The sequence below is a fragment of the Hafnia sp. HMSC23F03 genome, from assembly GCF_001816025.1.
GTDB lineage: Bacteria > Pseudomonadota > Gammaproteobacteria > Enterobacterales > Enterobacteriaceae > Hafnia > Hafnia paralvei.
In genome coordinates, this window is the sequence record NZ_KV824231.1 from 119,217 (window position 1) to 234,559 (window position 115,343).

106 protein-coding genes and 3 tRNA genes (2 of these 109 cut by a window edge) are annotated in these 115,343 nt (G+C 48.3%); 63 read left to right on the top strand and 46 right to left on the bottom strand.

Translation table 11 applies throughout. From position 1 onward, the window contains the following. Positions 1-33 (top strand) — tRNA-OTHER (locus HMPREF3091_RS13075) (it extends 54 nt beyond the left edge of the window). 89 nt (positions 34-122) lie between these two features. After that, positions 123-197, top strand: a tRNA-Gln gene (locus HMPREF3091_RS13080). 97 nt (positions 198-294) lie between these two features. Here the strand turns inward: HMPREF3091_RS13080 and ubiF are convergent. Next, positions 295-1,470, bottom strand: a complete 1,176-nt coding sequence (ubiF, locus tag HMPREF3091_RS13085) for a 3-demethoxyubiquinol 3-hydroxylase (protein ID WP_070716312.1) — start codon at positions 1,468-1,470, stop codon at positions 295-297. A 284-nt stretch (positions 1,471-1,754) separates the two neighbouring features. On the opposite strand from ubiF, the gene miaB reads away from it, so the two are divergent. The 12 genes from miaB (at position 1,755) to rihA (HMPREF3091_RS13150) (ending at position 14,443) form a co-directional block, all read left to right on the top strand. After that, a complete protein-coding gene (gene miaB, locus HMPREF3091_RS13090) occupies positions 1,755-3,179 on the top strand; it encodes a tRNA (N6-isopentenyl adenosine(37)-C2)-methylthiotransferase MiaB (protein ID WP_004096460.1) in 1,425 nt (474 codons plus the stop codon). Positions 3,180-3,601: 422 nt separating this feature from the next. After that, the gene (locus HMPREF3091_RS13095) at positions 3,602-4,660 is read left to right on the top strand and encodes a PhoH family protein (protein WP_004096458.1); all 1,059 of its coding nucleotides are present in this window, start codon (positions 3,602-3,604) and stop codon (positions 4,658-4,660) included. A 26-nt stretch (positions 4,661-4,686) separates the two neighbouring features. Further along, positions 4,687-5,160: an rRNA maturation RNase YbeY gene (gene ybeY / locus HMPREF3091_RS13100; RefSeq protein ID WP_070716315.1), complete on the top strand. Its 474-nt coding sequence runs from the start codon at positions 4,687-4,689 to the stop codon at positions 5,158-5,160. A 111-nt stretch (positions 5,161-5,271) separates the two neighbouring features. Further along, on the top strand, positions 5,272-6,156 hold the full coding sequence (gene corC / locus HMPREF3091_RS13105) for a CNNM family magnesium/cobalt transport protein CorC (protein WP_004096455.1): 885 nt from the start codon (positions 5,272-5,274) through the stop codon (positions 6,154-6,156). 7 nt (positions 6,157-6,163) lie between these two features. Beyond that, positions 6,164-7,687 carry an apolipoprotein N-acyltransferase gene (gene lnt / locus HMPREF3091_RS13110; RefSeq protein WP_070716317.1) on the top strand — a complete coding sequence of 508 codons (1,524 nt, stop codon included), beginning with the start codon at positions 6,164-6,166 and terminating at the stop codon, positions 7,685-7,687. 143 nt (positions 7,688-7,830) lie between these two features. Beyond that, complete coding sequence (locus tag HMPREF3091_RS13115) at positions 7,831-8,418, top strand: MSMEG_1061 family FMN-dependent PPOX-type flavoprotein (protein WP_035504219.1); 588 nt, start codon at positions 7,831-7,833, stop codon at positions 8,416-8,418. Positions 8,419-8,951: 533 nt separating this feature from the next. Beyond that, positions 8,952-9,866, top strand: coding sequence for an amino acid ABC transporter substrate-binding protein (locus HMPREF3091_RS13125; RefSeq protein ID WP_070716321.1), 915 nt, complete (start codon positions 8,952-8,954; stop codon positions 9,864-9,866). A 340-nt stretch (positions 9,867-10,206) separates the two neighbouring features. Then, positions 10,207-10,947: an amino acid ABC transporter permease gene (locus HMPREF3091_RS13130; RefSeq protein WP_004096447.1), complete on the top strand. Its 741-nt coding sequence runs from the start codon at positions 10,207-10,209 to the stop codon at positions 10,945-10,947. Further along, positions 10,947-11,621 (top strand): glutamate/aspartate ABC transporter permease GltK, encoded by a 675-nt coding sequence (gltK, locus tag HMPREF3091_RS13135; protein WP_004096445.1) that lies wholly within the window; start codon positions 10,947-10,949, stop codon positions 11,619-11,621. The genes HMPREF3091_RS13130 and gltK overlap by 1 nt, the downstream gene beginning before the upstream one ends. After that, positions 11,621-12,346 carry an amino acid ABC transporter ATP-binding protein gene (locus HMPREF3091_RS13140; protein ID WP_004096443.1) on the top strand — a complete coding sequence of 242 codons (726 nt, stop codon included), beginning with the start codon at positions 11,621-11,623 and terminating at the stop codon, positions 12,344-12,346. The genes gltK and HMPREF3091_RS13140 overlap by 1 nt, the downstream gene beginning before the upstream one ends. 202 nt (positions 12,347-12,548) lie before the next feature. Further along, a complete protein-coding gene (rihA, locus tag HMPREF3091_RS13145; RefSeq protein WP_070716323.1) occupies positions 12,549-13,499 on the top strand; it encodes a pyrimidine-specific ribonucleoside hydrolase RihA in 951 nt (316 codons plus the stop codon). Positions 13,500-13,510: 11 nt separating this feature from the next. Further along, positions 13,511-14,443: a pyrimidine-specific ribonucleoside hydrolase RihA gene (rihA, locus tag HMPREF3091_RS13150; RefSeq protein WP_070716325.1), complete on the top strand. Its 933-nt coding sequence runs from the start codon at positions 13,511-13,513 to the stop codon at positions 14,441-14,443. 54 nt (positions 14,444-14,497) lie between these two features. On the opposite strand, the gene HMPREF3091_RS13155 is transcribed toward rihA (HMPREF3091_RS13150), so the two are convergent. Next, the gene (locus tag HMPREF3091_RS13155) at positions 14,498-14,980 is read right to left on the bottom strand and encodes a zinc ribbon-containing protein (RefSeq protein WP_004096436.1); all 483 of its coding nucleotides are present in this window, start codon (positions 14,978-14,980) and stop codon (positions 14,498-14,500) included. 413 nt (positions 14,981-15,393) lie between these two features. Here HMPREF3091_RS13155 and leuS point away from each other — a divergent pair, with 413 nt between their 5' ends. The 13 genes from leuS (at position 15,394) to lipA (ending at position 29,128) form a co-directional block, all read left to right on the top strand. After that, complete coding sequence (gene leuS / locus HMPREF3091_RS13160) at positions 15,394-17,976, top strand: leucine--tRNA ligase (protein ID WP_070716327.1); 2,583 nt, start codon at positions 15,394-15,396, stop codon at positions 17,974-17,976. A gap of 14 nt (positions 17,977-17,990) precedes the next feature. Continuing rightward, positions 17,991-18,728 (top strand): LPS assembly lipoprotein LptE, encoded by a 738-nt coding sequence (gene lptE, locus HMPREF3091_RS13165; RefSeq protein ID WP_035504217.1) that lies wholly within the window; start codon positions 17,991-17,993, stop codon positions 18,726-18,728. Next, positions 18,725-19,759: a DNA polymerase III subunit delta gene (gene holA, locus HMPREF3091_RS13170; protein WP_070716328.1), complete on the top strand. Its 1,035-nt coding sequence runs from the start codon at positions 18,725-18,727 to the stop codon at positions 19,757-19,759. The genes lptE and holA overlap by 4 nt, the downstream gene beginning before the upstream one ends. Continuing rightward, the gene (gene nadD, locus HMPREF3091_RS13175) at positions 19,749-20,411 is read left to right on the top strand and encodes a nicotinate-nucleotide adenylyltransferase (protein WP_004096427.1); all 663 of its coding nucleotides are present in this window, start codon (positions 19,749-19,751) and stop codon (positions 20,409-20,411) included. Before holA ends, nadD begins: the two co-directional genes overlap by 11 nt. 175 nt (positions 20,412-20,586) lie before the next feature. Continuing rightward, on the top strand, positions 20,587-20,904 hold the full coding sequence (gene rsfS / locus HMPREF3091_RS13180; protein ID WP_008812734.1) for a ribosome silencing factor: 318 nt from the start codon (positions 20,587-20,589) through the stop codon (positions 20,902-20,904). Between the two features lie 3 nt (positions 20,905-20,907). After that, on the top strand, positions 20,908-21,378 hold the full coding sequence (gene rlmH, locus HMPREF3091_RS13185; RefSeq protein ID WP_004096425.1) for a 23S rRNA (pseudouridine(1915)-N(3))-methyltransferase RlmH: 471 nt from the start codon (positions 20,908-20,910) through the stop codon (positions 21,376-21,378). A gap of 86 nt (positions 21,379-21,464) precedes the next feature. Beyond that, positions 21,465-23,360 (top strand): peptidoglycan DD-transpeptidase MrdA, encoded by a 1,896-nt coding sequence (mrdA, locus tag HMPREF3091_RS13190; RefSeq protein WP_004096424.1) that lies wholly within the window; start codon positions 21,465-21,467, stop codon positions 23,358-23,360. A gap of 19 nt (positions 23,361-23,379) precedes the next feature. Then, positions 23,380-24,492 (top strand): peptidoglycan glycosyltransferase MrdB, encoded by a 1,113-nt coding sequence (gene mrdB / locus HMPREF3091_RS13195; protein ID WP_008812733.1) that lies wholly within the window; start codon positions 23,380-23,382, stop codon positions 24,490-24,492. Between the two features lie 8 nt (positions 24,493-24,500). Continuing rightward, entirely contained in the window at positions 24,501-25,595 is a 1,095-nt protein-coding gene (rlpA, locus tag HMPREF3091_RS13200) for an endolytic peptidoglycan transglycosylase RlpA (protein WP_070716330.1), read from the top strand. A 163-nt stretch (positions 25,596-25,758) separates the two neighbouring features. Then, positions 25,759-26,970: a D-alanyl-D-alanine carboxypeptidase DacA gene (gene dacA / locus HMPREF3091_RS13205; RefSeq protein WP_087944355.1), complete on the top strand. Its 1,212-nt coding sequence runs from the start codon at positions 25,759-25,761 to the stop codon at positions 26,968-26,970. A 109-nt stretch (positions 26,971-27,079) separates the two neighbouring features. Continuing rightward, on the top strand, positions 27,080-27,343 hold the full coding sequence (gene ybeD / locus HMPREF3091_RS13210) for a DUF493 family protein YbeD (RefSeq protein WP_008812730.1): 264 nt from the start codon (positions 27,080-27,082) through the stop codon (positions 27,341-27,343). 155 nt (positions 27,344-27,498) lie between these two features. Then, the gene (lipB, locus tag HMPREF3091_RS13215) at positions 27,499-28,170 is read left to right on the top strand and encodes a lipoyl(octanoyl) transferase LipB (RefSeq protein WP_004096416.1); all 672 of its coding nucleotides are present in this window, start codon (positions 27,499-27,501) and stop codon (positions 28,168-28,170) included. Next, positions 28,163-29,128 carry a lipoyl synthase gene (gene lipA / locus HMPREF3091_RS13220; protein ID WP_004096414.1) on the top strand — a complete coding sequence of 322 codons (966 nt, stop codon included), beginning with the start codon at positions 28,163-28,165 and terminating at the stop codon, positions 29,126-29,128. Before lipB ends, lipA begins: the two co-directional genes overlap by 8 nt. Positions 29,129-29,309: 181 nt before the next feature. Here the strand turns inward: lipA and tatE are convergent, their stop codons facing one another. Together tatE and ftrA are read right to left on the bottom strand one after the other, a co-directional pair. Next, complete coding sequence (tatE, locus tag HMPREF3091_RS13225; RefSeq protein WP_004096412.1) at positions 29,310-29,507, bottom strand: twin-arginine translocase subunit TatE; 198 nt, start codon at positions 29,505-29,507, stop codon at positions 29,310-29,312. A gap of 117 nt (positions 29,508-29,624) precedes the next feature. Further along, complete coding sequence (ftrA, locus tag HMPREF3091_RS13230; RefSeq protein WP_070716332.1) at positions 29,625-30,602, bottom strand: transcriptional regulator FtrA; 978 nt, start codon at positions 30,600-30,602, stop codon at positions 29,625-29,627. Positions 30,603-30,711: 109 nt separating this feature from the next. Here ftrA and HMPREF3091_RS13235 point away from each other — a divergent pair, with 109 nt between their 5' ends. Further along, a complete protein-coding gene (locus HMPREF3091_RS13235; RefSeq protein ID WP_070716333.1) occupies positions 30,712-31,134 on the top strand; it encodes a rhodanese-like domain-containing protein in 423 nt (140 codons plus the stop codon). A 57-nt stretch (positions 31,135-31,191) separates the two neighbouring features. Here HMPREF3091_RS13235 and HMPREF3091_RS13240 read toward each other — a convergent pair whose 3' ends face one another. Continuing rightward, positions 31,192-31,515 (bottom strand): hypothetical protein, encoded by a 324-nt coding sequence (locus HMPREF3091_RS13240; protein WP_008812726.1) that lies wholly within the window; start codon positions 31,513-31,515, stop codon positions 31,192-31,194. Between the two features lie 411 nt (positions 31,516-31,926). Here HMPREF3091_RS13240 and rhaT point away from each other — a divergent pair, with 411 nt between their 5' ends. Then, the gene (rhaT, locus tag HMPREF3091_RS13245; protein ID WP_070716336.1) at positions 31,927-32,961 is read left to right on the top strand and encodes an L-rhamnose/proton symporter RhaT; all 1,035 of its coding nucleotides are present in this window, start codon (positions 31,927-31,929) and stop codon (positions 32,959-32,961) included. A 10-nt stretch (positions 32,962-32,971) separates the two neighbouring features. Then, complete coding sequence (locus tag HMPREF3091_RS13250) at positions 32,972-34,396, top strand: L-fucose/L-arabinose isomerase family protein (protein WP_070716337.1); 1,425 nt, start codon at positions 32,972-32,974, stop codon at positions 34,394-34,396. 6 nt (positions 34,397-34,402) lie between these two features. Here HMPREF3091_RS13250 and HMPREF3091_RS13255 read toward each other — a convergent pair whose 3' ends face one another. The 4 genes from HMPREF3091_RS13255 to rhaS all read right to left on the bottom strand — a co-directional run bounded on the left by HMPREF3091_RS13255 (position 34,403) and on the right by rhaS (position 37,782). After that, on the bottom strand, positions 34,403-34,855 hold the full coding sequence (locus HMPREF3091_RS13255; RefSeq protein ID WP_070716339.1) for a GNAT family N-acetyltransferase: 453 nt from the start codon (positions 34,853-34,855) through the stop codon (positions 34,403-34,405). 120 nt (positions 34,856-34,975) lie between these two features. After that, positions 34,976-35,893, bottom strand: a complete 918-nt coding sequence (locus tag HMPREF3091_RS13260) for an aldo/keto reductase (protein ID WP_070716340.1) — start codon at positions 35,891-35,893, stop codon at positions 34,976-34,978. Between the two features lie 72 nt (positions 35,894-35,965). Continuing rightward, complete coding sequence (gene rhaR, locus HMPREF3091_RS13265) at positions 35,966-36,826, bottom strand: HTH-type transcriptional activator RhaR (RefSeq protein WP_004096389.1); 861 nt, start codon at positions 36,824-36,826, stop codon at positions 35,966-35,968. A gap of 134 nt (positions 36,827-36,960) precedes the next feature. Beyond that, positions 36,961-37,782 (bottom strand): HTH-type transcriptional activator RhaS, encoded by an 822-nt coding sequence (rhaS, locus tag HMPREF3091_RS13270; protein WP_035504211.1) that lies wholly within the window; start codon positions 37,780-37,782, stop codon positions 36,961-36,963. A gap of 335 nt (positions 37,783-38,117) precedes the next feature. Here rhaS and rhaB point away from each other — a divergent pair, with 335 nt between their 5' ends. The 6 genes from rhaB (at position 38,118) to HMPREF3091_RS13300 (ending at position 44,030) form a co-directional block, all read left to right on the top strand. Continuing rightward, on the top strand, positions 38,118-39,593 hold the full coding sequence (gene rhaB / locus HMPREF3091_RS13275) for a rhamnulokinase (protein WP_070716342.1): 1,476 nt from the start codon (positions 38,118-38,120) through the stop codon (positions 39,591-39,593). Then, positions 39,590-40,846 (top strand): L-rhamnose isomerase, encoded by a 1,257-nt coding sequence (locus HMPREF3091_RS13280; protein ID WP_004096382.1) that lies wholly within the window; start codon positions 39,590-39,592, stop codon positions 40,844-40,846. Before rhaB ends, HMPREF3091_RS13280 begins: the two co-directional genes overlap by 4 nt. A gap of 24 nt (positions 40,847-40,870) precedes the next feature. Continuing rightward, positions 40,871-41,695 carry a rhamnulose-1-phosphate aldolase gene (rhaD, locus tag HMPREF3091_RS13285; protein WP_070716343.1) on the top strand — a complete coding sequence of 275 codons (825 nt, stop codon included), beginning with the start codon at positions 40,871-40,873 and terminating at the stop codon, positions 41,693-41,695. A gap of 76 nt (positions 41,696-41,771) precedes the next feature. Next, the gene (fucO, locus tag HMPREF3091_RS13290) at positions 41,772-42,920 is read left to right on the top strand and encodes a lactaldehyde reductase (protein WP_070716345.1); all 1,149 of its coding nucleotides are present in this window, start codon (positions 41,772-41,774) and stop codon (positions 42,918-42,920) included. Positions 42,921-42,929: 9 nt separating this feature from the next. Continuing rightward, entirely contained in the window at positions 42,930-43,244 is a 315-nt protein-coding gene (gene rhaM / locus HMPREF3091_RS13295; RefSeq protein WP_070716346.1) for an L-rhamnose mutarotase, read from the top strand. Positions 43,245-43,424: 180 nt separating this feature from the next. Continuing rightward, complete coding sequence (locus tag HMPREF3091_RS13300) at positions 43,425-44,030, top strand: transglycosylase SLT domain-containing protein (RefSeq protein WP_070716347.1); 606 nt, start codon at positions 43,425-43,427, stop codon at positions 44,028-44,030. A gap of 112 nt (positions 44,031-44,142) precedes the next feature. Here HMPREF3091_RS13300 and yjfF read toward each other — a convergent pair whose 3' ends face one another. The 7 genes from yjfF to HMPREF3091_RS13335 all read right to left on the bottom strand — a co-directional run bounded on the left by yjfF (position 44,143) and on the right by HMPREF3091_RS13335 (position 57,000). Continuing rightward, positions 44,143-45,135, bottom strand: a complete 993-nt coding sequence (gene yjfF, locus HMPREF3091_RS13305; protein WP_070716349.1) for a galactofuranose ABC transporter, permease protein YjfF — start codon at positions 45,133-45,135, stop codon at positions 44,143-44,145. After that, positions 45,128-46,147, bottom strand: a complete 1,020-nt coding sequence (gene ytfT, locus HMPREF3091_RS13310; RefSeq protein WP_070716350.1) for a galactofuranose ABC transporter, ATP-binding protein YtfT — start codon at positions 46,145-46,147, stop codon at positions 45,128-45,130. The genes yjfF and ytfT overlap by 8 nt, the downstream gene beginning before the upstream one ends. Before the next feature lie 13 nt (positions 46,148-46,160). After that, positions 46,161-47,666, bottom strand: a complete 1,506-nt coding sequence (gene ytfR, locus HMPREF3091_RS13315; protein ID WP_070716352.1) for a galactofuranose ABC transporter, ATP-binding protein YtfR — start codon at positions 47,664-47,666, stop codon at positions 46,161-46,163. A 94-nt stretch (positions 47,667-47,760) separates the two neighbouring features. After that, a complete protein-coding gene (ytfQ, locus tag HMPREF3091_RS13320) occupies positions 47,761-48,717 on the bottom strand; it encodes a galactofuranose ABC transporter, galactofuranose-binding protein YtfQ (protein WP_004096366.1) in 957 nt (318 codons plus the stop codon). Positions 48,718-49,142: 425 nt separating this feature from the next. Beyond that, a complete protein-coding gene (locus HMPREF3091_RS13325; protein WP_004096364.1) occupies positions 49,143-52,265 on the bottom strand; it encodes an efflux RND transporter permease subunit in 3,123 nt (1,040 codons plus the stop codon). 38 nt (positions 52,266-52,303) lie between these two features. Next, entirely contained in the window at positions 52,304-53,467 is a 1,164-nt protein-coding gene (locus HMPREF3091_RS13330) for an efflux RND transporter periplasmic adaptor subunit (RefSeq protein ID WP_070716354.1), read from the bottom strand. A gap of 416 nt (positions 53,468-53,883) precedes the next feature. Then, a complete protein-coding gene (locus tag HMPREF3091_RS13335; RefSeq protein WP_070716356.1) occupies positions 53,884-57,000 on the bottom strand; it encodes an efflux RND transporter permease subunit in 3,117 nt (1,038 codons plus the stop codon). 327 nt (positions 57,001-57,327) lie between these two features. Here HMPREF3091_RS13335 and HMPREF3091_RS13340 point away from each other — a divergent pair, with 327 nt between their 5' ends. Further along, positions 57,328-57,942 carry a TetR family transcriptional regulator gene (locus tag HMPREF3091_RS13340; protein ID WP_070716359.1) on the top strand — a complete coding sequence of 205 codons (615 nt, stop codon included), beginning with the start codon at positions 57,328-57,330 and terminating at the stop codon, positions 57,940-57,942. A 70-nt stretch (positions 57,943-58,012) separates the two neighbouring features. On the opposite strand, the gene uraH is transcribed toward HMPREF3091_RS13340, so the two are convergent. Beyond that, a complete protein-coding gene (uraH, locus tag HMPREF3091_RS13345) occupies positions 58,013-58,426 on the bottom strand; it encodes a hydroxyisourate hydrolase (RefSeq protein ID WP_004096359.1) in 414 nt (137 codons plus the stop codon). 205 nt (positions 58,427-58,631) lie between these two features. Next, the gene (locus tag HMPREF3091_RS13350; protein WP_004096358.1) at positions 58,632-59,027 is read right to left on the bottom strand and encodes a (R)-mandelonitrile lyase; all 396 of its coding nucleotides are present in this window, start codon (positions 59,025-59,027) and stop codon (positions 58,632-58,634) included. A gap of 184 nt (positions 59,028-59,211) precedes the next feature. On the opposite strand from HMPREF3091_RS13350, the gene HMPREF3091_RS13355 reads away from it, so the two are divergent. From HMPREF3091_RS13355 to lldD, 4 genes are all read left to right on the top strand, one after another. Further along, positions 59,212-60,105 carry a LysR family transcriptional regulator gene (locus HMPREF3091_RS13355; protein WP_070716360.1) on the top strand — a complete coding sequence of 298 codons (894 nt, stop codon included), beginning with the start codon at positions 59,212-59,214 and terminating at the stop codon, positions 60,103-60,105. Positions 60,106-60,472: 367 nt separating this feature from the next. Next, entirely contained in the window at positions 60,473-62,128 is a 1,656-nt protein-coding gene (gene lldP, locus HMPREF3091_RS13360) for an L-lactate permease (protein ID WP_070716362.1), read from the top strand. After that, complete coding sequence (gene lldR, locus HMPREF3091_RS13365) at positions 62,125-62,916, top strand: transcriptional regulator LldR (protein WP_004096353.1); 792 nt, start codon at positions 62,125-62,127, stop codon at positions 62,914-62,916. The genes lldP and lldR overlap by 4 nt, the downstream gene beginning before the upstream one ends. Then, positions 62,913-64,058, top strand: a complete 1,146-nt coding sequence (gene lldD, locus HMPREF3091_RS13370; protein ID WP_070716363.1) for an FMN-dependent L-lactate dehydrogenase LldD — start codon at positions 62,913-62,915, stop codon at positions 64,056-64,058. Before lldR ends, lldD begins: the two co-directional genes overlap by 4 nt. A gap of 65 nt (positions 64,059-64,123) precedes the next feature. On the opposite strand, the gene HMPREF3091_RS13375 is transcribed toward lldD, so the two are convergent. The 3 genes from HMPREF3091_RS13375 to HMPREF3091_RS13385 all read right to left on the bottom strand — a co-directional run bounded on the left by HMPREF3091_RS13375 (position 64,124) and on the right by HMPREF3091_RS13385 (position 67,405). Next, positions 64,124-65,611 (bottom strand): EmmdR/YeeO family multidrug/toxin efflux MATE transporter, encoded by a 1,488-nt coding sequence (locus HMPREF3091_RS13375; RefSeq protein WP_167510577.1) that lies wholly within the window; start codon positions 65,609-65,611, stop codon positions 64,124-64,126. A gap of 328 nt (positions 65,612-65,939) precedes the next feature. Then, positions 65,940-66,287: a helix-turn-helix domain-containing protein gene (locus HMPREF3091_RS13380; RefSeq protein WP_035504245.1), complete on the bottom strand. Its 348-nt coding sequence runs from the start codon at positions 66,285-66,287 to the stop codon at positions 65,940-65,942. A gap of 20 nt (positions 66,288-66,307) precedes the next feature. Next, positions 66,308-67,405: an MBL fold metallo-hydrolase gene (locus HMPREF3091_RS13385; RefSeq protein ID WP_070716365.1), complete on the bottom strand. Its 1,098-nt coding sequence runs from the start codon at positions 67,403-67,405 to the stop codon at positions 66,308-66,310. 178 nt (positions 67,406-67,583) lie between these two features. Here HMPREF3091_RS13385 and HMPREF3091_RS13390 point away from each other — a divergent pair, with 178 nt between their 5' ends. Both HMPREF3091_RS13390 and HMPREF3091_RS13395 read left to right on the top strand, forming a co-directional pair. Then, positions 67,584-68,159 carry a TetR/AcrR family transcriptional regulator gene (locus HMPREF3091_RS13390; protein ID WP_070716367.1) on the top strand — a complete coding sequence of 192 codons (576 nt, stop codon included), beginning with the start codon at positions 67,584-67,586 and terminating at the stop codon, positions 68,157-68,159. A 50-nt stretch (positions 68,160-68,209) separates the two neighbouring features. Further along, on the top strand, positions 68,210-68,416 hold the full coding sequence (locus HMPREF3091_RS13395; RefSeq protein ID WP_004096345.1) for a hypothetical protein: 207 nt from the start codon (positions 68,210-68,212) through the stop codon (positions 68,414-68,416). A 98-nt stretch (positions 68,417-68,514) separates the two neighbouring features. On the opposite strand, the gene HMPREF3091_RS13400 is transcribed toward HMPREF3091_RS13395, so the two are convergent. Continuing rightward, the gene (locus HMPREF3091_RS13400; protein ID WP_004096344.1) at positions 68,515-68,712 is read right to left on the bottom strand and encodes a hypothetical protein; all 198 of its coding nucleotides are present in this window, start codon (positions 68,710-68,712) and stop codon (positions 68,515-68,517) included. A gap of 422 nt (positions 68,713-69,134) precedes the next feature. Here HMPREF3091_RS13400 and HMPREF3091_RS13405 point away from each other — a divergent pair, with 422 nt between their 5' ends. Then, positions 69,135-70,061: an alpha/beta hydrolase gene (locus HMPREF3091_RS13405; protein WP_070716369.1), complete on the top strand. Its 927-nt coding sequence runs from the start codon at positions 69,135-69,137 to the stop codon at positions 70,059-70,061. A 45-nt stretch (positions 70,062-70,106) separates the two neighbouring features. Here HMPREF3091_RS13405 and HMPREF3091_RS13410 read toward each other — a convergent pair whose 3' ends face one another. Next, entirely contained in the window at positions 70,107-72,359 is a 2,253-nt protein-coding gene (locus HMPREF3091_RS13410; protein ID WP_371328688.1) for a TonB-dependent siderophore receptor, read from the bottom strand. Positions 72,360-72,968: 609 nt separating this feature from the next. Here HMPREF3091_RS13410 and megL point away from each other — a divergent pair. The 6 genes from megL (at position 72,969) to yiaA (ending at position 79,413) form a co-directional block, all read left to right on the top strand. Next, on the top strand, positions 72,969-74,162 hold the full coding sequence (gene megL, locus HMPREF3091_RS13415) for a methionine gamma-lyase (RefSeq protein ID WP_070716374.1): 1,194 nt from the start codon (positions 72,969-72,971) through the stop codon (positions 74,160-74,162). Positions 74,163-74,331: 169 nt separating this feature from the next. Then, complete coding sequence (locus HMPREF3091_RS13420) at positions 74,332-75,615, top strand: amino acid permease (RefSeq protein WP_070716376.1); 1,284 nt, start codon at positions 74,332-74,334, stop codon at positions 75,613-75,615. Positions 75,616-75,752: 137 nt separating this feature from the next. Beyond that, positions 75,753-77,285, top strand: a complete 1,533-nt coding sequence (locus HMPREF3091_RS13425; RefSeq protein ID WP_246839991.1) for a sigma 54-interacting transcriptional regulator — start codon at positions 75,753-75,755, stop codon at positions 77,283-77,285. Positions 77,286-77,829: 544 nt separating this feature from the next. Then, complete coding sequence (locus tag HMPREF3091_RS22240; protein ID WP_246839992.1) at positions 77,830-78,465, top strand: DUF1190 domain-containing protein; 636 nt, start codon at positions 77,830-77,832, stop codon at positions 78,463-78,465. 54 nt (positions 78,466-78,519) lie between these two features. Then, positions 78,520-78,702: an ElyC/SanA/YdcF family protein gene (locus tag HMPREF3091_RS13435; protein WP_070716379.1), complete on the top strand. Its 183-nt coding sequence runs from the start codon at positions 78,520-78,522 to the stop codon at positions 78,700-78,702. 258 nt (positions 78,703-78,960) lie between these two features. Continuing rightward, a complete protein-coding gene (yiaA, locus tag HMPREF3091_RS13440) occupies positions 78,961-79,413 on the top strand; it encodes an inner membrane protein YiaA (protein ID WP_070716381.1) in 453 nt (150 codons plus the stop codon). Positions 79,414-79,565: 152 nt separating this feature from the next. Here the strand turns inward: yiaA and HMPREF3091_RS13445 are convergent, their stop codons facing one another. From HMPREF3091_RS13445 to HMPREF3091_RS13515, 15 genes are all read right to left on the bottom strand, one after another. After that, on the bottom strand, positions 79,566-79,985 hold the full coding sequence (locus HMPREF3091_RS13445; protein ID WP_070716383.1) for a hypothetical protein: 420 nt from the start codon (positions 79,983-79,985) through the stop codon (positions 79,566-79,568). Further along, the gene (locus HMPREF3091_RS13450) at positions 79,961-81,247 is read right to left on the bottom strand and encodes a phosphatase PAP2/dual specificity phosphatase family protein (RefSeq protein ID WP_070716385.1); all 1,287 of its coding nucleotides are present in this window, start codon (positions 81,245-81,247) and stop codon (positions 79,961-79,963) included. The genes HMPREF3091_RS13445 and HMPREF3091_RS13450 overlap by 25 nt, the downstream gene beginning before the upstream one ends. Then, on the bottom strand, positions 81,244-83,004 hold the full coding sequence (locus tag HMPREF3091_RS13455; protein WP_070716387.1) for a bifunctional alpha/beta hydrolase/class I SAM-dependent methyltransferase: 1,761 nt from the start codon (positions 83,002-83,004) through the stop codon (positions 81,244-81,246). The genes HMPREF3091_RS13450 and HMPREF3091_RS13455 overlap by 4 nt, the downstream gene beginning before the upstream one ends. Beyond that, the gene (locus HMPREF3091_RS13460) at positions 82,997-83,638 is read right to left on the bottom strand and encodes a lysophospholipid acyltransferase family protein (protein WP_070716389.1); all 642 of its coding nucleotides are present in this window, start codon (positions 83,636-83,638) and stop codon (positions 82,997-82,999) included. Before HMPREF3091_RS13460 ends, HMPREF3091_RS13455 begins: the two co-directional genes overlap by 8 nt. Positions 83,639-83,641: 3 nt before the next feature. Continuing rightward, on the bottom strand, positions 83,642-84,559 hold the full coding sequence (locus tag HMPREF3091_RS13465; protein WP_070716391.1) for a phosphatidate cytidylyltransferase: 918 nt from the start codon (positions 84,557-84,559) through the stop codon (positions 83,642-83,644). Beyond that, positions 84,556-85,161: a CDP-alcohol phosphatidyltransferase family protein gene (locus HMPREF3091_RS13470; RefSeq protein WP_070716393.1), complete on the bottom strand. Its 606-nt coding sequence runs from the start codon at positions 85,159-85,161 to the stop codon at positions 84,556-84,558. Before HMPREF3091_RS13470 ends, HMPREF3091_RS13465 begins: the two co-directional genes overlap by 4 nt. 231 nt (positions 85,162-85,392) lie before the next feature. Continuing rightward, positions 85,393-86,037: a helix-turn-helix transcriptional regulator gene (locus tag HMPREF3091_RS13475; RefSeq protein ID WP_070716394.1), complete on the bottom strand. Its 645-nt coding sequence runs from the start codon at positions 86,035-86,037 to the stop codon at positions 85,393-85,395. A 5-nt stretch (positions 86,038-86,042) separates the two neighbouring features. Then, positions 86,043-86,726 carry a helix-turn-helix transcriptional regulator gene (locus HMPREF3091_RS13480; RefSeq protein ID WP_070716395.1) on the bottom strand — a complete coding sequence of 228 codons (684 nt, stop codon included), beginning with the start codon at positions 86,724-86,726 and terminating at the stop codon, positions 86,043-86,045. Positions 86,727-86,990: 264 nt separating this feature from the next. Then, complete coding sequence (locus tag HMPREF3091_RS13485; RefSeq protein ID WP_070716398.1) at positions 86,991-87,386, bottom strand: hypothetical protein; 396 nt, start codon at positions 87,384-87,386, stop codon at positions 86,991-86,993. A gap of 6 nt (positions 87,387-87,392) precedes the next feature. Then, positions 87,393-88,502, bottom strand: a complete 1,110-nt coding sequence (locus tag HMPREF3091_RS13490; protein WP_070716400.1) for an AAA family ATPase — start codon at positions 88,500-88,502, stop codon at positions 87,393-87,395. Beyond that, entirely contained in the window at positions 88,483-89,205 is a 723-nt protein-coding gene (locus tag HMPREF3091_RS13495; RefSeq protein ID WP_070716402.1) for an RNA ligase family protein, read from the bottom strand. Before HMPREF3091_RS13495 ends, HMPREF3091_RS13490 begins: the two co-directional genes overlap by 20 nt. 56 nt (positions 89,206-89,261) lie before the next feature. Continuing rightward, positions 89,262-89,879, bottom strand: coding sequence for a peptide chain release factor H (gene prfH, locus HMPREF3091_RS13500; protein WP_070716404.1), 618 nt, complete (start codon positions 89,877-89,879; stop codon positions 89,262-89,264). Then, entirely contained in the window at positions 89,876-90,988 is a 1,113-nt protein-coding gene (locus HMPREF3091_RS13505) for an RNA ligase RtcB family protein (protein ID WP_070716405.1), read from the bottom strand. Before HMPREF3091_RS13505 ends, prfH begins: the two co-directional genes overlap by 4 nt. A 440-nt stretch (positions 90,989-91,428) precedes the next feature. Beyond that, positions 91,429-91,836, bottom strand: a complete 408-nt coding sequence (locus tag HMPREF3091_RS13510; RefSeq protein WP_070716407.1) for a GFA family protein — start codon at positions 91,834-91,836, stop codon at positions 91,429-91,431. Positions 91,837-92,052: 216 nt separating this feature from the next. Continuing rightward, positions 92,053-92,129, bottom strand: a tRNA-Arg gene (locus tag HMPREF3091_RS13515). 204 nt (positions 92,130-92,333) lie between these two features. On the opposite strand from HMPREF3091_RS13515, the gene folD reads away from it, so the two are divergent. From folD to ybcJ, 3 genes are all read left to right on the top strand, one after another. Beyond that, on the top strand, positions 92,334-93,191 hold the full coding sequence (folD, locus tag HMPREF3091_RS13520; protein ID WP_004847085.1) for a bifunctional methylenetetrahydrofolate dehydrogenase/methenyltetrahydrofolate cyclohydrolase FolD: 858 nt from the start codon (positions 92,334-92,336) through the stop codon (positions 93,189-93,191). Between the two features lie 288 nt (positions 93,192-93,479). Continuing rightward, positions 93,480-94,847 carry an NAD-dependent succinate-semialdehyde dehydrogenase gene (locus HMPREF3091_RS13525; RefSeq protein WP_070716409.1) on the top strand — a complete coding sequence of 456 codons (1,368 nt, stop codon included), beginning with the start codon at positions 93,480-93,482 and terminating at the stop codon, positions 94,845-94,847. A 234-nt stretch (positions 94,848-95,081) separates the two neighbouring features. After that, positions 95,082-95,294, top strand: a complete 213-nt coding sequence (ybcJ, locus tag HMPREF3091_RS13530; protein ID WP_004847089.1) for a ribosome-associated protein YbcJ — start codon at positions 95,082-95,084, stop codon at positions 95,292-95,294. A gap of 65 nt (positions 95,295-95,359) precedes the next feature. Here the strand turns inward: ybcJ and cysS are convergent, their stop codons facing one another. Further along, positions 95,360-96,745, bottom strand: coding sequence for a cysteine--tRNA ligase (cysS, locus tag HMPREF3091_RS13535; RefSeq protein WP_070716411.1), 1,386 nt, complete (start codon positions 96,743-96,745; stop codon positions 95,360-95,362). Between the two features lie 286 nt (positions 96,746-97,031). Here cysS and ppiB point away from each other — a divergent pair, with 286 nt between their 5' ends. Both ppiB and HMPREF3091_RS13545 read left to right on the top strand, forming a co-directional pair. Further along, entirely contained in the window at positions 97,032-97,526 is a 495-nt protein-coding gene (gene ppiB / locus HMPREF3091_RS13540) for a peptidylprolyl isomerase B (protein ID WP_004847094.1), read from the top strand. Between the two features lie 10 nt (positions 97,527-97,536). Further along, positions 97,537-98,262 carry a UDP-2,3-diacylglucosamine diphosphatase gene (locus HMPREF3091_RS13545; protein ID WP_004847097.1) on the top strand — a complete coding sequence of 242 codons (726 nt, stop codon included), beginning with the start codon at positions 97,537-97,539 and terminating at the stop codon, positions 98,260-98,262. Between the two features lie 27 nt (positions 98,263-98,289). Here HMPREF3091_RS13545 and dnaC read toward each other — a convergent pair whose 3' ends face one another. Both dnaC and dnaT read right to left on the bottom strand, forming a co-directional pair. Beyond that, positions 98,290-99,018: a replicative helicase loader DnaC gene (gene dnaC, locus HMPREF3091_RS13550; RefSeq protein WP_371272845.1), complete on the bottom strand. Its 729-nt coding sequence runs from the start codon at positions 99,016-99,018 to the stop codon at positions 98,290-98,292. A gap of 20 nt (positions 99,019-99,038) precedes the next feature. Continuing rightward, positions 99,039-99,590 (bottom strand): primosomal protein DnaT, encoded by a 552-nt coding sequence (dnaT, locus tag HMPREF3091_RS13555; protein ID WP_070716413.1) that lies wholly within the window; start codon positions 99,588-99,590, stop codon positions 99,039-99,041. Between the two features lie 314 nt (positions 99,591-99,904). On the opposite strand from dnaT, the gene purE reads away from it, so the two are divergent. Together purE and purK are read left to right on the top strand one after the other, a co-directional pair. Beyond that, positions 99,905-100,429, top strand: a complete 525-nt coding sequence (gene purE, locus HMPREF3091_RS13560) for a 5-(carboxyamino)imidazole ribonucleotide mutase (protein ID WP_004847104.1) — start codon at positions 99,905-99,907, stop codon at positions 100,427-100,429. After that, on the top strand, positions 100,426-101,496 hold the full coding sequence (gene purK, locus HMPREF3091_RS13565) for a 5-(carboxyamino)imidazole ribonucleotide synthase (RefSeq protein WP_070716414.1): 1,071 nt from the start codon (positions 100,426-100,428) through the stop codon (positions 101,494-101,496). The genes purE and purK overlap by 4 nt, the downstream gene beginning before the upstream one ends. A gap of 53 nt (positions 101,497-101,549) precedes the next feature. Here the strand turns inward: purK and HMPREF3091_RS13570 are convergent, their stop codons facing one another. The 3 genes from HMPREF3091_RS13570 to ybbA all read right to left on the bottom strand — a co-directional run bounded on the left by HMPREF3091_RS13570 (position 101,550) and on the right by ybbA (position 106,300). Next, a complete protein-coding gene (locus HMPREF3091_RS13570) occupies positions 101,550-102,968 on the bottom strand; it encodes a sensor domain-containing diguanylate cyclase (protein WP_070716416.1) in 1,419 nt (472 codons plus the stop codon). 243 nt (positions 102,969-103,211) lie between these two features. Then, positions 103,212-105,617 carry a putative ABC transporter permease subunit YbbP gene (gene ybbP, locus HMPREF3091_RS13575; protein ID WP_070716418.1) on the bottom strand — a complete coding sequence of 802 codons (2,406 nt, stop codon included), beginning with the start codon at positions 105,615-105,617 and terminating at the stop codon, positions 103,212-103,214. Continuing rightward, complete coding sequence (gene ybbA / locus HMPREF3091_RS13580; RefSeq protein WP_004847112.1) at positions 105,614-106,300, bottom strand: putative ABC transporter ATP-binding protein YbbA; 687 nt, start codon at positions 106,298-106,300, stop codon at positions 105,614-105,616. Before ybbA ends, ybbP begins: the two co-directional genes overlap by 4 nt. Between ybbA and tesA the strand changes: the two genes are divergently transcribed. The 6 genes from tesA to HMPREF3091_RS13610 all read left to right on the top strand — a co-directional run bounded on the left by tesA (position 106,271) and on the right by HMPREF3091_RS13610 (position 113,983). Next, positions 106,271-106,909 carry a multifunctional acyl-CoA thioesterase I/protease I/lysophospholipase L1 gene (gene tesA / locus HMPREF3091_RS13585; protein ID WP_035503200.1) on the top strand — a complete coding sequence of 213 codons (639 nt, stop codon included), beginning with the start codon at positions 106,271-106,273 and terminating at the stop codon, positions 106,907-106,909. The genes ybbA and tesA overlap by 30 nt on opposite strands. A gap of 54 nt (positions 106,910-106,963) precedes the next feature. Then, complete coding sequence (locus HMPREF3091_RS13590; protein WP_070716420.1) at positions 106,964-107,737, top strand: SDR family oxidoreductase; 774 nt, start codon at positions 106,964-106,966, stop codon at positions 107,735-107,737. Positions 107,738-107,808: 71 nt separating this feature from the next. Continuing rightward, on the top strand, positions 107,809-108,663 hold the full coding sequence (locus HMPREF3091_RS13595; RefSeq protein WP_004847116.1) for a co-chaperone YbbN: 855 nt from the start codon (positions 107,809-107,811) through the stop codon (positions 108,661-108,663). A 498-nt stretch (positions 108,664-109,161) separates the two neighbouring features. After that, entirely contained in the window at positions 109,162-110,850 is a 1,689-nt protein-coding gene (gene hutU, locus HMPREF3091_RS13600; RefSeq protein ID WP_070716421.1) for a urocanate hydratase, read from the top strand. Next, positions 110,850-112,385 carry a histidine ammonia-lyase gene (hutH, locus tag HMPREF3091_RS13605; protein ID WP_070716423.1) on the top strand — a complete coding sequence of 512 codons (1,536 nt, stop codon included), beginning with the start codon at positions 110,850-110,852 and terminating at the stop codon, positions 112,383-112,385. The genes hutU and hutH overlap by 1 nt, the downstream gene beginning before the upstream one ends. Positions 112,386-112,549: 164 nt before the next feature. Then, on the top strand, positions 112,550-113,983 hold the full coding sequence (locus tag HMPREF3091_RS13610) for an amino acid permease (protein WP_070716425.1): 1,434 nt from the start codon (positions 112,550-112,552) through the stop codon (positions 113,981-113,983). Positions 113,984-114,033: 50 nt separating this feature from the next. On the opposite strand, the gene HMPREF3091_RS13615 is transcribed toward HMPREF3091_RS13610, so the two are convergent. Continuing rightward, complete coding sequence (locus HMPREF3091_RS13615; protein ID WP_008812665.1) at positions 114,034-114,756, bottom strand: amino acid ABC transporter ATP-binding protein; 723 nt, start codon at positions 114,754-114,756, stop codon at positions 114,034-114,036. Continuing rightward, positions 114,743-115,343, bottom strand: partial view of an amino acid ABC transporter permease gene (locus HMPREF3091_RS13620; protein ID WP_004847130.1) — the 3' portion only. It continues 164 nt past the right edge of the window; 601 of the gene's 765 nt are visible here — the last part of the coding sequence; its start codon lies beyond the right edge, outside the window; the stop codon is at positions 114,743-114,745. The genes HMPREF3091_RS13615 and HMPREF3091_RS13620 overlap by 14 nt, the downstream gene beginning before the upstream one ends.

Below are 115,343 nucleotides of genomic sequence, written 5' to 3' on the forward strand. Positions count from 1 at the left end.
CATTCCGAGGTTCGAATCCTCGTACCCCAGCCAATTCCATAAGTCTGTCTTCTTAACAGGTTTACGCATCGTAAGATGCCGCGTTAGAGATTACTCGCGCACCCAAGGTTTAAACGAACATTTGGGGTATCGCCAAGCGGTAAGGCACCGGATTCTGATTCCGGCATTCCGAGGTTCGAATCCTCGTACCCCAGCCAAAGAAAGAAAAAGCTCGCTTATCGCGAGCTTTTTTTTCGTCTTTAATTTGTTGTCGATGACGTTTCCCCTCCTCTTCGCCAAGGAGGGGGTTGCACGCTATAAACCTAATGCATATTTCAGCGCCCGTTTCTTCAGCTCACCGGAACGCTCAGCGGCCATCAGACCGAAGTTTCTTATGAGCTGTAGCGGTTTCAATTCATTGCTGAACGCAGCATAAAAAACATCCATGCCTGCCTGCATTAATAAATTGTCCGGACGACGGCGACGCTGATAACGCTTGAGGATCTCCTCGCTGTGCCAAATCTCGCCCTGCTGACGCGCTTGAATCACGACGTCCAGCAAGGCATCCACATCACGGTAGCCAAGATTAACGCCCTGCCCCGCCAACGGGTTAATGGTGTGTGCAGCGTCACCTAACAGCGCAAGCCCTTCTTGCACATAGCGGTTAGCATGGCGTCGCACCAGCGGGAAAGATCCGGCAGCGATAGCCGTGACATTGCCTAAACGCTCAGGAAACGTATGTTTGATTTCCTGTGTGAGCTGCGTCATGGGTAATGCCATCAATTGACGAATTCGAGCGGGGCTGTCATACCACACCAGAGATGCCCAATTTTCCCACAGAGGTAAAAACGCACGCGGCCCCTGTGGCGTAAATTGCTGCCAAGTGACGTCTAATGGATCATCTTGTGTTTGAACAGAGATCAGCATGCATGATTGACGATATTGCCAACCACGCACGCCAATACCGGCGAAGGAACGTACCTGAGAGTTAGCCCCATCCGCACCAATAACCAGCCTGGCTTCGATTTGGCTGCCGTCATTCAAGCTAACACTCCAGCCGTCGTTTAACCGCGTTAGCATTTTTAGTTCAGCCGGAACGTTGAGCGTAATATTGGGCATCTGCTCCAAGTGTTGCCAAAGCGCGAGCTGCAATACCTCGTTCTCCAGCATGTGGCCGAGTTCAGGTATCCCCAGATCCTTAGCGCTGAAACTAACGCGAGAAGCGTCCCACTCCCACGTTTCCAAACCACGATAGGCGGCACTACGCATATGGCGTACGTCTTTCCAAACGCCTAAGCTGTCTAACAAGGCCACCGAAGAGGCACTGATAGCCGATATTCGTAAATCTGGCGGCTGTGACGGGTCAAACGGCCGTGGGCGGCGATTCTCTACCACCGTGACTGAAAAACCAGCCTGTGCCAATCCTAGCGCCGTAGCGGCGCCAACCATGCCGCCACCAATTACCACCACATCACTTTTTTGCTCGGCCATCGCTGTCTCCCATCAATTAATGCTCCTAGTGTACCGGATTTTACCTCTGACTCGGCCTATCCCCGAAATAATTGGCGTTGCTCAAGATATTATGGGTACATAAAGCGTGAGGTGATAGGGTAGTCACGGCTAATGGCAAAGATTACAATAGCCGACCTGCGTATGGGCTTGTTCCGACACCTCTACCTTTGATTATCTAAAACGGGGTCACCCGATATTCATTCTGTTTTAGATACCAGTGCCGGTCTGTCCGAAATCCACCTGCATATAGCAATGGCAATTCGATGACACAAAAACTGCATATTAAAACCTGGGGCTGTCAGATGAATGAGTATGATTCATCTAAGATGGCTGATTTACTGGGCAGCACGCACGGTTTCGAACTGACTGACAATGCCGAAGAGGCAGATGTCTTGCTGCTTAATACCTGCTCAATTCGCGAGAAAGCACAAGAGAAGGTCTTCCACCAACTCGGTCGCTGGAAACTGCTGAAAGAAGCCAACCCGAACGTCATTATCGGCGTCGGTGGCTGCGTGGCCTCACAGGAAGGTAAACTGCTGCGCCAACGTGCCCACTATGTGGATATCGTTTTTGGCCCACAAACGTTGCACCGTCTACCAGAAATGATTAACAAGGTACGCGGCAGCAAAAGCCCTGTCGTTGACGTTAGTTTCCCTGAAATTGAAAAGTTTGACCGCCTGCCAGAGCCGCGCGCTGAAGGCCCTAGCGCCTTTGTTTCTATCATGGAAGGCTGTAATAAATACTGTACCTACTGCGTTGTGCCTTATACACGCGGTGAAGAAGTCAGCCGCCCTGCCGACGACGTGCTGTTTGAAATCGCTCAGCTAGCGGCTCAAGGCGTGCGTGAAGTCAATCTGCTCGGACAAAACGTGAATGCCTACCGCGGCCCCTCTTTCGACGGCGATATTTGTACGTTTGCCGAACTGCTGCGCTTGGTTGCCGCGATTGACGGCATTGATCGGATTCGTTTTACCACCAGCCATCCTATCGAATTCACCGACGATATTATCGCCGTTTATGAAGATACACCTGAGCTGGTGAGCTTCCTGCATCTTCCGGTACAAAGCGGATCAGACCGCATACTCAACCTGATGAAACGCACTCACACGGTGCTCGAATATAAGTCCATCATCCGTAAGCTACGTAAGGCACGACCTGATATTCTTATCAGTTCTGATTTTATTATTGGCTTCCCTGGTGAAACACAGGAAGATTTCGAGCAAACCATGAAACTGATTGCCGAAGTCAATTTCGATGTGAGCTACAGCTTTGTATTCTCACCGCGTCCAGGCACTCCTGCAGCCGATATGGCTGATGACGTACCAGAAGAAGAGAAAAAGCAGCGTCTGTACATTCTGCAAGATCGCATCAACCAGCAGGCTCAGAGCTACAGCCGCAAAATGGTGGGCACCGTTCAGCGTATTTTGGTTGAAGGCATTTCACGTAAAAACGTAATGGAAATGTCAGGCCGTACTGAAAATAATCGCGTGGTGAACTTTGAAGGCTCACCGGAACTGGTTGGAACCTTTGTGGATGTAGAAATCACAGAGGTGAGAACGAACTCACTGCGTGGCGTATTAGTTCGTACCGAAGATCAAATGGATCTGCGTGTCCACGAATCCCCGGAGTCAGTCATTGCGCGAACCCGGAAAGAGGATGCGCTGGGTGTAGGAAGCTATCAGCCTTAGTTTCTGATGATCCTATGTTTCGTTGGCGTATGGGCAAACTGTGTAAAATTTCGTTCGCCCATTTGACTAATACGTGTCCATGCAATCGCAGACGTTGGCGACCGAGTTGGGTGCGCCAGCGCGCGCACCCAACACCCGCGCGCTTTTTACCGAGTCTCTTGGTCGACCGGTCTCAGAGCACACATCCTGTGTGCCTTCAACCTGCCACCAGCATCCCTGCTGGTGGCTCTATAATGCATTTCATCTAACATGAAAAACAAAAAACAGCTTGAAATAGCGCCCTTCCTCCCCCATTGAATAATGAGAAATTGCGAAGCGTATTGACAATTCTGGTCACAATGGCCCGCAGATGAAGAATAATGGCGTAATGCCATGTATCATTTACGCTATTAGTTATAGGGTATTCAGCTCAGAGGAATAGTTTGAACATTATCACTGAAGAACTTGCATTAGAACCGGCAGATAATCAGCGACTAAACAGCCTGTGTGGCCCGTTTGATGACAATATTAAACAACTCCAACGCCGTTTAGGCATAGAGATCAGCCATCGTGATAACCACTTTAAGCTGGTGGGCAAAGCGGCCTGTGTCAGCGCGGCAAAAGATATCTTGCGCCACCTGTATGTTGATACTGCGCCGATGCGTGGCCATATCCCTGATATCATCCCTGAACAAGTCCATTTGGCGATCAAAGAAAGTGGCGTATTGGAACAGGTTGCCGACCATGTTCCTGAATATGGCAAAGCGGTCAACATCAAGACCAAACGCGGCGTTATCAAGCCTCGCACACCTAATCAAGCACAGTACATTGCTAACGTGCTCGATCATGACATCACCTTTGGCGTAGGTCCTGCTGGTACAGGTAAAACATACTTGGCCGTTGCCGCTGCCGTGGATGCATTAGAGCGCCAAGAAATTCGCCGTATTTTGTTGACCCGCCCCGCAGTTGAAGCCGGTGAAAAACTCGGGTTTCTGCCGGGCGATCTGAGCCAAAAAGTCGATCCATACCTGCGCCCGCTATATGATGCGTTGTTTGAAATGCTGGGCTTTGAGCGCGTTGAAAAGCTGATGGAACGTAACGTTATCGAAGTTGCACCGCTGGCTTACATGCGCGGTCGTACATTGAATGATGCGTTTATTATTCTGGATGAAAGCCAGAACACCACCATCGAGCAGATGAAAATGTTTCTGACCCGTATCGGTTTTAACTCAAAAGCGGTTATTACCGGTGACGTGACCCAGATTGACCTGCCACGAGCGCAAAAATCAGGGCTTCGCCATGCCATTGAAGTGCTTTCTTCCGTTGAAGAGATCAGTTTCAACTTCCTAACCAGCGAAGACGTGGTGCGCCACCCTGTCGTTGCACAGGTGGTGATGGCCTATGAAGCATGGGAAATCGCCGAACAGAAACGTAAAGATGAGCAGGCTGAACAGCGCAAGCGTGAAGCTCAGGCATCAGCCTCAGGGCAAGAAACACACTAAGCTGGATGTATTATGAGCAATAAAATATGAGCAATGTAATATTAGATCTGCAAATCGCCTGCGAGAATATTGAGGGGCTGCCCGCCGAAGCTGATTTCCGTTTATGGCTGGAAGCCGTGCTGCCGAAGTTTCAGGAAGAGGCAGAGGTCACCATCCGATTGGTCGATGAAGCTGAGAGTCATGAACTGAATATGACCTATCGTGGTAAGGATAAACCGACCAACGTGTTATCCTTCCCGTTCGAAGCGCCTCCGGGCATTGAGCTTCCTCTGCTGGGTGATATGATTATCTGCCGACAGGTTGTTGAAGCAGAAGCAAAAGAGCAAGAAATTACCCTGCTCTCGCATTGGGCACATATGGTTGTCCACGGCAGTCTGCATCTGCTAGGGTATGACCACATCATCGATGAAGAAGCAGAAGAAATGGAAGCTTTAGAAGCTGAAATCATGCAGGAACTCGGGTATCCCGATCCTTATGCAGCTGAAAAAGAATCCGACTAAATGATTACAGTGACCACGTAAAATGCGCGGTCACGATTGTTATATCCTGATGTGACTTCAAACATGCAGGGTATATTGACCATTAATTATAGGTAACCACACACTAACGCCATGAGCGACGACCATTCACAAAACAACGATAGCCCCAGTCCCAAAAAGGGCTTTTTCTCTCTGATTCTCAACCAACTATTTCACGGTGAACCTAAAAACCGTGGAGATTTAGTTGAACTGATCCGTGATTCCGAACAAAACGACCTGATCGATCCCGATACCCGTGACATGCTGGAAGGCGTGATGGATATTGCCGAGCAGCGCGTTCGTGACATCATGATCCCACGCAGCCAAATGGTCACCTTGAAACGTAATCAGACGCTTGAAGAGTGTCTGGACGTGATTGTTGATTCTGCGCACTCTCGTTTCCCAGTGATTAGCGAAGATAAAGATCACATCGAAGGGATATTGATGGCTAAGGATCTGCTGCCGTTTATGCGCAGTGATTCCGAACCATTCAGCATCGATAGAGTGCTGCGTGCTGCGGTCGTTGTGCCAGAGAGCAAACGTGTTGACCGTATGCTCAAAGAGTTCCGCTCACAGCGGTACCACATGGCGATCGTCATCGATGAATTTGGCGGTGTCTCCGGCTTGGTCACCATCGAGGATATTCTCGAGCTGATCGTCGGTGAGATCGATGATGAATATGATGAAGTCGAAGATCGCGACGTACGTCAGATTAGTCGTCATATGTACACCGTGCGTGCGCTGACTCAGATTGAAGATTTTAACGAAGCCTTTGGTACCCACTTCAGCGATGAAGAAGTGGACACCGTGGGGGGGTTGGTGATGCAGGCGTTTGGTCATTTACCGGCGCGAGGCGAAACCATTGACATCGATGGTTACCAATTCAAAGTAGCCATGGCCGATAGTCGACGCATTATACAGGTTCATGTCAAAATCCCGGATGAGTCCCCTCAACCGAAATTGGATCTGGAAGATTAATAACAACATGTGTTCATTACTTCAACGCCAGTGGGTTCGCGCCTTACTGGCGCTCATATTGGGTGCCGCTGGCACCCTTTCATTCTCCCCCTACGATTTCTGGCCCGCAGCACTGATTTCGCTGATTGGCCTACTTGCCGTTACCCTTAATCGCACAACTAAGCAGGCCGTTGGATTGGGCTTCCTATGGGGAATGGGATTATTTGGCACCGGAATCAACTGGGTTTACGTCAGTATCGAACAGTTTGGTGGAATGCCAACGCCGGTCAGCATGTCTCTGGTGGTGCTGTTAGCCGCCTATCTTGCGTTGTATCCGATGCTGTTTGCTGGTTTGCTTAACCGATTTTGGCCTACCACCAACGTTTGGCGTTTAGCCATTGCGGCTCCGGCGCTGTGGCAGCTTACCGAGTTCCTACGCGGCTGGGTTTTGACTGGCTTCCCATGGTTGCAGTTTGGCTATAGCCAAATCAACGGCCCGCTGAAAGGACTGGCTCCTATCGCCGGTGTAGATACCATTACCTATCTACTGATGATCATCAGTGGATTGTTAGTGCTTGCCCTATCGCTGCGCAAAGTCGCTCCAGCCATTGTCGCTATTGCGTTGTTGCTGCTCCCTTGGCCGCTGCGTGGCATTCAGTGGTATCAGAATCAGACCGATAAGGCCGTTAATGTCGCGATGGTTCAGGGCAACATTGAGCAATCAATGAAATGGGATCCAAACGCGCTGATCACCACGCTGCAAACCTATCTGGATGAATCACGTCCTTATCTGGGGAAAGCGCCGATTATTATTTGGCCAGAATCCGCAATCCCAGATACCGAGAAGAATCAGAACCAGTTCTTAACCATGCTCGACAGCCTGTTCCGCTCCCACCACAGTAGCCTGATTACCGGTATTGTTGATGACCGCATGGGCGAATATGGCCCACGTTATTACAACACCGTGATTGTCTTGGGTGAGAAAGAACCTTACGTTTATCCAAGCAAAAATCGCTACAACAAGCACCATCTGGTTCCTTTTGGTGAATTTGTGCCGATGGAAGATTTGCTGCGTCCTCTAGCGCCGTTCTTTAACCTGCCAATGTCAGCCTTTAGCCGTGGAGACTATATCCAGCCACAGCTCAGCGTGCAGGGATATAACCTAACCGCGGCTATTTGCTATGAAATCGTGCTGGGTGAACAGGTAAGAGCTAATTTCCGTGCGGACACCAACTTCTTGCTCACCGTGTCTAACGATGCCTGGTTCGGCCACTCCATTGGCCCGTGGCAGCATTTCCAAATGGCTCGTATGCGTGCGCTGGAGCTAGGGCGCCCACTGCTGCGTAGCACTAACAACGGCGTGACAGCCGCGGTAGATGCATCAGGTAACGTCATCGCTGAAATCCCACAGTTTGAACGTAAGGTCTTGGAAGTGAATGTCGCACCAACCACTGGCATCACGCCTTATGTTCTCTTTGGTTCCATTCCATTATGGATCATTACCTTTGTCATGGCGGGTGTTGCGCTGATTGCAGGACGTAAACGCCGCTAATCTCCGATTCGATAACGCTCATTCTCTCGGCCTCCCCTTTTCACTAGGGGAGCCGAGAGAAGCCCCCTCTCATATCACGATTGCGAATCACACTCACTACTGCTAATGTTCCCGCCAATTTCCCTGCCATTAATGAGAAAGCTATGCAGTTAAACCCTGAATTTATCATTGCCGATGAGCAAAAATTGCGTGAACACTATGCTCAGCCCAATAAGATGGTGCTGCAAAAGCAGATTGATCACATTGATAGCTATGCGCGCCAGCTTATTGAAGCCTCTCCGTTTGTGGTGATTTCTACCATTGGCGAAAAAGGCATGGACTGCTCACCCAAAGGCGGCGATGAAGGTTTTGTACAGGTTGCAGATGAAAAAACGCTGCTGTTGCCCGATCTGCCCGGCAATAATCGCTTAGATGGTATTAGCAATTTGCTACATAACCCAACAATTGGATTGCTGTTTTTAATTCCAGGATGGAGCGAAGCATTTCGCGTCAATGGCACCGCACAAATCAGCGTCGATCCCGATTTGTGTAAGCGATTCTATGTGCAAGAAAATGCAGCACGTAGCGTACTGGTGATAAACGTGGAAGAAGCTTTCATTCACTGTGGCCGAGCAGTGACCTTTGGCGGTCTATGGGACACTGAGCGTCATATTAATCCCAAATCGCTTCCTTCGATTATGGAAATCGCTCACGCCCACATTGCACTATCCCAAGCACTATCCCGCGACTGATATCTTCCTAGGGCTCCCCCTGCGGAGCCCCGTTTCTGGCACACCTCTTGCAGTAATTTCAGCATAAAACCAAAAATCACTGGTTAGCCATCATTGGCGAGTATGCTTGCACAAATTTGATGCATTAAGTGCATTATTTTTGTGCATCGCGAATTTTATGCCACTAAATGGTGCGGTTTATGTCTCAAATTATAAACATAATAATATCATTTTAATTACATTAGGCTATTTTGCTATCAAGTAGCGATGTTTTTCGCTCGCTTCGCAAGAAGCCAAGAATCTGGACAGTCGGGTAAATGTACGAAAGCGCCGTCGTTCCGGCGCTCAAGTGCAAGCTGATAATAAATCAGCAAAAAACTTATAAAACAAAAACCTATACACCCACATATTTCAAGTTGTACGACAAAACGTCAGCTTTTTTGCACAGCGCAAAGCGCTGGCCCCAACAGGGTGAGCGCAAGAGGCTAACGCACATACAAGGTGAAGTATGAAGGGGATAAAACTTGTAGCACAACAATCGAAGGAGTACGCGAATGCAAATGCGCAAACTGGCGTTATCAATGTTGCTGATCGGTATGTCGAGCACCATGGTCCATGCCGCAGACGATCAGAAAAGTGAAGCCACATCAGACACTCTGCAAAAGATCAAAAACAATGGCGTGATCGTTGTTGGTCACCGCGAATCGTCTGTTCCCTTCTCTTACTACGACAACGCTCAAAAAGTGGTTGGCTACTCTCAGGATTACTCAAACCAAATCGTTGATGCGGTGAAAAAACAGCTAAACATGCCTAATTTACAGGTAAAAATGTTGCCAATCACCTCGCAAAACCGCATCCCTCTGCTGCAAAACGGTACCTTCGATTTTGAGTGTGGCTCCACCACCAATAACGCAGAACGCCAGCAACAGGCAGGTTTCTCAAATACCATCTTTGTTGTCGGTACGCGCTTGCTCGTGAAGAAAGGCGGCGACATTAAAGACTTCAAAGATCTGGCTGGCAAACCGGTAGTCGTGACATCAGGAACCACGTCTGAAATTCTGCTGAATAAGCTGAATGAAAAAGACAATATGAAAATGCGCATCATCAGTGCCAAAGATCACGGTGACTCCTTCCGTACGCTAGAGAGTGGCCGTGCGGTGGCGTTTATGATGGACGATGCTCTGCTGGCCGGTGAGCGCGCCAAGGCGAAGAAACCAGATCAGTGGGAAATCGTGGGCACACCGCAATCACACGAAGCCTACGGCTGTATGCTGCGTAAAAACGATCCTGCATTCAAAAAGCTGATGGATGAAACCATTGCTAAAGCACAGACTTCTGGCGAAGCCGCTAAGTGGTATGAGCGTTGGTTTAATCAGCCAATCCCACCAAAGAATATGAACATGAACTTCGCGTTATCTGACGATATGAAGGCACTGTTTAAAGCGCCAAATGACCAAATTGCTAAGTAACTCATAGCCTCTGCACGATTTAAGAATAAAGAGGATTATCGCCAAATTCATTGGAGCGACGGCAAGGCTGGCTATCAGTAACACCCGATAAGCTTGCATAAACAAGTGGTTAAGGTGAACGAATGCTGTTGCATAGCCGTAGCATCCAGTGAATAGGCGATAGATTGCTGACAAAACTTTGGGCAGACAGATGGGGGGAGATCGTTCCCTCCCCCTCTCTCGTCGCAGTTGTCTTGTCTTCAAATCAAAAGTTACTGTCGCCAATCTTTCGTGTATGCGGTTGCCTATCAAACTTAAAACCTGATAAGCGCCAGCCGTATATCACTTTAGGGAGTTATCTATGTCTATAGACTGGAACTGGGGCATATTTTTGCAGCCGGCACCTTTCGGCAACACGACGTATTTGGGCTGGATCTGGTCGGGTTTTCAGGTCACCGTCGCCCTGTCCATTTGCGCTTGGATTATCGCGTTCTTCGTGGGATCGATTTTCGGGATCCTGCGAACCGTCCCTAACCGTTTTCTCTCGACCATTGGGATGTGTTACGTCGAACTCTTCCGTAACGTGCCATTGATCGTGCAGTTCTTTACTTGGTATTTAGTCATTCCCGAGCTGTTACCCGCCGATCTGGGGATGTGGTTCAAGAGTGAACTCGATCCTAACGTACAGTTCTTTGTTTCATCGATGCTATGCCTTGGCCTATTCACCGCCGCTCGCGTCTGCGAACAGGTGCGCTCCGGCATTCAGTCGCTGCCACGCGGACAGAAAAATGCCGGTTTAGCGATGGGGCTGACGCTGCCACAAACCTATCGCTACGTACTGCTGCCTAACGCCTATCGCGTCATCGTCCCGCCAATGACCTCCGAGATGCTTAATCTAGTTAAAAACTCGGCCATTGCCTCAACGATTGGGCTTGTCGACATGGCGGCTCAAGCCGGCAAACTGCTGGACTACTCTGCGCATGCCTACGAGTCCTTTACGGCGATTACGCTGGCCTACATTGCCATTAACGCCGTGATCATGCTGGTTATGCACTTTGTTGAACGCAAGATCCAGCTACCAGGGAATATGGGGAGCAAATAATGTACGAATTTGATTGGAGCTCTATTGTTCCCAGCCTGCCGTATCTGATGAACGGCATGGTCATTACGCTGAAAATTACGCTTATCGCCGTGGTGTTCGGCATTATATGGGGCACTATTTTAGCGGTGATGCGTTTGTCATCATTCAAGCCCATCAGTTGGTTTGCCACCCTGTACGTTAACCTATTCCGATCCGTACCGCTGGTGATGGTGTTGCTGTGGTTCTACCTGGTTGTGCCTAGCTTATTACAACAAGTTCTAGGCTTATCACCAAAAACTGATATTCGACTTATCTCAGCCATGGTAGCGTTTTCCTTGTTTGAGGCGGCCTATTACTCGGAAATCATTCGTGCCGGTATTCAAAGCGTTTCCAAAGGTCAGTCTGGTGCATCACTTGCGCTGGGAATGACCCACTGGCAATCGATGCGCTTGGTGATCCTGCCGCAGGCGTTCCGCGCTATGGTGCCACTGTTGCTGACTCAGGGGATTGTGCTATTTCAAGATACGTCGCTGGTGTACGTACTTAGCTTGGCCGATTTCTTCCGCACCGCCTCAACCATCGGTGAGCGAGATGGGACGCAGGTAGAAATGATCCTGTTTGCCGGTTTTGTCTATTTTATTATCAGCCTTGCAGCTTCTGCGCTGGTTAATTACTTGAAAAAAAGGACTGTTTGATGATTTCCCTGAAAAATGTTTCTAAGTGGTATGGTCACTTTCAGGTGCTGGCAGACTGCTCCACGGAAGTGAAAAAAGGCGAAGTGGTGGTGGTATGCGGCCCTTCTGGTTCAGGTAAATCAACCTTGATTAAAACCGTTAATGGCCTCGAGCCCATTCAGAAAGGTGAAATTACCGTTAACGGCATTCAGGTGAACGATAAGCGCACTGACTTAGCCAAGCTACGTTCAAAGGTCGGAATGGTATTTCAGCACTTTGAGCTGTTTCCACATCTGTCTATCATCGAAAATCTGACGCTGGCGCAGGTAAAAGTTCTCGGGCGTGAAAAAGCTGCGGCTAAGAGTAAAGGATTAAAACTGCTGGAACGCGTTGGGCTTTCTTCGCACGCAGATAAATTCCCAAGCCAGCTCTCCGGCGGACAACAACAGCGTGTGGCTATCGCTCGTGCGCTGTGCATGGATCCTGTCGCGATGCTATTTGACGAACCCACCTCGGCACTCGACCCTGAAATGATCAACGAAGTGCTCGACGTGATGGTGGAACTCGCCAAAGAAGGGATGACCATGATGGTGGTGACGCATGAAATGGGCTTCGCCCGCAAAGTCGCACATCGGGTGATCTTTATGGACGAAGGCAAAATCGTAGAAGATCGCAATAAAGACGACTTCTTCAATAATCCTGAATCCGAACGCGCCAAAGATTTCTTGGCCAAAATTATTCATTAGCATTTTTTGTTGAACGAATGCCGGTGTTAACGAACGCCTTGGTGAACAAATGATTTTGTGCGCAACGCCTACATTTTTGTAGGATTGCGCATTACCTCACGCTTTGAACTCCCATTTCTATTCCTAATTTCTTCTGCACGTTAAGCTGGTCACACAATAACGCTCAAACAATAAAAACCGCTAATGACAGGAGTCTTACCTAATGTCTTTACCTATTATTCTTGATTGCGACCCAGGCCATGATGACGCTATCGCGTTGATCCTTGCTCTTGCCTCACCAGAGCTCGAGCTCAAAGCTGTCACGACCTCTGCCGGTAATCAGACACCAGACAAAACGTTGCGTAATGCTCTACGCATTCTGACATTACTGCAAAGAAGCGATATTCCCGTCGCCGGTGGCGCAGTAAAACCGCTAATGCGCGAACTGATTATTGCCGATAATGTACACGGCGAAAGCGGATTAGACGGACCTGATCTCCCAGAACCGAACTTTGCCCCACAAACATGTAACGCCGTAGAGCTGATTGCTCAGACGTTGCGGGCGAGCCAGCAGCCCGTCACCGTGGTCGCAACAGGCCCCTTGACTAACATTGCACTGCTGCTGACGTCGCATCCAGAGCTACACGCCAAAATCAGCCGCATCGTCATCATGGGCGGTGCTGCGATGCTAGGAAACTGGACGCCCGCCGCTGAATTTAATATTTACGTTGATCCTGAAGCCGCTGAAATCGTCTTTCAATCCGGTTTGCCGATTGTCATGGCTGGGCTGGATGTGACTCATCGCGCCCAAATTATGAGTGAAGATATCGAACGATTCCGCCAACTCGGCAACCCGGTTGCAGGCGTCGTCGCGGATTTGCTGGATTTCTTCATGGAATATCACAAACAGGAAAAATGGGGATTCCAAGGTGCACCGCTGCACGATCCGTGCACCATTGCATGGCTTATCAAGCCGGAAATTTTCACCTGTGTCGATCGCTGGGTGGGCGTGGAAACACAGGGCAAATACACACAGGGGATGACCGTGGTGGATTATTATTCTCTCACCGCTAACCAGCCTAATACTACGGTCATGATGGACGTCGACCGTCAGGCATTTGTTGATTTGCTGGTCGAACGTATCGGCGCGGCCTACGCCAATCTGGCTAGCTAAGGAGATAAAACATGTCCACCCCAATCATTTTCGATTGTGACCCCGGCCTCGATGATGCGATTGCACTCGCTATGGCGCTTCATTCGCCAGAGCTGGATATCAAAGCCGTAACCACGTCCGCGGGTAACCAAACGCCAGAAAAGACATTGCATAACGCCTTAGGCCTGCTCACTTTAATGCAGCGCACCGATATTCCGGTGGCCGGTGGAGCTAGCCAGCCGCTCATGCGCAAACTGATGATTGCCGATCACGTTCACGGCGAAACAGGGATGGGAACCACAAGGTTGCCTTCGCCCAGCATCAAAACCAATAAGCTCAACGCCGTCGAACTGATGGCAAAAATTCTGCGCGAAGCAGAAAGTGCAATCACGCTGGTAGTTACTGGGCCAATGACCAACGCCGCGCTACTGCTAGCACAATACCCTGAGCTGAAAGCGAAAATCTCCCGCATCGTATTTATGGGCGGTGGAATCGACGGCGGTAATGCCACTCCTGCGGCTGAGTTCAACATCATTGTCGATCCAGAGGCCGCAGAGATTGTTTTACAGTCTGGCGTGCCTCTGGTAATGGCCGGTCTAAATATGACACATCAAGCGTTAGTGATGGCCGATGAAGTCGAACAGATCCGTGCTATTGATAATCCAGTCGCAAAAGCCGTTGCCGAGATGCTTGATTTCTATCTGCCGCTTTACCTCAGCGGGCCACGTAAACTGCCCGGCGCGGCAATGCATGATCCATGCGTGGTGGCATGGCTGTTGAAACCGGAGCTGTTTACTTCTGCCCATTATTGGGTTGGCGTTGAAACTCAGGGGAAATATACCACCGGCATGACCGTAGCTGACGTCTATAATCTCACCGGAAATACGCCCAATACGGAAGTATTACTCAGCGTTGACCGTAAGGGATTTGTGGATTTGTTGCTGGAAAGAGTCGCGCGCTATTAAGCATATCCTAACGTTAGTCATCCCCAGAAGATCGGGGATGACTTTTAACGAGCACTACGGCTGGAAAGGTTTGCGATGGAATTGGTCATGCCCACATTTCGGACACAGGGGCAGGACTTCCGGCGTGTAGAAATCTAGCGTGTAATGACATTTCTCACAGACTAAATGACCTAAACCAACCACTTCACCGCTGTGGTAAACGCCGTGATGGCTCACATCTTTAAACACTTCACGCCATTCAAGCTGGGTTTTGTCGGTGATATCGGCCAGTTCCTGCCAGAGGCTCTCTTTAATGACGCGCATGAAGACGCTATCGGTAAGCTCGTCTTTGCTCTCTTCGTAACTGCGAGCAAACTCTTCCAGATCGCGACGCACCGCCCGCTTGATCTGCTCCACGTCATCGCGAGTCAAATCCTCGGCCTTGTTCAATTGTTTTTCGGCGCTATTAATCAGCGCATCAATATCACGCTCGCCGTTTTTCAATCGTTCGGTTAATGCCGCGACCCATTGACGGTAATACTGAGCAACCTTGTTCATACCTTACCTCCGCGTGACGTGAATGCTTCTTATAGTTTAACCTACAGTCAATTATTTTAGTCGTAAATACCTGAGTCACCGTGATCTTTAGCCTGTGATCGGCATCTCAGCGTGACGCTTTTGTCCTTTATGATAAAGAAAAGCGATTCTGAGGGGTGCTAGCTGTTGTTGCCCGCCGCGCTTATCGGCTATTCTATGCCGATCACTATTGATGACATATTGTCAAAAAAGCCATCTTTACTAAAAGTACGGTGTATATCCAAAGTCATTCGAGTTGCGGCAAGACGGCAACAGAGCGAATCCCTAAGAGCTTAGACCACTAAGTGGTTAGGGGAAGTGAAAGCAGCCAACACCGCTGCGGCTTGAAAGACCAAGGGTATAGCTGTTTTTTACTAACAGGACCCTCAGCAGCCATGCAAGAGCAATATCGTCCAGAGGACATAGAATCACACGTCCAGCGCCATTGGGATGAAAAGAAAACCTTTCAGGTTACCGAAGATGCAAGCAAAGAGAAGTACTACTGCCTCTCCATGCTCCCGTATCCATCCGGCCGACTCCACATGGGTCACGTGCGTAACTACACCATCGGTGATGTGATTTCCCGTTACCAACGCATGCTGGGTAAAAACGTGCTCCAACCCATTGGTTGGGATGCGTTCGGTCTGCCAGCTGAAGGTGCTGCGGTTAAGAATAAAACAGCTCCTGCTCCGTGGACTTACGACAACATCGAATACATGAAGAACCAGCTTAAACTGCTGGGCTTCGGCTATGATTGGAGCCGCGAAATCGCGACCTGCGATCCTGACTACTACCGTTGGGAACAGTGGTTCTTCACCAAGCTGTACGAAAAAGGCATGGTTTACAAAAAGACCTCTGCCGTTAACTGGTGCCCGAATGACCAGACCGTACTGGCTAACGAACAGGTTATTGATGGCTGCTGCTGGCGCTGCGACACCAAAGTCGAGCGTAAAGAAATTCCACAGTGGTTCATCAAAATCACCGCTTATGCCGATCAGTTGCTAAACGATCTGGACACGCTGGAAAATTGGCCTGAGCAGGTCAAAACCATGCAGCGTAACTGGATTGGTCGTTCAGAAGGCGTCGAAATTACCTTTGACGTTGCCGACAGCAACGAAAAAGTCACCGTTTATACTACGCGTCCTGACACCTTTATGGGTGCCACCTACGTTGCTGTAGCCGCGGGTCATCCTCTGGCACAGCAAGGCGCTGCTAATAATCCAGAGCTAGCCCAGTTCATCGATGAATGCCGTAATACCAAAGTTGCCGAAGCAGAAATGGCAACGATGGAGAAAAAAGGCATGGCGACGGGTCTGTTTGCCATTCACCCACTGACGGGCGAAAAACTGCCGGTATGGGTCGCAAACTTCGTTCTGATGGAATACGGCACCGGCGCTGTCATGGCCGTTCCTGCTCACGATCAACGTGACTGGGAATTCGCCACCAAATACGGTCTGCAAATCAAACCAGTTATTCTGAGCCTGGACGGCAGCCAGCCTGACGTTCATGCAGAAGCGATGACCGAAAAAGGCGTACTGTTCAACTCCGGTGAATTTGACGGACTGGATCACGAAGCTGGCTTTAACGCCATTGCTGACAAGCTGGTCGAAAAAGGCGTTGGTGAGCGTAAAGTTAATTATCGTCTGCGCGACTGGGGGGTTTCCCGTCAGCGTTACTGGGGTGCGCCAATTCCAATGGTCACTCTGGAAGACGGTACCGTTATTCCAACGCCAGAAGATCAACTGCCGGTTATTTTGCCTGAAGATGTGGTTATGGATGGGATCACCAGCCCAATCAAAGCCGATCCTAATTGGGCAAAAACCACCGTTAACGGTCAGCCAGCGCTGCGCGAAACCGATACTTTCGATACCTTTATGGAATCCTCTTGGTATTACGCTCGCTACACCTGCCCACAGTACAACGAAGGCATGTTGAATCCAGAAGCCGCTAACTATTGGCTGCCAGTCGATCAATATGTTGGTGGTATCGAACACGCCATCATGCACCTGATGTACTTCCGCTTCTTCCATAAACTGATGCGTGATGCTGGTCTGGTAAACTCTGATGAACCAGCGAAACGCCTGTTGTGTCAGGGCATGGTTCTGGCTGATGCGTTCTACTACACCGGTGTTAACGGCGAACGTAACTGGGTTTCTCCGGTTGACGTCACCGTTGAACGTGATGAGAAAGGCCGCATCATCAAAGCTGTCGATAACGAAGGTCGTGAAGTTGTTTATGCGGGCATGAGCAAAATGTCCAAATCAAAAAACAACGGTATTGACCCTCAGGTCATGGTTGAGCGTTACGGCGCAGACACCGTACGCCTGTTCATGATGTTTGCCTCTCCGGCTGAGATGACGCTGGAATGGCAGGAATCTGGCGTTGAAGGCGCAAACCGCTTCCTGAAACGTGTCTGGAAACTGGTTTACGAACATACTCAAAAAGGCGCATGCGTAGACCTGAGCGTAGCTGGCCTGAATGAAGATCAGAAAGCACTGCGTCGCGATCTGCACAAAACCATTGCTAAAGTTAGTGATGACATCGGCCGTCGTCAGACCTTTAACACCGCGATTGCCGCAATTATGGAGCTCATGAATAAGCTGGCTCGTGCTCCGCAAGAGACCGAGCAAGACCGCGCTCTGATGCAGGAAGCACTGCTAGCCGTCGTTCGTATGCTGTATCCATTCACCCCACACGCGAGCTTCGAAATGTGGACTGCGCTGGGCGGCGAAGGCGACATCGACGTTGCACCATGGCCAGTTGCCGACGAAAAAGCAATGGTCGAAGATTCTAAGCTGATCGTGGTTCAGGTTAATGGTAAAGTCCGTGGCAAGATCACCGTTGCGGCCGATGCGACTGAACAACAGGTTCGCGAACTGGCTGGACAAGAAGCGCAGGTCGCCAAATATCTCGACGGCGTGACCATTCGTAAAGTAATTTACGTTCCAGGTAAACTGCTGAACCTAGTTGTAGGTTGAGCCGAGGAGGAATTGTGCGACATCGTACTATGACGTCGTTGTTGAAAATTGCGGTTCTGGGGCTGGCGGTGCTTACCGCTGGCTGCGGTTTCCATCTGCGTGGTAACACGTCGGTGCCGACCGAATTCCAGAAAATTACGTTCGACACCAGCGATCCTTATGGCCCTCTGTCACGCTCTATTCGTGAACAGCTGCGCCTGAGCGGTATCACTATTGTCGATCCTAAAGCCGATGACAGCAGCAAAGACCCAGTATCAACTAACAGCACCAGTATCGTGGATAATTCTGCAGCAGCCGCAAAACCTGCGGATGGTTCAGATAAACTGCCATCGCTGCGTATTGTTGGTAGCAGTGAGTCAAAAGAAACGGTTTCAATCTTTAAAGATGGTAAAACGGCTGAATATCAAATGGTGCTGAACGTTAGTGCTCAGGTATTGGTTCGTGGACACGATCTGTATCCGTTGACCGTTCGCGTGTATCGTTCATTCTTCGACAACCCATTAACCGCTCTGGCAAAAGACTCCGAGCAGGAAATGATTCGTCAGGAAATGCGCGATCAGGCTGCTCAACAGCTAGTACGTAAACTGCTGTCTGTGCATGCCGCTGAGTTGCAAAACAACGACAACCGCATGAATGCGGAAGTGACTGCACCGAAAGTGCAAAGTGCGAACGACTTCAATTCAGTCAGCACCGATACCACTTCGACGCCAGCTAGCACCACCACCGCAACAGGCAGTATTAGCGCACAATGACTCGCGTTTATCCTGAACAACTTGCCGCGCAGCTCCGTGAGGGGCTGCGCGCTTGTTATTTAGTTATGGGCAACGAACCGTTGCTATTGCAGGAAAGCCTTGATCTGATACGCCAACAGGCGCAGCAGCAAGGCTTTACTGAGTATTTCAGTTTCTCGCTGGACACGCATACCGATTGGGAAAGTATCTTTAGCCTTTCTCAAGCGATGAGCCTATTTGCCAGCCGTCAAATTATCTCTCTAACGTTGCCCGAAAATGGGGCTAATGCCGCCATTGGTGAGCAACTGGCTAAGCTCGCCACGCTCTTACATTCCGATCTGTTGCTGATAATTCGTGGAAACAAGCCCACAAAAGCCCAAGAAAATGCCGGGTGGTTTAAGACACTTAGCCAAAACGCAGTGATGATCAGCTGTCAGACGCCGGAGCAGGCTCAGCTACCACGCTGGGTCGCGACCCGCGCTAAACAGATGAACCTGCAACTTGATGACGCCGCTAACCAGCTGATTTGCTATTGCTATGAAGGCAATCTATTGGCGTTGTCGCAGGCTTTGGAGCGCCTATCACTGCTCTATCCAGATGGAAAGCTAACACTGCCTCGCGTCGAAGAAGCCGTGAGCGATGCAGCACATTTCTCCCCATTTCATTGGGTAGATGCCATTCTGGCAGGCAAAAGCAAACGTGCATGGCATATTCTGCAACAGCTTCGTCAAGAAGATATGGAACCGGTGATCCTGCTACGTACTGTGCAACGTGAAGTGCTATTGCTACTGACGCTAAAAAGTCAGATGGCTCATACACCGCTACGAAATCTGTTCGATCAACACAAGGTTTGGCAAAATCGTCGCCCCGCAATGACACAAGCCTTGCAGCTTCTCAGCTTACAACAGCTCTATCAGGCCATTGCGTTGCTCTCGCACATCGAGATCATACTGAAACAAGATTATGGTCAGTCCGTTTGGAGCGAGTTGGAATCACTGACGCTGCTGCTGTGTGGGAAATCATTGCCGGAGAGCATGCTAGATGCAGAATGAATGTTGCAACGCGACGCAGCTAACGGCGCTGTTCGGCGGCACGTTTGATCCTATTCACTACGGGCATCTCAAACCAGTGACGGCCATGGCCAACGAAGTGGGTTTGCAGAATGTAACTTTGCTGCCCAACCATGTGCCTCCCCATCGTCCGCAGCCGGAGGCCAATGCACAGCAGCGGCTCAAAATGGTGGAGTTAGCCATTCAAGGCAATCCACTGTTTTCTGTTGATGAACGTGAACTGCATCGCACCATCCCCTCCTATACAATTGATACGTTGGAGGAAGTGCGGCGAGAACGAGGTGCGAATGCACCGCTGGCGTTTATTATCGGCCAAGACTCGCTGCTGACATTGCACAAATGGCATCGTTGGGAAGAAATCCTGCACTATTGTCACTTGCTGGTCTGTGCGCGTCCGGGATACTCCGATCGGTTAGATACGCCGGAATTGCAGCAATGGTTAGAGAAGCATCAGGTTTTCGACGCTAAACTGCTTAGCCAACAACCCCATGGCTATATCTATCTCGCTGATACACCACTACTTGCGATTTCAGCCACCGATATTCGCCAGCGCCGCCACCAAGGCATCAGTTGTGATGACCTACTTCCACGTGCCGTTCAACGCTATATCGAATTACAGGGGCTGTACCGTTAGCTCTGGTCGCGTGTTATACTCCGCGGCCTATTTTCGCAGAACCGATATCACAACCGAATCCATTTCGTTACATGATATGTCGTGGTTCTAACTTTAAAGATTTGATTGCCCGAATAAACGATTTGATTTGAAAACGTTATTCCGAGCAATACTGCTTCAACCCGAGGGGGAACCTTTGCAAGGTAAAGCGCTCCAAGAATTTATTATTGATAAAATTGATGATATGAAGGCTCAAGACATCATCGCGATTGATGTTGCCGGCAAGTCAAGCATCACCGACTGCATGATTGTTTGCACCGGCACTTCTAGCCGCCATGTGCATTCCATTGCGACTCACGTAGTACAAGAAGCACGTATGGCAGGCCTGCTGCCTCCGCGCATCGAAGGCGAAAACGGCGCCGAATGGATCGTTGTTGATCTGGGCGACGTGATTGTTCATGTTTTACAGGAAGAAAGTCGTCGCCTGTATGAACTGGAAAAGCTCTGGAGCTAAGCGGTGAAGCTGCAACTGGTCGCCGTCGGCACCAAAATGCCGGACTGGGTACAAACGGGATTTACCGACTATCTTAAACGTTTCCCTAAAGATATGCCGTTTGAGCTGATTGAAGTTCCGGCAGGCAAACGTGGTAAAAACGCGGATATCAAGCGCATTCTAGAAAAAGAAGGCGAAATGATGTTGGCTGCGGTGGGTAAAGGTAACCGAATCGTCACGTTGGATATCCCCGGAAAACCTTGGGATACGCCAGAGCTTGCTTCTCAGTTAGAACGCTGGAAGCAGGATGGACGTGACGTTAGCCTACTGATCGGCGGTCCAGAAGGTCTCGCACCCGCGTGTAAGGCTGCGGCTGAGCAAAGCTGGTCGTTATCCACGCTAACCATGCCACATCCTCTGGTACGCGTTCTGGTCGCCGAGAGCCTATATCGTGCGTGGAGTATCACGACGAACCATCCGTATCATCGTGAATAGCCAGTATCAACGGCGATAGTCTCAAGCTTCGCCGTTGAGTTTTGTTATTTTTCACCAAGTCATCACCCAGAACACGACGGAATGGAATGAAAATAGATCGTAACCCTTTTCGTGATTATTCAGCAGAGTCCGCCCTGTTCATTCGCCGTGCTCTCGTTGCGTTTCTCGGCATTTTGATTCTGTCTGGCATCTTGGTCTTCAATCTGTACCATCTTCAGATTCTGCGCTTCGAAGATTACAAAACCCGTTCCAACGAGAACCGTATTAAGCTGGTGCCCATTGCGCCTAGCCGCGGTATGATTTATGACCGTAACGGCACACCTCTTGCGTTTAACCGCACTATTTATCAGCTTGAAGTCATGCCAGAAAAAGTCGAAGACTTAAAGGCTGAACTTGAAGCGTTGCGCCCTATTGTCGATATCACCGACGAAGATTTAGATAATTTCCAGAAGGAACGGAAACGTTCGCGTCGTTTTACCTCAATTCCAGTGAAAACCGCACTGAATGAAGTTCAGGTAGCACGTTTTGCGGTTAACCAATTCCGCTTCCCCGGTTTTGAAGTCAAAGGCTATCAGCGCCGTTTCTATCCTTATGGCTCCGCGCTGACCCACGTCATCGGCTACGTATCTAAAATCAACGATAAAGACGTAGAACGCTTAGACAAAGACGGCAAACTTGCCAACTATGCGGCAACTCATGATATCGGCAAACTGGGTATCGAGCGCTATTACGAGGATGTTCTGCACGGCAAAACCGGTTATGAAGAGGTTGAAGTCAACAACCGGGGTCGAGTCATACGCCAACTGCATGAGCAGCCACCGCAGGCCGGTAAAGACATTTATCTGACGTTGGATCTAAATCTGCAGCGTTATCTTGAACAACTGCTGGCAGGCAGTCGCGCAGCCGTGGTCGTCAGCGACCCGCGCACCGGCGGCATTCTGGCGATGGTCTCTAATCCAAGCTATGACCCTAACCTGTTTGTCGACGGGATTTCCAGCAAGGATTACCAACGACTGCTCAATGACCCGAACCGTCCGTTAATTAACCGCGCGACCCAAGGGCTCTATCCACCCGCATCCACGGTGAAACCTTATATTGCCGTTTCTGCGCTCAGCGCGGGCGTAATAACTAAAAACTATAGCCTGTTCGATCCGGGTTGGTGGCAGTTGCCTGGCTCAGAAAAACGTTTCCGCGACTGGAAAAAATGGGGGCATGGTCGACTGAATGTCACCAAAGCGCTGGAAGAATCTGCGGATACCTTCTTCTATCAGGTTGCCTACGATATGGGTATCGATCGCCTGTCTGAATGGCTGAGCAAATTTGGCTACGGTCAGTACACCGGCATCGATCTGTCAGAAGAGCGTTCCGGCTTAATGCCGACACGCGAATGGAAACAGAAACGCTATAAAAAACCGTGGTATCAAGGTGATACCATTCCGGTTGGTATCGGACAAGGCTATTGGACAGCGACACCGATTCAGATGTCTAAAGCATTGAACACGCTTATCAACGACGGAAACATGAAGGTACCTCACCTGCTGTACAGCACGCGCATCAACGGACAGTTGGTGCCTTACAAGCAGCAGGAATCAGTACAGATTGGCGATATCCATTCCGGCTATTGGGAAATAGCCAAAGATGGAATGTATGGTGTAGCCAATCGCGCCAACGGAACGGCACATAAGTATTTCGCCAATGCTCCGTATAAAATTGCCGCTAAATCAGGTACCGCACAGGTCTTTGGTTATGAAACCTATAACGCGCACACCTTGGCTGAGCATTTACGCGACCATAAGCTGATGACGGCGTTTGCGCCGTACGATAATCCTCAGGTTTCTGTCGCTATCATTCTGGAGAATGGTGGCGCAGGGCCAGCCGTGGGGACTATTGTGCGTCAAATTCTCGACCACATTATGCTCGGCGATAACAACACGACGCTCCCAAGTGAAACTGCGCCGCCTCCGGGCGTTGAAGGCGACTGATGAGGCATACAGGTTAATCATGACAGAAAACCAACAGAAACGTTCTATTTGGGCGAAGATGCATATCGACCTGCCTTTTTTGCTCTGCATTCTCTCCATTCTGGCCTATAGCGCCTTTGTCATGTGGAGCGCTAGCGGGCAAGATGTTGACATGATGGAGCGAAAAATCGGTCAGATCTTTATGGGTCTGTGCGTTATGCTGGTTATGGCGCAAATACCGCCGCGTGTATATGAAAGTTGGGCGCCCTATCTTTATGTCTTCTGCGTTATCCTGCTGATTCTGGTCGATGCCTTCGGCCAGATTAGTAAAGGGGCGCAGCGCTGGCTGGATCTGGGCTTTGTCCGTTTTCAGCCGTCAGAGATTGCTAAAATTGCCGTGCCTTTGATGGTCGCTCGCTTTATCAACCGTGACGTTTGCCCACCCTCGCTGAAAAATACCGGCATTGCACTGATTCTGATATTTATGCCTACGCTGCTGGTTGCAGCTCAGCCCGATCTGGGAACCTCCATTTTGGTTGCCGCATCCGGTCTGTTCATCCTCTTCCTTGCAGGACTCAGTTGGCGCTTGATTCTGGTCGCCGTAGTCTTAGTTGCGGCCTTTATTCCGATTTTGTGGTTCTTCCTGATGCACGACTATCAGCAGGCTCGCGTCATGATGCTGCTCGACCCTGAAAGCGATCCACTGGGTGCGGGCTACCACATTATTCAATCCAAAATCGCCATTGGCTCCGGTGGATTTGGCGGTAAAGGCTGGCTGCATGGCACCCAGTCACAGCTGGAGTTCTTACCAGAGCGTCACACCGACTTTATCTTTGCCGTACTGGCTGAAGAGTTAGGTTTGGTGGGTGTTCTCGTTCTACTTGGACTGTATCTGTTAACCATTATGCGCGGGCTGATGATTGCGGCAAAAGCGCAAACCACCTTTGGCCGCGTGATGGTGGGTGGTTTAATGTTGATTTTATTCGTTTATGTTTTCGTGAATATCGGCATGGTGAGTGGAATTTTGCCCGTGGTTGGCGTACCTTTGCCACTGGTCAGCTATGGCGGCTCCGCCCTGATCGTGCTCATGGCCGGGTTTGGTATCGTAATGTCGATCCATACTCACAGAAAAATGTTATCTAAGAATTTATAGAGGTCGCGATGCGAATGGCGCATAAATCATGGCTTAGTGCTGGTTTACTCAGTCTGTTTCTGGCGGGCTGTACCAACACCACAACCACCGAGACCCCGGCTCCCCAGCAGCCTGCGTATAACGGCCCGGTAGAAGAAATCAGCGGTGCTGAACCGCGCTATGAACCCTTTAATCCGGCAACCAGTCAGGATTACAGCGTTAACGGTACCAAATATAAAGTGGTGCAAGATCCATCTAACTTCTCACAGGTGGGCTACGCGACGTCCTATGGGGAAGAGAACGGCGGCAACATGACCGCTATCGGTGAACAGTTTGATCCGAATGCCATGACAGCGGCTCACGCAACGCTGCCGCTGCCAAGCTACGTACGCGTTACCAACTTAGCTAACGGACGCCGTTTAGTTGTTCGACTGAACGACCGTGGACCATACACTGCGGGTAAAGTGATCGATCTCTCCCGCGCGGCAGCCGATCGCCTGAATATTTCAAACAATACGAAAGTTCGTATCGACTTTATTAGCGTAGCGCCAGACGGCACGATGTCAGGCCCAGGAACGATTGGCACCACGATTGCGAAGCAGAGCTATGCCCTACCCGCTCGCCCAACGATTGGCCAAGAAACCACACAGGTTTCCATGAGTCCATCTGCATCAGATGCACAAGTCGCCGTACGTCCGGTAGCAAATCCAACGCCTGCGACCATGAATAACGATGACAACGTGCCGGTTTCTGCGCCAGCAAGCAACAGCACTGGTTTCTTGGGCGCACCTCAGCCATTGCGCACTGGCGTATTGGAAGGAAGTGAACCGGTCGCAGCTCCTGCTCCGGCTGCTGTTGCCGCACCTGCTGCAGTTGCGACATCGGCTGCCCCTGCCAATGGAAAATTTGTGGTGCAGGTTGGTGCCGTCAGCGATGGTGCCCGTGCGCAACAATGGCAGCAGAAGTTAAGTCAACAATTTGGCGTACCGGGTAAAGTATCACCTAATGGTGCAATGTATCGTGTGCAACTGGGGCCATTCAGTAGCCGGCAAGAAGCCGCTGCGTTACAACAGCGTCTAGCCAGCGAAGCACAGCAGCAATCGTTTATTGCCAGCGCACAGTAAATATACATACCCCATCTAGATGGTGGGGTATGCAATAATTAGTCACACATTGCCTCTGTAAAGAGGCGCGATTAAGCCTTGTTCGGGTATGAACGATAAATCGGCTTCTGTTATAGTGTGGCTCGTTTTTTTCACTTTATTCACGGATGTTGTAGTCCCTATCATGAAATACAATTTTGCTTCCCGTTCGATAAAACGCATTGCGCTCAGCAGCCTTCTCGCCATTGGTATGGTCAATGTAGTTCATGCTGACGACGTTAATCTTAAGACCATGATCCCAGGCGTGCCGCAGATCGATGCGGAAGCGTATATCCTGATTGATTACAACTCAGGTAAGGTTTTAGCGGAATCTAACGCCGACGCTCGCCGAAACCCTGCTAGCCTGACAAAAATGATGACCAGTTATGTTATTGGTCAGGCAATGAAAGCCGGTAAGTTCACTGAGAATGATGTGGTGACCGTTGGACAAGATGCTTGGGCGACCGGTAATCCAGTGTTCAAAGGCTCATCGCTGATGTTCCTGAAACCAGGCGATCGCGTTCCTGTCTCTCTGCTGATCCGCGGTATCAACCTGCAATCGGGTAACGACGCTTGTGTTGCAATGGCGGATTACGTGGCTGGCAGTCAAGACGCTTTTGTTGGCTTGATGAACAACTACGTTAAGGCTCTGGGTTTGCAGAACACTCACTTCCAGACCGTACACGGCTTAGATGCCGATGGGCAGTACAGTTCGGCTCGCGATATGGCATTGATTGGTCAGGCCCTTATTCGTGATGTACCAAACGAGTACGCTATCTACAAAGAGAAAGAGTTCACGTTTAACAACATTCGTCAGATGAACCGCAATGGCCTGCTGTGGGATACCAGCATGAACGTTGATGGTATCAAAACCGGCCATACCGAATCTGCGGGCTTTAATCTGGTCGCGTCTGCAACCGAAGGTCAGATGCGCTTAATCTCGGCCGTACTGGGTGGGCACACCAGCAAAGGCCGTGAAAGCGAAAGTAAAAAACTGCTGACTTGGGGCTTCCGCTTCTTCGAAACCGTTTCTCCGCTGAAAGCTGGCCGTGAATTCGCTTCTGAGCCTGTATGGTTTGGTGATACCGATCGCGCACAGCTTGGCGTTGATAAAGATGTCTACCTGACAATTCCTCGTGGCCGCATGAAAGATTTGAAGGCCAGCTACACGCTGAACGCAACCGAACTTGATGCGCCTCTGGCAAAAAATCAGGTCGTGGGCACCATCAACTTCCAGCTTGATGGTAAAACCATCGAACAGCGTCCATTAGTGGTGCTCAATGAAGTGCAAGAAGGTGGTTTCTTCAGCCGTATGATCGACCATATCAAACTGATGTTCCATCGTTGGTTTGGTTAATCCAGCCTCTTGAAAGCGGGAAATTTCATCCCCATATAATGAATAACAATAACTCCCGCTCCGGCGGGAGTTATAATTTATAGATTGAAGCAAAATGCTGGAGCGCAACATGAAAACTAAACTGAATGAACTGCTCGAATTTCCTTGCTCTTTTACCTATAGAGTCTTGGGTTTAGCGCAGCCTGAGCTGGTCGATCAGGTGGTCGAAGTGGTGCAGCGCCATGCACCCGGTGATTATCAGCCACAGGTTAAGCCAAGCAGCAAAGGCACCTACCACTCCGTCGCGATTACAATTAATGCGACTCATATTGAGCAGGTAGAAACGCTGTATGAAGAACTGGGTAAAATCGAAATCGTACGTACCGTATTGTAATTACAGTTTTTTAACGTTATCTCCCTGCGTCAAGTATGCAGGCTAAGCGGCTCGATGAGGCATGATTGCTTTATTGAGCCGCTTTTTTTTGAACGATCAACACTGGTCGCTGAGGGTGCATCTCGGTATAATGGCTTTACCAATTTTGTAACCGGATGATGACTCGTTTGCAACAAGACAAGATCATACTGCGTCAACTAGGGTTGCAGCCCTATGTTCCCGTATCACAAGCCATGCATACTTTTACCGACCAGCGCACAGAAAGTACGCCCGATGAGCTCTGGTTAGTGCAACATCATCCGGTATTTACCCAAGGTCAGGCAGGCAAAGCTGAACACGTATTGGCTGCAGGAGATATTCCTGTGATCCAAAGCGATCGCGGTGGCCAAGTCACTTATCATGGCCCTGGCCAGCAGGTGATGTATGTCCTTGTCGATTTGAAACGTAACAAATTTGGCGTTCGCCAACTGGTGACTGCGATAGAGCAAACCGTCGTTAACACGCTTGAAAAGTTCAGCATCGAGGCACATGCCAGAGCTGATGCTCCCGGTGTTTACGTGGGTGAAAAAAAGATTTGCTCGCTGGGATTACGCATCCGTAAAGGTTGCTCATTCCACGGGCTGGCGCTGAATACCGCCATGGATCTCGGCCCGTTTAGCCGGATTAACCCTTGTGGTTACGCAGGCATGCAAATGACACAGATCAGCGCACTGAACCCCGACGTTACGCTTGAAAACGTACAGTCGGTACTGGTCGAGCAATTTATTCAAATACTGGGCTATCAATCAGCCGAGTTAAGCAACTGGAACCCGCACGATTATGAGTAAACCAATTCTGATGGAACGCGGCGTCAAATACCGTGACGCAGACAAAATGGCCCTTATCCCAGTGAAAACAGTGGCCGTAGAAAGAGAACAGCTGCTGCGCAAGCCTGAGTGGATGAAAATCAAACTCCCCGCGGATTCCAGTCGTATTCAAGGTATTAAAGCGGCCATGCGTAAAAATGGCCTACATTCCGTCTGCGAAGAGGCCTCCTGCCCTAACTTGGCTGAATGCTTCAACCATGGTACGGCAACCTTTATGATTTTGGGTGCCATCTGTACCCGCCGCTGTCCGTTCTGCGATGTTGCACATGGTCGCCCCGTTGCGCCAGATGCGAATGAACCAGAAAAACTGGCACAAACGATTGCTGATATGGGGCTGCGTTATGTGGTCATTACCTCCGTTGACCGCGACGATTTGCGCGACGGCGGTGCTCAGCATTTTGCCGACTGTATCCGTGCCATTCGTGCCAAAAATCCGACCATTCGTATCGAAACGTTGGTACCAGACTTCCGTGGCCGTATGGAACGCGCGCTGGATATTTTAACGGAAACACCACCGGACGTGTTTAACCACAACCTTGAGAACGTTCCGCGTATCTATCGTCAAGTACGTCCAGGTGCTGATTACAACTGGTCACTGAAGCTGCTGGAGAACTTCAAAGCGGCACACCCAGAGATTCCAACCAAGTCCGGTCTGATGGTGGGCTTGGGGGAAACAAATGAGGAAATCATCGAAGTGATGCGCGATCTGCGTGCTCACGGTGTCACGATGCTGACTCTCGGCCAGTACCTGCAGCCAAGTCGCCACCACCTGCCGGTGCAGCGCTACGTAAGCCCTGACGAATTTGAAGAGATGAAAGCAGAAGCGATGGCGATGGGCTTTACCCATGCTGCCTGTGGCCCGTTCGTACGCTCTTCTTACCATGCAGACTTGCAGGCCAAGGGCGTTGAAGTGAAGTAATGCTTAGTCTGTTTCCGTAGAAATATTTTTTTACAAGAGAACAGCATTACAGCCCGAATCCATGAGGCCAGAGCAAATATCTCTGAAGCCTCATTTCTCGCAAGCTATACAGAAAAAACCGTAGAGGGCTCACTCTCTACGGTTTTTTTATTGGCTACTCAGCTACCGCTGAAAAACCGAATCAGTCTTTATGGTCAACGCGCGGTGCAGCGCTATCGGCATCTGCACCTGGTTTTGCTGAGTCATCATTCATGGCTTTCTTAAAGCCTTTCAACGCAGCACCTAAGTCAGAACCCAGAGTACGCAGCTTGTTAGTGCCAAACAGCAAAACAATCAGAACCGCAATCACCAGCAATTTGGTAATACTGATACCTTCCATAAACACCTTCTTAATGAATACATCAGACGACAAAGCCGACTGACTAAAAAACGTTCGTCATAATTTATCTATTAATATCCAATTTAGCCCTATTAGCAATGTGAATATGTAACAGAGTTAGACGTCGCTTAACGGATTGTTCTGTGAAAAACGGCGGCGATAAACCGAGGGCGTGATCCCTAAATGTTGACGAAAGGCTTGCCGAAAACCCTCACTGGTTGAGAAGCCACAAATCTCAGCAACGGACTCAATTTGCTTATTACCCAACTCAAGTTGCTCACATGCCAAGTACATACGAGCCTGCTGCAGCCAACTTGCGGGAGACATCCCCAATGACGTTGCGAAACGTCGAGCCAAAGTCCGCTCACTCATGTTAGATTCACGAGCCATCATTTTCACGCTCCACGATAAATGCAGGCTCGTTTGTACTTTCTCTAACAGCAGGTACAGACCATCATGTGTTTTCACCTCTAGAGAATGCACAATAAACTGCTTTTGTCCCCCACTGCGCTGAGGGGCCATCACCAGTCTGCGCGCCACACGATTAGCAATTTTTACCCCAAAATCCTTGGCAACCAGATATAAGCAAGCATCAATCCCTGCGGCACTCCCCGCCGAAGTCATTATCTGTCCGCTATCAACGTAGAGCACATCCGCATCAACCTGAATATCCGGATAACGTTCGGCTAGCTGTTGGCAATAACGCCAATGAGTGGTGACTCGCTTACCCGAGAGTATCCCCGCAGCTGCTAATACAAAAACCCCCGAGCAGATAGTAATAAAGCGCACGCCGCGCTCATATGCGGCTCGCACAGCCTCTAACAATGCTGGCGGTGGGGGTACGTCATTCCCTCGCCATCCTGGAATGACAATAGTATTCGCCTGCGCTAAGTATTCAAGCCCATGCTCAGCCAACATCGTCACGCCGTTTGTCGTTCGCATTGGCCCATCATCAACACCGACCACGCAGTGCTGATACCAGGGGAAATCGAATTCGGGACGCGGCAAAGCAAAAATCTCTAGCGCAATACCAAATTCAAAACTGCATAAGCCATCGTAGGCTAAGGTTGCAACTAAGCCAGGGTTTCTATCCATAGGGGTCACTGATTGGCAGGTTTATTAGGAAAGATGGCATATTTGCCACTGTAAGCAAGGCTGAGTGAACAATACAGTAGTAACTCATTCAACCGAGGGAGTTTAAACGATGACCAGCTTAGTCAGCCATGTTCCAGCAGCAGATTCCTCCGATGCTGAGCGCCACTTTTCTCGTCGATTTCAGTTTGAAACCGACTGCTCTGATGTTCATTACAGCCTACAGCAACAGAATATCGACTTTGTATTGCTCGACGTTCGCTCGCCAGAGTTGTATCAACGTTCTCACCTGCCTCAAGCGATCAATCTGCCGCACAAAGAGATAGATCAGCGCCTTTATCAACGCTACGCCCGCGATACCCTGTTTGTGGTTTACTGCGCTGGGCCACATTGTAACGGAGCACAAAAAGCGGCATTAGCGCTGAGTCGATTAGGGTATCCAGTGAAAGAAATGATCGGAGGAATAACGGGATGGCAAGATGAAGGCTTTACATTTTCTGGGGAGCCACAAAAAAACGTAGCATGCGGCTGCTAATCGTAAAAAGCCGCTCATAGCGAGCGGCTCAGATGCACCATGTAAACACAGATAATCTTATCTTTGTGTGGTTATGGTCACCGAAGAAATGTAGTTATTAAAAGCGGTGGCCTCCTGAGCTAAAGCCTCAATGTGAGCACCAACCATCTTGAACTGTTTTAATAACGGATTATTTTCTGGCAATGAACCCAGTTCAACTAGTTTACGAGTCAGCTGTTCATTCTTTTGCAAGAGTGCGGCTTCGCGCTGACGCGCCTGCTCTAGCTGCATGCGTATTCCTTCGCATTCTTGTTGCCATACGAGACGCTGTTGCTCAAAGCTTTCTTTAAGATCATCCAAAGCCGCTAGCGAATTACGCAGTTGCACTTCCAAATCAGACATCGCGTTTCTCATCCCTCGACAGGTTAGCCATAGAGTATACCCAATGGCTTCCGACGCACCAAAAAATAGATTACATCGGCAATCATAATTAGCTTGCTGGCTAAAAGCGAATGTTGATTACGTAAATCACCGCTCATCGGAAAGTTCTTATATTTCATTCAATTCTCGCAAATACACGCTTATTACTCTCGATCAATTGACCGCAAGAATAACCCACTGCTTTTAAATGCTTTTGTGATCGACATCTGCTCGACCCACTAAATTTTGCCATTTTCTAGATGCATGCGGCAGTCATCTGAAGGTTCGCGATCTGAACACTATTTAGACTCCAATCTTCAGAGAAGCGGCGTCCTACATATAGAACCCACTCTACCGGTCGCTTCTCATTTATAACAAAAAAGGATAGGACTCATGAACGACTCTGTAGTTTTGGGCATCATCTGGCATCTGGTGGGCGCAGCCAGTGCAGCGTGTTTTTATGCGCCGTTTAAGCAGGTAAAAAACTGGTTTTGGGAAACCATGTGGTCAATTGGTGGATTCGTTTCCTGGCTCATTCTTCCTTGGATCGTCAGCTACATTTTGCTGCCAGACTTCTGGGCCTACTATGGATCATTCAGCTTTGCTGTTCTCTTACCGGTATTTCTGTTTGGTGCCATGTGGGGCATCGGAAATATCAACTACGGCCTGACAATGCGCTATTTAGGGATGTCGATGGGAATCGGCATTGCGATTGGTATCACCCTGATTATTGGCACATTAATGACGCCAATTCTGCAAGGTCGCATCGACGTGCTGTTTGGTACTCCCGGCGGCCGCATGACGCTGTTAGGTGTATTAGTCGCACTGATCGGCGTAGCAACGGTGAGCTATGCCGGTTTACTCAAAGAACGTGCAATGGGAATCCGTGCCGAAGAGTTCAACCTGAAAAAAGGGTTAGTGCTTGCCGTCATGTGCGGGATTTTCTCGGCGGGCATGTCATTCGCTATGGATGCCGCTAAACCTATGCACGAAGCTGCCGCAGCACTCGGCATTAACGCCCTCTACGTGGCATTGCCAAGCTACGTCATTATTATGGGCGGCGGAGCAATCATCAACCTTGGCTACTGCTTCATTCGCCTCGCAACACTAAAAAATATCTCCATCAAGACTGACTTTTCTTGGCCACGCAAGCTTATCGTGACCAACGTACTGTTTTCGATGCTGGCTGGGCTCATGTGGTACTTGCAGTTTTTCTTTTATGCATGGGGACACGCAAAAATCCCAGCCAAGTATGACTACATGAGCTGGATGCTACACATGAGCTTCTACGTGCTATGCGGCGGCATTGTTGGTCTATTACTCAAAGAGTGGAAATGCAGCAGCAAAAAACCGGTTAGCGTGCTGTGTATAGGCTGCCTGATCATTATTCTCGCTGCCAATATCGTTGGTCTAGGCATGGCCTCGTAAGGAGTTAATGATGGCCCACCCTTTAAATATTCTCCTTTTTGGTATCGGGCTGGATACCTACTGGCCGCAGTTTCACGGTTTAAAAAATCGCCTTGAAGGCTATCTTGGCGAAATTGAGCAGCGCCTTGCCCAGCAGCATTGCATCCATAACGGCGGACTGATTGACTCCGTTACCGCAACGGATCGACTACTTGAGCAAATGCGCCACCAGCCATTGGATGTGGTCGTGCTTTATATCAGCACCTATGCACTGAGCTCCACCGTATTGCCACTGGTTCAGGCGCTGGGAAAACCCGTCCTCATCCTTGCGCTACAGCCAGGCACCGGCCTTCCTTATCAACGCATAAGAGAAATGACCGATCGTGGAGATCGTACCGGGGAATGGTTAGCGCACTGTCAGGCCTGTAGCGCCCCCGAGTTGGCTAACGTTTTTAACCGCGCCAATATTGGCTTTCAGCTTTTAGTTGGCGCACTCCATAACGACGACGAAGTATGGTCGGAACTGGAGGAATGGTTAAACGCCTATCAGATACGCATGGCGCTGAGTAAAACTCAAATCGGCTTAATCGGGCATTATTATGACGGGATGTATGACGTCTACAGCAACCTAACCAATCTGTCTGCCCGTTTAGGCGTACGCTTCAAGCCCCTTGAAATGTGCGAACTCAATCAGCTGCGACAAAATACGACGCCCGCGTTGTTAGATAGCAAACGCGCAGAAATGAGCCAAGCCTTCACAATTGATCCCCAGTGCTCGGAATCAGAACTGATGCGCGCTGCACATACCGCCTGCGCGCTGGATGCGTTGGTGAAACAACATCATCTCGGCGCTTTGGCTTACTACTACGAAGGGCAAAATGGGAACGATTATGAAAACATCGTCACCTCCGTGATTGCAGGCAATACGCTGCTGACACAAAAAGAGATCCCTGTTGCCGGTGAGTATGAAGTTAAAAATGTCATCGCGATGAAGATACTTTCATTGCTAGGCGCAGGAGGATCTTTCTCTGAGCCTTATGGCATTGAATTCCAAGACGATGTGGTGCTTTGGGGGCACGACGGCCCCGCTCACCCGCTGATGGCTGAAGGCGATGTCAGGCTGGTACCTTTACCTGTCTATCATGGAAAACCAGGCTGTGGAGTATCCATTCAAATGACGGTTAAAAATGGACCGGTCACCTTTTTATCTGTCGTTGAAACGCGCGGTGGGGAAATCGTGCTGCAATACGCAGAGGGCGAATCGGTAGCGGGAGAAACGTTGGATATCGGCAACACCAATAGCCGTTACCGTTTTGATATGGGAGCACGAAACTTCACTCGCGCATGGTCTACTGGGGGACCTGCACACCATTGCGCAATTGGCTTAGGCCACTGGGGTTCACAGTTAGAGAAGTTAGCCGACGTATTAGGTGTACGTACCCAGCATATTATCTAATTTTCACTAGATATCTTTGCGATACAAACGCACGGGCTGGTCTGGATAATCCAGCCCGTCGCCGATGTATTGCCAGCCAAAACGCTCATAATAATCGGCAAAGGTCGCATAGAGATAAAGTTCGTTAAACCCGGCTTGGCGGCTAAATGCTTCCACATATTGTTGGAGTTGGGCTCCTAATCCACCGCCTCGCTGACTTTCAGCAATATAGAGCGCGGCTAGCCACGGATACAAATCTTGGCGGCTAATCAAGTCGCAGCGCCATAACCCTACGGTTCCGACGGGTTTATCATCGAGCAAGGCCACAAATGTGACCGGCAAGCCTTCAGGCCGCAAACTACTGTTAACGATACTCGCGAAAAAATCACGACTGTTTTCGCTGCCAAAAGCCTGAAACAGCCAGTCGGTTATCAGTTCACTATGCTCTGGGACTTCAGACAGCGGCAAGATACGGATCATAAATAAGGAGTGTGGTTGGAAAATAAACAGGTCGGAATATTACGCGGCATTGAGATAAAGAGAAATAAAAAAATAGCCAGAAGGATCCCTCTGGCTACTGTCACAGATTCGGTTCAAATTTTATGGCAGCTCATTGCCTGCTGCGCGATAGATTTCATACCACTCTTCACGCGTTAACGTGATATCGCAAGCCTGACAAATCTGCTTCAGGCGCGAGGTGCTCATGGTGCCAGAAATCATTTGCATATTTGCAGGATGGCGCAGGATCCATGCCGTCGTAATCGTGGTATTAGAAACACCATAGCGCGCTGCAATTTCGTCAATTTTCTGGTTTAGCTCTGGAAATTTTTCATTTCCGAGGAAGACACCTTCAAACATACCGTATTGGAACGGTGACCAAGCCTGAATAGTCACATCATTTAAACGACAGTAATTCAGCACTTCACCATCATGATCGATGCTTGAAGCGTTCTCCATATTGACGTTAATACCGCTACGGATCATACCGCTGTTGGTAATACTCAGTTGTAGCTGGTTGGCTAAAATCTTTTGGCTCATAAATTTTTGCAACAGCGCCATCTGCATCGGACTTTGGTTAGACACGCCGAAACGACGGACTTTTCCAGAATCCAGCAGATGATCGAAAGCTTCCGCGACCTCTTCTGGTTCCATCAACGCGTCAGGACGATGCACCAGTAACATATCCAGATAATCGGTATCAAGGCGCTCTAAAATACCGTCAACCGATTTTAGAATGTGCGCTTTCGAGAAATCGAACAGTCCTTTGCGGATACCACACTTAGACTGCAGAAAAACTTTCTCGCGGCGGTCGTCATTTAGCTTGGCAGCACGTGCAAAAATACGCTCACACTCACCGCCGCCGTAGATATCCGCATGGTCGAAAAAGTTAGCGCCTAAATCGAGTGCTGTTTGCACGAAGGTTTCTACTTCAGCCGCTTTCAGTTCGTCCATACGCATACATCCAACGACAATGGCTGGAACCTGAAGAGTAGAACCACCTAATTTAATTTGTTTCATCAAACTGCCCTATCTGGTTTACGGCTCGCGGTGCTTGCCCGTATGTTATTGAGAATATACATCCACCAATGTTTATACCACCCGTTCGGGTTCCGTCACAAAGCGCTGGCGATACTCTCTCGGCGTTATCCCTGCATCACGGGTAAACACCACGGAAAAATAGTTGCTGTCTTCAAATCCACAGCGTGTGGCGATTTCACTAATGCGATACTCACTGCGTCGCAGCAGTCGCTTAGCCTGACATAAACGCAATTGGCGTAGATAATGGCTAATTGTCATGCCAGTTTGTTGGCGGAAAAGCTGTTTAAGTGAACGTTCGACCAACTGATGCTCAGCACAGAATGCCGCTAAATCGAAATGATTGTCTAACCCACCTTGTAAGGATGCCATCAGCAGATCAAGCTGTTCTCCCGCAGGAAGTAAATGTGCACTTTCAGCTGTATAACGGTAACGCTTGAGCACAATGGCTAATTGCAGCAATAAAGCCTCGGTGAGTTGCATAGAGAGCACATCGTTTTTACGACTTTCCTGCGTCAGTTGGGCAATAATGGGCCGTGCCTGCGCTAACCCTCCCGTACTCAAACGCCAATGATTCTGGCGCGTCGTTTCATCAAAGGGCGGTAGCAGAAGATTCCACTGTGCATTCAGGCGCAAACGCTCTGGGCAGTAGATAATATTATCCAACACCAGTTCATTAACAGACTCATAGCTATGGCAATCGTCAGCGTTGATATAAAAAATATCTCCGCAGGTAATTCGATAAGGACGATCGTTAAGAATGTGTAGCCCGTTGCCGCGCCACACAATAACAATTTCACAGAATTGATGGGTATGTTCAGCAAATACCTGCTGCGGGTAGCGATCTGCCACAGCGACAGGCATCTGTTCGGATGGAAGATAATCCCGACTTTCAAGCACTAATAGCTTACCCATCTCCTGTCTCCACTCTTAAATAGCCGGACAGTATTACAAAATCTTCAGCAACGTACGTTGACGGCTTTCTCTATTCCACATATTTGTTCTTGATGGTTTATGAATAAAAAACCACAAAATCAGATTGTAGAAAACTATGACTGGCAACGTAACGCCCGCGGTGATTGGTCAAACTCGCGTTTGAATAAGGTAGAGAAATGATTGCTGTCACCGAAACCGCACTGGTAGGCGATATCCGTTATGCTGCTATCACTGTGGCACAGCTGGTGTCTAGCCTGTAAAAGCCGCAGCCGAGTGAGGTAACGCTGTGGTGTCATGCCAGTATGATTTTTTAGCTGGCGATGTAAGGTTCTCAGCGGTAAAGAAAAACGATCGGCTAATTCTGACCACTCCACTGACTCAGCATAATGGTCTTGTAGCCAGTCGAGCAATTGGCGCAAACGCCCTTCTTGGTCATCACCAATTTGCGCCGAACAGCCCTGCCAAAGCTGCACAATGAGCTGCATAAAAACGCTTTCATGCAAGGCGATATCTTCGGCGCGTTCGCTGTCTGGCGTCTGCGCTAACTTCGACATTAAGACTTTGACCTGCTGCAATACCTGCTGGCTGATTCTCCAATGTGAAGGGTAAACGCCGTTACGCTCGCTCGGCAAAAACTGTTCAACACCTGACAAAAATTTAAATGCATCCGGTGAGCGAAACAGGACATTGGTTAAAAACAGTCCATCCGTATGCTCAAACAAATGGCGGTCATGGTCACGAACAAAACACACACATCCGCTGTTAAGCGTGTAAGGATTGCCATTAAATACATGTACGCCAGCGCCCTGCTCCACAATAACGATTTCATAGAAATCATGATGGTGCTCAGGAAACTCAGGCTGAGGTGCTCGCGGCTCTATCGCGACGGGCGCATAGCCGGAAGAGAAAAAATCAATGCTGTGCAAAACAGTCATGGTCTACCTCCTCATCGTCTCGGGTATCAGCACTGGTTACTTCTCCAGCACTTCTGTATTGCGATAGTAGAAGAAGGCGCCAATGCGAACCTTAAACTTTTGACGCCAAAACTACTTTAAGCGCGCATTTATTTAAGAAAACGTCGCCAATATTTAGAAATGCGGCGAGCGTCACAGGGCGATCTCTCTAAGATATGTGACCAACTTCACTTTCACCTTTGCTGTATTGCCAAAACCGGTATTGCATTGGCATTCATGAGAAGGTGTCCCCCAAGGCAAGTTTTTACACTGGCCGTCATTGATTAATAAGATTGTTCAACGACGGACGGTTCCACATGACCACACGCCATATTGTCGCAATTGATCTTGGTGCCTCGAGCGGAAGGGTCATGCTAGCCAGCTACCATCTCGGCACTCAGAAACTGACGCTCAAAGAGATTCGCCGTTTTACTAACCAGCTAGTCTCACGCGATGGTTTTGATACTTGGGATCTCGATAGCATTGAGCGTGAAATCCTCGCTGGGCTGACACAAATCGATGCTGAAAAAATCTTGCTAGACAGTATTGGTATCGACACTTGGGGTGTCGATTACGTGCTGCTTGATGCCAACGGCGAGCGTGTCGGACACCCCGTAGCCTATCGCGATAGCCGAACCCATGGCGTCATGGCTCAGGCACAGAAAACGCTGGGGAACGCATTTATCTATCAACGCACCGGCATCCAATTTTTACCCTTTAACACGATTTACCAACTGCGAGCGCTCAGCGAACAACAGCCAGAGGTATTGGATCGCGTCGAGCATTTGTTGCTGATCCCGGACTATCTGCACTATCGCCTGACAGGAAAGATGAATTGGGAATACACCAACGCCAGCACTACGCAATTGCTCAATATCAATACCGGTGATTGGGATACCGATTTGCTGAACTATGCCGGTATTCCTGCTCGCTGGCTGAAGAAACCGACTCAGCCAGGCAACCGCGTCGGCGATTGGCTGAGCCCTAAAGGACAAAAAGTACCGGTCGTTGCCGTGGCCACGCACGACACCGCCAGCGCGGTAATGGCAACGCCAATGCAAGGTCCTGACGCAGCCTATCTTAGCTCTGGCACATGGTCACTGATGGGGATCGAGAGTGCGACACCGTTCACTGATAACGCGGCGCTGCAGGCTAATATCACCAACGAAGGGGGTACTGAAGGTCATTATCGAGTACTCAAAAATATTATGGGTCTGTGGTTGCTACAACGCGCGACGCAGGAGCTGCACGTTCAATATCTGCCTGACCTCATCGCTGAAGCCGCTTTACAGCCAGCACAATATTTTCTGATTAACCCCAATAATGAACGTTTCATTAATCCAGACAACATGTGTTTGGAAATCCAGAATGACTGCCGTGAACGTGGAGCGCCGGTTCCTGAAACCCCAGCCGAATTAGCGCGCTGCATTTTCGACAGTCTAGCCAATCTCTATCAACAGGTGGCGAAAGAACTCGAAAGGCTACGCGGCAAACCGCTCCGCCATCTGCATATCGTTGGTGGCGGCAGTCAGAATCGTTTTCTCAATCAGCTATGTGCTGACCTATGTAATCTAGAAGTTACCGCGGGCCCCGTTGAGGCCTCCACGTTAGGCAATATCGGTTGCCAGCTCATTGCGCTAGGCGACGTGGCTAACGTGGCTGATTTCCGTCGCATCATTGCGCATAACTTCCCTTTAGAACATTTCACCCCCAACCACCCGCATTCTTTATCCGCGCCACAGACTCACAGTGGTGCGCAAACCTCTGCCCAATTCAAAGGAACTTGTGTATGACCACTTTAATCGATCAGGCTTGGGAACTGGCAAAGCAGCGTTTCAGCGCCGTTGGCGTCGATGTTGAAAATGCATTGAAAACGATGGAGCAACTGCCTGTTTCCATGCACTGCTGGCAGGGCGACGATGTCGCCGGTTTTGAAAACCCAGAGGGCTCGCTAACCGGCGGTATTCAGGCTACCGGTAATTATCCAGGCAAAGCACGTAACGCCGCTGAACTTCGCTCAGATTTGGAGATGGCGCTCTCGCTTATTCCTGGTCCAAAACGCCTTAATCTGCATGCGATTTATTTAGAGTCTGACACGCCGGTTGCTCGGAATAAAATAGAGCCTCGCCATTTTGCTCATTGGGTTGAATGGGCGAAAAAACACCACCTAGGATTAGACTTTAACCCTTCCTGTTTTTCTCATCCGCTCAGTGCCGATGGGTTCACGTTGTCATCCGCCGATCCGGAAACACGTCAGTTCTGGATTGAGCATTGCCAAGCCAGCCGTCGTATTTCTGCCTATTTTGGCGAGCAGCTAGGCACTCCGTCCGTCATGAATATTTGGATCCCTGACGGGATGAAAGATACACCGATTGATCGTCTGGCACCGCGTCAACGTTTAGCTTCAGCGCTAGACGAAGTCATCTCAGAAAAGCTCAATCCAGCTCATCATATCGACGCCGTTGAAAGCAAGCTGTTCGGCATCGGCGCTGAAAGCTATACCGTCGGCTCCAATGAGTTTTACCTCGGCTACGCCGCGAGTCGTCAGACTGCCTTGTGTCTGGATGCGGGGCATTTCCACCCCACCGAAGTGATATCAGACAAAATCTCCAGCGCCATGCTGTATGTACCGCGCCTGCTGCTGCACGTCAGCCGCCCAGTTCGCTGGGATAGCGATCATGTGGTGTTGCTCGACGATGAAACACAGGCCATTGCCAATGAAATCGTGCGTCACGATCTGTTTGACCGAGTGCATATCGGTTTGGATTTCTTCGACGCTTCCATTAACCGCATCGCCGCGTGGGTTATCGGCACGCGCAACATGAAAAAAGCCCTGCTACGTGCGCTATTAGAACCGACCGAACATCTACGCAAGCTGGAAGAAAGCGGCGACTACACAGCGCGACTCGCGTTGCTGGAAGAGCAAAAATCACTGCCATGGCAGGCCGTATGGGAAATGTATTGCCAGCGCAATGATGTTCCCGCCGACGCTCGCTGGTTGAATGCCGTTCGTGAATATGAAGAACAGGTTTTGTCTCAGCGTTAGTTATTGAAAATAAGGAATAAAACTATGCAATCCATCATCGACTCTTGGTTTGTTCAGGGGATGATTAAGGCCACCAGCGATATGTGGCTAAAAGGCTGGGACGAACGCAATGGCGGTAATGTCAGCCTGCGTCTTTTAGAAGAAGAAGTAGCGCCGTTTCGCGCTGACTTTACTGCTCAACCGCGCTGCGTTGAACTGACACAGCCAGCCACCGAATTAGCAAACAGCTGGTTTTTGGTCACCGGCTCAGGGAAGTTTTTCCGCAATGTGCAAATCGCACCGGAAGAAAATCTGGTGCTATTACAAGTCAGCGCAGATGGTATGGCTTACAACATTCATTGGGGACTGACTAAAGGCGGGTTACCGACGTCAGAACTCGCCGCACATTTCCAATCACACATAGTGCGCATGCAAGTCACCGGCGGCGATAACCGCGTCATTATGCACTGTCATGCCACCAATTTAATTGCACTAAGTTACGTACATGACTTAGACAATGCCAAATTCACCCGCCTTCTATGGGAAGGCAGCACCGAGTGTTTGGTGGTGTTCCCTGATGGGATCGGCATCGTACCGTGGATGGTACCGGGCACCGATGGCATTGGCACTCAGACCGCGGAGCAGATGCGCGAACACGGATTAGTACTGTGGCCGTTCCACGGCATTTTCGGCAGCGGCCCAACGCTCGACGATGCTTTTGGCCTAATTGATACCGCCGAGAAATCAGCGGAAATCATGGTGAAAGTACTGTCTATGGGCGGAAAAAGACAGACCATCTCCACCCAAGAGCTCATCGCATTGGCGGCACGGTTTGGTGTTACGCCAATGGCCGCCGCACTCAAGGATTAAGCGCTAGAAAGACCGATCGCATGCGCCTCTTTTCGGAGGCGCATCATAACGGTTTTTCATTTTCAGGAGCAATATCATGAGCTTTATGTTGGCATTACCCAAAATTAGCTTGCACGGAAACGGCGCAATCATCGATATGGTCAAGCTACTCAGCGACAAAAAATGGGGAAAAGCCCTGATCGTCACTGACGGTCAATTAGTTGAGATGGGGTTATTAGATGGCCTGTTTGATGCCATGCAACAACACCACCTCTCCTACGCTTTATTCAAAGATGTTTATCCTAATCCTACCGAAGAGCTGGTACAGGCTGGCTTTAAAGCTTATCAACAAAATCAGTGCGATTATCTGATTGCCTTCGGAGGGGGGAGCCCGATTGATACCACTAAAGCCATTAAAATTCTGACCGCTAATCCGTCACCTTCCACAGCGTATTCCGGCGTGGGGAAAGTGAAGAACCCAGGTGTCCCCCTCGTCGCAATTAATACCACCTCGGGCACCGCTGCAGAACTTACCAGCAACGCCGTGATTATTGATAGCCAGCGACAGGTGAAAGAAGTCATTATCGACAGCAATATCATTCCTGATATCGCCGTTGATGACCCCGCCGTTATGCTTAATATCCCAGCGTCAGTCACTGCCGCAACCGGTATGGATGCACTGACCCACGCGATTGAAGCCTATGTATCCGTTGGTGCACATCCACTCACCGACCATTCCGCACTTGAGTCCATCCGTATGATTACCGAATGGCTGCCACAAGCAGTGGATAATGGTCAGAATCTCCAAGCTCGTGAAATGATGGCTTATGGCCAATATTTAGCTGGTATGGCATTCAACAGTGCAGGTTTGGGGCTAGTCCATGCGTTGGCTCATCAGCCGGGAGCGACCCATAATCTGCCGCACGGCGTGTGTAATGCCATCTTACTCCCCGTCATTGAGGAATTTAATCGTCCGAATGCGGTTGTTCGTTTCGCTCGCATCGCTCAAGCCATGGGTGTCAATACCGACGGAATGAATGAAGAGCAAGCAAGCCAAAGCGCAATTCAAGCGATTCGCCAGCTCTCTGCCCGCGTGGGCATTCCTTCAGGATTTAAAACGCTAGGCATCAAAGAAGCGGATATCGAAGGCTGGTTAGACAAAGCGTTAGCCGATCCTTGCGCACCTTGTAATCCACGCAGTGCCGATCGTGAACAGGTGCGCGCACTCTATCTCCAAGCGCTGTAAGGAGCCAATATGATCCGTAAAGCTTTCGTCATGCAGGTAAACCCGGATGCACATGCCGAGTATCAACGCCGCCATTCACCAATTTGGCCAGAACTGGAGGCTGAGCTGAAAGCGCATGGCGCACACCATTATTCAATCTTTCTCGATGAAAAGCGCAATTTGTTATTTGGCTTCGTCGAAGTTGAATCTGAAGCGAGTTGGAATGCCATTGCCGAAACGGATGTCTGTCAGCGCTGGTGGAAACACATGGGCGATGTAATGCCTAGTAATCCTGATTACAGTCCGGTCAGTGACGATCTGAAAGAAGTCTTTTATCTTGCCTGAGCGCATTGAGTTTTTGCTAAAAAATACAAATCATCAGGTGATCTAAAAGCGCGATAACTATATGATTCCTGCGTCGGTTTCGGGCGCAGGATGCTGTCTGATCTTCTTTGATAAGCCATTCGCAACAGTCGCCAAATTACTTACCTATATCAATTAATTAGGAATAAATTGGTGTTCACAATGATTTCATTACCCAAACAACCAGCCAGACTTGCCATCATTATGTGCATGCTTTTCTTAGCGGGCTGTACGCATAAACATAGTTATAAGAAGCATGATGCTCATGCCTATGATGATGCTATTGAAGATGCCGCCGATGACTACAAAGTCGATCCTAAGCTTATTGCGGCGATTATTCAGGTAGAGTCCAGCTTCAATCCTGAAGCAGTCAGCCCGTCCAATGCCATTGGCCTCATGCAGATCAAAGCCTCAACGGGCGGCTGCGATGCATATCGCTATAAAGGTAAAAGCGGGTGTCCGGATGATGACGATCTGCTCGATCCTGAAACCAATATTGATCTAGGCGCTGCCTATATCGGCGCTATTCAGTACCAGCAATTAAATTGGATCGACGATCCTGTGACGCGTCGCTACGCCACCGAAGTTGCCTATGCAAACGGCGCTGGTGCACTGTTACGCACGTTTTCGAGCAATCGAAAAACGGCTATTAAAATGATCAATCAGCTTACGCCGGAAGCCTTTCATTGGCACGTACGCCAATATCACCCCGCAGCCCAAGCGCCAAAATATATGGCAAAAGTAGAACAGGTATACAATACCTTGTAAGGTTTTATACGCTGATGCACATAGCATCGTGATGCGAGACTTCGTTCGCCGGTCTGCATCTGCGTTTTAATAAAATCACGCTCATAGGCGAACACATTCTTACCTTAACCAATTATCCAACTGGCTCTATCCTTTTTACTTCCGCCGTCTGCCGATTTTCCCACATCACGGTCAGTAAACGTTGCAGTCCAATAAAAGCAAACAGCAGAATACCTATCGCAATTTTTGTCCACCACGAACTCAGCGAACCGTCAAAGTTGATATAAGTTTGGATTAACCCCTGAATAGCAACGCCAAAGAGTGTTCCTAACACCGTACCGACTCCACCGCTAAGTAATGTGCCACCAATAACCACCGACGCAATAGCATCAAGTTCAACGCCCATCCCTGCTAGGGCATATCCTGCCGAGGTATAAATAGAAAATACGATACCCGCCAAGGTCGCTAGTCCTGTGGAAAGCATATATATCCGAATAGTTGTGCTACGCGTGGAGATCCCCATCAAATTCGCGGATGTGGCATTACCCCCCAACGCATAGACCTGATTACCAAACCGTGTTCGGTTGGCTAAAAATATGCCCAAAACCACCACGGCCAGCATCAGCAACGCCATTGCACTCAGGCGCCCGCCACCGGGAATTTTCCACGCCATCGAAGAGAGCGTGCTATAAATCGGATGATCAATCGGTAATGACTCTTCAGAAACTAAATAGCTAGCCCCGCGAAGGAAAAACATTCCCGCGAGTGTAATGATAAAGGCAGGGATCTTGAGCGCGTCAATTAGCCAGCCCATGAAGGCACCAAAACAACATCCCATCACCAATATCAAAGGGAAAGCAACCAGCGGTGACATCTGATAATCACCGATCATACGAGCCAGAAATACGCCGGTGAAGGCGATCACCGAACCAACCGAAAGATCGATCCCACCAGAGAGGATCACAAAAGTCATACCTACCGCGATAATCCCCAAAAAAGCATTGTCAGTGAGGATGTTACAAATCACGCGCGTAGAAGCAAAACCCGAGAATTGGCTCAAACAGAATAGATACCCAAGAACAAAAACGGACAATGTGATCATCAACGGTAAATTACGTTTAAGCATGACGCGGCTTCCTTTTTATCACAGCCAGAAAACGCGGTGATTGAAATATCAGCACCACCAACACGACGACCGCTTTCACCACCTGATTCAACTCAGGCTGAAATCCAGAAAGCAGGATCCCTGTATTCATGCCTTGAATAATCAACGCCCCTAAAATTGATAGCAGCAAATTGAAACGCCCTCCCATTAAAGAGGCACCACCAATCACCACGGCGAGAATAGCATCTAGTTCAAGCCACAATCCTGCATTATTCGCATCAGCACCACGGATATCCGCCGTGACAATAATCCCTGCAATGGATGCGCAGAGCCCGCTCAGCATATAGGTTCCCATAACAATCAACCGCGTATTCACGCCCGCGTTTTTCGCTGCGCGGATGTTGATCCCTACGGCTTCAATAAACAGCCCTAGCGCTGTCTTTCTTGTCAGCAACCAAAATGCGAGTAGGGTTAGCAAGGTAAGAATAACCGGGGTCGGCAGCAGAAATAACGAGCCACTGCCAAGCCACGATAAAGAAGGCGAGTTGAAGGTAACAATTTGCCCTGCGGTAATTAACTGAGCGATCCCTCTCCCTGCAACCATTAAGATGAGTGTGGCAACAAAAGGTTGAATCTTAAGCAGAGCGACTAAAATTCCGTTCCATAGCCCCGACAATATTCCCATACCGAGCGCTGATAAAATAACAATCGGTAGAGCGTAGCCCTGAACCGTGAGAGAGGCTGCCGTTGCGCCGGAGATCGCCATCACGGCACCAACAGAGAGATCGATGCCGCCTGTTGCGATCACCAACGTCATACCGATTGCCAAAAGCGCGACTGGGGCGCAGCGATTGAGAATATCAATCAAACTGCCAAACAGACGTCCATCTTGGATATGAATCGCGAAGAAATTATTGGCAACGATACTATCGACAAACAGCACCACCAGCAGGGCTATGACTTGCGGCATGCCGGTTGGCCAGCGTAGTCGAAATGCTTTGGGCTTAGTCGCATCGGGTAAGGAAGCTGGCATAGTATTTATCTCCTTATGTCGCAATGGCGTTCATAATGGCGGCGACCGACAACTGCTCAAGTGGAATCTCAGCGATCTGTTGGCGGTCACGCAATATCACCACCCGATCCGCATAACCGACTAGCTCCTCCAGCTCCGATGAAATGACTAACAGCGCTAAACCATCTGCGCACAGCGTTTCAATCAGGCGAATAATCTCGGCATGCGCGCCAACATCGATACCGCGGGTCGGCTCATCCAAAATAAGAAACTGTGGTTTGGTCAGCAGCCAGCGCGAAAGCAGAACCTTTTGTTGATTCCCGCCAGAAAGAAATTCTATAGGCTGCTCGGTGCTTGGCGTGCGAATGCCTAACTGACGAATAAATCGTTCCGCAATGCGTTGCTGTTCTTTTCGCGGTATCGGTCGTAGCCAGCCGCGCTGTGCCTGTAATGCCAGAATAATATTCTCGCGCACCGAAGCCGCCGCAATAATTCCATCCGTCTTCCGATCTTCTGGACAAAAACCTAATCCGTAGTGAGACGCCTGATGGGGTGAACGCAATGCCCTTTTCTTTCCTTTCACCATCGCGGTGCCGCTATCTGCTGGCTTGATGCCAAAAATAACCTCGGCCATTTCCGTGCGCCCTGAGCCCAATAGTCCAGCCAATCCCACGATTTCACCAGGGCGAACTTTGAGGTCAAAGGGAGCGATAACCCCCTTTTTGCCATAGTGCTCAAACTCAACCGTTGGATTATCACTGAGTAGGGTTCGGCCCGCTCGCTGTAAGGCGTTGTTGTCTAATTCACGCCCCAGCATCATTTTGATTAGCTCAATATAGGGCAACGCTTTAGTATCGCGCGTGCCAATAAACTCACCGTTACGCAGTACGGTAATACGATCGGTAACGGCATAGACTTGTTCGAGGAAATGAGTGACAAAAATAAGACTGACGCCCTGATCGCGTAAATGACGCATCAGAGTGAATAGCATTTCAACTTCACTGGTATCGAGGCTAGCCGTAGGCTCATCAAGAATTAATACTTTGGCCGAAAGATCGATAGCGCGGCAAATAGCAACAATTTGCTGCATTGCCACAGAGAAACGCCCTAAAGGCTCAGTGACATCTAATGAAAAGCCATAGCGCTCCATTAATTCTGTTGAACGACGCACCATTTGACGGCGGTCGATAAAACCAAAACGGCGTGGCTCGCGTCCAATAAATAGGTTGTCTGCTACTGACATGTTAGGCAGCAGATTAACTTCTTGGTAAACCGTGCCAATGCCAAGGCTCTGCGCATGAGCCGTACTCTTTGGAAAAACCTCGGCGCCATCTAGCCAAACGGTGCCACTATCCCGTTGATATACGCCTGTAAGTGCCTTAATCAAGGTCGATTTTCCCGCGCCGTTCTCTCCCAGCAACGCCATAATTTCGCCGCGCTTTAAACTGAAAGAAACGTTGTCGAGAGCCTTAACGCCGGGAAAATATTTACTCAATCCTTCGGTACGGAGTAATACATCATCATCACCGTCGCAGTACATGCCATCGCTCCTGCTTGCGCTGAAAAACCATGGGCAGAGACCTAAGCCTCTGCCAAATAAATGATGAATAGATCAGATGAAAGGAATTCGGAAACTAGTACCCCATCCCCTTTTTCTTATCTAACTCTGCGCTTGCGCTATCAGGTAAGAACAGTTTGGATTCGGTTTTGGTAATTTTTGGCGGCAAGGTCCCGTCTTTTTTGTATTTCTCCAGAGCATCAAACGCAGGCCCCGCCATGTTTGGCGTTAATTCAACGTTGGCGTTGGCTTCCCCTGCCAGCATGGCTTTATAAATATCAGGTACGCCATCGATAGAACCGGTCAGAATATCTTTACCCGGTTTTAATCCTGCCTCTTTAATCGCCTGAATCGCGCCTATCGCCATGTCATCGTTATGGGCATATACCATGCAGATATCTTTGCCATTGTTTTCAGCCTTAATGAAGCTTTCCATAACTTCTTTACCCTTACTGCGGGTGAAATCTCCTGACTGAGAGCGTACGATCTTAATATTTGGCGAATTGGCGATAGCTTCAGCGAATCCTTTTTTGCGATCAATCGCGACGCTGGCACCAACCGTTCCCTGCAGTTCAACGACGTTACAAGGTTTGCCTGCTACCTGTTTTACTAGCCAATCGCCAATAAGCTTGCCTTCCAAAACGTTATCTGCGGTAACTACCGTCATATACAGTGATTTATCTTTCACGGTGATGGCACGATCAAGCAAGAACACAGGGATGTCCGCTTCTTTTGCTTCCTGCAGAACGGGTTCCCAGCCGGTTTGTACTACCGGGGCAATAAAAATGGCATCAACTCCCTGAGCGATGAACGAACGCACAGCTTTAATTTGGTTTTCTTGTTTTTGTTGGCCATCGGCAATTTTCAGCGTAATACCACGTTTTTGAGCTTCGCTTTTTGCCACGCTAGTTTCCGCAGCACGCCAACCTGATTCCGAACCTACCTGAGAGAAACCCACGGTCATCGACTGAGCCAGCGCTGCTGAAGATACTGCGGCAGAGATGGCGGTAACTAAAAGTAAACGCTTCCACATACAAAAATCCTCAATGAGCAAAGATTGGATAAAAGGCAACCGAACAGGCTTCACTATAGTCAATGCATTAGGAGAGGATTTGGGTTACATCACAGTATTGAAAAATTAACAAAGCGCCAACACACGGCCTTTATCCCCTTTTTTCTCAGGCTTATGGACACTTTAACTCTCTCATTTATCGACCGTACGAGAGAATTCCAATAAGAACGGGGAGTTGCAATCAGATCAATGAAAGCGATTACACTTATAAGCAGATAATATGTACTTTTCGCCTAACGGAACCAAAGCACTTCATCTCGCTAGCTTTTGTCAATTTTGGGAGATAGATCGCGACACGCGAGAGGAAATTGTAAGGCAGGAAGAAAACATAAGTAAAAAGGCCTGTGACTCATCATCACAGGCCTTTTTATACGATCTAGCATAGTTTATTTGCTAGGCGCTTCATCCTTAGAGAAGCGACGGCGCACGACCACGAAGAAAACAGGTACAAAGAAGATCGCTAACAGCGTCGCTGTTAACATTCCTCCCATAACGCCGGTGCCCACAGCATTCTGAGCACCTGACCCCGCCCCTGAACTAATGACCAACGGTAAAACACCGAGGATAAACGCCAGCGAGGTCATCAGAATAGGACGTAAACGCATGCGCACGGCATCTAGTGTCGCATCGACAAGTCCTTTCCCTTCTTTCTCCATCAAATCTTTCGCAAATTCAACGATTAATATCGCATTCTTAGCGGAAAGCCCAATGGTGGTTAACAGACCGACTTGGAAATAAACATCGTTGTTCATACCTCGCATCGCAGCCGCTAAGAGAGCGCCAATAATACCCAGTGGAACAACCAGCATGACCGAGAACGGAATGGACCAACTTTCATAGAGCGCAGCCAAGCATAGGAATACCACAACCAGAGAAATAGCATACAACGCGGGAGCCTGATTACCAGACAAACGCTCTTGATATGACATTCCCGTCCAGTCATAACCAATACCGGCAGGTAATTTAGCGACCAGTTGCTCCATCATCTGCATAGCATCACCGGTACTCTTACCTAACGTGGGTTCCCCCAGAATTTCCATTGAAGGTAAACCGTTATAGCGCTCTAAGCGTGGCGAACCAGAAATCCAACTAGCAGTAGAAAATGCAGAGAACGGTACCATCTTTCCGCTATCGCCACGGACATACCAATTATTGATATCACTTGGCAGCATACGGAAACGAGCATCAGCCTGTGCATAGACTTTCTTCACACGCCCATGGTCAATAAAATCGTTAACGTAGCTTCCCCCCAAAGCGATGGAGATAGTCTGGTTGATATCAGACAGCGATACCCCCAGCGCCTGCGCTTTTTCTTGATCGACGTCTAGTTTATATTGAGGTGTATCTTCCAGCCCGTTCGGACGCACTCGCACCATCACTTCAGGATGTTCTGCCACCATACCGAGCAGTTGATTACGTGCCTGAGTCAATTTCTCATGACCTAGGTTAGCCTGATCGATAAGTTCAAAGTCAAAACCGGTTGCGGTTCCCAATTCAATAATGGCTGGAAGGTTGAATGGGAAGACCAGTCCATCTTTGATCTTCGTGAACGCTTTCATAGCGCGGCCAACGATGGCTGTCACACCGTTTTCTTTACCTGAACGTTGGTCCCAAGGTTTCAAGCTGATAAATGCCAACCCAGAGTTTTGCCCCTGTCCGCTGTAGCTAAAGCCGTTTACGGTGAACACTGACTCCACGTTCGCATGCTCTTTTGTCAGATAGTATTGAGTAACCTGATCCAACACCTGCTGGGTGCGCAACTGAGTGGCCCCCGCGGGGAGTTGTACCATTGTCATAAATACGCCCTGATCTTCTTCTGGTAAGAAAGATGTTGGAAGGCGTAGGAACAACACTCCCATACCAATCACTATCAACACATAGATAATTAAATAACGACCGGTACTTCTTAAAATCCCACCGACACTATCCGTGTAGTGATGTGCGCTTTTCTCAAACGTCCGATTGAACCAGCCAAAGAAGCCTTTTTTCTCGCCATGACCTTCCGCAGAAACCGGCTTGAGCAGCGTGGCGCAAAGCGCAGGCGTCAAGATCAATGCCACCAATACCGACAATGCCATCGCTGACACGATAGTTATGGAGAACTGACGATAGATCGCACCTGTTGAACCGCCAAAGAAAGCCATCGGGATAAACACGGCCGACAACACCATGGCAATCCCCACCAATGCGCCCTGTATTTGTTCCATCGACTTTTTGGTGGCTTCTTTTGGCGGTAGATGCTCTTCCGCCATAACACGCTCGACGTTTTCAACAACGACAATCGCATCGTCAACCAATAGTCCTATCGCCAATACCATCCCGAACATGGTGAGGGTATTGATCGAATAACCAAACGCAGAAAGCACCGCAAACGTTCCTAGCAACACAACGGGAACCGCAATCGTTGGGATCAACGTCGCCCGAATGTTTTGCAAGAACAGATACATAACTAAAAAGACGAGGATAATCGCTTCAAACAGCGTCTTGATAACTTCGTGAATAGAGATTTGAACAAACGGTGTTGTATCGTACGGATAAACAACCCTCATGCCCTGTGGGAAATAAGGTTGTAGCTCCGCCAGCTTAGCTTTGATAGCCGCCGCAGTATCCAGAGCATTTGCCCCCGTCGCTAACTTGATCCCTAAACCTGCTGCCGGTTGCCCATTGATTTTAGCGACGATGTTGTAGTTTTCACCGCCTAACTCAATACGAGCAACATCTTTCAGCCTAACCTGCGAACCATCTTGGTTAACTTTCAGCAAAACTTGGCCAAACTGCTCTGGGTCTTTCAGACGCGTCTGCGCAATAATTGACGCATTCAATTGCTGATTAGGCACAGACGGCGTTCCGCCTAGTTGCCCTGCGGCAATCTGGTCATTCTGAATTTTAAGCTGGTTAACAACATCAATTGGGGTGAGTTGATACTTATTCAGCTGATCGGAATTCAACCAAATACGCATTGCATACTGCGCACCAAATAACTGTACATCCCCCACACCGTTACTGCGGCTGATAGGGTCTTTGATATTTGATGCGACATAGTCGGAAATATCATCCTGCGTCAGGTTCTTATTATCGGAAATAAAACCGGCAACGAGCAAAAAGCTGCTGCTGGACTTTTCAACACTAATCCCCTGCTGCTGAACTTCCTGTGGCAACAAAGGCATTGCCAGCTGTAGTTTGTTTTGTACCTGTACCTGTGCGATGTCTGGATCGGTGCCAGAATTAAAGGTCAATGTAATCGTCACACCACCAGCAGAATCGCTCGTGGACGACATGTACATCAGATTGTCGATACCGTTCATATTCTGTTCGACAATCTGAGTGACCGTATCCTGCACCGTTTGCGCATCAGCCCCCGGATAGGTGGCCGTGATCGCAATGGCAGGAGGTGCAATCGTTGGATACTGGGCTACAGGCAGTCGCAGAATAGCCAATCCTCCCGCCAGCATCAGAATGATGGCAAGTACCCAGGCGAAGATCGGGCGCTCAATAAAAAACTTAGCCATGCGTTCGGTTTACCTTGTATAAATCATCGCCACAGCGATTACTGTCCCTGAGGCGCATTGGCCTGTAGGTTCTGTTCTTCGACTTTCACCGTCATTTCTGGACGAACTTTTTGCAGCCCACTCACGATGACGCGGTCACCGCTATGCAATCCCTCGGTGACTAACCACTTATCGCCAATTGCCTGAGAGGCCGTCACACTACGAACTTCGACCTGATTTTTAGCATTGACCAACATGACCGTCGCTTCACCACGCGGGTTACGTGTTACACCCTGCTGGGGAACCAGTAAGGCATCTTTTTGCATACCTTCATCAACACGGGCACGAACAAACATTCCCGGTAGAAGGTCGTGTTGAGGATTAGGGAATAAGGCGCGAATCGTGATAGAGCCGGTGCTTTCATCTACGCTGACATCGGAGAACTGCAGTTTGCCCTTTAACGGATATGCCTGTCCGTTCTCCATAACCAACGTCACTTCAGCCTGTTGAGCACTTTTCTCCAAGCTTCCCTGAGTCACGGCTTGTTTGAGGCGCATAAAATCATTGCTAGACTGGGTAACATCGACGTAGATAGGATCTAACTGTTGCACAGTCGCCAACGCTGTCGCCTGCTCTGTTGTGACCAATGCACCTTCAGTGACATTGGATTGTCCAATACGCCCATCAATCGGTGATGAAACCTTGGTATAGGCCAAATTTATACGCGCCGTTTCGACATTTGCCTTTGCTGCCTGTACGTCCGCATCAGCCTGCTGAGCATTCGCTACCGCAGTATCAAATTCTTGCTGACTAACATAGTGATCGCTTAATAGAGGTTTATCACGCTGTACGGTTAAATGCGCCAACTTGGCCGCCGCAACAGCCTTCGCTAACTCACCTTGAGCACTGTCATAAGTCGCTTTATAAGGAGCAGGATCGATCTGATACAGAGATTCCCCCCCGCGAATATCGCTACCTTCAGTAAAATTACGTTTCAGAATAATTCCACCGACCTGAGGACGAACCTCAGCAACTCGATATGCATCAGTACGCCCTGGTAATTCAGTGGTTACCTGCAGAGCTTCAGCCTTTAACGTGACAACGCCTACCTGCGGTTGTGGCAACGGAGCTTTCACATCCTCACTATCGCATCCTGATAAAGCAAAACAGGCAGAAAGAAGGATTACTGAGGGCAGGAGAATAAACTCACTGTATTTCTTCATTGCTATTCCTTAAATATTTCGAAGCTACGCCAGGCGTACATAAATAATGAGAATGCTTTAATAGAATATGATTCATCACATAATCACTTTGGTGGTTCTAAATTACCCAACTGACTATCAAAAAACTGAATGACATAAAACTGACTTTAGCTACGTCATTGATAAATTCACGAGGCACATAAACTCAAACACATACATTTTTTAAATAAATCAATATAACCAATGAGATGCTACTAAAACCAAGATGATATACTTAAAGATAAAGCGCACAACATCTAGTTAAAAAGTAATAATCGGTCATTTGTTATGTAAGTTTAATTATCAAACTTACGTAGTCTTTACGTTCACAGTGAATTATCCATTTCATGAATGTATAAAAATAATGGATACAATTAAATCATTCTTCATGGGGAATATTAATTCTCTGATTTATGATCCAATTTACGGCGTACAACCACAAAGAAAACAGGTACAAAGAATATTGCTAATAACGTTGCCGTTAGCATACCGCCCATAACGCCAGTACCTACCGCGTTTTGTGCGCCAGAACCAGCACCAGTACTCATCACCAATGGAAGTACACCGAGAATAAAGGCAAGCGATGTCATTAAAATGGGTCTTAGACGCATACGTGCCGACTCTAACGTAGCATCAAGTAGCCCTTTCCCTTCGTTATCCATCAACTCTTTGGCGAACTCAACAATCAGAATGGCGTTTTTCGCGGAAAGACCGATCGTGGTTAGCAAGCCAACTTGGAAATACACATCGTTGTTCATTCCCCGTAATGCCGCGGCCATTAATGCACCGATAATCCCGAGAGGAACCACTAACATTACCGAGAATGGAATTGACCAGCTTTCATACAGCGCTGCCAAGCAGAGGAACACAACCAACAAAGAAATTGCATACAGTGCGGGAGCCTGATTTCCTGACAGACGCTCTTGATAAGACATTCCAGTCCAATCGAAACCAATGCCTACCGGTAATTTTTCAGCCAATTGCTCCATCAATTTCATCGCTTCGCCGGTACTTTTTCCCTCAGCCGCCTCTCCCAGAATTTCCATGGAAGGCAAGCCGTTATAACGCTCTAAACGTGGGGAACCGTGGATCCATGCCGCCGTAGAGAATGCTGAGAATGGCACCATTTGCCCCTGATTACCGCGGACATACCAGCTATTGATATCATCAGGTAACATGCGGAAAGGTGCTTCTGACTGAACATACACCTTCTTCACGCGGCCATGATCGATAAAGTCATTGGCATAGGTACTCCCCAGCGCAGTAGCAATTGTCTGGTTAATATCTGAAATAGATACCCCCAGAGACTCAGCCTTTTCCTGATCGACATTGAGTTTAAACTGCGGCATATCTTCCAAACCATTAGGGCGAACCCTAACCAGCGAATCTTTATGCTGAGCAACCATTCCCAATAATTGGTTACGGGCTTGTGTCAGTTTGGCATGCCCTAGGCTTGCCTGATCGATTAACTCAAAGTCAAAACCCGTCGCGGTTCCAAGCTCAGTGATTGCCGGTAGGTTGAAGGCGAAAACCATGCCGTCTTTTATCTGTGTAAACGCTTTGGTTGCACGAGCGACAATAGCACCGACTTCATTCTCACTGCCCTCTCGCTCATCCCACGGTTTTAAACGCACAAATGCCAGTCCATTGTTCTGCCCTTTACCACTAAAGCTAAATCCGTTAACGGTAAATACAGATTCCACATTGCCACTCTCTTTGGTCAGATAATAGTGCGTTATCTGGTCCATAATTTGTTCCGTGCGAGACTGTGTCGCCCCTGCCGGTAACGTCACCATCGTTAAAAATACCCCCTGATCTTCTTCAGGGAGGAATGAGGTTGGCAAGCGTAAAAAGAGGACGACCATGCCTGCGACAATGAGCAAATAGATCAACATATAGCGGCCCGTGTTATGCAAGATGCGTTCAACGCTGGACGTATAATGTTGAGTGCTGTGGTTAAACTTGTTGTTAAACCAGCCGAAAATGCCGGTGGTTGTACCGTGATCGCCTTTGGGCACCGCTTTAAGCAATGTGGCACAAAGCGCAGGCGTGAGAATCAACGCAACCAGAACGGAAAGCGCCATTGCCGAAACGATGGTGATAGAAAACTGTCGATAAATTACGCCGGTTGAGCCACCAAAGAACGCCATCGGAATAAACACGGCAGAAAGCACCATGGCGATACCCACAAGCGCCCCTTGAATTTGCTCCATCGATTTCTGCGTGGCTTCCTTTGGACCAAGCCCCTCTTCCGACATCACTCGCTCGACGTTCTCCACCACCACGATGGCATCATCGACCAATAGCCCTATCGCAAGCACCATCCCAAACATCGTGAGCGTGTTTATCGAATAACCGAATGCGGCTAAAACAGCGAAGGTCCCCAATAACACAACGGGAACCGCAATCGTTGGAATCAGCGTGGCTCGGAAATTTTGCAAGAACAGGTACATGACGAGGAACGCCAAAATGATGGCCTCAAACAATGTTTTGAACACTTCTCTAATGGATAGCTTGATAAACGGCGTGGTGTCGTAGGTATAAACCACCTTCAAGCCATGTGGAAAATAAGGCCGCAGTTTCGCCATTTGCACTTCAACAGCATCCGCGGTATCCAAAGCATTAGCTCCGGTTGCTAGCTTAATGCCCAGCCCTGCCGCAGGTTTACCATTATAACGGGCAATAATATTGTAGTTTTCGCCGCCCAGCTCAATACGAGCCACGTCACGAAGCAATACCTTTGCACCATTCGATAGCACTTTTAATTGAATCAGCCCAAACTCTTTTGGATCTTTTAACCGCGTTTGAGCAATTATCGAGGCATTAAGTTGCTGATTAGATAATGAAGGTGTTCCGCCCAACTGCCCTGAAGCAATCTGATTATTCTGTACTTTGATTTGGTTGATGACATCAATCGTCGTGAGTTGATATTTGTTCAGCTTATTGGGATCGAGCCAGATACGCATCGCATACTGAGCACCAAACAGTTGAACATCACCTACCCCTGCCGTACGGCTAATCGGGTCTTTGATGTTTGAGGAAATATAGTCAGCAATGTCATCCTGCGTCATGCTGTTATCTGTGGAGATAAAACCGGCAACCATCAGAAAACTGCTGCTGGCTTTTTTCACGCCGATGCCTTGCTGCTGAACTTCTTGTGGCAACAGCGGCATCGCGAGCTGTAGCTTGTTTTGCACCTGAACCTGAGCAATATCGGGGTTTGTACCAGAGTCGAACGTCAGGTTAACGGTGACGCTTCCCGAAGAATCGCTGGTTGAAGCCATATACATGAGGTTATCGAGGCCGTTCATGTTCTGTTCGATAACCTGAGTAACAGTATCCTGAACTGTCTGAGCATCCGCGCCTGGATAGCTGGCGGAAATCGCAATTTCCGGCGGAGCAATCGTCGGATATTGGGCCACAGGCAAACGCATAATTGACAAAACACCCGCCAACATCAATATGATGGCAAGAACCCAAGCAAAAATAGGACGCTCGATAAAAAACTTAGCCATTTTTAATAATTACTCCGGCCACTACAAGTATAAATTCCATGAATAATTACGGAGGACAGCATACGTCGTTTTCCTTGCCTGACTGAATGAATTGAATCGTTCTCATTTGTTAATAATTAAGCTTGATTTGAGAATCGAATAAAAACAGAAAACACATTCATAAAACTATCTACGTTCTATAACAACAGGTGTTTGGTATGCCCATGAATACCGGAACCGAATAAAATCAGAATGACAAAATAGGCGCATGGTGAATAAAATAAGAAATGCATCGTACAGAATTTCACAACCATCTGTAAATCACAGTCTGGAAAATTTGGTATCGCTATGGCACGTAAAACTAAAGAAGATGCGTTTATTACTCGACAGAGAATAATAAATGTAGCAATTAGTGAATTTTCAACTCAGGGATTCGCTTCGACATCGCTTGCCGATATTGCTAGTGCCGCGGGCGTAACGCGAGGGGCCATTTACTGGCACTTTAAAAATAAAGAAGAGCTATTTAATGAAATATGGCAGCAATCCGCTCGCTATTCCCTGTATGTTTCAGAAAAAATTCACAGTGAAAACAAAGACAATCCATTAAAAGCGCTGCAAGAAACTCTCACTTATATTTTGCGTGCAGCGGTGAGCGATCCGCAACAAAAATCATTAATGAAAATTATGTTTCACAAGTGCGAATTCACAAAAGAAATGACTCCGCGCAGTGAGATCAGACGGATGGTTTATTTCGAAGAAGAGCGTTTATCCAATACTTTAAAACGTTGTGTTACATTAAATCAATTGCCATCAAAATTAAACATTGAACAATCTGTAATTATAATTCGTGCATATATGAGTGGTTTAATAGAGAACTGGCTACTCTGCTCTGAAAATTACGATCTCAGCAGCAACGCATCCGGCTTAGTTGATAATCTAATTACATTATTAAAAATACAGTAACTTATTTACATAAAAAAGGCCGCTATAAGCAGCGACCTAATTAACAATCAAATAAGACTCACAATAAACATTAACTACCCCGATAAGTTGAATAGCCATATTGACTAAGCAACAACGGGATATGCAAATGCTGATTCATTTTTGTCACATGAAAGACCACGGGTATTTCAGGAAAAAAAGTGTCCTGTTTTAGCGCTGAAAAATATGTTCCGGTTTTAAACGTCACTTTATAGTCGCCAGGCGTCATCGTTTTATGTGCCGGGTATAGTGCAGGAATCCGGCCATCTGCGTCAGTGACAGCGCTAGATAAATTGACCCATTTCTCCCCTTCTTTATGCTCCAGCGTTACCGTGACACCCGAGGATGGGAGTCCTGTCTGTTGATTCAGTATGTGTACGCTAAGCGGATTTTTGATCTGCTCAGCCCCAGCCGTAGCCGTTAAACTCATCAGTGAGACCAGAAGTAAGACTTTCAACGATTTCATTAGCAGTTAGCCCTTTTGTATTTATTGAGGAATTTGAATCTAACATGTGAAATCGCCAATCTGGGTTTATCACAAAAAGTTTAAGTTTGAGCAGATAACAGAATAAAAATGCCCCGCTCAGCGACAGAGTCTCCGGCGAGGCATTATTTCAATGAACAGATAACAACGACTTTATTTTCAACACATTAAGCCGAACTTCTCTCAATTATTTGCGATACTGCTCGTCTGTAACATGCTCCATCCAGTCAACGACGCTTCCGTTTAAGGATTCAGCAATAGCGATATGGGTCATTGCTGTTTCAGCCGTTGCGCCATGCCAATGTTTTACGCCCTCTGGAATCCAAACGATATCGCCCGGATTGATCTCTTGAACATCGTTCCCCAGTTCCTGCACCCAACCACGCCCTTGTGTGACGATCAGCGTTTGTCCCAGTGGATGAGTGTGCCAAGCGGTACGCGCGCCAGGTTCAAAGGTTACCGTTGCGCCGCCAACGCGAGCGGGCTCTTCAGCTTGGAACATGCCATCAATGCGAACATTCCCGGTAAAATAGTCTGCTGAACCTGACACGGATGCCTGTGAAGCGTTACGAATAATTTTCATTTTTTCCTCTTATGATCTCTTCGACTTCGGCAAACATAACCGGAGTGAGCACATCTCGTTTTATTGCCTAAAAGTTACCCCCATTTGCTGCAGGCCACTAGATAGAGAAATAAGAAAGGAGCTATGAAATAAATTCATTAATCTGATTATAATGGGATCTATGTTTTAAAATGCGGGTCAGGACATGCTTAAAGAAAACTTCAACGATTTGATCTCTTTTCTTGTCGTCGCCAGAGAGCGTAGTTTTACTAAAGCGGCAGCTAAGCTGGGCGTATCACAATCCGCACTCAGCCACTCCATTCGCGGATTAGAAGAACGGCTCGATATACGCCTGCTAACCCGAACAACACGCAGCGTTGCGCCAACCGAAGCTGGCGAGAAGTTAGCGACAAGCCTTGAACCTAGGTTTGCTGAGATAGAAAGCGAGCTAGACGCCCTTCTCGACATGCGCGATACCCCATCCGGCAATATTCGGATTACCGCGGGTGAGCACGCTGTCGATTCAGTGTTGTGGCCAGTATTAAAACCTTTTCTCGCATCCTACCCTGATATTAACGTTGAGATCGTCGTTGATAACACGCTAACCGATATTGTTAGCGGCCGTTTTGATGCAGGCATTCGTCTCGGCGAACAGGTAGCGAAAGACATGATTGCCGTACGTATCGGCCCAGAGATGAGTATGGCTGTGGTCGGCGCACCTAGTTACTTCGAGCAGTATGGTACGCCTAAGACACCTCAGGATTTGCAGAATCACCGCTGTATCAATATGCGTTTGCCAACGATGGGCGGTTTGTATGCGTGGGAGTTTGAAAAAGAGGGCCAAGAACTGAGGGTCAGAGTGGATGGACAGCTTATCTTTAATAGCCTGCGCCAGCGCATTGATGCCGCCAATGTGGGTTTTGGCATCGCCTACGTTCCTGAAGATTCGGTTAAAAATGAGCTAGCCGATGGCCGACTGGTGCAAGTTCTTAAAGAATGGTGCAACACGTTTCCTGGCTACTATCTTTATTACCCTAGTCGCAAACAGCATACGACAGCCTTTTCTCTGTTTGTCGAGGCTCTACGTTACAAGCCTTAACGCGCGATAATCTGAGTGAAGAACCAAACTTATAGCCACTGTGTTATTGGTACACATGCGGCGTGAACAACGGTTTATTCAGCCCCCCAACCCTCGGCTTCTCGGATGTAACCTCATGTCGTCTATTTTTCCTCTTCGATAACCAGCGGCATCCTCCGCTGGCTGCATTTCCCTTACCCGCCCCCATTTGGTCGTACCAATCCACTTAAAAACGTGGCATTCAGTACAGAAAAATAAAAAAAGTAAATGCTATCGTTGCGATCATTTAACAAAAGGTTAACCATTAATCATCATAAAAGTTACCCGCCATCATTGGTCCTACCAATGGAGCGGGACGATAAAGTGTCTGATCTCTGGAGATACCTGCATGCAAGTTTGGCAACAAGTTTACGATCCCATCGGGAATATCTGGCTGTCTAGTCTTATCGCTGCACTGCCCATTCTCTTTTTCTTCTATGCGTTGATAAAGCTCAAGCTAAAGGGGTATATCGCTGCCACCATCACCGTGGGCATTGCGTTATTAGTGGCTCTGTTCTTCTACAAAATGCCAGCCGATCGCGCATTTGCATCCGTCATATATGGTTTTTTCTATGGCCTCTGGCCCATCGCGTGGATCATCATTGCTGCCGTATTTGTGTATAAAATCTCGGTAAAAACGGGGCAGTTCGACATCATCCGCTCCTCAATACTCTCGATCACGCCTGACCAACGCCTACAAATGCTGATCGTCGGCTTTTGCTTTGGTGCCTTCCTAGAAGGCGCCGCTGGGTTTGGGGCTCCGGTCGCCATTACCGCCGCTTTACTCGTCGGTCTGGGGTTCAATCCCTTGTATGCCGCGGGTCTGTGTTTGATCGTGAACACGGCACCCGTTGCGTTCGGTGCCATGGGGATCCCGATTATCGTCGCGGGTCAGGTCACGGGGTTAGATAGCTTTGAGATTGGCCAGATGGTCGGCCGTCAGCTACCGTTCCTGACTATCATCGTACTGTTTTGGATCATGGCTATTATGGATGGCTGGCGCGGAATTAAAGAAACGTGGCCTGCCGTAGTCGTCGCCGGTGGATCATTCGCCGTAGCCCAGTATCTGAGTTCAAACTTTATTGGCCCTGAGCTGCCAGATATTATTTCATCGCTGGTGTCACTGGTTTGCTTAACGCTGTTTCTTCGCGTATGGCAGCCTAAACGCATCTTCCGCTTCAACGACGTGGGTGCCTCGATAACCGACCAAACGTTGGTGCGCCAGAATTATACCTTGCAACAGGTGATACGCGCGTGGATGCCGTTTATCTTCCTCACCGCCACGGTCACCATCTGGAGTATTCCGCCATTCAAAGCATTGTTTGCCAAAGGCGGCGCATTGCAGGATTGGGTCTTTAATTTCTCAGTCCCGTTCCTTGATAAATTGGTGGCCAAAATGCCTCCGGTGGTGGCGGAAAGCATGCCGTATGCAGCTGTCTATAAACTCGACTGGCTGTCGGCTACCGGCACGGCCATTATCGTGGCGGCGGTGATCTCCGTTATCTATCTACGCATGAAACCACGGGCGGCGGTTGAGACATTTTTCTCTACGATGAAAGAGCTGGCGCTACCGATTTACTCTATCGGTATGGTACTGGCCTTTGCCTTTATCTCTAACTATTCAGGCCTTTCGGCAACGCTCGCGCTGGCTCTGGCTCATACAGGCGATGCGTTTACCTTCTTCTCACCGTTCCTTGGCTGGCTAGGCGTATTTCTTACCGGCTCAGATACTTCATCAAATGCGCTGTTTGCAGCACTTCAGGCGACAACAGCGCAGCAAATCGGCGTCTCTGACGTTCTACTCGTTGCTGCCAATACCACCGGTGGCGTAACTGGCAAAATGATTTCACCACAGTCTATTGCGATTGCCTGCGCAGCCGTTGGACTGGTGGGTAAAGAGTCCGATCTGTTCCGTTTCACGGTTAAACACAGCCTGATATTCACCTGTATGGTTGGTGTTATCACCACCTTGCAGGCCTATCTGCTGACTTGGATGATTCCATGACACCACTGCATCAACCTCGCCTAGCTGACCATCTGGTCGAGCGCGTTAAGGCGATTATTCATGAACGAAAACTGGAGGCAGGCATGCGGTTGCCTGCCGAAAGACAGCTGGCAGCCGAGTTGGGTGTTTCCCGTTCGTCTTTGCGCGAAGCAATTCAAAAGCTGATTAGCGAACATGTGCTCATCAGCCGTCGCGGCGGCGGCACATACGTGCGCTTTGAGCTTCAGCCTTGGTCTGAACAACGTATTGTTGAGCCATTGAGAACGTTGGTGGCAGAAGATCCCAACTATCGTTACGACATTCTGGAAGCGCGTCATGCCATCGAAGCGAGCACCGCATGGCACGCAGCCATGCGCGCAACCGAAGCTGATAAAGAAAAACTTCAATACTGTTTTGATGCCACGCTCATGCTTAAAGAAAGCGATCACCCAGATTTGGCCGCACAGGCCGATGTTCGCTTTCATCTGGCTATTGCAGAGGCATCACACAACGTGGTGTTACTGCAAACCATGCGCGGATTCTTCGATTTGATGCAATCATCAGTGATGCACAGTCGCCAACGCATGTACACCGCCCCTACCATTTTTGCTCGTCTTACCGAGCAACACCGTGAACTCCTTCAGGCCATTTTGGCCGGCGATCCGGATCGAGCCAGTAAAGCGGCAAAAGCACATCTCGGTTTCGTTCACTCCACGATAAAAAATCTGCATGAAGATGAGGCCCGACAGGCTCGAATAACCCGCCTGCCAGATGAAGAAACAAATGCAATAAGGGAAGGAAATCCATGATTATTTCAGCTGCAACCGACTACCGCGCCGCGGCGCAACGCAAACTACCACCGTTTCTGTTTCACTATATCGACGGCGGAGCCTATGCCGAACATACATTGCGACGTAACGTGGAAGATCTCGCGCAGGTCGCGTTAAGGCAGCGCGTACTCAAGAATATGTCCGCACTTAGTCTCGAAACCCAGCTTTTTAATGAAAAACTGGCTATGCCGGTGGCGCTAGGCCCCGTTGGCTTGTGTGGTATGTATGCACGCCGTGGTGAGGTTCAGGCTGCGCGCGCCGCAGAACAGAAAGGTATTCCTTTCACGCTCTCGACCGTTTCAGTTTGCCCAATTGAAGAGGTCACGCCGGCGATTAAGCGTCCTATGTGGTTTCAACTCTATGTTCTCAAAGACCGTGGTTTTATGCGTAACGCTTTGGAACGCGCTAAAGCGGCAGGCTGCTCCACGCTGGTATTTACCGTAGATATGCCCACGCCAGGCGCGCGCTACCGCGATGCTCACTCAGGGATGAGCGGCCCTAATGCAGCCATGCGCCGCTACTTGCAGGCAATGACTCATCCCGCATGGGCATGGGACGTGGGCTTAAATGGTCGTCCACACGATCTCGGTAATATCTCCGCCTATCTAGGCAAACCGACTGGGCTTGAAGACTATATCGGCTGGCTTGCGTCTAATTTCGATCCTTCTATTTCGTGGAGCGATTTGGAATGGATACGTGATTTCTGGGAGGGGCCGATGATCATTAAAGGCATTCTTGATCCCGATGATGCGCGCGATGCTGTTCGCTTCGGCGCCGACGGGATCGTGGTGTCAAATCACGGTGGTCGTCAGCTAGACGGAGTGCTGTCTTCCGCTCGAGCACTCCCAGCCATTGCCGACGCAGTTAAAGGTGATATAAAAATTTTAGCCGATAGTGGGATCCGCAGCGGCTTAGACGTAGTACGTATGATTGCACTCGGTGCAGATTCAGTTCTGTTAGGACGTGCCTATCTCTATGCGCTAGCCACTGCTGGACAAGCCGGCGTTGAGAACCTATTGGGATTAATCGAAAAAGAGATGCGTGTAGCAATGACGCTGACCGGCGCGAAATCTATTGCAGAGATCAGTCGTGACTCGTTAGTTCAAGAAGGATTAGGCTGATTTAAACGGGTCTAGCGCATTCCCCCAGCCCTCTTCAAAGAGGGCTGGGGGATGACACAAAAACGTTAACCTTCAGATTTCACATCGACTTCGGTTAGCTCGGGGCGCACCGCTCGCGGATACTTCCACAACCAGCGGCCGCTGACCATACGCCAATAGAAACATGCGCCGCGCACCGCCCAGTCAAAGAACATACCAAGCCATACGCCAACAACGCCCATACCCAGTACAATGCCTAATATATAACCCGCTACCACGCGGCACCCCCACATGCCTAGCATTGAGATCCACATGGCAAAACGCACATCGCGCGCGCCTTTCAGCCCAGCAGGCAGCACCCACGATGCCGCCCAAATCGGCATGAATGCCGCATTCAGCCACAGCAGAATTTTCACGACTTCGATAACATCGGGTTCCCGCGTGTAAAAAGACGCGAATAAACCAGCAAAAGGCGCGGTTCCCCAAGCAATTAAAGTGAGAACAACGGTTGATAGCCAGAAGACATAACGCAACTGTCTTTCTGCTTGGCCAATTTGGCCTTTGCCTAAACGACGCCCGACAATAATCGTGGAAGCCGATCCCAACGCATTTCCGGGCAGGTTTATCAATGCCGCGACAGAGAAAGCAATAAAGTTACCGGCAATAACGTTCGTCCCCATGCCTGCTACAAACATTTGCGTCAGCAACTTACCCCCGGTGAATAACACCGACTCAATGCTGGCGGGAATGCCAATCCCCAGCACTTCCCACAGAATATTCAGCTTCAGAGGTCGAAAGTAACTTTTGATCGAAATACGCAGTGCAGGGTTAAAACCTTTCAACAGCACATAAATAATGCAGGCAGCGCCGATATAGCGGGAAATAGTCAACCCTAAGCCTGCGCCGATAAATCCAAGACCATGCCAGCCAAGCGCGCCATAAATCAGCACGCTACTGATCATGATATTCAGAATATTCATTCCGCCATTCACTAACAGAGGAATTTTTGTATTTCCGGCACCGCGCAACGCCCCGCTACCGATTAGCGCAATAGCAGCGGCAGGATAGCTCCATACCGTCGTTTGCAGATACGAAAGCGCCAAACCTTTAACTTCAGGTGTCGCATCACCTGCAATCACATCAATGATTTGCTCGCCCGCTAAGTGAATCCCTGCGGCCAGCACCAACGCCACCACGGTCATCAACACCAGTGACTGTCTGGCTGCTGCGCGAGCCCTGCGACGATCTCGCGTCCCCAAGCTAAAGGCAACAACCACGGTTGTTCCGAGGTCAACGGCGGCAAAGAACGAGATAATCACCATGTTGAAACTATCGGCGAGCCCCACCCCGGCCATCGCTTCTTTACCAATCCAACTCACCAAAAAAGTACTGAGAACGCCCATCAACAGCACGCAGGCATTTTCCATAAAGATAGGAACAGCCAGCGGCGTTATTTCTCGCCAAAACAGAACTCGGTAACTTTTTCGCTTGGCATACCAACGTGTTTTCGCCACACGCTGGCGCAGTACTGCATGTAAGTTCAAGATTAGCCTACAGAATTGGAGTGAAACCACGTTTCAAATAATGATTTATAGATACTTATTCTGCAAAGTATTTTTTGTATCATACTGTTGTTGCCATCACAGAATTTAACTCATTAATCACGTAACACGCCGGTTGAAAAAGGAAGTAAATAAGCTAACTCATTGTAATATAAGTATAGAGACGCTAAGCCTTCTGGCTATCATGAACGAGGTTTTATAACGGACATAGTCGTTAATACCTACTGGTATGCATTTTTATTATTAATACAAATCTGGCGAGTTTAGGGAGATTTGGCGGCTCAGAGAGATGAACCGCTTCTAAGCTGAGAGGTAATATGGAAATTCACAATGTCGGCATTCATCCAGCCAACTCATCATGCTGATGAGTTTTACGCCACAGGCTTGGCGGCTGTTTGAAGTGGCGCGTAAAAATTCGTGTAAAGGTTTGCTGCGACTCAAAGCCATATTTCAAACAAATATCCAAGACACGCTCATCTGAGTGCAGCAATTCCTCCGCAATGATTTCCAGTCGCCGAGAGCGGACATAACGAGCCAACGTTTCGCCACGATAGTGAACAAAAATACGTTGTAAATGCCACTTAGAATAACCCGCATGTTTTGCAATATCATCGATATGCAGCTGGCGATGAATGTTTTCGTCAATCCATACGATTAACGATTGAATCACCTGCTCTGGAATCGTCATTGGCATGTCCACTCCAAGCGTTAATTCCACCAGACATCAAATTGCTGTGTTTTCCCATCATCCCAAACCACTTCCCCCAGCTTTGGCGTTAATAGTCGGTATGGCTTATCTCGACTTGTCGACGCAAGCCGTATAAAGGGTTCGTTCCAACTATGTTTCGCCATCACGAAGCGTCCGGCATGGCTAGGCAGAACCGCCGCCGCGTTTAAATCAAGCGCAGCCTGCGCCGTCTCCTCTGGCAACATATGAATATATTGCCAGTCAGAGTCGTACTGACCATTTTCTAAGATGGCAACATCAATAGGGCCAAACCGATCACCAATCTTTTTAAAATGCGTTCCATACCCGCTATCACCACTGTAATAGAGTCTACGTTGCGACGACTGCAGCAAAAAACTGGCCCATAGCGTAGGATTACCTTCAAATCCCCTGCCGGAGAAATGGCGAGCCGGTAAAACATGTAGCGTCAGCGTTTCATCGAGGACCACTTGTTGATTCCAATCGGCTTCAACAATCTGTTCAGGTTCAAATCCCCACCGTAACAAATGAGCTCCGACACCCAGCGGAGTAATAATCTGGCCAATGCGTGATTGAAGAATCTGCATGGTCTCATAGTCGAGATGATCGTAGTGATCGTGTGAAATCAGCACATAATCCAATTTGGGCATACGCTGAGCCTGCCACGGATAGTCATCAATGAACGATTTATTCATAAAAGAAAATGGCGCAGCATGATCGCTGAGTACAGGGTCGATCAAGATCCGTTTGCCATCAAGCTGCAGGTACCACGAAGAGTGCCCCAACCAGACAATGACATCTTTATCAGTATCAATGGATGCCAGATCGGTATTCACATAGGGCAAGGCGTGATCTGGTTTGGCTAGACGGCTTTTTTTGAATAAAAAATCCCACATAACAGCCATACGCCCCTTCGATCCACTGACCATCGGCGTTGGAGTCTCGTTGTGAAATTTTCCGTCACGATATTGCGGCGATTTCGCAAATTCGTGGCGTTGCTCAGTATCTGGTGAACGACCCATACTAGGAACTAAGGCGGCAATCACGCCTCCGGCTGCAGCTAAAATCATAAGTACCACGCAGGTGATGAGTATTTTCATGAATAATGCTTCGCTTCTTGATGGCGAAGCTCTTAAGACTATAATGAGTAAGTAATCACTCATTATAAAAACAATAACCACGACGTCAACTGCATTTTGATAAGATTATGCCTATGAGAATGGGAAAGGATGACCAACAATAAAATGGTCCTAATCACATACAATGAGGGTATTCAGCATGGCTCGACCTTTGAGCGAAGAGAAAAAACAGGCGTTACTTACCGCAGCGACTCATGCTATTGCGCAGCTAGGGATTAGCGCGTCAACAGCGATCATCGCTAAAAAAGCAGAGGTGGCTGAGGGAACACTGTTTCGTTATTTTCCAACCAAAGATGCCCTGTTTAATGCGCTCTACTTACACCTAAAAAAATCGCTATGCTGCGCAATCATGAATGAGTTAGTGGTGGACAGCGATCCTAAACAACAGATGCAAAATATTTGGAATAGCTATATCAACTGGGGCGCGCAAAATTCAGACGCGAACCGGACGATCCGTCTACTGATTGTGAGCGATAAAATTAGCCAAGAGGTTCAGGATGAGGTCAATATTTTGTTTCCTGAGCTTTATGAAATATCGAGAAAAAGCATGTGTCATAAGTTTCAGAATGCAGGCTTTAGCTCTTTTGGCGATGCACTCTTTTTCTCGCTGGCAGAAACAACTATCGAGTTCTCCATCAAAGAGCCTAGTAAAGCGAAAACGTTCAAAGAGGTAGGTTTCCAGGCAATATGGCACGCACTGAACGCTGACGTTTAACTTTGCGCAGTTAAAATAGTGCTAAATCCCACCATAAGGACACACTAACAATGACACAGCAAAACGACTTCGGACTGACCGAAACACAAAAAGAAGAGATCGACGAGATTGCACTGCAAAGAGTTAGAGCAATGAATAGCGATGAATTTTTATGCCAACGTATTGATGAGAAGATTCATGCAATGGAAGAAAATATTAAAGCATATTTTAAATCCCGCCTATCATTTCATATGAAAAACGGCACAGATAAAAAATAAACGCTGTGTTTATTTAGGGGTGTTCCTCCAGTGTGTTCAGCTCAACATGCCAAACATGCTGGAGGATGTAAGTCTTTTTATTCACGCCTACGAGGCGACTAAATTTTCACTGCCTTCTGGATTGCGTCAGCTAAAGATTCGATATGACGTTCTGCGGCTTGAAGCTGATGGCTAACGCTATTTCCATCGTTGCTATCAGCCAACGTTACCTTGATTAATTCAAGCGCTGCATTAACAGCAATCACGCGTTGTTTCTGCTCACTGGAAGCGTTGTCTGGGAAATAATTCTCTAACATAAATCATCCTTATTTATTGTCTAATCAATGAGTGAGTCAACTCCAAACCACTTCACTATTGCGTAATTCAACGTTGAAAGCAAATCACCGGCATCTTCCAGAAAAATACATCGTTAGAGAATAGTTTATCGCGGTATTAATATAAAAATCAGCTATCTATAAACTCCTATTTAAAATAAGGATTGGTTAGCTAAATTTGGTGAGAACATAATTTTTAAAAACTAGTCTGCTGCTGTAATCCACATCCGTAGTCGCTGAATATCACCGCCGAACTAATGATAATGATTTTCATTTGAAAGCCACCATACCGCTATGGTAGTTTGCATGCATTACGTATTTTTGCGGGCTATAGACCACTGCCAGCCTGCATTCACACAACGCATAAGGCCTGCAACCATGCATCTAACCGGAGATCACTACTGATGTTGCGCTATTTATTGGGGATTATTGTCGCCCTATTTCCATTCATTTCTGCTGCTAACGCAGATACTGCATCCTCTCCCTATCAAATTCCCGATACACAAGTATTCACACTTCAATCGCCACAGAATGGTGACTACAAAATCATGGTTTATGCCCCAAAAACAAAGCCACCGGCGCAGGGCTGGCCGGTCATGTATATTTTGGATGGCGATACCTATTTTGCGCAGGCGGCTTCACTACTCGCCCAGCAAAGCTGCGCGCGCTGTGCGTTAGAACCAGGTGTTATTGTCGCTATTGGATATGACGGTAAAAGCCGTCGGGACCGTGATTATCGTCCGCATGTACAGAAAATCGCACAAGAGCACAATCCACAGGGAGGAACCTACCCTACCGGCGCAGCAGGGCAATCAGATCTATTTTTCGCCTTTATAGAAGATGAGTTGAAGCCGAATATCGCTCAGCGTTTTCCTATTGATAAGCAACGTCAGGGACTATTTGGTCACTCATATGGCGGTTTGTTTACTATTGATATGGCTACCAAGCACCCACAGTCCTTCACCAATTGGTTCGCATCAAGCCCTTCAGTTTGGTGGAATCAGCGTTATTTACAGCAACAGGCCGAGCAATTCCTCGTGAATAAACGGCCAATGGTAAGCCCATCAGGAATTATCCGTTTATCGGTCGGTGGTGACGAGCAAACTCTTCAACCATTTGAGCAGAAACTACCAGAAGAAAAACAGGCGATACTCAAACAACATAGAGCACAAAGAGCTATGGTTGACGGCGTGAAAACACTTAGCGATACACTCAAGAAAATAGATGGTTTCAGCGAGAAGGTTAGTTTCCAATGCTATCCTAATCAATCACATATCTCAGTCAGCAGTATGGCTCTAAGTGATGCTCTGAAAATACACTTCGCCCGATAAAAAAATGCGCCAAAGTAACGATACCTTGGCGCATAATTCATTGAGTTAGAAAGACGTATTTACACTTACGTAAAACGTTCTTCCCGGCTCATTATACGTCTGAGCACCCGCACCATACATATAGGAATTAGTGACTGCATTCCCTGTTGTCTGCGCATTCCCTGCTCTGAACTGGCGTTTATCGAATATATTTTCAATACCCCCGGTTAGGCTGAGATTTTTATTAACCGTATAGGTGCTGCTCAAACCAAAGACGGCGTATGGGCTAACTTCATTATTTTCAGACCCCGTCACTTTTTCGCCTTTGTAATTATATTTTTTCGGCTTCTGACGGCCATACCATGTCATGGTCGTTTCCATTGACCAATCCTCACGAGCCTGCCAACGTAATGATGAGTTAAGCGTATATTCAGGAATAATTGAGAGGTAATCACCTGTCTTCTTGTTTTCGCTTTTGAACATATAGGTCATATTGTTATTCCATGTCACATTTTGACTCACTGGAATATTTAATGAACCTTCAAGTCCTTCAACAACGGCTTTAGGAACGTTTTCCCAACGATAAATATCTGCTGCACCGGTTGAGGATTTTCCAATCGGTGAGTATCCCGCCTCAATTTTATTACGATAATCATTACGGAAGTAAGTGACACCCGCTAGATAGTCGCCGTTATGAAACTCGATACCGATTTCTTTATTTATGCTGTTCTCAGCTTTTAAATCATCGTTCCCCTGCAAATAGCAGGCTCCCGCGCTGGCATAGCAGCCTTGTCCTCGGCTATAAAGTAAGTAGTTCGGATTCGTTTGATAGAGGCTTGGTGCTTTATAAGCACGCGCAATCCCCATCTTCATCGTGAAATAATCGCCAAGTTCCTGAGATAAATTCAGCGATGGGCTCCAGTTATTCCCCACAATACTATGGTAGTCGAAACGCAACCCTGGAGTGAGCATAGTGCTGTCGGTTAGCTCAATATTGTCTTCAGCAAATAAAGACGTTATTTGCGCAGAAGTGTAGGGAGAACGATTGGTATCAGCAATGCCAGGAACAGAACCACCAGCCGTTGTCTGAGTGAAAGATGAAGGATCTTTCATCTTTTGTTCGTTCCATTCAGCACCCACAGTCGCCGTTTGGCTAACGCCTAAATTGAATGGAATACTGACATCGCTATGTAGCAACAAACTATCCAATTGAGTCGTGGAAAAGCCTCGGTTGCTGGAATCGAAAATCCCTTCAGTTCCCCCCGCTAAGCCTTCGTTCATACGGGAGTTACGCGTTCTTTCATATTGGACATAGTTGATCGCCGATACACCGTTATCCCACAGTCCACGATGAGTTAGCGCATAAGTTTGACGATACATGCGGTTAGTTTCTTTACCGTACATATCTTTAACCAGCTTGCTCGTATTCGTATTTTGGGTATCCCCCGCATAGAGATTTCCTTGGCGACTATAGCCAGTTTCAAACTCTAGTGACTGCCCATCCATAACATCCCAGTGCAGCATTGCATTGATGTCTTTATCAATATCTCCTTCACGCCCTGCTGGGATCGTATCGCTATAGCTTCCTGTACGTTCAGATTCATGCCCTTGGTTTAGATATTTTCCATCGGCTTGTGTTTTGCTGTAGCCACCAAATAAGCGGAAGCTGAAGTTATCAGTTAAAGGCCCTGCTAAGCTAAAATCGGTGCGTTTAGTGGCCCCTTCCTCTTTGTGTTGTGGGAAGTTCATGTAGCCGTTCAATGTGCCGTGCAGCGTTTCCATTTGGCGCTTTGTTATGATATTGACCACACCGCCCGCAGCGCCATTACCGTAACGTGCGGCCGCAGGGCCACGAATGACTTCGATACGCTCAATCATTTCAGGCGGAACCCAGCCAGTATCACCTCGCGTATCGCGCTCGCCGCGCCAGCCCAATCTAACCGAATTGCGGCTGGATACAGGCAAACCATCAACCAGAATTAGCGTGTTTTCAGGCCCCATTCCACGAATATCGATCTGACGGTTATTGCCCCGCTGTCCACTGGTTGAGTTACCGGTCAGGTTTACACCTGGCATGGTGCGAATAAGTTCCGAAATATCGCGTGCAGGTGGGCGTTCTTTAATGGCCTCGGCATTGATAACCGAAACGCCAAGCGCTTGTAAAGTCTGCTGCTTGGCCGTGACTAAAATGGTGTCGCCATCAGCATCTTTTTCAATTGAAGCATCATCTACCGCGGATGCTGCACCGCTGATCCCGACCAACGTCGCCAAGCACAGGCGAGTCCACTGAAATTTTTCCATTTCTTTTCCCATAAGCATACTCGCCTGCTTTCAAATCCGGCGGCAAAGCAAAGCGACAAGATAAAAATGCCTTCGCTAACGAAAATCGCTGCATTGGCTGTTTTTTTATGACTGTTAACAAGTCGGCATTTTTATATAGCCTCACGCAAACAAATGCAAATGATAGTTAGTATCATTTGCATTTGTTTGACGGAAATCAACACACCGGTTTGCACTACAAACCGTATGGATATAAGGCCAGCATTAACGGCTGATTTTTAACGTAAGAGGGCTGATTTACTGGAGAAAATCATCTCGAATGATGATTCCTATCTAGAGCTGTGACACTTAAAGGTAGAGCGCTGACTTTAATACGAAAAACGGAGTTATATATTTTCTGGTTCCATTTTAAATTTCATCATAAAAAACAATTTAAACAAACAACAAAGTTTTTAATATTCTTATATTATTACTATAATTAAAAATAACATTACCTCTTACTGTAAACATTATTTCCACTTCCGGTTGTAATATTGCCAAAAGATAAAAACAATAAAATAAAATCAATATATTTCAATGTAATACACTTTGGTACAAAGGTTGCTTATTAGATTAGGGGAAATACATAAACTAATGAGGAAACAAAGCATGAAACTGGACGATAAAGGCTATAACACTAAAATCATCCACGCAGGACAACATCCAGACGCCACCACCGGTGCTCTTGCTACACCTATTTTCCAAACCTCTACGTTTGTCTTTGAAAATGCCAAACAGGGTGCCGCCAGATTTGCACTTGAAGAGCCTGGTTATATTTACACACGTCTTGGAAATCCGACTCAAACCGCACTAGAAGAAAAAATAGCCATTTTGGAGGGGGGAGAAGCGGCACTCGCGACTGCATCAGGAATGGCTGCAATTTCTTCCACGCTGTTGACCTTGTGTGGGCAAGGCGATCACATCATCGCCTCTGAAGCTATCTATGGCTGCACACATGCTTTGCTATCGCACAGCATGCCGAAATTTGGCATTGAAGTTACCTTCGTCGACGCGTCAGATAGCGAAAATATCAAGCAGGCGATCAAACCAAACACCAAAGTTATTTATATTGAAACCCCTGCCAACCCCACATTATCTATTATCGATATTGACGCCTGCGCTCAACTAGCCCATGCCAATGATGCATTATTGGTCGTTGATAACACTTTTATGTCGCCCTATTGCCAGAATCCACTTAAATTTGGCGCAGACATCGTGGTACACAGCGTTACCAAATATATAAACGGCCACGGTGATGTTATTGGCGGGGTCATTGTCGGCAGCCAAGAGTTCATCAATCAGGCTCGATTTGTGGGGGTCAAAGACATTACCGGCGGCTGCATCAGCCCATTCAATGCTTGGCTCACTTTGCGCGGATTAAAGACGTTAGCCGTGCGTATGGAACGCCATTGTCAAAACGCAATGCAGGTCGCAAAATTTTTATCCTCGCATCCGGCAGTCACAAAGGTTTATTATCCCGGCCTGCCAGAACATCCAAACTATGAGCTAGGCAAAAAGCAGATGTCGAATTTTGGCGCTGTAATCAGTTTTGAAATTAAAGGTGGAGTGGAAGCAGGCCAAACCGTAATGGATTCCGTTGAGTTGTGTTTACTGGCCGTCAGCCTTGGTGACACAGAGACATTAATTCAGCATCCCGCTTCAATGACGCACTCCCCTATGTTGCCAGAGGAAAGAATGAAAGCCGGTATTACCGATGGGCTAATAAGAATATCTGTAGGTCTTGAAGATCCAGAAGATATCATCGCCGACCTTGAACAAGCCTTTAACAAGGCTGTTTTTTAGCTTTGATTAATTTATCCCCTCAACTGCTGAAACCGCATTAGTGCGATTAAAAAGTAGGCACCAAACAGCAACGCAAGCTTGAGGGGATACAGCCGTATACAAGCATATAAAACAGATAGGTAACGGCTGTTATTTTAACTCTAATTGATTATTCAGACAGGAGTAACTCATGTCCACTATTGCTTCCATAAGTGAAACAAAGCGGCAATATAATAATATTCCCCTAACCGCCTATGATGCTGGTTGGATACTGTTGTGCATTGGCATGGCCATCGGAGCAGGTACGGTACTTGTTCCCGTGCAGATCGGGCTAAAAGGCATTTGGGTTTTCATCGTTTCTTTTTTAATCGCCTACCCAGCCACCTATATGCTACAAAATCTGTACATGAAAACCCTATCTGAGAGTGACATATGCGAGGACTACTCTAACATTATCACTCAATATCTTGGGAAGAACTGGGGCATAGCGCTAGGGATAATTTACTTTGTCATGCTTGTCCATGGCATGTTTATTTATTCTATTTCAGTAATTTATGATAGCGCATCCTATCTAAAAACCTTTGGCGTCACAGAACACTTATTATCTGACTCAGCTGTTTACAAATTAATCGTCTTTATGGTTTTAGTTTTTATTGCCTCTAGAGGTGAGCGATTACTCTTTAAAATATCAGGCCCGATGGTCGTGGTCAAAGTGGGTATTATCGTCTTACTTGGACTCGTCATGATCCCACATTGGGATCTAAAGAATATCACCGCATTTCCTGACATTGGCGTATTCTCACGCGATGTTTTATTAACCATACCGTTTGCTTTTTTCTCAGCCGTATTTGTCCAAATACTCAATCCAATGAACATTGCTTACAGGAAAAGAGAAGAAGATAAGCATCTAGCCACTTATAAAGCAATTCGCGTTCATCGTATTTCCTATATCATCTTAATAAGTATTATTATATTTTTCTCATTTTCTTTTACCTTTTCAATGAGCCACGAGCAAGCGGTAGAAGCATTTAATCTTAATATTTCTGCTCTCGCTATGGCGGCGAAAGTTATTCCTGGCACGCTCGTTCATATTATGACAACCTTGCTAAATATCTTTGCAGTGCTCACTGCATTTTTTGGCATCTATTTAGGCTTCCAAGAAGCGGTCAAAGGTATTCTGCTTAATATTATTCAACGTTTTATCCCAGAAAGCAGGATTAACCATGCCGCCCTCGGTATTGGCGTATATGTGTTCATCGTTCTGTTGCTTTTCCTCTGGGTTTCTCTGGGCTTCTCAGTGGTTATCTTCTTTCATATCGGCAGTCCATTGTATGGGATTGTCTCATGCCTAATCCCATGCTACCTCATTTATCGAGTTAAAAAACTGCACCAATTCAAAGGGGTGCAGACATGGTGTGTGTTTTTATTTGGCTTACTACTGGTGATCTCCCCTTTCCTCAAGGTCTTTGAGTAGTTTCTCTGCAACCAAGAAAAATTCTCACAATACTGTGATGTCCGGCAGGAGGTAAATCACCTGTCGGACAATCTATAATTGCTCTAGTTAAAAACATTGATACCATGAATGCCATACATTTGACTATGGTGGTTATCATGCTTACCGTTGGATGGAATATAAAAACAATTGATCGTACTGCGATGATTGCTGATGTCATCACCGAGTTCAGCAATATGGATATTTATATTGATGCCCTACACGTATCTTCTTGCGAGATTTTTATTCGATTTAACATTCCTTCAGAAAGCAAATTACAATATCTCCTCGGCAACTTGCTGATCAATCATGATATTCTTAGCGTATATCCTGCTAACGGCGAGCCTTCTGAACTCTCATTTTCTGATTATGGTCATATTGTTATCTCTAACTATGGGATTATTAATGAATTCAACCACATTGCAGAAAAAACATTTAACCTATCACGAAATGAGATTATCGGCAGAAATATATCCTCTATTGTAAGCTGGAATGAGATAAAGGATTTCCGCTGTGGAAAAATATACGCAAAAGAAATTGAAAGTAAAACAAACGGAGATCTTTTTAGCTGCACTATTCGCCCTATCTTACGGGAAAACAAGATTACTGGCGCAACTATTTTCATTAATAACCCAGCCTGCAAAAACACCGAAAATAAAAAAGTTTTGCAAAAATATAAAAATGGAAAAACACCATCAGACTTTGATGAGCTCATTTATGCTAGCCCTAGCATGGTAACCTGTTTAGCCACTGCAAAAAAAATAGCCCAAAGCAAATATACGGTTCTTATTCGTGGGGAGACGGGGACAGGCAAAGAGCTCATTGCCAGAGCCATCCATCATGCTAGCGAGCGCAAAGCGTGTCCGTTTGAAGCGATAAACTGTGCTGCAATCCCTGAATCGTTAGTCGAAAGCGAGCTATTTGGCTATGAATATGGTGCTTTTAGTGGCGCACTTAAAGGCGGGAAGATGGGCTTATTTGAAAGTGCCAATCACGGCACTATTTTTCTTGATGAGTTTGGTGAACTTTCACTTACGCTGCAAAGTAAATTATTACGCGTGCTGCAAGATGGTATGATCAAGCGAGTTGGCGGACTCAAGACCCAATATGTAGACGTAAGAGTCATCGTAGCCACTAACCAAAACCTAGAGCATTTAATAGAACAAAAACTATTTCGCGAGGATCTCTACTATCGCGTCAATATTCTCCCCATTACCATACCCCCATTGAGAGAACGCAAAGAGGATATCCTTCCACTTGTGAGCTATTTTTTCCAAAAATACGCTGCAGAATTAAACAAAAAGCTCATACTGCTGCCGAGTGCACTTGAAGTTCTGATGGGCTATTCATGGCCAGGAAACGTACGTGAGCTAAAAAACATTCTACTCAGAACCATGCTATTAGCTGAAAAACCTGAAATCTCCGGTGCCGATATTTCGCTGCCAGAGGATAAAAATCCTGAAAGCAGCATACAAAATGGCAGCATTAAAGCGATGATTGAAACTCAAGAACGAGAGATTATCAGGAAATATCTTGTATCACTGGGCTCTGCTAGGAAGGTCGCTAACCAAATCGGATTGTCACACACCACGGTACTCAATAAAATTAAGCAATATCATTTAGAACATCTGCTATTGAGCAAAAGGAAATAGCTCACTTCAAAACGGTAAAATTATGCTATTTCTAAACAGCATAAAAGAGACATTGTAGAGGCGTGCGAAATGAAAAGGCCCCCTCTACAACGATAGTTTTCTCTGTGTTAAAACATCAAACGCCTCCGGACTAGATTGAAAAAAATAATATTATTATCAGTATGCAGAACAGCCAGATACCTTCTGCGTAAAGGTATAAATAAAGCTAATTAAAGATATTGAACAATATCTCCTTATAGATAAGTCATATCACTAACCACGGGTTTTTTCTGAAAATACATTTCATCTATTGATTCTATACGCAAAGATTGATAAAAAGGCGTAAAGTTACTTTTTAAAACATTGATGTTCTCATTATATCTTAATTTTATAACCATTATGTTAAAAACTCGTTAGCTATTAGCTGGTCTGTTTTATTTTACGGATTTACTATGCTAACCGTAATCGTAGAAATTCTACATTTTCATATATATGCGATACCACTATTTGAACCAATGTATATGATTAAGTATGTTGTTAGGCTTTGCCTGTTGCAAGAAAAAGGATGGAGTCATGGCAGAGACAACATCAGCACTACAAACAGTATAGTTATCATGGAATTATTACAGAAATGAAACGAACTAAGCACATACATAAAGAGCGATTCCGCAAAAAGCGGATATTTTGGCATTATTCTTTCATTTTTACAGGAGTTCTTAGTGTAGGATTTTTTTTAACCAGATGCGATACTCCTAGTACTGAAACAACAAAAGAATATTTATCGCGTCCTTTTACCTCCGCTGTTGATTGTTACTCAAATAGTGATTTTTCCTACGACCAATGTAGCAAACTTAAAGAACAGTCCATTAATGATGCGATTCAAAACAGTAAAAATTATAAAAATAAAAGCGACTGTGAAAATGACTATCCTGATACAGAATGCGATATAGCTCAAACTGGAACACCCTCTGCGCATTACTATCCTTATCCAAATTATTTTGGCTACAATCATAATTCGAGTCAGGGAAAGGCATTTTATTCACAAGGTACCACAAATGAAAATTTTCGTTCGCTCTCAGGTGAAAAATTCAACCCTAAAATATCTGGCGTCGCGCTGACAAAGACCTCAACAAGAGGTGGTTTTGGCTCATCCACATCCCCACATCATTCACATTCATCCTTTCATTCACATGGCGGATAATTAATAAGTATCCAATATGTATTTTCATGCTGATGAAACTGTTTGGGGATAATAATGCAAAAAACATTAATGGCGAAAGGCGTTCCTCAGAGCGTGATTTACTGTGGCTATGCTGGATTTACAACACTTGATTCTGTTGTTCGAGCTAAAGATGTCTTTGGGAAAACCAAGCTGACTATTATCTCTCAAGCATTTCAACATCAGCGTGCTATATCTGGTCAAAAATTATGGCATTGACGCTGTGGGCTTTAACGCTGCGGACGCCCCTAAGCAAAAAAACGTCTGCTCAGATCGTTGCGAGAATATGTAGCTAGAGGTAGTGCGGTACTGGATGTCATATTACTCCACTGCCAAACACATTTAAGTGGCCCAAAAATTGTTCTCGGAGAGTCAATTCAGGATCGCTGTTCAGCCTCACCATCATTTGACGGTGAGATTTATCAACAAATGGGGAATAATCCCAGAATAAAAGACTATAAGGGTTATAGATTATCTATGAAATTAAATTCTCAAAATAACACATCACCTGCATTTGCAGCTATGTCATGGCTGGCATTGGTTGGCGGGGTGGTTGTTTATATTATTGGTTTATGGCGTTCAGATATGCAATTAAATGAAAAAGGGTATTATTTTGCTGTAATCCTACTGGCTCTTTTTTCCTCGGTATCATTGCAAAAAACGGTCAGGGATCGTATAGAAAATATCCCCACCAGCCACATTTATTATATATCTTGCATAGCCTCATTTTTTATCGCCGTTATCTTACTTGCAGTAGGGTTATGGAATGCCACCCTACTACCGAGTGAGAAAGGATTTTATGCTATTGCATTCTTCCTTAGTTTGTTTGGCGCAATCTCTGTACAGAAAAATGTCAGAGACAGTCAGACAACGATGGAGGATCATGTTTTAACTAAAAAGACTGATGTTTACGAAACAGAAGAAAATTAATTCAGAGGGTGTGTAGGTAAAGCCTGCACACCTTTTGTGCATCCACTTATTTACCTTTATAACTAAAATAATTGGAGTTGTATTATGACTACAAACCAAGTTAGGTAAAATACCTATTATTCAATAGAGCCATCTCTTTATTAAATACAAAATTAAAACGTCGCGTATTGCCATAACAACCCCATCAGCCAAACAACCCACAGCCCACCCGTAATCCACATGGTGTATCGACACTGATTCATAGCACCCTGTTGACGCTCGATAAACGTAAGTTCCTGTAGCTTTTCTCGGCGCCAGATAACAAAAAGTACCTCTCCGGCAACCCTATTATTCTCTTCGCTTATCAATCGAAAGTAGTGTTCATCCAGCCAAAGCCGCCAGCAACCGAACCACACGACGCCGCACAGTAAAGCGATAAAAGTTCGGAGCAAAAACGACGGATCAGCAAAGATCACCCAAACTATGGGTGGAACAGAAAAGAGTAGAAAGAAACGCCAACTTTTCAGGGTTTGTTGTACGAGGAGTGGTTGCAGAGCAGCCCTACTAGTCACACAGTGATTTTTGTCATCCATCGATTCAGCAACTCCATATGTTCAGTGGTGAAAACGACCTGAGGGCGAGCGTTACGCACTTTTTCTACGGCTTGTTCCAACGTCAGTTCTGGATAACGCTGCATCAACCATGCGGTAACCACCAGCGCACTGCGCGAAAGTCCTAGCGCACAGTGAATAAGTACGCTGCCGTGCGTTACGCGCAGCTGTTCCAATTCCTCAACGGCTCGGCCTAGCGTTGCCTCATCTGGATTAACAAGATCCAGCATCGGGACGCAGTAATAAGCAACGCCTTGTGTAAACCGGGAGCGGGAAAACTCACTGGTCAGATCCAGTACCGCCTGTTGTGCGATAGGTTTCCGCGGATATGTCCCAAGGAACACGCCATCCGTTAATGGGTTATAGGCCGGTAAATGGCGAGTATACCGATGCATAGAGATCGTCATTCCAACTCGCCATGGCAACAACAGCCACCAAACAGCGGGAGTTAAGCGCCCTTTCTCATCTTTTTGTAACGCATCAACGCCAAGCAAGCCGTAAGCCAATGCCACAATCAGCAACGACAATGTCGGCCACCACAACCAAGCGGTAAAAAAAGTCCCAGCCAAACACGCCAGCGCACCGCAGAGATAACGAGTAGCCAAAACCCTGTGCTTAGCTGAGGCACTGCGCCAGAGCCACTTACCCTGCTCCGGTATCAGCCAGTCAATAACTATTCCGACGGCCAGCCCCGTCATCACATCAATAAAGTGATGTTGCCAAGTGGTCAAAACAGATACGGCGATCAGCAAAAACCAGCCGCTGTTCAGCGTTTGCCATTTCCCAGCGAGATGACGCTGAAAATGGCGCCAGAGCAGCCAACACAAAATAATGTGCAAAGACGGTGACTGGTTATACGGCAAATCGAACTGCTCAAGCTGGCCGAATAACCAACCGGCAAGACCGGGAATCTCAGGCCTCGCGAAGGTAAACCTCAGCGGAAATAGTAAGAAGCCAGCGCAGGCAATAAGCGATGCAAGTACCAATCGGCACACCAACCGACGCTGTTCGTTCAGCGACGTGCAGACGAACAGCGACAGACCGTACAGCAGATCCAGACTCCAGTAGGGAATGATGGTCAACGGCACAAAGGGAATATTGTGTTCCCAGCCAAAAACCAGACTGCCAATGTTATCTCGCCCAGCGGTAAACTGATTAACTTGCCCGTAAGTTAAAAAGAAAAACGGGGCAAGCAGAATCAGCCAGCCCATTCCCTGCCAGTAGACGGAACGCCGAGTGGTCATGATGCGCGACGCACCGCCATAGACACCGTGAAAATCCCCCACTCGTCAATGAGCTGGGCGCATTTATCAAAACCGGCCTCCCGCACCAGAGCATCCATTTCCCCCTGAGTACGCACTCGCATTACCCACGCTTTGCCATCTTTATGGCTAGTCAGCGACCAAGCAATAGTTTTGAGCTGTGGATGCCAAGGTTGTCCGGTATAAATCAGAATCCCGCCCGGCTCAATCGCCTCCGCCAGCCCAGCCAACGAATTACGTACCAGCGTATTCTCCGGAAACAGTTCATACAACCCGGAGACAATCCCCAGCGTCGGACGGGGTTCCAGCGCGGCCAGTTCTTCACGATTGAACGCATCCCCCTGTTCAAAGCGAGCGCGTCCGGCCATGCCTCGGCTGGCGATCATCTCTTGCCCTTTCGATACATTCAGCTCACTGTAGTCGCGCAGCAGGATTTCGTTAACTGCGGCTTCGCCCTCCAGCGCATCAAGCACATAGCGTCCGTGACCAGCGGCGATATCCACCACTCGCACCGTTTTACCCTGCTCCGCAAGAGTAATGACCGCCTGCTGAATCAGCTTCTGTAGATGAATCTTACGCTGGCGTATTCCTTTCCAACCCACGCTATTAAGGTAGTTTTTGTCAATCAGGCGTCCCAGCGCACTACTGCCCTGCGGCTGGTTACGATAGACATAATCCAGCGTACTGCCGGAATCAAATCCCGTCTCAAACCCCAGACGTACCCCCGCGGACTGAGTACCCAAAATCTTCATACCATAACGTAAACCGCGGTACACAATATCGTCCAGTGAGTAGGGTTCCGGCCCACCGCTTAACACTCTCCAAGTATCAGCTCCCTGACTCCAACGGTCTTCATTGCTGTAATCAAAACGCTGCACTGGTTTGGAATAGAGGGTGCCAATAAACTCGCGCATTTTATCGAACGCCAGATGTCTCTCTTTCTCACCCAGCGTATCGTGATAAAACCCTGGCAAAACATGTAGCTCCTTCTGCGGATTACGCAATCGCTGGTAGAAATCGAGCTGCGGCTGCCGGTGGACAACGTAATCCTCCCCGGAAACCAGCATCTGCACAGGTAGCGTAATCGCGCTGGCATCGCTGACGATCCGCTCCACCGTTTTGTAGAGATCGAGCAAAATATTGACCGCAATCGGGCGGGTAATTAACGGATCGTGGTTGAAACTCTCCACACGTTCCGGATCATGCGTCAGGTACTTGCCCTTGACATAGGAGTTAACGAAAAAGAGGCCGCGTAGACGATGCATCAATGCCAGCCCCGGACGGGCAAACGGCACATACAGTTTGACCTTAAAGGCGGGGGATGCCAGAACAAGGCCGCGGATAGTTGGGGCATAATCATGAACCCAAGTGGCAGCCAAAACCGCGCCGACACTTTGCGCCACCACTACCACATCTTCCATTGACGCCTGACTATCGGCTGCGACAAAACGGACGAACTCGTCCATATCCTGAACCGAGCGGGACAGCGACGGGCTGTAGCCCCGTTGACCGGGCGAGCGCCCATGCCCACGCGCATCCCACGCGTAAAACGCCGTGTCCGGCATCGCCAGCTCATCGACAATATGTTGCAGGCGGCCAGAATGTTCATGCCCGCGATGGAACAAAACGATCACTTTCGGCGTTACACCCGCCGACGTTGCGGGCCAGTAGCGATAAAACAGCTCGGTATTATCGCTGGTCAAAAATTGCCGCTCATCCGGCGTCCGTGTATTAATCATGAGAATGATTTCCTGTTGTTTGTTGCGAAAGCGCCAGCAACTGGTGCTTTAGATCGTCCATAAACGCTTTTTTATCGGGATTAAAACTCAGCGCATCACCAATAGTGACGTCGATAAACAGTGGGAGTGGGATACGATTCCCCTTTGCCATCACTTGTTCGGTTCCCCGCAACCAAACGGGAATAATTGGCACTTCTAGCACACTTTGGCTTAGATGCCACAGCCCAGACTTCAGCGGCGACAGTTTTCCGGGTTCTCCACGTGAGCCTTCAGGAAAGAGGATTAGCGTTTTGCCCTCACGCAATGCCTGCTCACACTGCGCCAATGGGTTAGCTTCCCCACCCTTTCGCGAAATAGGGATAATGTTGAGGATATTAAGGGCAAACCACGCCATCCATTTATTACGTAAGAAATAATCTGCGGCAGCGACCGGATGCACCTCTGCTTGACGGCATAGCGGGAAAAGAGAAAGTAACGCAAAGACATCCATGTGGCTGTTGTGATTAGCCACCACAATCGCCGGCCCGCTTTTTGGCAGTTTCTCGCGATGCTTCACGCGTAGGCCAAGCCACAGCCAAATCACTGGCCAGACAATACACAGCGAAAACAACTGGCGGAGAATACGTGTCGTCATAGGTTAATAGCAGAAATAGCGAATGAAATGGAAGAAGACCGGCGCGGTGAAGATAAGAGAATCCAGTCGGTCTAGGATACCACCGTGGCCGGGCAACAGCGTGCCGCTATCCTTAACGCCGATATCGCGTTTAATCGCAGACATCACGACATCGCCACAAAAACCAGTTATGCCAATAATAACGCCCGCCAACAGCGCCATCGGCCAGCTTAACGGCGTCAGCAATGGTCCCAACAGCGTTGCCGCTAATGCCGTGGTCGCCACGCCCCCCAGCAAACCCGCCAACGTCTTGTTAGGGCTGACCTTCGGCGTCACTCTGATACGACCAAAAGATTTTCCCCACAGATATTGCGCAATATCGTTGAACTCCGTCAGACCGACGAGAAACAGCACCAGCAGAGCCCCCGTCTGCTTACCATCAGCAGGTAACATCAGCAAAAAGGCAACGTGGCTGAAGGCAAAAACGGTGGTCATCAAACTCCAATGAAGCTGGGATGCCGTACGTAGAAAGCCCTGCGTATCTCCTGCAATCACCATACGCGCCGGTAAAAACAAAAAAACATAGATAGGAATAAATACCACAAACATTCCGTACCAACCGATACCAATCAGCCAGTAGTTAATGGGAATAACAACAAACATCCATAACAGCGGCATGCGGTCAGATTGTCGTGACGGTACCAATGTCAGAAACTCTTTTAGCGCCATAAAGCTGACCAACGCGAAAAATATCAGCGCCAACCAATGAGGGCTAAGTAACGCCAGCGAAAACAGGATAATAATGACCCACCACGTTCGGATTCGTAGCGTTAGCTCCCGCCAGTCTTTACTCGGACGTAACAGCACCAGCAAGCCATTCACCACCGTTGCTGCCAATAAAATTGCAAAAACAACCGCGAGGGACTTTTCCAGCACCATCATTTCGCTACCTCATCACGTAGAACGCTACGGCAGCGGTTAATAACCGTCCATACCAGCAATAGCGTTGCAATACCCCACATGACGTTGTTCCATTGCACAAGCTGCGGCCAGATCGACAACGCGAGTCCCCAGGTACCAAATACCAATGCCCTGTCGCTTTTTCCCAAAGGCCCTGCATAGCTGCGGATACCGTTAATGGTTTGCGCTAAAACGCCACAAAACTCCGTCATTACCGCACAGAACAGCATCACGAGAACCAACGGCATATTACTATCGGGAAGCAACATAAAAGGAAGATAGAGTGCGATGTCGGAGAGCACATCCCCCGTTTCATTGAGAATAGCTCCGAGACGAGATTTTTGGTTGCACTCACGCGCGAGCATGCCATCCAGCGCATTAAGCGCCATGCGTACAAACAACACGATGGGCAGCAGAATAAACAAACTTGGACGAGGGAAAGCAATCAGCAACGCTCCCGTAATGAAGGAGAGCACCATCGCGGCGAGTGTAATATGGTTCGCGGTAATTCGATGTCTGTGCAATAAGAACATCAGTGGGCGCAAAAGCCCCTGAAAAGCGGGTTTGATCTGATAAAGCGTCATGACTCTGTTCCCTGAACATTCGCAGATTTCGCCATGATGTCTCAATTAAGCTCGCGATGAGAAGCGTTTTTCTCGGCCTGAAGCAAAAATCAGAATTTATGATTTCTAAAAAGAATATGTGTTAGAACCAGTAGCTTCATTCGTTAATCATAGGTAAATGTTATGGACACTGAAGCAGGCCACTTGGAAAGTCGAGCGGTTGCCTCTGTCAGCACACAAATTTAATATCTATCAAGCAAGGGAGACATGCCCTTTTTTCAGAAAAAAAGGAGGAATATAATTATCCCATCCATGGCAATAACAGTACTCAACCAAGGCCGTCACATTGTGCACCTGAGCTTTTTCACAGCAACGTATTATTCTGTTTCTTAACGTTAAAGCACTGATGCCAAGTATCTCGGAGATAATGTCCCTTTTTACACCACAGAATAGTAACAGGATGACCTCCCATTCACGATCTGTGAAAATAGTTGAGGGTTTAGTGAAAACAATCGGCTTTCTGCAATGTTGGCTAAGGAATGTTGAAAAATAGACATTCGTCAGCTCCATGTACGTACAAATTATGCCTAATGAAGCATCAGCCAGAGCCCACGGGCGTTTTTCCACTAAAAAAGCTTTTAATTTTCCTTGCCCGCTATAATCGAAGATTTTTAAGGCAACACTCATTTTTTGATTAGCGATAATTTTCTTATCATCGTTCCGGATATATTTATAAAAATCGCCAATATCCGGAACCAGATCTATATCTGAACAGCCTATAATTTCTTTAGAAGAGGTATTGAAGTAATTACAGGCTAAATCATTAGCATAAATATATTTGGATAAACTATCTTTGATAGCCCAGCCGAACAAAGACTTATCAAAATAAAATGTCATTTGAGTCAACCATCGATGATAATGTGACCTTTTTTCAAGAAAAACAGTGGGATATAGCCATCAAGCTTGTTACTCCTGCAGAATTCAATCAAAGAAGACGCTGAGTTAACGCTTGTTTTTCTATAACAACTCCTGAGCCTGCCATTTATCGCATCAACAGAGACCTTAAGAACGCCACTTATCTCCTTGAGGCTTAAATTGCACTGCATCAAATAAACGACTTCCCATTCTTTTTCTGTGAAAAGATCAGATGGTGCCTGAAAAACTGCATGCTGATTTATTTTACCTGTAAGCAATGATGTGGGGGTGATAATATTGACATGCCTTACACTGATGATAGTCCCCACACAAACATTGTTTTCATCAAATAGCGGCTCTTGTACGTTATAAGCAGGCTGCATTATTTTTTCTTTTCCCTGGATATGCGTTGTTATCGCCCTAACCGCTTTCCCTGATGCCTCTATATATCTTTCCTGCTTTTCAAACTCATCGGCGAACTCGGCTACGGGAACAGGAATATCGTTAATTTTCAATCCCTCATAATCATAAGATGTGGAGATTGTTTGCCATGTTTTAAATGCCTTGTTCACATAAACGAAATTAGAATCCCTATCCTTTACCGCCCATCCAACCACGGGATCATTTTCGAATAATCTAATTAAGTGCTCAGGTAAGGAAAGTGCTTTCATAGATTCCATCCTACATAAAAGTAACCCTACATAAAAACAACCCTACACAAACAGAACTATACTTAAAATCAACCATTTACACATCTAAAGAAATAACATAAAACTATATCAACAGCCAACACCAGAGATAATATCAGTAAATTCATAAATGAAAATAGAGTTTTTGCTCATATCTCTAAGAGGTATGAGCATTTTTATAACCTACGTAAAATGGACACGATCATAATCGATATTCTGGTTTTCAAATTGTTCCAAACTGATCCACTAAAGATATTTCTTATCTGCTAATTCTCTCCTCCATACCACTTGCCGTTCATTCCCAAATTCAACGGAGTTAATTTCTTTCGGCAGATTGACTGTGTAATTAAACCTGCCTGATGTTTCAGACCTTGCCATCGTAAGGGCGATTTTTACCGAGAGAATATGGTTATCAATAATTTTTGATTCCATATTTTTAACGGCTAAAGCGCTATGCGCTGATAAGCCGCTGATGTTTAAAATCTCGCCTGTTTTGTCATTGGATTTTTCGATCCTCAAGCCAATAACGTCCTTTGCTTCAAGGAACGTTTGAGCCATGCCTGATGCTGAATAGAAAATGGCCACGGCTAAAATTAACCATCTGATAGATATTGGCTTTTTCAAAATCTGACCACCATTCACAACTCATCACTCCACAACATACGCCACCTCGTGGGCTTCATCTGCCTGCGGTATTTCCAGCTTGCTTAGCATTCTGGTCATTACGGCATCAGGAACGCTGTAATGGCGGTTTTTATTCTGCTGCTGCCATTGCGGATAAGGGACTTCCAGATAGACAATTTTTACTCGGGCACCATAGGCGGCGAAAAGATCGACCAGTTGGCCGCGCAGCTGGCGGGTAATGTTGGTTGCATTCCAGATAAACGATTCGCCGCTGCGCAAATATTGCTTCGCCTGTGATTTTGCCTGTTGCACGACCCAGCTGGTGGCTTTCCTATCTTCTGGCGATAACCCGTTTAACCGGCGGAGATCGTCCAGACTGATGACCTTCATTCCTTGCCCATGGCGTGAGATGTAACGGTCTTTACCCATGCCCGGCAGCGCTGAAAGCATAATTACTTCGTTTTTAAATTGTTCGAAGGGAACAAAATCAGGGCTGGCATGAGGATGCGTCAGAAAGTGATAACAATGCCCTGAACTGGAAAAGTTTTTCGCCTCTCCCCAGCATTGCAGCTCCTGGCAATAAAGCTCAAAAATCTCAATACGTTCCAGTAATTCTGCCCGGTCGTGACACTCCCGCCCCAGGACATCTGCCCGCGCAAGCATAGCCAGCAAACGGGTATCCAGACGAAGCGACGCGGTGATCAGCGCGTGCTCTGGCGACGGTTTTTCCATAACCCACAGCGGTAAACCGTGAAAGCGAACCAGTGCCGCAATCTGCTCCCGAATCGCAAAAGGCGTTGGAACATCGCGAAAAAGAATCGAGCGCGCAGTGAGTTCGCCGCGTTTAGCATGGGCTGGTGAAACAATACTGCCGTCTTCCAGCGTGCGCGTGGTGCTCCGTTTTTCTACATCATGCAGCAATGCTGCCGCCCAGACGATTTCCTGCTGCTGGGCTGAAAGCGAGGAGTAATCCGCCATTTTTTGCAGCTCCGCCAACACGCGCTGGGTATGGACGGCGACATCACCTTCAGCATGATGCTGCGGATCTTGTGGCGTTGTATGCATATCGGCCACCCAGCTAAACCGCTGGCGTAGCGCGGGCCACGCTTTATTTTCACTCAGCGTCCAGACCACTATGATTCTCCTTTTTCATCTCATATGCCAGCCGTGCGCGCTGCCAGTTTACTCTCCAGTGCTGGTCGGTTTTCACATGATTTTTACGCACGTATTTGAAAACATTATGCGAAAATTGATCGACAGGAAATTCCGCTGCATTGCGCGTAACAATTCCTTCTATGGTGCACAGCAAACCCGTGTGAACATCATGTGGGGCGAAAAGTCCTGATGTATTCACCTTTTCAAGCACAGCTTTTCGGTACTCTTTTTCATCCTGAACGTTCGTTGGAATCAGTAATTCCGGTACGCAGCCAAAATCAAATAAGCTGGCGTAAAACTGCACTTCTTCCCAACTGAGCCACATATCTTTGCAGCGCACGGCAAACAAATAGAAATCCTGCTCTAAATACTGGTACTCAATGGAGTGAATGGCATACAGATTTTCACCAAAAAGTTCGATATCGCCCAGATCGTTTTTAATCAGTTGCCAGCGCTGACGTATTTTCTGCGTCCATGGCGAAATTGTTGGCGTGGCGTGTGAACGGGCAAAAACGCCAAGCCGATTCAGGCAGTTATTCTCGCCGTCTAATTTTTCCGTATGCACCAATTGCGGGATAAGCTGAATATCCTGCCAGTAATCGCTATTTATTCTGTCGTCGCTGGTGGTGCCCGGCGAGAACGGATAGTGATACGTCCGGTTGTATTTTCTTTGCATTTCCATAGTTTTATTCTTCCATTGAAACGGCTGGGTCAGGTTGGAAAACCCAGCCGTTTTTATTATTTCACCGGTGTGAAATCGGGTCCTTTAAACGTTCGCACAGGATTACCCCGTGTGATTTGATGATGAAACATCCTGCGCTGGGCCTTAATTTCACTGTGTATATTTTGCTGTTGTTGCTCTATTTTGTGAGCAATTAACAGTTTCGCCAGCCGTTTATTCGCATGCTGGCTGCGTTCGGTTTGCACTTTTACCACGATGCCGCTGGCAAGGTGGGTTGCGCGAATAGCAGATTCTGTTTTATTAACGTGCTGCCCACCGGGGCCGGATGATTTAAGGGATTCAAACTTTATTTCCCCCTCTATCACCACGTCCTTAAGAGAGTAGCGGGCGACGCCGATAAACCAGTTTTTTCTGCCATTTCCGCCGCGCCATGGGCTTTCACACGTCCATTGCAATGTGCCGCACCAGGTACTGGAAATTTGCTCTGCCGCATCTCCGTCAAGCGAGAGCAAAACGGAGCGCAAAGTCCCGGCGCGGCGGGCCGGTTCCTGTTCTGCAACCGTGGCTTCCACACCCAGCGCTGCCGCTTCTTTTTGTAACTGCCTTAAGGCCAGCGCGACGGCTAAAGCACATTCATCCGGCCCCTGAGCTGACGAAATCTGCAATAAAATCATACGGTTTCTCCGCTGGTTTTATACGTCAGAACCGGTTTGAGACGAGCAACCACTGTGATAAGTCCCGCTTGCTGCAAGGAATCAATAACCGTATCGATCGGCTTATAAGCCTGCGGTGCCTCCTGATAAATCAGCTGACGGTCGCGGCAAATAACTCGGCTGCCAAAATGCGTGCGCGACATTTGATCGGCGGTGAATTTTGCAGACAGCCGATCTTTGCATTCCGAGCGCATCCATTTCCTGCCTGCACCGTGTGCCAGCGAAAACAAACTTTCTGCGCCTGGAAGTGGCTCCACTAAATAGCTGAAATCGCCGCGAGAGCCGGGAATAACAACCAGCCCCCGATCTGACGGAGTGGCCCCTTTGCGATGCAGCCAGCCATCAACGCCATTAACCGACGCTTTCTCGAGGAAATTATGCGCAATATCAAGCAACGGCTCCCCATCGGTGCGCAGGCGTTCCATCATTCTGCGTGCAATGAAGTGGCGGTTGCAGGCGGCAAACTCCAGCGCGAGCTCGTGCTGGCGCAAATAATCGCTGGCTTCCGGCGAATCCTGCTCCAGCCCGTGATGCCCGTACTGGCGAATATGAGCTTCCAGAATCGCCTGACCTAATCCACGCGAACCGCTGTGAACCAGTAAAATCAGCCGTTTTTTATCAAGCGCTGCAAGTGGGGTGAATATCTCATCGACCTGCAAAAATTCAGCGAAATGATTACCACCGCCAATGGTGCCTAATGAATAGTGATGGCTAAATTCGGCCGGAATATCAGCCAGAAAATGTTCTTCCAGCGGCCCATCGATATTTCCCAGCCGTTTTTCCAGTTTATCCAGCGACTGTTTAGCGACAGCTAAATCCGTCTGCCACACGGACATGCCGCAGCCAATATCATTGCCGATCAGTGCGGGATAAAAACGATGTTGTGAAAAGAAAGCGGCACCGACGGGGTAACCTCGGCCGGGATGTAAATCTGGCATCCCTGTAACCTGAACCATATCGGGTAAATTTGCCGTTGTTTCGAGCTGTTGGATTGCTTTGCCTTCAATCCAGGTGTGTTCAGACGCGATATATGAGACGCGTGGCGACACGGAGCGAATAATATTGCTCATTAAACCAATCCTGACGATCAATTATTAAATTTAGGATGTGGCAGGCCGTAGCCAGAGCAATACCTGAAACCAAAAGAAGACAGGGCGATTATGCCTGGGAACGAGTCCTGCAAAGGGTAAACATTGTTTGTTGTTGCATGATGTAACCTCCTTTGCTGAGTGAGTGATAGGGTAAAAAACGGGGCGATACTACAGAATAAAAAACTCACTGACAAGCAGGTTTTTTATTATTGGGCGATTGTAGCTGGTACGATGCGACTATTTCCGTGACCAGAAACGGATTTAATTATACCTAAACCTTCAAAAAACTTCGTCGATAAATATTATTTTATAATATTATCCCCCTTGTACTTTCAGCTAATTTAATACAAAAAATCTATAAATTAAAAGTGATGAGATATTTTCGGCTGCGTGATTTAAACGCAAATATTCCACGCATCCTACAACGGCTTATAAGTTAAATACCCCGCAATACCGCCGCCGCCATCATTCGGATGGTGAGTACCTTCCATCACGGCAACTGATGGGAAGTCGAAAGGTGAAACGTTCTCAATACACGCAACGTTAACGCCATATTGTTCGGGGTTGGAACGGCGTTGATGGAAGGTATAAATGCCGCAAACCGAGCAGAAAAAATGCACCGCTTGCTGAGTGTTAAAACGGTATTCGACGAGCTTATCTTTACCACGAATTATCTCGATTCCGGACAGTGGCGCAGACACCGCAATGGCTCCACGCATACGGCAAAATGAACAGTTACAGCGGCGCGCGGTATTAAACCCATCACTAAGTTCAACGGTAAAGGCGACGGCACCACAATGGCATCGAGCAGGCATTTTTTTGTTCATAACGGCCCCGATTGTAATTTCTGACTCTCATTATCTTAGTGCGTATTGAGTGCAAAGCACCACATTGAGGCTGTTTTTCGTGTCATCTTTTGCGACGAAGGGAGAATTTTTAAGAGGATTGAAAGCAATGACGGGGTTTTAACTAACTTGGCTTGTTATTTGACTAGTGAGCTAGATTAAATGTAACTAGAAGTGATGTAACTTATTGATTTTCAATGGTACGCCCTACAGGATTCGAACCTGTGACCTACGGCTTAGAAGGCCGTTGCTCTATCCAACTGAGCTAAGGGCGCATTGGGACGGTGTAGCAGATGCTAACTGTCAGGCAGTGCAGCGGATTTGGATTATACGGTCAGTCTGCTTTGAGTCAATGCCTTTTGTCCGTTTGATCATCCACTTGGTTATTTTATGGTTATTCTTTGCCTGACAGCACGCTTTGCATCTGACACAATAGCATCCCTCCCCCGCTTAAATAATATTGATGGACCTCGTCACTGATGGCAGCAAAGATTATTGATGGTAAAACGATTGCGCAGCAGGTTAGAAGCGAAATGGCTGTGCGTGTACAACAACGTTTGGCTGAGGGGAAACGTGCCCCTGGGCTGGCAGTGATTTTGGTAGGTGAGAATCCTGCCTCGCAGATTTACGTCGGTAGCAAGCGCCGCGCCTGTGAAGAAGTCGGTATTGTATCGAAATCTTACGACCTCCCGATCTCCACCAGCGAAGAGCAGCTGTTAAGCTTAATTGATGACCTTAACGCCGATAACACCATCGACGGCATTCTAGTTCAGCTTCCTCTGCCAGCAGGTATCGACAACGTTAAGGTATTAGAGCGTATCAGCCCCGATAAAGACGTCGACGGTTTTCATCCGTACAACGTGGGCCGTCTATGCCAGCGTTCACCGAAACTTCGACCTTGTACCCCACGTGGCATTATCACCATGCTGGAACGTTGCGAAATCAATACATACGGCCTGAACGCCGTAGTCGTTGGCGCGTCTAACATTGTCGGCCGTCCTATGGGACTTGAACTCTTGCTCGCAGGCTGTACCACCACCATTACCCATCGCTTTACCAAAGACCTGCAAAAGCATGTCGAAAATGCCGATCTGGTTGTCGTTGCCGTGGGTAAACCTGGTTTTATTCCCGGAGCATGGATCAAACCGGGTGCCGTCGTGATCGATGTTGGCATCAACCGTCTAGAAAGCGGAAAGGTGGTCGGTGACGTCGAATTTGATGTGGCTGTGGAACGCGCTAGCTGGATCACTCCTGTTCCCGGCGGCGTCGGCCCAATGACCGTTGCCACGCTCATCCAGAACACTCTGCAAGCCTGCGAAGAATTTCACGATATTTAATCGTTAGACTCTGAGTAAATTAAGCCAGTCACTGACTGGCTTTTTTGCTTTTATTGCCGATATGCAACGCTAAGTGACACCGAGGAGATAATTCTTAGTTTAGCTAGCACGCCTTGAGAATCTCATATTCCTGTCTACAGTTAACTATTACGTATCTGCGATTAGGGCGCTGCACTCTCGGTTCTTATCGTTAGAGTTAATCCACAATCATCATGTCGTTCAACTAAATATCTCGGAGAAATAGACACTCGTCTTCGTCAACATGATCATCACCCGCAAGGAGCCATCATGCCATACCAGACAATCAATCCTTACACAGACAAACTCATCAAAGAATATCCGCAGCATGACGACAAATATGTCGAATCCGCATTAGCCACCGCACATCAACTCTATAAATCAGACTGGGCGCAAGGTGATATCTCTCAGCGTCTCACCGTATTAACTAAGCTAGCTGAGCTTTTCACCCAACATGAGGAAGGGCTCGCAAAAACCATCAGCCAAGAGATGGGTAAACTGATCGAGCAGAGTCGCGGCGAAGTGAAGATTTGTGCCGCTATTGCTAAGTACTACGCCGATAACGCCAAAGCATTGCTTAAACCGGTTAAATACCCTTCAAAACTGGGCGATGCATGGGTTGAAAACCATCCTATCGGCATCATCATGGCCGTTGAGCCTTGGAACTTCCCGTTCTACCAGCTAATGCGCGTATTAGCACCAAACATGGCCGTGGGCAACAGCGTGATGGTTAAACATGCCAGCATCGTCCCACACTGCGCAGAAACCTTTGAACGCATGGTATCTCAAGCAGGTGCGCCAAAAGGTGCCTATACGAACCTGTTTATCTCACAAGATCAGGTTGCAAAAATCATCGACGATGACCGTGTCAGTGGCGTTGCGCTGACGGGTTCTGAACAAGCCGGTAGCGTTGTAGCCGCTCAGGCTGCTAAAAACCTGAAAAAATCAACGATGGAGCTCGGCGGTAATGACGTCTTTGTGGTTCTAGACGACTGCGATCTCGATAAAGCAATAAAAGTGGGCGCACAGGCTCGTCTACAAAATGCCGGACAGGTCTGTACCGCGGCCAAACGCTTTATCGTACACGAGAAAGTAGCCGATAAATTTATGGCTGGCTTTACCCAAGCGTTGGAATCAGTAAAAACCGGCGATCCGCTAGATCCGCAAACGACGCTGGGGCCGTTATCGTCCAAAGGTGCATTGCAGAATTTAGTCAAACAGGTCGATAAAGCAGTGAAGAATGGGGCGAAAGTCAAACTGGGAGGGAAAGCGCTGGATCACGCGGGTTACTTCTATGCACCTACGATTTTGACCGACATCAAACGTGAAAACCCCGCCTATTTCGAAGAGTTCTTTGGCCCTGTCGCCATGATATTTGTGGTGAAAAACGATGATGAAGCGGTGAAACTTGCCAATGATTCACACTATGGTCTGGGTGGTGCGATTTTCACCGGTGACATTGAGCGCGGCAAGAAAATGGCTTCACGCATTGAAACCGGTATGGTGTTTATCAATACCCTCAGCGGCACCGCACCAGAGCTCCCTTTCGGTGGCGTTAAACGCTCCGGTTACGGCCATGAACTCGCCGATCTCGGCATCAAAGAGTTTGTTAACCAGAAACTGGTGGTTGTGGCTTAGTTGTGGCTTAAATGAATATAGCCCGTGCCTTTTGGATCTGATACCAAAAGACATCCCCTCTGTGCGGGTGTTTCTATGCACCCGCAAATAGCATATTAGCTGTGCGCTGCTAAGAGCAAGCTGGCATAATAGCGCATTGCCTACCGTATATAGATAGTCGTGCTTTAGTTATGCATAGGCTATAAGGTTACGGCATCTCGAACGAATCACTCCCAAGAATAAAGAGATAACACCATGGAAATCTTCCATCTGGAAAACCATCCGCACGTAGAGCTGTGCGATCTGCTGAAACTGCAAGGCTGGAACGACAGTGGCGCGTCAGCCAAAAACGCAATTGCTGACGGCTATGTGAAAGTTGATGGGAAGATCGAAACCCGCAAACGCTGCAAAATCATCGATGGACAGACCGTAACCTATAACGGTCAAAGCGTGCAGGTAAAAGCGTAATTGCTTACGCAAGATACGAAAAAGCCGGCTGATGAGCCGGCTTTATTATTTCTAATCAGAATGCGTTATTTACGGCGCCACGTCGTGCCCTGTGGACCGTCTTCCAACACGATGCCCAACGCATTCAACTGATCGCGTGCGGAATCCGCCATTGCCCAATCTTTAGCTGCTCGCGCATCGTTACGCTGTTTGATTAGCGCTTCGATCTGAGCAACTTCGCTATCATCAGCCTGAGCGCCGCCTTGCAGGAAGACTTCAGGATCTTGTTCCAACAAACCTAAGATCTTCGCCAGTTTACGCAATTCAGCCGCCAGCGCATTAGCCTGAGCCATGTCTTCTGATTTGAGACGGTTCACTTCGCGTGCCAAATCAAACAGCGCCGAATAAGCTTCTGGCGTGTTGAAATCATCATCCATCGCTTCACGGAAGCGGGATTCAAACTCGTCACCACCCGCAGGCTCAGCCTTAGGGTCGGTACCACGCAGCGCAGTATACAGACGATCCAGCGCCGAACGAGCCTGCTTGAGGTTCTCTTCGCTGTAGTTCAACTGGCTACGATAGTGACCAGACATCAGGAAGTAGCGTACCGTTTCGGCATCGTAGTGCTGTAACACATCACGGATAGTGAAGAAGTTACCCAGCGATTTAGACATCTTTTCGCGGTCGATCATCACCATACCGGAATGCATCCAGTAGTTCACATACGGGCCATCGTGAGCACAGCTCGACTGAGCAATTTCATTCTCATGATGTGGGAACATCAGGTCTGAACCGCCGCCGTGAATGTCAAAATGCGCGCCTAACTGCTTGCAGTTCATCGCAGAACACTCAATGTGCCAACCTGGACGGCCAGGGCCCCATGGAGATTCCCAGCTAGGCTCACCCGGCTTAGACATTTTCCACAGCACGAAGTCCATCGGATTGCGTTTTACATCAGCAATCTCAACGCGGGCCCCCGCTTGCAACTGCTCCAAATCCTGACGAGAAAGCAACCCGTAATCAGGATCGGTATCAACGGCAAACATCACGTCACCGTTGCTGGCGACGTATGCATGACCACGCGTAATCAGTTGTTCAACGATCTCAATAATCTCTGGGATATGGTGCGTCGCTCGTGGCTCAAGATCTGGACGCGCAATATTCAGAGAATCGAAATCTTTATGCATCTCTGCCAACATGCGTTCAGTCAGCTGATCGCAGGTCTCACCGTTTTCCAGCGCACGTTTGATGATTTTGTCATCCACGTCAGTCACGTTACGCACATATTTAAGGTTGTAGCCTAAATAACGCAGATAACGCGCAACCACATCAAAAGAAACAAAGGTACGCCCGTGGCCAATGTGACACAGATCGTAAATGGTTACCCCACACACATACATACCGACTTCACCGGCGTGAATAGGTTTGAATTCCTCTTTCTGACGACTGAGTGTGTTAAAAATCTTTAGCATCGGGGTATCCGTGAGGTTTGACATAAAATATAGGTGTATTGAACCGCGAAGAAAGGCCGTTTGCAAGAATAACCCCTGTTTTCACCTGTTTGGTTGGCGATTTCTTGTGTTCTCTCTGGTTTTAGCTTTTCAGGGAATTTTGCAGGCTGGGGGCATTTTCCGTTATCGTAGTGACGTACCGCAAAGAAAGGCGTGCGGCTAACTGCGACAAAAGGATGTCAGCCCGCTACGCATCGGCTACAATCGCTTTCTTTCGTCCTAAACATCAAAAAACAGGATTATTGTTATGGTTACTTTCCACACCAACCACGGTGACATCGTCATCAAAACTTTTGACGACAAAGCACCGGCTACCGTTGCCAACTTCCTGGAATATTGCCGTGAAGGTTTCTACGACAACACTATTTTCCACCGTGTTATCAACAGCTTCATGATTCAGGGCGGCGGCTTCGAACCTGGCATGAAACAGAAAGAAACTAAAGCTCCGATCAAAAACGAAGCTAATAACGGTCTGAAAAATACACGTGGCACACTGGCGATGGCTCGTACCAACGATCCACATTCAGCCACAGCACAGTTCTTCATCAACGTGGTTGATAACGACTTCCTGAACTTCCGTTCAGAGCGCCCAGACGGCTGGGGCTATGCCGTTTTCGCTGAAGTGGTTGAAGGTCTGGACGTTGTAGACAAAATCAAAGCGGTTTCTACTGGCCGTAGCGGTATGCACCAAGATGTTCCACGTGAAGACGTGATCATCAAAAGCGTCACTGTTAGCGAGTAATCGTTTTCTGATGCGCACGCTATTTATTGCAGATTTGCATCTTAGCGAACAGGAACCGGCGATCACCGCCGGTTTTCTTCGTTTTTTACAGCGTGAAGCCTATCAGGCAGATGCTTTGTATATTCTCGGCGATTTTTTCGAATATTGGATTGGCGATGACGACCCACAGCCGTTGCATCGTGAAATCGCCTCCGCGCTGCACGATCTTACCAATTCAGGCGTTCCCTGTTATTTCATCCACGGTAACCGTGACTTTCTGATTGGAAAACGTTTCGCTCAAGAGTGCGGAATGACGTTATTACCGCAGGAAAAACGGCTGTCGCTGTATGGACACCCCATTCTTATTATGCACGGCGACACGCTGTGTACCGACGATGTGGATTACCAACGCTATCGTCGAAAAGTGAATAATCCGTTTATTCAAAAGCTATTTTCGTGGTTGCCGCTACGCACCCGCTTAAATATCGCGGCCAAAATGCGCGATCGCAGCCAGATGACCAACGATGGTAAGTCAGAGGCCATCATGGACGTCAATCAGCAGGCTGTTATAGAAGCGTTAGAGAGAAATCAAGCCGAGTGGCTGATTCATGGGCATACACACCGCCCCGCAATTCACAACGTTGACATGCCAAACGGCGAGCAGGCGAAACGCGCGGTGTTGGGCGCATGGCATTATCAAGGATCGATGATAAGCGTTACGCCCGAAGGCATTGAGCTGATTGAATTTCCATTCTAAGCGCGCAGCGTGGCTACGCGCCTATGCTTAGTATTCGTTACCAACCACGCGGCTACGATAGCTTTCCCAATCGAAATTAACCCACAGGCTGTTGCCTAAACTCATTCGGTCCATCACACGTTCACCCAACAGCGTATTCATGCTCTGAACATTCAGGTTAGAGAGCATACCGGTTGGGCGTTTAGACGAAGAGCGGCGATCGACAATTTGATTGATAATCACTTTTTCATAACGCGATTCAGTCTGTACCCCAATCTCATCAATCACCAACAAATCTACCGCGCTAAGATCTTCCAGCAAGCGTTCTTCAGTGGTGTCACTATTACCGCTGAATGTTCCTTTCATACTCGACATCAAATCCGCCACGGTAACAATCAACACCGATTTATTACGCAGAATCAGATCGTTGCCAATCGCAGCAGCCAAATGATTTTTTCCTGTGCCGGGTTTGCCAGAAAACACAAAGCTAGCAATATTGCCATCGAACTCTGCGGCATACTGGCGAGCTCGTTCAAGCGCGATGCGTTGACCTTCACACTCGACTCGGTAATTATCGAACGAGCAGTTCATATGCAAAGGACGGATACCAGAGCGTTTAAAAACGCGCTGCATTTTCATCGCCTGATTTTCGCGTGAAATTGCTTCGGAGCGCTTACGCCCCTCTTCTTCCTGCCAAATACGCCACTCTTCAGCATTGGTGAACTTAGGTGAAACATGAGCAGGCATCATTTTTTTCAATCTCTGCATCAGGTTCATGCTAGCGGCATCTTTCATCATTAACCTCTAAAACCTTTAGGGATGGAATAGTCTTGTTCGCCTATGTCATTGATATCACGTTTTGGCTGGCCGCCGTTACTCATGCGGTTTTGCTGTATGCTGCGTGCCAGTTTTTGCTGCCATTGCACATGGTGGAAGGCTTTCCCTCCCGCCTGCCAATAAGCCACAAAGGATGCTAACTCAGTGGGCGTGACGGGAGCGGTAAGGATACATCCCCACATAGCCGCCATACGCAAAAAATCCGCGTCTGGCTGCCAGCCGGGATACATCACAAATTTGCCCAATGGCGTTGGAATTTGGGTCGCAGCAGGAGCCACTGCTTCATCACTGAATAGACACTCCTCCAAAACGACGTCTGAATTGGCACGGCTAGCAGCCTCTTCAAAGGCTAACAGCTCAGCCATTCTTTCCGGCGTAACAGCGTAAAAAATCGGCATGTTGTTATCAAGCACGGTGATCACACCGCGATCGCCGGATTTTAACGCCGTCTCCGGATCGCGGCTAAATGTGTCTAGGCTCGTAATTGAAGAGGCCAAAATTTTGACAGACATGTTTCTTTTTACTCTGATGAAGTGTGAACTGATGAAAGCGAGCAACGGTTCATACCGGCCGAATGCTTATTGACCGCAGACTTTTTCAGGTCTGGGTTATGTGGCGGTATATTACCAGCCCATACAGTATAAATCAGTCTTATATCGAATGAGAGAGGGAATGAAACCTCACACGCTCATCAAAATGGTTAGTACTGCCACGCCGACGCAACCGTTTTCGTCACCCAAAACACGTGATATACTTCGCACCTCTTTACCTGCTCAGTGAGTACTGAGTTGCCAAAGTCAGTAAGTTAAACAGGAGCTTGCCATCAATGCCAGCCAACGTTGTTCCGGCTAACCCGTCAGGGGCAAAAATTGCCATCGTGATGGGTTCCAAAAGCGATTGGGCCACCATGCAGTTTGCCGCCGAAGTTTTGACCCAGCTTGATGTTAAGTTCCATGTGGAGGTGGTTTCCGCACACCGTACTCCCGATAAATTATTCAGCTTTGCCGAGCAGGCATCCGAACAAGGTTTCGATGTGATTATCGCCGGTGCCGGTGGCGCGGCACATCTACCAGGCATGCTTGCTGCTAAAACGCTGGTTCCCGTGCTTGGTGTTCCGGTACAAAGCGCAGCGTTAAGCGGCGTAGACAGCCTCTATTCTATCGTACAGATGCCGCGAGGAATTCCGGTTGGCACGCTGGCGATTGGCAAAGCTGGGGCGGCAAATGCAGGTTTGCTGGCCGCACAAATTCTAGCGCTGCATGATCCTATGCTGGCGCGTCGCATGGCGGCATGGCGTCAGGCACAAACCGACGAAGTACTGGCTCATCCTGACCCACGGGAGGAAGCATGAAACCCGTTTGCGTCTTAGGTAATGGACAGCTTGGACGAATGCTACGTCAGGCCGGCGAGCCACTGGGTATCACCGTTTTCCCAGTGGGTCTAGATGTTGATCCTGAAGCGGTTCCTTGGCAGCAAGGCGTCATTACCGCAGAAATAGAGCGTTGGCCTGAAACGCCATTAACGCGTGAATTAGCTCGCCATAACGGTTTTGTGAACCGCGATATTTTCCCGCGCTTGGCCGACCGTCTAACGCAAAAGCAACTGCTTGACGAGTTAACACTCGCGACGGCTCCGTGGCAGTTGTTGTCCAGCGCCGGTGAATGGCCGACGATATTCAGCAATATCGGTCAGTTTGCCATAGTGAAACGTCGTACCGGTGGCTATGACGGGCGAGGACAGTGGCGCATTCGTCCCGGCGATGAACCACAGCTACCTGACGATGCCTACGGCGAATGCATCGTCGAGCAAGGCATCAACTTCTCCGGTGAGGTTTCTCTGGTTGGCGCTCGTGCTCGCGATGGGCACTGCGTATTTTACCCTCTGACACACAACCTGCATGAAGACGGCATCTTACGTACCAGCGTGGCATTGCCACAACCCAATCCGCAGTTGCAGCAGCAGGCAGAGCAAATGCTCAGCGCGATCATGAACGAGCTTGATTACGTCGGCGTCATGGCCATGGAATGTTTCATTGTTGACGATAGCCTGTTGATTAACGAACTGGCTCCGCGAGTGCATAACAGTGGGCATTGGACACAAAATGGCGCGTCAATCAGCCAGTTTGAGCTCCATCTGCGTGCCATTCTCGACTTACCGCTACCGACTCCCGTGGTCAGTACACCGTCAGTCATGATTAATCTGATCGGCACCGAGCTGAACTATGACTGGTTAGCATTGCCCCTCATCCACCTCCACTGGTACGACAAAGAGGTACGTGCGGGGCGTAAAGTTGGGCATCTTAACCTGAATGACCGCGATCCCGTGCTTCTTGCGGAAACATTACGAGCAATCTCGTCCCATCTCCCTAACGAATATCAAAGCGGGCTGGTTTGGGCACAGGAAAAACTAGCATCCTAAGCACCAAAAAAGCGGAGCCTAAGCGCTCCGCTTTTTTGCTAGTAATAAAATGATCAAACATGGGCAGGTTCTAGCGTACCCCTGTTTTTAGCGCCCATGAGCTCAGAAGCCCTAGCGGAATATAACACCACGCGATCTCGCCCTTCCTGTTTAGCCTGATACATTGCCGCATCGGCATAAGCGACACATTGCTCAGCGCTAAGTGCATTGTCTGTCACGGTATAGACGCCAATGCTTATCGTGACTTTATCTGGGACATCTTGAGCAAATGGCGAATTCACGTGGTCGCTAATACTCATCCGGATCCTATCAGCTAAAAGCACAGCATCTGCCCGTCCAATACCATTCAGCATGATAGAGAATTCCTCTCCACCGATACGCGCAGCAATATCGGTTTTGCGAATTGAGTATTCTAATGTTTTAGCAACATATTGGATCACTCTATCACCGGTCACATGACCATAAATATCATTCACCCGTTTAAAGTGATCGATATCAGCGACCAGTAACGTTATCGGCTCTTGCTCTGAAACCGTCTTCATCCGCTGAATTAACGCATCGTAATAATAGCTGCGGTTGTATAACCGAGTCATGGGATCTCGAATAGAATTCTCGTAAGAGATTTGATAATCGCTGCGTACCTTTTGGTACAACTTAAATATATCGAACAGAAACGCCAGCATAACAATAAAAGTCGCGAGCACCTCAAACAGATGAGCGCCGTACCAAGCTAAAGAAGCTAAATAGTTGCTGCCGCTAAGCAACAACGTACTACCAAGAAAAGCAATACAGCTCAGGCTTAAACTTGCCCAAAACCCACTTCTAGCACCCGCAAAAAAAATCACCGAAGAGGACGTAACACCCCATAAAATAACCAAGTATAACCCTATAGCACTGCTCCAAAAGTTATCATAGGTAAGATGTTTTTCATCCACGATGGATAATGCTAATACCTCACTGTGACTTGAAACAAAGTAAGCAAACAAAAATGAAAGCGAGGTTAAAAATAAACAGCAACCAACGACGAAATAAATATTAATAAAGGATTTATGACGAAGGCGATAAACCAGCAATGAAAATAGAATCAATATTGCCATCGTCGCGCTGCGGAATATGAAATAGATAGCCATATCATTGGCATTCGTTCCAAGCCCACCTTCAGTAAAGACAACTCCTGGATAACTGAGAAGTTTACTAACCAGATAAATAGATGAAACACCATAAACAAATGCCAAAACCACCAGATATAAATGATTTCGCTCAAAGTTAAACTTCATTAGCATGAACAGCGCCAGCAATCCATGCAAAACCAGAATGACAGAGGTTGATACTGGGAATAGAGCCTCTAAAACAGGCATTCGCAAGTAGCCATATTGCCGGAAAAAAATGAAAAGAACGGTTAAAACCGTTAGTGAAAGCATTGTAAACCGATTTATTTTCACAGACTCATTTTCTCTGCCAAGCCTATCCATACATAATATCCCTTTAATAAATCAGCAAACGCATCCATATCTTCGCGTGCAATTCTTTAAAATTATATTACGACTGAATTAGATGACATGCAATTATTTATAATGCAATCAATAAAGAACATTCAACAAACAAATTAAATATCAAAATTCATTCATTAAACAATATTAATTAAGTCCATAAAGTGAAGGTTTATAATAAAAACGAGCACCCGAGAAGGCATGCTCGCCACGATTAATATTTAATTAACGCTTTAACAAGCGCGAACCTAAAAAACCGCCGCACAGAGAAAGCAAGATCGCGCCACTGATTGGAACCAAGAACCACATTAAATAGTTTGGTTCCCATGGAAAATCAAATACCTGCCGCTGTAATAGCCAAAGCGCGGCTTCCGCTCCTGCCGCCGCCGCAATACCTGAAACTAACCCGAGTAATGCAAACTCACTCCATAATGTGCGGCGTAATAAACGCATACCCGCACCGAGCGTGCGATAAACCGTTAACTCCTGACGCCGCTGCTGCATCCCAACCTGAACCTGCGCCATCAGCAGCAATACACCGCAGATAATCACCAGAATCACCATGACTTCTAATGCACGGCTTACCTGCTGTAATACCTGTCCAGCCTGCTGCAAAATCGCGCCAATATCCAACAAACTCAGCGTTGGGAATTGACGATTCAACTGAGTCAGCAAGCGTTCATCGCCGGTATAGCGGAAGCTGGTTAACCATGTTTGAGGTTGGTTATCTAGCGCATGCGGAGGGAAGATAAAATAAAAGTTCGGCCGCAGGCTTTCCCAATCCACTTTACGCAAACTGGTTATTTTCGCACTGAAGCTCTGGGTATCACCGCTGAAGGTCACCTCATCACCTAGGCCTAAACCAAGGCGCTCAGCAATCCCCTGCTCTATCGACACCTCTCCGGCTTTAGGAGGCCAATAACCCGCGGTTAATGGATTATGCTCTGGCAAATCAGCTTGCCATGTCAGATTAAGCTCGCGATTGACGGCTTCACCGCCCGGCGCATCTTCCGCAATCAGCTTCGTCGCCTGCTGACCATTAATTTCCGTCAGCCGTACCCGCACCACCGGATAGAACGTCCGAGCCTCCACCTGATGCTGGCTGAGGAACGCCCTCACCTGTGGAACCTGCTGTTCCGTCATATTCAGTAGGAAATAATTTGGGCTGTCCGGCGGCAGCTGTTGTTGCCAACGTTCGAGCAGATCGCCATGCAGTACCAACAATAGAGCCAGTAACATAAACGACAGCGAAAACGCCGCCAGTTGGCTGATGGTTGCCGCTGGTTGACGCAATAGCCGGTTTACCGCCAACCGCAGCGCCAGATTTTTCAATGTGAGACGACGTAGCAGTATTAATCCGCCCCAGCCGACCACGCTTAACAACAGGGCTAACGCCAACATTCCCAGCAACAACGACCATAGCAGAGTGCTCAATCCGACCAGAGCAACTAACCCCGCAACTAATATCAACGCGGTAATCGGCAGGTAATAGCGCAGCGGCCACACCACACGAAATGCATCGCTACGCAACACGCGCAAAGGCTGAGTTGCCATCAGTTGACGATAGGGTCTTAGCCCGACAATCAATGAAATCAGCGCCATGCCACCTAGCGCCCAAACCCAAGGCCAACCGCTAGCAGCAGGAAGCTCCGCAGGTAACACCGGTGCAAGCAGGCGAATGAGCAGGCTTTCAAATAATAATCCCAGCGCACTCCCGGCTACCCCCGAAACCAGCAGCAACGCTAGCCATTGCCCTGCAATCAAACGTAGCAGCGTTTTGCGCCCGGCTCCCAATGTTTTTAGGATCGCCACCAGTTCATAGCGGCTGCGGCAATAGTGATTCATTGCCACCGTCACCGCCGCAACCGCGAGTAATAAAGTCAGCAATGCTGACAACAAAAGGAACTGCTGCGAACGCTGTAACGATTTACCCAATGTTCCACCAGACTCCTCCAACCCGAACAGCTTTTGATCGGCTTTCAACTGCGGTGTCAAATACTGAGTAAAGCGCTGTATCGCATCGGCAGGGCCTGCAAACATATAGCGGTAGCTCAAACGACTGCCCGGTTGTATAGCCCCGGTTTTCTCAACGTCAGACAGATTGATCAGGATCCTTGGCGCCGTTTGAAACGGATTAAAACCGTTGTCCGGCTCCTGCACGACAACACCCGCCACTTTCAGGGTGGTGTCCCCCACATCCAAGTCATCACCTATTTTGAGATTTAACAGCGCCAGCAAGCGAGAGGCCACCAGCACCTCACCCGGCTCAGGCCGCAATCCGGCTGGGCGCGTAATCAACTCACCATAAAGCGGATACAGCGTATCCGTGGCCTTAACATCCGCTAACTGTGGTTTATCTCCTGCAAACGTCATCGTCGTAAATGACAGTTGGCGACTGACCGTTAGCCCATCCGATTGCGCCTGAGTTAGCCAATCTTCATTAGCCGGATGCGCGCTGCGCAGCACTTTATCACCCGCCAGAAAATCACGGCTCTGCTGGCTCAGCCCACGCTCCATGCGATCGCTGATGCTGCCTAATGCCAAAACACAGGCCACGGCCAGCGTTAGTGCCATCCAGACAATCAGCAGCGAAGGCGATTTCCATTCACGCCAAAACCAACGCAGAATCATACTTCCTCCTGCAAAACACCTTCCACCAAACGCATTCTGCGCTGACAGCGCGCCGCCAATTGCGGGTCATGCGTGACCAGAATCAGGGTGGTAGCAAAATCGGTGTTGAGTGAGAACAGCAACTCTGCAATGCGGTCACCGGTATGACGATCGAGATTGCCGGTTGGCTCATCAGCAAACAGCACTTTAGGTCGTCCGCTGAACGCACGAGCCAGCGCCACTCGCTGCTGCTCACCGCCAGAAAGCTGCGCGGGTAGGTGATTCAGACGCTGACCTAATCCCAACTGTTCTAAAAGCTGCACTGCCTGTTGGCGGCTTTGACGCTCGCTGTCACCACGTAGCAACGCGGGCAACTGCACGTTTTCCAGCGCGGTTAACGTTGGCACTAACATAAATGATTGGAACACAAATCCGACGTCCTTCGCCCGCAACGCTGCACGTTTTTCTTCATCCATCAGGTCTAAACGCTGCCCCAACAGAGAAACCTCTCCCGAGGTTCCGTCATCTAAGCCAGCTAAAATTCCTAGCAGCGTTGACTTACCCGATCCGGACTCACCAATAAGCGCTAATGTCTGCGCCGGTTTGACAACCAGCTCAACTCCGGTAAGGATGGATAACTGACTCTCACCCTGACCGACCTGTTTGGCTAAATGATGAACTTCAAGAACATTTTCCGTTGGCATATCCCTTTCCTTCTTCTATTCAGCCTGTTGTGTGGGCGGGCGATGGCCGCAGATACATTGCTGATATTAGGTGATAGCCTAAGCGCAGGCTATCGGTTATCTGTTGCTGATTCATGGGCCACGCGTATGGCACAGCAGTGGCAAAAACTCACACCGCCAATTACGGTCGTTAACGCCAGTATCAGCGGCGATACCGCTGAGCAAGGTTTAGCGCGTCTGCCGGCGCTCTTGAAACAGCACCAGCCACGCTGGGTGCTGATTGAGCTCGGTGCGAACGATGGGTTACGCGGTTTCGCACCCGCCGATATTGAAGCCAATTTAGATAAAATCATCACTCAGCTTCAGCAAGCTAAAACTCAACCTTTGCTGATGCAAATTCGGCTGCCACCTAACTATGGACGCCGCTATACCGAAACCTTCGCGGCAATGTATCCGCAGTTGGCAAAACGGTATCAAATCCCCTTAATTCCATTTTATATGGAGCAAGTCGCGCTAAAACCCGAATGGATGCAGCAGGATGGGTTACATCCCAACGGCGACGCACAGGCGTTTATTGCGCAGTGGATGAGCGAACAGCTGCGCCCATTGCTGACGAATACCCATCAGTAATGTTTTAATTAAGCATCTTTAATGCCGAGTCAAAAGGTTTACATAGGTAAAGTTATGCAAAAAGCTATCCTTATCACCGGCTGTTCCAGTGGAATCGGACTCACAGCGGCACAGGATCTCCGCAACCGAGGGTATCGTGTGTTAGCTGCTTGCCGTAAGCCGCAGGACGTCGAGGTGATGCGCGATCTGGGCATGGAAGGTATCGAACTGGATCTAGACGATAGCGCCAGCGTCGAACGTGCTGCCGCAGAGGTCATTCGTCTTACGGAAGGACGCCTCTATGCGCTGTTTAATAATGGCGGTTTTGGCCTGTATGGCCCGCTCAATACCATCAGCCGGTCTGAGTTAGAAAGGCAGTTCGCCAGTAACCTGTTCGGCACCCATCAGCTCACTCAGCTATTGCTGCCGATCATGCTGCCGCACGGCGAAGGCCGAATTATTCAAACGAGCTCGGTAATGGGGCTGGTTGCCACGCCGGGACGCGGCGCTTATGCCGCCAGTAAGTTTGCCCTTGAAGGCTGGTCTGATGCATTACGTATGGAGCTACGTGGCAGTGGGATTCATGTCTCCCTGATTGAGCCCGGCCCGATTAATACACGCTTTACTAAAAACGTGCATCAGATGGATAAAGACAAACCGGTGACGAATCCGGGGATTGCGGCGCGCTTCACCTTAACGCCAGACGCCATTTTGCCCAAGCTGCATCATGCGTTAGAGAGTCATAAACCGAAGCTTCGCTATCCGGTAACTCTGGTAGCCCATGCGCTTACCGTGTTACGCCGCATTTTACCAGGCCGTATGCTGGACAAGATCCTGAGCGGGAATTAATAGGCCGGCATTGTAAATAGCCGAATTACCCCCATATCGGTACATATGTTAAGCGTCTGAGAGAAACAAGAATGCTAAATAATTCCGTTATTAACGTCACTGAAGCTAACCTACACCAGACGCTGGAACAATCCGCGTCCATTCCGGTGCTGTTTTATTTTTGGTCTGAACGCAGCCAGCATTGCCTGCAGCTCAACCCTATTCTCGATAAACTGGCCTCTGAATATGCAGGGCAGTTTGTTCTCGCTAAGGTCGACTGTGACGCCGAGCAAATGGTGGCATCACAGTTTGGTTTGCGCGCAATTCCTACTGTATATCTGTTTAAAGATGGTCAGCCGGTAGATGGTTTCCAAGGCCCACAGCCAGAAGAGTTCATCCGCGAACTGCTGGGTCGCTTCTTGCCAAAAGAAGAAGAGCTGAAAGCAGCTCAGGCTGCAGAGCTTATCGCAGAAGGTAAAATGGCCGAAGCATTACCGCTGCTGAAAGAAGCGCGTGCGCTGGATCCAAAACGCAGCGATATCGCCCTCTCGCTGGCGGAAGTACAGATCGCCCTTAACCGTAGCGACGATGCCGAAGCCATACTGGCGACCATTCCATTACAGGATCAAGATTCCCGCTATCATGGCTTGGTGGCTCAAATAGAACTACTGAAACAAGCTGCGGACACCCCTGAAATCCAACTGCTGCAAAAACAGGTCGAAGCAGAGCCTGAAAACGCCGTTATCGCCGCTCAACTGGCGTTACAACTGCATCAGGTCGGTCGCAACGAAGAAGCGTTAGAATTGCTAATGACTCACCTACGTAAAGACCTCGCCGCCGCCGATGGTGCAGCACGTAAAACGCTGATGGATATTCTGGCCGCGCTGGGAAATGGAGATGCGTTAGCGTCTAAGTATCGGAAGCAGTTGTATTCGTTAATGTACTAAGTGCAACCCATTCTTTAGGTTCTTCTAAGTTCGCATGGAGACTGGTTTCATCCGCTAATCGTGTTTTCATGAAACCATCACAGTAGGCATACGGACAGAGAACACCACCTGTGGTCTCTGTCCTTCATCGTCGATGATGAACCAATACAGCGCTATATTTCTTACACTGTCATTGCGTAATCGTTAGCATACAAAGTCTCAAACTATCGCTATCTCTATCAACACGCCAAACTATTTCCTTGTGATCCCCTTCCCAATTCCTATACAAACTCTCGCACAGCAACCCGAAAAAAAGACGCTCAGTTAATAAATTAATTCATTGTTTTATTTGTTTTTTTATTCCTTTCGCACCCGCTTATACCTTTTCATCTGCCCCTTAAAATCTATTTGCATATACTTGTCTATACAAGTATATGTTAATCAATAACGGCTTTTGTTAAACACTAGTTAACTTAAAACTACTGATATCTGAACTGATAACGCGAAAGGAAAATAAAAGTGACTCTCCCAAACCGACTGCGTGAAATCGATATCCGCGCTCCGCGTGGTACTCAACTGAATGCCAAGAGCTGGCAAACCGAAGCCCCTCTGCGCATGCTGATGAACAATCTTGACCCCGATGTAGCTGAAAACCCACATGAATTAGTGGTTTATGGCGGTATTGGTCGAGCGGCTCGCAACTGGGAGTGTTACGACAAAATCGTCGAATCACTCAAAAATTTGAACGATGACGAGACTCTGCTAGTCCAGTCTGGTAAGCCGGTAGGCGTATTTAAAACCCACAGCAATGCGCCACGCGTATTGATTGCCAACTCCAATCTGGTACCACACTGGGCAACGTGGGAGCACTTTAACGAGCTCGACGCCAAAGGCTTAGCCATGTATGGCCAGATGACCGCCGGCAGTTGGATTTACATCGGCAGCCAAGGCATCGTGCAAGGTACCTATGAGACTTTCGTTGAAGCTGGACGTCAGCATTACAATGGCGATCTGACGGGGCGTTGGGTACTTACTGCAGGTTTAGGCGGTATGGGTGGTGCACAACCACTGGCTGCGACAATGGCGGGCCTCACTTCGCTGAATATTGAATGCCAGCAAAGCCGCATCGATTTCCGTCTCAAAACCGGCTATGTCGATGAACAAGCCACGAATTTGGATGATGCATTGGCCCGCATCAAGCGATACACCGAGGCAGGTAAAGCGATCTCTATCGCGCTGTGCGGTAACGCAGCCGAAATTCTGCCTGAATTAGTTCGCCGTGGCGTACACCCCGATATGGTGACCGACCAAACCAGCGCACACGATCCGTTAAACGGCTATCTGCCAAAAGGTTGGACATGGGAAGAGTACCGTGAACGCGCACAAAGCGAGCCTGCATTAGTGGTTAACGCCGCTAAAGAGTCTATGGCAGAGCACGTGGTCGCAATGCTGGCATTCCAGAAAATGGGCATTCCAACCTTCGACTACGGCAACAACATTCGCCAGATGGCAAAAGAGATGGGCGTCGCCAATGCCTTTGATTTCCCAGGTTTTGTTCCAGCCTATATTCGCCCTCTATTCTGCCGCGGCGTAGGCCCGTTCCGTTGGGCTGCGCTATCAGGCAATCCAGAAGATATCTATAAAACCGATGCAATGGTGAAAGAACTCATTCCTGATGATGAGCACCTGCACCACTGGCTGGATATGGCGCGCGAGCGGATTCATTTCCAAGGATTGCCAGCACGTATCTGCTGGGTAGGTCTTGGCCAACGCGCCAAACTGGGTCTAGCGTTCAACGAAATGGTTCGCAGCGGCGCACTTTCAGCCCCTATCGTGATTGGTCGTGACCACTTGGACTCCGGCTCAGTCGCCAGCCCAAATCGCGAAACTGAATCCATGCAGGACGGTTCAGACGCGGTTTCTGACTGGCCATTACTGAACGCCCTGCTGAACACCGCCAGCGGCGCGACTTGGGTGTCATTGCATCACGGCGGCGGCGTGGGTATGGGCTTCTCGCAGCATTCTGGCATGGTTATCGTATGCGACGGTACTGATGAAGCGGCGGAGCGTATTGCCCGAGTGTTGCATAACGATCCGGCAACCGGCGTGATGCGTCACGCAGATGCAGGCTATGAGATTGCGATTGAATGTGCACGCGAGCAGGGACTCAACCTGCCAATGATTACCTCCGTTCAGGGGAAAAAATAATGTACGAATTAATGCTTCAGCCAGGAAAAATCACGCTCAGCCAGCTACGTGAGATCTATCATCATCCCGTTCATATTCAGTTGCATAGCAGCGCTCGCGATCCCATTCGCCAAAGCGTCGCCTGCGTTGAACGCATCGTTGCTGAAGGACGTACTGCCTACGGCATCAACACTGGCTTTGGTCTGCTTGCGTCAACGCGCATAGAGGCCTGTGATTTAGAAAATCTACAGCGCTCTATTGTACTTTCACACGCGGCTGGCGTCGGCAGTGCCAACGATGACGCGGTGGTACGTCTAATCATGGTGATGAAAATCAACAGCCTAGCGCGCGGCTTTTCAGGGATCCGTGAAGAAGTTCTGGATGCGTTGATTGCTTTAGTCAACGCTGAAGTCTATCCACATATTCCCGTGAAAGGCTCGGTGGGTGCCTCCGGTGATTTGGCACCTCTGGCACACATGAGCTTAGTTCTGCTGGGTGAAGGCCAGGCGCGTTACCAAGGTGAATGGCTACCAGCCACACAAGCGCTGGAAAAAGCTGGATTGAAGCCCATTCAGTTGGCCGCTAAAGAGGGGCTAGCGCTACTCAACGGCACTCAGGTTTCCACCGCTTATGCGCTGCGTGGCCTGTTCGAAGCTGAAGATATGTTTGCTTCTGCCCTCGTATGCGGCGGATTAACAGTTGAAGCCGTGCTAGGTTCACGCAGCCCATTCGACGCGCGTATTCATGAAGTACGTGGCCAAATTGGACAAATAGACAGCGCAGCCGCCTACCGCCATCTGCTCGGCGAGCGTAGCGAAGTTTCTGATTCCCACCACAACTGCGGCAAAGTGCAAGACCCGTACTCATTACGCTGTCAGCCACAGGTCATGGGCGCTTGTTTGACCCAAATCCGTCACGCTGCCGCCGTGCTTGAAATTGAGGCCAACGCGGTTTCCGATAATCCGTTGGTTTTTGCTGAACAAAATGACGTGGTTTCCGGCGGTAATTTCCATGCCGAGCCCGTTGCGATGGCGGCCGATAATCTGGCGCTGGCGCTGGCTGAAATCGGGGCACTGTCTGAACGTCGCACATCGCTGATGATGGACAAACATATGTCACAGCTGCCACCGTTCTTGGTCAACAACGGCGGCGTAAACTCTGGCTTTATGATTGCACAGGTCACCGCAGCCGCTTTAGCGAGCGAGAATAAAGCATTGGCGCACCCTTCCAGCGTTGATAGCCTGCCAACATCGGCTAATCAGGAAGATCATGTCTCGATGGCTCCGGCGGCAGGCCGCCGCCTGTGGGAAATGGCTGAAAACGTACGTGGAATTTTGGCCATTGAATGGTTGTCAGCCTGCCAAGGGCTAGATTTCCGCAACGGCTTGAAAACCAGCCCGCGGCTAGAACAAGCGCGCCAGCTGTTACGCGAAAGCGTGGCTTATTACGACAAGGATCGTTTCTTCGCCCCCGACATTGAAGCCGCCAGCCAGCTATTAGGTTCCGGCCAGCTTAAAGCGCTGATCCCTACCGCGCTGCTGCCTAGCCAAGCCTAAGCCCTATCTATATCACCCCAATCGACGTCAAGATGCAGCCAATACGCCTGCCTCTTGACGCGTGACGGGGATAAATATCTGCTCGAAAACACACAGGGAATTTATCCCCTGTGTAGGTGGCCTGTACCTGCCAGCCACATAACAAAAATATGACGGGATAAAACATGCAAAATAATAATGAAACATCAGCCTTGCAACCTCATAACACATCGCATCTCAAACGTGGTCTGAACGCTCGCCACATTCGTTTTCTCGCCCTCGGTTCAGCCATTGGTACCGGACTTTTTTACGGCTCCGCAGGCGCTATTCAGCTTGCGGGCCCTGCTGTGCTACTGGCCTATCTGGTGGGTGGCTTAGCCGTATTTATGGTCATGCGTGCGCTGGGTGAAATGGCGGTGCACCAACCCGTATCAGGTTCTTTCGGACACTACGCGAGCCGTTACCTTGGCCCACTAGCCGGATTTATTACCGGCTGGACATACACTTTCGAAATGGTGATTGTCGGTATGGCTGACGTTACCGCCTTCGGCATTTACATGGGGCTCTGGTTCCCCGACGTTTCCCAATGGATATGGGTTTTAAGCGTGGTTTGCTTTATCGGCGCTTTAAACCTCTGCAGTGTAAAAGTGTTTGGGGAAATGGAGTTCTGGCTGTCACTGATTAAAGTGGTGGCCATTGTAGCCATGATCGTTGGTGGTGCAGCCATCATGATGTTTGGTTTTGGTCAGCACGAACAGGCGACTGGATTTAGCAATCTATGGCAACACGGCGGCTTTATGCCGAACGGTATCACCGGCGTTATCGCGTCGTTAGCGGTCGTGATGTTTGCCTTTGGTGGAATCGAGATTATCGGCGTAACCGCCAGTGAAGCCCGCGATCCAGCCAAAGTGATCCCGAAAGCCATTAACACCGTACCCGTGCGCATCCTGCTCTTTTACGTGCTTACCCTGATGGTGTTGATGGCTATTTATCCGTGGAACAGCATCGGCCAGCACGGGAGTCCGTTTGTCGAGATTTTCAAAAGTCTGGGAATTAGCTCAGCGGCGCACGTTCTCAACGTCGTAGTCATTACCGCAGCCATCTCCGCGATTAACAGCGATATTTTCGGCGCAGGTCGTATGATGTATGGCATGGCGCAAGATGGACAGGCTCCCAAATGCTTTACCAAACTCACCGCGGGCGGTGTGCCTTGGATGACAGTGTTGGTAATGGCGATTGCGCTGCTGACGGGAGTGGTGCTGAACTATCTGATCCCTGAGAAAGTCTTCCTGATCATCGCCTCAATCGCGACTTTCGCCACCGTTTGGGTGTGGCTGATGATCCTGCTTTCTCAGGTCGCTATGCGCCGCCAGATGAGTAAAGAAGAAGCCGCTACGCTGAAATTCCCCGTCCCGTTTTGGCCATTGGCTCCGGCACTGACCATCGCGTTCATGGCATTTGTCATCGCACTGCTAGGATATTTTGAAGATAGCCGAGTCGCTCTCGCCGTCGGCGTGGTGTGGATGGCATTTCTGACACTGGCATGGTGGATGTGGGTGAGAAAGCCCAAAAATGCTGAGTTGAACAATTTCACCACTGAAACCGAGACGGAAATCTAAGGCTATTCACGCCTCCTCTTATTCAGGAGGAGGCGAAATCACTCTCGCGCCTACAGCACCTTACTCAAAAATGCCGCCGTGCGTGGGTTTTGTGGCGCAGTGAAGATTTGTTCCGGCGTGCCCTGCTCCTGAATAATGCCTTGATCGATAAACACTACGCGATCGGCCACCTCACGGGCAAACCCCATTTCATGCGTCACAATCACCATTGTCATCCCTTCCTGCGCCAGTTTTTTCATCACTTCCAGCACTTCGCCAACCAATTCAGGATCGAGCGCAGACGTGGGTTCATCAAAGAGAATAATGGAAGGATCCATCGCCATTGAACGGGCAATAGCCACGCGCTGCTGCTGTCCACCGGACAAACTCGCAGGCCACGCATCAATTTTGTCGAGCAAACCCACTTTATCCAGCAAAATTTCTGCACGTTTTAGCGCATCCGCGCGAGACATCCCTTTTACCGACATCGGCGCCATAATCAGATTATCCAACACCGTCATGTGTGGAAATAGGTTAAAACGCTGAAACACCATGCCTACGCTTTCGCGCATTTTATTCAAATTGGTTTTAGGGTTATGAACGTCAAAGCCGTTCACCGACACTTCCCCGCCGTCAGGCTTCTCTAGCGCATTCAAACAGCGTAAAAAGGTACTTTTTCCCGAGCCTGATGGACCAATGATACACACCACTTCTTGCGGCTTAATCTCACAGGAAATTCCACGTAGCACGTGTGTTTCGCCAAACTGTTTCTGCAAGTTATCAACGTGAATCACTTTTGCTCAACCTCTTTTCCATATGTTGCACCAGCAGCGACAGGATGAACGTTAGCATCCAGTAAATCACTGAAATTGTTAGATAGGGTTCCCAATAAGTGGCGTAGGCACCAGAGACTGTGCGCGCAGCGTAGGCCAAATCAGCCAATCCTATCGCCGATGCCAGTGAGGAATCTTTGACAATCGCAATCGCGTTGTTGCCTAACGGTGGCAGAATGCGTCGGAACGCCTGCGGCAAAATCACTTTGCGCATAGTTTTGCCCCAGCTCATTCCTAGTGCACGAGATGCCTCCATCTGTCCGTGATCGATTGACTGTATCCCTGCACGAAATATTTCTGATACATATGCGCCCGCATTGAGTGTGATCGCCACAATACAAGAGAGAAACGCCCCGTAATCTGAACGTAGCATACGGGCGAAATCAACCGACATCAGCCCGCTAGTCACCAATACGCCATCACGTGGGTTTATCAACAGCGGAACTAGCGCAAAATGCACCACCATAATTTGCACAAACAACGGGGTGCCACGGAAAGCACTTACGTAGATGCGTACCGGCCACTGCACAAAATAGCGCAGCACGACG

Excerpts from the sequence above, each read along its gene's own strand:
- ubiF (WP_070716312.1), bottom strand. The coding sequence starts at position 1,470 with ATGGCCGAGCAAAAAAGTGATGTGGTGGTAATTGGTGGCGGCATGGTT.
- miaB (WP_004096460.1), top strand. The coding sequence starts at position 1,755 with ATGACACAAAAACTGCATATTAAAACCTGGGGCTGTCAGATGAATGAG.
- ybeY (WP_070716315.1), top strand. The coding sequence starts at position 4,687 with ATGAGCAATGTAATATTAGATCTGCAAATCGCCTGCGAGAATATTGAG.
- corC (WP_004096455.1), top strand. The coding sequence starts at position 5,272 with ATGAGCGACGACCATTCACAAAACAACGATAGCCCCAGTCCCAAAAAG.
- lnt (WP_070716317.1), top strand. The coding sequence starts at position 6,164 with ATGTGTTCATTACTTCAACGCCAGTGGGTTCGCGCCTTACTGGCGCTC.
- HMPREF3091_RS13115 (WP_035504219.1), top strand. The coding sequence starts at position 7,831 with ATGCAGTTAAACCCTGAATTTATCATTGCCGATGAGCAAAAATTGCGT.
- HMPREF3091_RS13125 (WP_070716321.1), top strand. The coding sequence starts at position 8,952 with ATGCAAATGCGCAAACTGGCGTTATCAATGTTGCTGATCGGTATGTCG.
- HMPREF3091_RS13130 (WP_004096447.1), top strand. The coding sequence starts at position 10,207 with ATGTCTATAGACTGGAACTGGGGCATATTTTTGCAGCCGGCACCTTTC.
- gltK (WP_004096445.1), top strand. The coding sequence starts at position 10,947 with ATGTACGAATTTGATTGGAGCTCTATTGTTCCCAGCCTGCCGTATCTG.
- HMPREF3091_RS13140 (WP_004096443.1), top strand. The coding sequence starts at position 11,621 with ATGATTTCCCTGAAAAATGTTTCTAAGTGGTATGGTCACTTTCAGGTG.
- rihA (WP_070716323.1), top strand. The coding sequence starts at position 12,549 with ATGTCTTTACCTATTATTCTTGATTGCGACCCAGGCCATGATGACGCT.
- rihA (WP_070716325.1), top strand. The coding sequence starts at position 13,511 with ATGTCCACCCCAATCATTTTCGATTGTGACCCCGGCCTCGATGATGCG.
- HMPREF3091_RS13155 (WP_004096436.1), bottom strand. The coding sequence starts at position 14,980 with ATGAACAAGGTTGCTCAGTATTACCGTCAATGGGTCGCGGCATTAACC.
- leuS (WP_070716327.1), top strand. The coding sequence starts at position 15,394 with ATGCAAGAGCAATATCGTCCAGAGGACATAGAATCACACGTCCAGCGC.
- holA (WP_070716328.1), top strand. The coding sequence starts at position 18,725 with ATGACTCGCGTTTATCCTGAACAACTTGCCGCGCAGCTCCGTGAGGGG.
- nadD (WP_004096427.1), top strand. The coding sequence starts at position 19,749 with ATGCAGAATGAATGTTGCAACGCGACGCAGCTAACGGCGCTGTTCGGC.
- mrdA (WP_004096424.1), top strand. The coding sequence starts at position 21,465 with ATGAAAATAGATCGTAACCCTTTTCGTGATTATTCAGCAGAGTCCGCC.
- mrdB (WP_008812733.1), top strand. The coding sequence starts at position 23,380 with ATGACAGAAAACCAACAGAAACGTTCTATTTGGGCGAAGATGCATATC.
- rlpA (WP_070716330.1), top strand. The coding sequence starts at position 24,501 with ATGCGAATGGCGCATAAATCATGGCTTAGTGCTGGTTTACTCAGTCTG.
- dacA (WP_087944355.1), top strand. The coding sequence starts at position 25,759 with ATGAAATACAATTTTGCTTCCCGTTCGATAAAACGCATTGCGCTCAGC.
- ybeD (WP_008812730.1), top strand. The coding sequence starts at position 27,080 with ATGAAAACTAAACTGAATGAACTGCTCGAATTTCCTTGCTCTTTTACC.
- lipB (WP_004096416.1), top strand. The coding sequence starts at position 27,499 with ATGATGACTCGTTTGCAACAAGACAAGATCATACTGCGTCAACTAGGG.
- lipA (WP_004096414.1), top strand. The coding sequence starts at position 28,163 with ATGAGTAAACCAATTCTGATGGAACGCGGCGTCAAATACCGTGACGCA.
- tatE (WP_004096412.1), bottom strand. The coding sequence starts at position 29,507 with ATGGAAGGTATCAGTATTACCAAATTGCTGGTGATTGCGGTTCTGATT.
- ftrA (WP_070716332.1), bottom strand. The coding sequence starts at position 30,602 with ATGGATAGAAACCCTGGCTTAGTTGCAACCTTAGCCTACGATGGCTTA.
- HMPREF3091_RS13235 (WP_070716333.1), top strand. The coding sequence starts at position 30,712 with ATGACCAGCTTAGTCAGCCATGTTCCAGCAGCAGATTCCTCCGATGCT.
- HMPREF3091_RS13240 (WP_008812726.1), bottom strand. The coding sequence starts at position 31,515 with ATGTCTGATTTGGAAGTGCAACTGCGTAATTCGCTAGCGGCTTTGGAT.
- rhaT (WP_070716336.1), top strand. The coding sequence starts at position 31,927 with ATGAACGACTCTGTAGTTTTGGGCATCATCTGGCATCTGGTGGGCGCA.
- HMPREF3091_RS13250 (WP_070716337.1), top strand. The coding sequence starts at position 32,972 with ATGGCCCACCCTTTAAATATTCTCCTTTTTGGTATCGGGCTGGATACC.
- HMPREF3091_RS13255 (WP_070716339.1), bottom strand. The coding sequence starts at position 34,855 with ATGATCCGTATCTTGCCGCTGTCTGAAGTCCCAGAGCATAGTGAACTG.
- HMPREF3091_RS13260 (WP_070716340.1), bottom strand. The coding sequence starts at position 35,893 with ATGAAACAAATTAAATTAGGTGGTTCTACTCTTCAGGTTCCAGCCATT.
- rhaR (WP_004096389.1), bottom strand. The coding sequence starts at position 36,826 with ATGGGTAAGCTATTAGTGCTTGAAAGTCGGGATTATCTTCCATCCGAA.
- rhaS (WP_035504211.1), bottom strand. The coding sequence starts at position 37,782 with ATGACTGTTTTGCACAGCATTGATTTTTTCTCTTCCGGCTATGCGCCC.
- rhaB (WP_070716342.1), top strand. The coding sequence starts at position 38,118 with ATGACCACACGCCATATTGTCGCAATTGATCTTGGTGCCTCGAGCGGA.
- HMPREF3091_RS13280 (WP_004096382.1), top strand. The coding sequence starts at position 39,590 with ATGACCACTTTAATCGATCAGGCTTGGGAACTGGCAAAGCAGCGTTTC.
- rhaD (WP_070716343.1), top strand. The coding sequence starts at position 40,871 with ATGCAATCCATCATCGACTCTTGGTTTGTTCAGGGGATGATTAAGGCC.
- fucO (WP_070716345.1), top strand. The coding sequence starts at position 41,772 with ATGAGCTTTATGTTGGCATTACCCAAAATTAGCTTGCACGGAAACGGC.
- rhaM (WP_070716346.1), top strand. The coding sequence starts at position 42,930 with ATGATCCGTAAAGCTTTCGTCATGCAGGTAAACCCGGATGCACATGCC.
- HMPREF3091_RS13300 (WP_070716347.1), top strand. The coding sequence starts at position 43,425 with ATGATTTCATTACCCAAACAACCAGCCAGACTTGCCATCATTATGTGC.
- yjfF (WP_070716349.1), bottom strand. The coding sequence starts at position 45,135 with ATGCTTAAACGTAATTTACCGTTGATGATCACATTGTCCGTTTTTGTT.
- ytfT (WP_070716350.1), bottom strand. The coding sequence starts at position 46,147 with ATGCCAGCTTCCTTACCCGATGCGACTAAGCCCAAAGCATTTCGACTA.
- ytfR (WP_070716352.1), bottom strand. The coding sequence starts at position 47,666 with ATGTACTGCGACGGTGATGATGATGTATTACTCCGTACCGAAGGATTG.
- ytfQ (WP_004096366.1), bottom strand. The coding sequence starts at position 48,717 with ATGTGGAAGCGTTTACTTTTAGTTACCGCCATCTCTGCCGCAGTATCT.
- HMPREF3091_RS13325 (WP_004096364.1), bottom strand. The coding sequence starts at position 52,265 with ATGGCTAAGTTTTTTATTGAGCGCCCGATCTTCGCCTGGGTACTTGCC.
- HMPREF3091_RS13330 (WP_070716354.1), bottom strand. The coding sequence starts at position 53,467 with ATGAAGAAATACAGTGAGTTTATTCTCCTGCCCTCAGTAATCCTTCTT.
- HMPREF3091_RS13335 (WP_070716356.1), bottom strand. The coding sequence starts at position 57,000 with ATGGCTAAGTTTTTTATCGAGCGTCCTATTTTTGCTTGGGTTCTTGCC.
- HMPREF3091_RS13340 (WP_070716359.1), top strand. The coding sequence starts at position 57,328 with ATGGCACGTAAAACTAAAGAAGATGCGTTTATTACTCGACAGAGAATA.
- uraH (WP_004096359.1), bottom strand. The coding sequence starts at position 58,426 with ATGAAATCGTTGAAAGTCTTACTTCTGGTCTCACTGATGAGTTTAACG.
- HMPREF3091_RS13350 (WP_004096358.1), bottom strand. The coding sequence starts at position 59,027 with ATGAAAATTATTCGTAACGCTTCACAGGCATCCGTGTCAGGTTCAGCA.
- HMPREF3091_RS13355 (WP_070716360.1), top strand. The coding sequence starts at position 59,212 with ATGCTTAAAGAAAACTTCAACGATTTGATCTCTTTTCTTGTCGTCGCC.
- lldP (WP_070716362.1), top strand. The coding sequence starts at position 60,473 with ATGCAAGTTTGGCAACAAGTTTACGATCCCATCGGGAATATCTGGCTG.
- lldR (WP_004096353.1), top strand. The coding sequence starts at position 62,125 with ATGACACCACTGCATCAACCTCGCCTAGCTGACCATCTGGTCGAGCGC.
- lldD (WP_070716363.1), top strand. The coding sequence starts at position 62,913 with ATGATTATTTCAGCTGCAACCGACTACCGCGCCGCGGCGCAACGCAAA.
- HMPREF3091_RS13380 (WP_035504245.1), bottom strand. The coding sequence starts at position 66,287 with ATGACGATTCCAGAGCAGGTGATTCAATCGTTAATCGTATGGATTGAC.
- HMPREF3091_RS13385 (WP_070716365.1), bottom strand. The coding sequence starts at position 67,405 with ATGAAAATACTCATCACCTGCGTGGTACTTATGATTTTAGCTGCAGCC.
- HMPREF3091_RS13390 (WP_070716367.1), top strand. The coding sequence starts at position 67,584 with ATGGCTCGACCTTTGAGCGAAGAGAAAAAACAGGCGTTACTTACCGCA.
- HMPREF3091_RS13395 (WP_004096345.1), top strand. The coding sequence starts at position 68,210 with ATGACACAGCAAAACGACTTCGGACTGACCGAAACACAAAAAGAAGAG.
- HMPREF3091_RS13400 (WP_004096344.1), bottom strand. The coding sequence starts at position 68,712 with ATGTTAGAGAATTATTTCCCAGACAACGCTTCCAGTGAGCAGAAACAA.
- HMPREF3091_RS13405 (WP_070716369.1), top strand. The coding sequence starts at position 69,135 with ATGTTGCGCTATTTATTGGGGATTATTGTCGCCCTATTTCCATTCATT.
- HMPREF3091_RS13410 (WP_371328688.1), bottom strand. The coding sequence starts at position 72,359 with ATGCTTATGGGAAAAGAAATGGAAAAATTTCAGTGGACTCGCCTGTGC.
- megL (WP_070716374.1), top strand. The coding sequence starts at position 72,969 with ATGAAACTGGACGATAAAGGCTATAACACTAAAATCATCCACGCAGGA.
- HMPREF3091_RS13420 (WP_070716376.1), top strand. The coding sequence starts at position 74,332 with ATGTCCACTATTGCTTCCATAAGTGAAACAAAGCGGCAATATAATAAT.
- HMPREF3091_RS13425 (WP_246839991.1), top strand. The coding sequence starts at position 75,753 with ATGCTTACCGTTGGATGGAATATAAAAACAATTGATCGTACTGCGATG.
- HMPREF3091_RS22240 (WP_246839992.1), top strand. The coding sequence starts at position 77,830 with ATGGAGTCATGGCAGAGACAACATCAGCACTACAAACAGTATAGTTAT.
- HMPREF3091_RS13435 (WP_070716379.1), top strand. The coding sequence starts at position 78,520 with ATGCAAAAAACATTAATGGCGAAAGGCGTTCCTCAGAGCGTGATTTAC.
- yiaA (WP_070716381.1), top strand. The coding sequence starts at position 78,961 with ATGAAATTAAATTCTCAAAATAACACATCACCTGCATTTGCAGCTATG.
- HMPREF3091_RS13445 (WP_070716383.1), bottom strand. The coding sequence starts at position 79,985 with ATGGATGACAAAAATCACTGTGTGACTAGTAGGGCTGCTCTGCAACCA.
- HMPREF3091_RS13450 (WP_070716385.1), bottom strand. The coding sequence starts at position 81,247 with ATGACCACTCGGCGTTCCGTCTACTGGCAGGGAATGGGCTGGCTGATT.
- HMPREF3091_RS13455 (WP_070716387.1), bottom strand. The coding sequence starts at position 83,004 with ATGATTAATACACGGACGCCGGATGAGCGGCAATTTTTGACCAGCGAT.
- HMPREF3091_RS13460 (WP_070716389.1), bottom strand. The coding sequence starts at position 83,638 with ATGACGACACGTATTCTCCGCCAGTTGTTTTCGCTGTGTATTGTCTGG.
- HMPREF3091_RS13465 (WP_070716391.1), bottom strand. The coding sequence starts at position 84,559 with ATGATGGTGCTGGAAAAGTCCCTCGCGGTTGTTTTTGCAATTTTATTG.
- HMPREF3091_RS13470 (WP_070716393.1), bottom strand. The coding sequence starts at position 85,161 with ATGACGCTTTATCAGATCAAACCCGCTTTTCAGGGGCTTTTGCGCCCA.
- HMPREF3091_RS13475 (WP_070716394.1), bottom strand. The coding sequence starts at position 86,037 with ATGACATTTTATTTTGATAAGTCTTTGTTCGGCTGGGCTATCAAAGAT.
- HMPREF3091_RS13480 (WP_070716395.1), bottom strand. The coding sequence starts at position 86,726 with ATGAAAGCACTTTCCTTACCTGAGCACTTAATTAGATTATTCGAAAAT.
- HMPREF3091_RS13495 (WP_070716402.1), bottom strand. The coding sequence starts at position 89,205 with ATGGAAATGCAAAGAAAATACAACCGGACGTATCACTATCCGTTCTCG.
- prfH (WP_070716404.1), bottom strand. The coding sequence starts at position 89,879 with ATGATTTTATTGCAGATTTCGTCAGCTCAGGGGCCGGATGAATGTGCT.
- HMPREF3091_RS13505 (WP_070716405.1), bottom strand. The coding sequence starts at position 90,988 with ATGAGCAATATTATTCGCTCCGTGTCGCCACGCGTCTCATATATCGCG.
- HMPREF3091_RS13510 (WP_070716407.1), bottom strand. The coding sequence starts at position 91,836 with ATGAACAAAAAAATGCCTGCTCGATGCCATTGTGGTGCCGTCGCCTTT.
- folD (WP_004847085.1), top strand. The coding sequence starts at position 92,334 with ATGGCAGCAAAGATTATTGATGGTAAAACGATTGCGCAGCAGGTTAGA.
- HMPREF3091_RS13525 (WP_070716409.1), top strand. The coding sequence starts at position 93,480 with ATGCCATACCAGACAATCAATCCTTACACAGACAAACTCATCAAAGAA.
- ybcJ (WP_004847089.1), top strand. The coding sequence starts at position 95,082 with ATGGAAATCTTCCATCTGGAAAACCATCCGCACGTAGAGCTGTGCGAT.
- cysS (WP_070716411.1), bottom strand. The coding sequence starts at position 96,745 with ATGCTAAAGATTTTTAACACACTCAGTCGTCAGAAAGAGGAATTCAAA.
- ppiB (WP_004847094.1), top strand. The coding sequence starts at position 97,032 with ATGGTTACTTTCCACACCAACCACGGTGACATCGTCATCAAAACTTTT.
- HMPREF3091_RS13545 (WP_004847097.1), top strand. The coding sequence starts at position 97,537 with ATGCGCACGCTATTTATTGCAGATTTGCATCTTAGCGAACAGGAACCG.
- dnaC (WP_371272845.1), bottom strand. The coding sequence starts at position 99,018 with ATGAACCTGATGCAGAGATTGAAAAAAATGATGCCTGCTCATGTTTCA.
- dnaT (WP_070716413.1), bottom strand. The coding sequence starts at position 99,590 with ATGTCTGTCAAAATTTTGGCCTCTTCAATTACGAGCCTAGACACATTT.
- purE (WP_004847104.1), top strand. The coding sequence starts at position 99,905 with ATGCCAGCCAACGTTGTTCCGGCTAACCCGTCAGGGGCAAAAATTGCC.
- purK (WP_070716414.1), top strand. The coding sequence starts at position 100,426 with ATGAAACCCGTTTGCGTCTTAGGTAATGGACAGCTTGGACGAATGCTA.
- HMPREF3091_RS13570 (WP_070716416.1), bottom strand. The coding sequence starts at position 102,968 with ATGGATAGGCTTGGCAGAGAAAATGAGTCTGTGAAAATAAATCGGTTT.
- ybbP (WP_070716418.1), bottom strand. The coding sequence starts at position 105,617 with ATGATTCTGCGTTGGTTTTGGCGTGAATGGAAATCGCCTTCGCTGCTG.
- tesA (WP_035503200.1), top strand. The coding sequence starts at position 106,271 with ATGAACTTCAAGAACATTTTCCGTTGGCATATCCCTTTCCTTCTTCTA.
- ybbA (WP_004847112.1), bottom strand. The coding sequence starts at position 106,300 with ATGCCAACGGAAAATGTTCTTGAAGTTCATCATTTAGCCAAACAGGTC.
- HMPREF3091_RS13590 (WP_070716420.1), top strand. The coding sequence starts at position 106,964 with ATGCAAAAAGCTATCCTTATCACCGGCTGTTCCAGTGGAATCGGACTC.
- HMPREF3091_RS13595 (WP_004847116.1), top strand. The coding sequence starts at position 107,809 with ATGCTAAATAATTCCGTTATTAACGTCACTGAAGCTAACCTACACCAG.
- hutH (WP_070716423.1), top strand. The coding sequence starts at position 110,850 with ATGTACGAATTAATGCTTCAGCCAGGAAAAATCACGCTCAGCCAGCTA.
- HMPREF3091_RS13610 (WP_070716425.1), top strand. The coding sequence starts at position 112,550 with ATGCAAAATAATAATGAAACATCAGCCTTGCAACCTCATAACACATCG.